The organism is Streptomyces sp. NPDC097640, from assembly GCF_040302705.1.
GTDB lineage: Bacteria > Actinomycetota > Actinomycetes > Streptomycetales > Streptomycetaceae > Streptomyces.
In genome coordinates, this window is the sequence record NZ_JBEOSB010000014.1 from 168,613 (window position 1) to 254,399 (window position 85,787).

An 85,787-nucleotide genomic window follows, 5' to 3' on the forward strand; every position below is an offset into this window, starting at 1 on the left:
CCGCGTCCCCCGCCGTCAGCGTCTCCCCGGCGAGCTCCACCTCGCCCCGCACCACATGCGCGTACACCCAGGGCGCCACCGGCAGCTCCGCCCCCTCCCCGGCCGCCGGCCGCCACACGCCGAGCGCGGCGTCCGCCCGCTCCACGGCGTACGGCTCGGGGCCCGCCGGGCCGCGCACCACCTCGTACGCGGGCTCGGCGCCCGCGCCCGCCGAGGTGAAGCCGGCCACCGGGGCCAGCCACATCTGGACGAAGGTCAGCGGCTCGCGGCCCTCGTTGCGCTCGCTGTGCCGCACCCCGCCGCCCGCGCTGAGCCGCTGCACATCGCCGGGGCGCACCACGGTGCGGTGTCCGGCGGAGTCCTCGTGGGTGAGCTCGCCCTCGACCACCCAGGTGACGATCTCCAGGTCGCGGTGCGGATGCTCGGCGAAGCCCGCCCCCGGCGCCAGCCGCTCCTCGTTACAGGCCACGAGTGACCCGAATCTCACATTCTCCGGGTCGTAATACCCAGAAAAGGAAAAGGCGTGGCGCGTCTCGATGCCCGCCCCGTGTCCACCCCGGTACCGTTCACCGGCGCGCTGTACCCGCATCATCCGGCCCACGGTACCCACACCCACGCCCCCGTCACCCGATAAGGCAGTCTTGTCCTCGTGCCAGAACCAGCCGCGAACAGCCCTCATCCGCACAGCGCCACCCTGCGCCGCCTGGAGAAGTCCTCCGGGAAGCTCGCAGCGAGCGCTATCGCCCGCATGGACGAGCAGCTGCCGTGGTACCGCGCGATGCCACCCGAGAACCGGTCCTGGATCGGGCTTGTCGCCCAGGCGGGCATCGCGGCGTTCACCGAGTGGTTCCGGCACCCGGAGGCGCCGCAGGCCATCAGCACCGATGTGTTCGGCACCGCGCCGCGCGAGCTGACCCGGGCGATCACCCTGCGGCAGACCGTCGAGATGGTCCGCACCACGATCGAGGTCATGGAGTCCGCGATCGACGAGGTGGCGGCGCCCGGCGACGAGGCGGTGCTGCGCGAGGCGCTGCTGGTGTACGCGCGGGAGATCGCCTTCGCCACCGCGCAGGTGTACGCGCAGGCGGCCGAGGCCCGGGGCGCGTGGGACGCCCGGCTTGAGTCGCTGGTGGTCAACGCGGTGCTGTCGGGGGAGGCGGACGAGGGCGCGCTGTCCCGCGCCGCCGCCCTGGGCTGGAACTCGCCGGAGCATGTGTGCGTGGTGCTGGGCACCGCGCCCGACGGGGACAGCGAGCTGACCGTGGAGGCGATCCGGCGGGCCGCCCGCCACGCCAAGCTCCAGGTGCTCACCGGTGTCCTCGGCGACCGGCTGGTGGTGGTCGCGGGCGGCTCGGACAATCCGATCCAGGCCGCGAAGGCGCTGATCGGGCCGTTCGCGGCGGGCCCGGTGGTGGCGGGCCCGGTGGTGTCCGACCTGCTGGCCGCGACCAAGTCGGCCGCGGCCGCCGCGGCCGGGCTCAAGGCGTGCACCGCCTGGCCGGACGCACCGCGTCCGGTGCTCGCGGACGATCTTCTTCCGGAACGCGCGATGGCCTCGGACCCGGCCGCGCGTGAGCAGTTGGTGGAGGAGATCTACAGACCGCTGGAAGAGGCGGGCTCCGCCCTGCTGGAAACTCTGAGCGTATATCTGGAACAGGCAAGCAGTCTGGAAGGCGCGGCGCGGATGCTCTTCGTTCACCCGAACACCGTGCGCTACCGGCTACGACGTGTGACCGACGTCACCGGATGGTCTCCCTCCGACGTCCGGTCCGCGTTTACTCTGCGCATAGCCCTGATCCTGGGGCGTCTGACCGACGCGGACCCCCAGGTCTAGGTCTTTGTCGGACCCCAACAATTCCCTACACGGTTCTTCGTCCTTGTCCTCACGGGCGGGCGGGACCACCCACAAGAGAGAGTGTGAGGGTGCTCGTACTCGTCGCTCCCGGCCAGGGCGCCCAGAAGCCCGGCTTCCTGACCCCCTGGCTCGACCTCCCCGGCGTCACCGAACGGTTGACGTGGTGGTCCGCCGTATCCGGCCTGGATCTGATCCACTACGGCACCAAGGCCGACGAGGAGGAGATCCGGGACACCGCCGTCGCCCAGCCGCTGCTGGTGGCCGCGGCACTGGCCTCCGCCCAGGCGCTGTTCTCCGAGGGCGCCGAGGAGTTCCAGGGCTCGCTCGGCGCGACCGCGGGCCACAGCGTCGGTGAGCTCGCGGCGGCCGCGTTCGCCGGAGTGCTCACCGCCGAGGCCGCCATGGTGCTGGTCCGCCGGCGAGGTCTCGCCATGGCGGAGGCCGCGGCCCAGGCCGAGACCGGCATGGCAGCGGTGCTCGGTGGCGAGCAGGAGGACGTCGTCGCCCATCTGACCAAGCTCGGGCTGACCCCGGCGAACGTCAACGGCGCCGGCCAGATCGTGGCCGCGGGCACCGCCGAGCAGCTGGCCGCGCTGGCCGAGGACAAGCCTGAAGGGGTGCGCCGGGTCGTCCCGCTGAAGGTGGCGGGCGCGTTCCACACCGACCACATGGCCCCGGCGGTCTCGGCGCTCGAAACCCTGATCGCGGGCGCCCCCGTGGCCGATCCGCGCATCCCCTACGTCTCCAACCGGGACGGACAGGTCGTCACATCCGGCGCGGAGGTGGCCCAGCGCCTGGTGGCCCAGGTGTCCAACCCGGTCCGCTGGGATCTGTGCATGGAGACCTTCCAGCAGCTGGGAGCCACCGCGATCATCGAGGTGGCTCCGGGTGGCACACTCGTCGGTATCGCCAAGCGCGCCCTGCCGGGCGTCAAGACGCTGGCCCTCAAGACTCCCGACGACCTCGAGGCGGCCCGTGCGCTGATCGCCGAGCACGCTGTTCCGGTCGCCGACACCCCGGCCGAATAGGAGCTCCCAGAGCATGACTGCGAAGATCAAGCCCAGTAAGGGCGCCCCGTACGCGCGCATCCTCGGTGTCGGCGGCTACCGTCCGCACCGTGTGGTGCCCAACGAGGAGATCCTCAAGCACATCGACTCCTCCGACGAGTGGATCCGCAGTCGCTCGGGGATCGCCACACGCCACTGGGCCGGGCCGGACGAGACGGTGGCCGCGATGTCCGTCGAGGCGGGCGGAAAGGCCATCGCCGCGGCGGGCCTGACACCGGAGCAGATCGGCGGCGTGATCGTCGCGACCGTCTCGCACCTCAAGCAGACCCCCGCGGTGGCCACCGAGATCGCCCATCTGCTCGGCACCGGCAAGCCGGCCGCCTTCGACGTCTCGGCCGGCTGCGCGGGCTTCGGCTACGGCCTGACCCTCGCCAAGGGCATGGTCACCGACGGCACCGCGGAGTACGTCCTGGTCATCGGCGTGGAGCGGCTCTCGGACCTGACCGACCTGGAGGACCGCTCGACGGCCTTCCTGTTCGGCGACGGCGCGGGCGCCGTGGTCGTCGGCCCGTCCAAGGAGCCCGCCATGGGCCCGACCGTCTGGGGCTCCGAGGGCGACAAGTCCGAGACCATCACCCAGACGCTGCCGTGGGATGTGTACCGCGACCAGAAGGCCGACGAGGTACGCTTCCCCGCGCTCACCCAGGAGGGCCAGGCCGTCTTCCGCTGGGCGGTCTTCGAGATGGCCAAGGTCGCCCAGCAGGCCCTCGACGACGCCGGGGTCAGCCCCCAGGACCTCGATGTCTTCATCCCCCACCAGGCCAACATGCGGATCATCGACTCGATGGTCAAAACCCTTGATCTGCCGGAACACGTCACGGTCGCCCGTGACGTGGAGACCACCGGCAACACCTCGGCCGCCTCCATCCCGCTCGCCATGGAGCGGCTGTTGGCGACCGGGCAGGCGAAGAGCGGCGACACCGCGCTCGTCATCGGCTTCGGGGCGGGTCTCGTGTACGCAGCGACGGTCGTTACCCTCCCTTAGTCAAGATCCTTAACGCAGCCCCGAACAGCTCGGACGCTGCGCACTCACCGCAATCACCCGAAGAAGGAGCGCCGCAATGGCCGCCACCCAGGAAGAGATCCTCAAGGGCCTCGCCGACATCGTGAACGAGATCGCCGGCATCCCGACCGAGGACGTCCAGCTGGACAAGTCCTTCACGGACGACCTGGACGTCGACTCGCTGTCCATGGTCGAGGTCGTCGTCGCCGCCGAAGAGCGCTTCGACGTCAAGATCCCGGACGACGACGTCAAGAACCTCAAGACCGTCGGCGACGCCGCCGACTACATCCTCAAGCACCAGGGCTGAGCCCGAGCGCTTGTCGCCACCCGAGCGGTGGCAGGTCCAGCACCTTCTCTCCACGTAAAGTAGGAAATCCTGTGAGCTCGACCAATCGCACCGTGGTCGTCACCGGTGTTGGTGCCACGACGCCGCTGGGTGGCGACACCGCCTCCACCTGGGAGGGACTGCTCGCCGGGCGTTCTGGCGTCCGTCTCCTCGAAGAGGACTGGGCGGCCGATCTGCCGGTCCGCATCGCCGCGCGCATCGCGGTGGAACCAGGCACCGTCATCCCGCGTCCGCACGCCCGCAAGCTCGACCGCTCGGCGCAGTTCGCGCTGATCGCGGCCCGTGAGGCCTGGGCGGACGCCGGCTTCACCGCCAGGGCGGGCGAGGACCCGACGGTCGACCCCGACCGGCTCGGCGCGGTCGTGGCCTCCGGCATCGGCGGTGTGACCACCCTTCTCGACCAGCACGACGTGCTGCGCGAGAAGGGCGTCCGCAAGGTGTCCCCGCACACCGTGCCGATGCTGATGCCCAACGGCCCCGCGGCCAACGTCGGCCTTGAGGTCGGCGCCCGCGCCGGTGTCCACACCCCGGTCAGCGCCTGTGCGTCGGGCGCGGAGGCCATCGGCTACGCCATCGAGATGATCCGCACCGGCCGCGCCGATGTGGTCATCGCGGGCGGCACCGAGGCGGCCATCCACCCGCTGCCCATCGTGGCCTTCGGCAACATGATGGCGATGTCGAAGAACAACGAGGACCCGCAGGGCGCCTCGCGGCCGTACGACACCGACCGCAACGGCTTTGTGATGGGCGAGGGCGCCGGCATCGTCGTCCTGGAGTCGGCCGACCACGCCGCCCGCCGCGGCGCGCGGGTCTACGCCGAGGCCGTCGGCCAGGGCATCTCGGCCGACGCGCACCACATCACCCAGCCGGAGCCGTCCGGCAACGGCATCGCCCACGCCCTCCAGAACCTGGTCGAGTCCACCGAGCTCAAGCCGGCCGAGATCGTGCACGTCAACGCGCACGCGACCTCGACCCCGCAGGGCGATGTGGCGGAGCTGAAGGCGCTGCGCAAGGTCTTCGGCCACGACGTCGACCACATGGCGATCTCCGCCACCAAGTCGATGACCGGTCACCTGCTCGGTGGCGCGGGCGGCGTGGAGACGGTGGCCACGGTGCTGGCCCTGTACCACCGGCTGGCCCCGCCGACGATCAACCTCGACAGCCTCGACCCCGAGGCGGACGCCGACATCGTGCGCGGCGAACCCCGCCCCCTCCCGGCGGGCACCATCGCGGCGCTCAACGACTCGTTCGGCTTCGGCGGCCACAACGTGGTCCTGGCCCTCCGCACGGTCTGACCCCCCGGAGGGGCTTGATCTGCCCGTCAGGGCAGATCAAGCCCCTCCGGCGTTTGAGGAGCGGGGTCCGGGGCGGAGCCCAGGTTGTGGGAAGGGGCGGGTAGGGGACAAGGCCCGCCGCAGGCGCGCCCCGCCCCAGGAAGCCGCGGCGCGTCAGCCGAAGCTCGCGAAGTACGACGCCACCATGTCCTCCTCGCCATGCCCAAGCTCCGCCGCCCTCCGAAACCGCTCCGCCCCCGCGGCCACCACATCCATCCGCACCCCAGCCCCCTCCCCCGCCTCGACGATCAGCCGCGCGTCCTTCTCCGCGGTCCTGGTCGCGAAGCTGGCCTCCAGGCGGCCGTTCAGCAACTGGTCCGACTTGGCCCGCAGATAGCCCATGTCCAGCGCCCCGCCCGCGACGGCGTCCAGGAAGGCGCGCGGGTCCACGCCGAGCCCCTTGGCGAGGGCGAGCGCCTCGGCGGTGCCGTGGGTCACGGTGAGCACCCAGCTGTTGGCCACCAGCTTGAGCCGGCTGGCCGCGCCTTCCTCACCGTTGTCGCCCACCCACAGGGTCCGGCTGCCGATCCCCTCGAAGACGGGGGCCAGGACCGTACGGGCCGGCTCCGGGCCCGCGGCGAGCACCAGCAGCTGTCCGCTCTCGGCGGGCTGCTTGGTGCCCAGCACGGGGGCGTCGACGAAGACCAGCCCGCTCTCCCGGGCGAACGCGGCGAGGGCGTCGAGGCCGCCGAGGCCGGCGGTGGTGGACTGGGACCACACCATGCCGGGGCGCAGCGCCGGGGCGGCCTGCCGCATCGCGTCGAGGGCGGCGGGGCCGTCGTACAGCATGGTGAGGACGGCGTCGGCGCCGTCCACGGCCTCGGCGGGGGTGTCGGTGACGCGCACGCCGTGGGCGGCGAGCCCCTCGGCCTTGCTCCGGGTGCGGTTCCACGCGCGGACCTCGAGCCCGGCCCCGGCGAGGTTACGGGCCATGGGGAAGCCCATGATGCCGGTGCCGAGGACCGCGACGGATCGGGCGGGGCGGGGGGTGGGGAGGTTCTCGGTCGTCATGGCCGAACGCTAAGGCCTGGAGCGGACTCCAGGCCAAGGACGGGCCGGGTGACGTGCCGTACTCAGACCACCTGGTGGAGCCAGCGGACGGGCGCGCCCTCCCCCGCGTAGCGGAAGGGCTCCAGCTCGTCGTCCCAGGGCTTGCCGAGCAGCTTGGCGACCTCGGCGTGCAGATCGCTCTCCCCGCGCGCCGACCGCGCGAGCGCGGCGCGCAGCCGGTCCTCGGGGATCAGGATGTCGCCGTGCATGCCGGTGACGGCGTGGAAGATGCCCAGGTCGGGGGTGGAGCTGTAGCGCTCGCCCTCGGCCGTGGCGCACGGCTCGGCGGTCACCTCGAAGCGCAGCAGGTGCCAGCCGCGGAGCGCGGAGGCCAGTTTGGAGGCGGTGCCGACCTCGCCCTGCCAGGAGAACTCGGCGCGCCAAGTGCCGGAAGCGGCGGGCTGCTTGATCCAGTCGAGGGTTACGCGCACGCCGAGTACGCCCGCGATGGCCCATTCGACGTGTGGGCACAGCGCGCGCGGAGCGGAGTGCACGTACAGAACTCCACGTGTCGTCACCTGGGCCTCCTGTGCGGTTCGAGGTACGCCTTCCCCAGCGGCCTCGTGCCCGTATCGGTGACGCCCGGGACAGCACTAGACATTCTGCCCTAATGATCACCCTCGCACCAGCCCCGAGGTTACCAGCAGTGAAATTTCTCGGGCAGAATCCTTATGAAAACGGACAGCATGTGACGCCGGGTAACTTAGCCGTACCGGAACGCTCCCGTTCCCGCCAGGGGCGGAGCTCAACTGGCACGGGAAAAAGCTACCGCGCGGCGCGACCGGAGGAGTGACGTACCGTCGGTCCTGGACAGAATCACCCAACAGTCGGAGGGGGAACAGCCATGCGGGGCAGCGCAGCACGCCGGGTCCGGCCGACGCCCACGGCCGCACCTACGGCCACGACCACGACCCGTACCGCCACCCGAACCGCCACCCGAACCGCCGTCGCCGTGCTCACGGCGGGCGCCGTGCTCGCGTCGGGGGGCTGTTTCGGCGGCTCCGACGACGCCTCCCACCCGGGCGGCCCACGGGGCGGCAAGCGCCCCGCCGCCAAGCCCAGCGTCCTGTGGAACACCAAGCCCGGCTCCATCGCCTCCCTCGGGGACTCCATCACCCGTGGCTTCGACGCCTGCTCGGTGCTGTCCGACTGCCCCGAGGTGTCGTGGTCCACCGGGACGGAGGTGAACAGCCTCGCCCGCCGACTGCTCCCCGCCTCCTCCCGCTCCGGCGCGCGCAGCTGGAACTACGCCAAGACGGGCGCGGTGATGGCCGATCTGTCCGGGCAGATCCAGTCGGCCGTCGGCCACAAGCCGCAGCTGGTGACCGTCCTGATCGGCGCCAACGACGCCTGCCGGGACTCGGTCGACGACATGACCCCCACGGCCGCGTTCCAGGCCGCCTTCGGCGCCGCGCTCAAGACGCTGCGCCGCGAACTACCCAAGACCCAGGTGTACGTGGCCAGCGTGCCCGACCTGAAGCGGCTGTGGTCCGAGGGGCGCAAGAACGTGCTGGGCCGGCAGATCTGGAAGCTGGGGATCTGCCCGTCGATGCTGAAGGACTCCGACGCCACCGACCCGGCGGCGGTGGAGCGCCGCCGCCGGGTGGAGAACCGGGTGGACGAGTACAACACCGCGCTGAAGTCCGTCTGCACCCAGGACGCGCTGTGCCGGTACGACGGCGCGGTGCACAACTACCAGTTCTCGGAGGACGAGTTGAGCCGGTGGGACTGGTTCCACCCGAGCAAGGAGGGCCAGCAGCAGCTCGCCGACATGGCCTACCGCCGCATCACTGCTCCTTAGCTTGGCTCGGTTCGCCTCCGGGGCGCTACAGCCCCTGTCGACGGTCGACCGTGCTCGACCCCTCGTACCTCGGGGCCTCCGCGCGCTCTCCCTTTCGACAGCGGCCGCGCCCCTTCGGCTCACTCGCCGGTGATGGGGCCACACCCCGCTCAGGCCACCGTCACCGGGACGGACAGCGGGCGGTCGGCGACGCTGCGGCCCGCTTGCGCGGCGTACGCGCCGGGGACCAGCCGCCACGCGTGCGCCGCCTCGTCCCAGACCTCCGCGGCCCGGCGCGGCAGCACGATGTCGGCGCGGGCCCCCTCGCCCGGCCCGGCGGTGACGGAGGCGAACCCGGCGAGGCGGCGCACCGGGCGCTCCTCGCCGTCGCCCTCGGGCACCGCGAGATAGACCTGGACCACCTCGCGGCCCGCCCGCGCCCCGGTGTTGCGGACCTCGACGGTGAGCGTGCCCAGGGTGTCGCCGCCCGGCTCCGCCGCGGGGGTGAACTCGGCCGACTCATAGGACCATTCGGTGTACCCGAGGCCGTGGCCGAACCAGTACGCGGGGGCCGGGGTCGCCTCCGGCCGCTCGGCCGCGCGCCGCTCCCAGGCCCGGTAGCCGATGAACACGCCCTCGTCGTAGCTCAGCCGGCCGTCCGTCGGCCGGACCCGGCTCACCGGGGCGTCGGCCAGCCGGGCCGGCCAGGTGGTGGGCAGCCGCCCGCCGGGCTCCTCGGCGCCGAGCAGCACGTCCGCGAGCGCCGTGCCCGCGTCCTGCCCCGGGAACCAGCTCAGCAGCACCGCGGCGACGTCCTCGCGCCATGGCATCTCCACCGGCGAGCCGGAGTTGACGACCACCACGGTGCGGGTGCCGGTCGCGGCCACGCGCCGCACCAGCTCGTCCTGACGGCCCGGCAGCCGCAGGTCGGAGCGGTCGAAGCCCTCGCTCTCGACGCGCTCGGTGGTGGCGACCACCACCACGGCGACGTCGGCCGCCGCCGCTGCCGCCACGGCCTCCGCGATCAGCTCGTCGGCGTCGCGCTCGGGGGCGCGGTGCATCAGGCTCAGGGACACGGCCTGGAGCGGGGCGGCGGCCTCGTCGAGCCGGACGACCTCACAGGTGAGGCTGATCCGTACGGGCCGGCCCGCCGTCAGCTCGGCGGTCGCGCGCTGCTTGGGCTCGCCGAAGAACGCCTCGAAGGGGTCGCGCGCCTCCTCCATGTCCTGCACCCCGTCGTACAGCACCTCGTCGTCGACGGTCAGCCGGAACGCGCCCAGGCCGCGGGTGCCGAAGGAGTGGCGGCCGGACTCGCGCGGGGTGAAGGTGCCGGTGATCTCGACGGTGTGCAGCTCCTCGTACGTCACCCCCTCGGGGAAGTCGCCGAGCCACCGCACCTCGCCGTTCGGCAGCCGCGACTCCCCCAGCGTCCGCCCGTCCTCGGCGCGCACGACGGCGCCCAGCTCGAACCCCTGGGCGGCCGGGGCGAGTTCATCGGTGGGGTCGGCGCCGACGGCGTACGTCAGGACGCCCGGGGGCAGGGCGGCGCGCAGCCCCTCCAGCGGGGAGACGACGCGCTCGGGGAAGACCTGGGCGGAGCCGCCGCCGAGCACCCGGGCGTCGCGGGCGGCGGCGCCGAGCAGCGCGACGCGCGACACCCCGGCGGGGTCGAGCGGCAGGACCGGGCGACCCGGCAAGGCTGCGGCGGGCTCGTTGCGCAGCAGGACGAAGGAGCGCCGGGCGATCTCACGGGCCAGCGCCTCGCCGTCCACGGCCTCCGGCCGGTCGGCGGCGGCCACGGCCGGGGCTTCCCCGTCCAGGCCCTCCAGCGCCCCGACGCGGGCGGCCAGGGTCAGCACCCGGCGCACCGCCTCGTCCACGTCGGCCTCGGGGACCTCCCCGGCCCGTACGGCGGCGGCCAGCGCCTCGCCGTAGACGGTGCGCGGTCCCGGCATGGCGACGTCGAGCCCGCCGAGCAGGTCCCGCACGGTGTCGCGGGCGGCCAGCCAGTCGGAGACGATGAAGCCGTCGAACCCCCACTCACCGCGCAGCACCCCTTGTTGCAGCTCGCGGTGTTCGGTCATCGTCGAGCCGTTGACGCCGTTGTAGGCGGCCATGACGCCCCAGGGGCGGGCGTTCTTGACGATGGCCTCGAAGGGGGCCAGGTACAGCTCGCGCAGGGCCCGGGCGCCGACCCTGTTGTCGACGGTGAAGCGCTCGGTCTCGGCGTCGTTGGCGACAAAGTGCTTGACGGTGGTGCCCACCCCGCCCTCCTGGACGCCGGTCACATATCCGGTGCCGATCTCGCCGGTGAGGTACGGGTCCTCGCTGTACGCCTCGAAGTGGCGGCCGCCCAGCGGCGAGCGGTGCAGGTTGACCGTCGGCGCCAGCAGCACGTGCACGCCCTTGCGGCGGGCCTCCTGGGCGAGGAGGTGGCCGGCGCGGCGGGCGAGGGCGGGGTCCCAGGTCGCGGCCAGGGCGGTGGGGCTGGGCAGGGCGATGGACGGGTCGTCGGCGCTCCAGTGCACCCCGCGCACGCCGATCGGGCCGTCCGACATCACCAGCGACCGCAGCCCGATCTCGGGGACGGCGGGCAGCGACCACATGTCCTGGCCGGAGAGCAGCCGCGCCTTGGTGTCCAGATCGAGCTTGCCGAGCGCGTTCTCCACGGCCTTCACCGCGCCACCTCCTGATCACTGCTGACGGTTCAGGCCATGGTGGCCGTAACCGACCCCGATGACCTGTAGCCGAGTAGGCATAGTTACCTTTTCGTTATGCACTTTCGGCTGGCCGCGCCGATCCGGGAATGCCGTACGGTCGGGCGACGGCATATGACAAACGGCACGAGCGGGAAGGCGGAGACGGCGATGGCCGAGGGGACGCGGGGCGGCGGGGGTGGCCGGGGCGGTGGCGGCTACGGCGGCCGTGGCCCCGGCGGCACCAGACGCGGGGCGCGCGGCGAGGAGCGGCGCGCCGAGATCGTACGCTGCGCGCTCGAGGTCATCGCCGAGCGCGGCTACCGGGGCGCCACCCTGGGCGCGGTCGCCGAGCGCGTCGGCCTGACCCAGCAGGGCCTGCTCCACTACTTCCCCACCAAGGAGTCGCTGCTCGTCGCGGTGCTCGAGGAGCGCGACCAGTGGGACACCGGGTCGGCGCGGAAGGGCGAGTCGGGCGCCTGGCCGCTGGATCTGCTCGCCTCGCTGGTGGAGTACAACGCCATGCGGCCGGGCATCGTGCAGACCTTCTCCGCCCTCCTCGGCGAGAGCGTCACCGAGGACCACCCGGCCCGCGAGTACTTCGCCCAGCGCTATGAGCATGTGCGCGCCGACATGGCAGCCACCCTGCGCGGCGAGTTCGGCGACCGGCTGCCCGGCGGGCTCACGCCCGAGGAGGCCGCGCCGCTGCTGGTGGCGGTGATGGACGGGCTCCAGTACCAGTGGCTGCACGACCCGGAGGCGCTGGACATGCCCGCCGCGTTCCGGTCCTTCCTCTCCCTGCTGGGGCAGCCGGCGCCGCCGCGCGGCTGACGCCCGTCGTCGTCACCGGGCTCAGCCGATGAACGCCACATCCGGGTGGCGCGGGGACGGCCCGTCCAGCAGCGGCCGGTGCAGCCCGCGCAGATGCCGGTCGAAGAACGCCGTGAGGTACGCCCGCCGGCTCGCCGAGAAACGGGCCGGGTCCACGGTGCCGATCATCTGCTTCCGCAGCCCCGCCGGCAGCGTCAGGCGCTCGGCGAGGGCGGGGAGGACGATCTCGTAGTCGGTGAACGAGTTGTGCTCGGCCGCCCGGGTCCACAGATCGCGCTTCCAGCCCGTGGAGTTCTGCCACAGCGCCCGCCACGACGGCGAGTGTTCATGGGTGTGCGGCAGCCGCTCCGACGTGGTGTCCAGCCACGCGCCCATCAGCAGAAACGGCCGGTCGAGCCCGCTGTGCGCGACCGGCAGCAGCAGATCGGGGTCCGCCCAGTCGTAACCGAGCGGCCCGTCCAGGTTGACCCCGGCGCGGATCCGGTGGTCAAGACGCATGGCCTCCGCCGTCGTCATCCCGCCGAGCGAGTGGCCGAACATCCCGACCCGCCCCATGTCCAGCGCCGCGCCCAGCCCGCCGGGCAGCCGTCGCCGTCCGGCGTCCGGGTTGTCTCCGCGCGCCAGCGCCTCCAGCCGGTCCAGCACGAACCGGACATCGGCCACGCGCACCTCCAGCGCGGTCTTGTTCCGCTCGGCCACCGGCTCGATCCTGCCGATCTCGGACGACGCCTCGACGACCCTGCCGTCCGGGAACTCCACCGCGTGTGCCTCGTAGGTCGGGTCGACGGTCACCACGACATAGCCCCGCGAGGCCAGTTCCACCACCGCGTCGGTGTCCAGCGTGCGCTCGTTGTACATCCCGGGCGAGTACAGCACCACGGGCCTGGGCGCCGGCCCGGGCGCCGCGTCCACCCCCTCGCGGGCATGTGTGGTGAACCCGGCCCAGTCGATGGCACCGGGCTCGATCCGGAGGATCCGCGCGGCGCCCGCCCCGAACGCCTCGGCCGCGCCCGCCCGCATATACGGGGCCGAGGCCCCGTCCGCCCCCTGCCGCGCCGGGTACCACACGCTCACCATGAGCTCCCGGTCCCCGGGCCCCCACCGCTCCTTCCGCCCCTGGTCCACGAGGTGCAACTCGGTCATCCCGACCGGGTGGCGGCCGGTGGGCGCGGGCAACTCGACCCGTACGGGATCGCCGTCGCGCGCCTGTTCTTCGCCGCCCTTGCGGCCCTTGCCGGAGGTCACCGCTCCGGAGGCGAGGGAGGCGGACCCGAGGGCCACCGCGGCCCCCGTAGCGGCCAGGCCGCCGATCAGTTGACGCCGGGAGAGCCGCGGCGCGGTGGAAGTCATGAATCGCATGCCCCGACTCTGGCCCGGCACCGGACCCCCGCCCCACTGCCGATCGCCAGGTCCGCATCTGACTTTCGTCGGGTGCCCGCGACACCGCTCGAACTCACGCCCGACCGTGCGAGGATGACGCCATGACGACAAGTGGCCCAGAGGCCGACAGACCGACGGCCCCGGCCGCACCCCGTAGGTCGCCCCTTCGCCACCGGGCCGCGCTGGCCACGACGGCGGGCCTGCTCGGCCTGCTCACCGCCTGCGGCACCAAGCCCGCCTCCGAGGCGGTCGCCGCCCCCGCCCCGCCGCCCGCCCCCGTCGCCCCCGACCGCCTCCAGGACGGCCCCCGCTACGGCGACCTGACGACCGCCACCCCCACCGCGCCGCCCACCTGCTCACCGGCCGGCGTGTCCGTCCGGGGCGAGGAGCCAAGCGCCGCGATGGGCCTGCGCGTCATGACCCTGGAGCTGGTCAACTGCGGTAAGAAGACGTACACGCTGAACGGCTATCCGGCCATCCGCGTCCTGGACGAGGACGGAAAGCCACTGGACATCCGCGTCAGCCACGGGTCTGCGGGCATCGCCACCCTCGACAACTTCGACGCCGCTCCGCGGCCGGTCACGCTGCGGCCCGGCGAGAAGGCGGTGGCGAGCCTGGTGTGGCGGAACACCGTGACCGACGCGACGACCCCTGCGGTCACCGGCAGCCAGGTGGAGGTCACTCCGGCCACGGGGCGCCCCGCGCACACGGTGACCGAAATGCTCGACCTCGGCAACACCGGCAAACTGGGCGTAAGCCCCTGGTCCGCCCCGGAGAAGACGCCCTCGACCAGCCCGTCTCCCGGACAGAGCTCCGGGGCCACCGCGCGGTAGTCAAGGGCGCCGCTCGCCCGGGCACTCATGTACATGGCCGTGTGTACCCTGCCCGCATGGACGAGAACACCGTGACCGTGCGGGAAGCCCGAGCGCATCTGGCCGACCACATCAACCGTGCCGAGCAGGGCACACCCACGGTGATCACTCGCAACGGCGTGCCGGTGGCGGCTGTGGTATCCATCGCGGAATTTGAGGCGTTGGAAGAAGCAGCCGATGTGCTGCTGGCCCGTGAAGCAGAAGCGGTCCTGGCCGAAGGCGCCCCCACCACAACCATGGCCGAGTTGCTGGCAGAGCTGTTCGCCGAGCCCGCCCAAGGTGCCGCGTGAAGCACGCGTTCCGGCTCGCGCGAGGAGGGTAGCCAACGGGCGTCGGCTACCCCCGCCGCTCAGTCGCCGTCGATCTCGACGTCGATGCCCATGTCCTCCAGGGCGTCTTCCAGCTCGTCGAGCACCTCGTGGACCTCGTCCTCCTGGTCATCGGACACGGTGGTGGTCCGCCTTTCGTCAAAGAAACGCACACGGGCCCCACGGCTGCGAGACCGCCCGCATCATACGCAAGGCCCTTCGGCGACAGCGCAGTTGGCACGCGTCCCGAGAGGCCCCCCGATAGGCCTCCCGGGGGTGGCGGGCTCACCCGACCGCCGCCCACACCGTACGGGCCACGGCCGGCGCGAACTCCGCCACCGGCTGCACCGCCTCCTCGCCCGAGAAGTGCAGAAAGAACGCCCGCTGGAAACAGGCGCCGAGCAGCAGCGCGGCAGCCGCGCGCGGGTCGGCGTCGGCCCGGATCCGCCCGCGTTCGCGCTCCCGCCGCAGATGGCCGGTCAGCGCCTCCAGCACCATGTGCGGGCCCCTGCCGATCTGCTGGATGCCCTCCCGGTGGCGGTTGAGCAGCGCCGGCTCCGCGAAGAGGGAGGCCGCCATCGGCATGGCGTCGGCGTAGAAGAGCGAGGCGTGGCGGGCGATCTCCGCCAGGCACTCCTCGACGGTGCGCTCCCCCGGGTCGCCGGTGAGCGCGGCGAGAAGCGGCCCGGCGTTGGGCGAGCGCTCGGTGAGCACCCGCACGAACAGCTCCTCCTTGTTCGCGAAGTGCTTGTAGAGCGCCGCCTCCGAGCAGCCCGCCTCGCGTGCGATGGCCTTGGTGGTGGCGTTGGCCAGTCCGGTGGTGCGCATCAGCTTCTCGGCGGCGTCCAGCAGACGCTCCGGGGTGGGCCGATTTGACTTCGGGGTGAGCATTCACTCACCCTACCGGAGACGGGGGTGAGTAAGTACTCACTCACCCCCCCTGGCCCCTGAAGGGAACCCCATGAAGCTCACCGTGTTCGGCGCCACCGGCGGCGTCGGCCGTCACGTCGTGCAGCAGGCCCTCGACTCGGGACACCAGGTGACCGCGGTGGTGCGCGACCCCGCGCGGCTGCCCGTCCCCGCCCATCCGCGGCTCGAGGTGGTCACCGTCCCCGACCTCACCCACCACGAGCCGCTGCTCCCCCACGTGGCCGGCCGGGACGCGGTGATCTCCGCCGTGGGCCCGACGAACAACGCGCAGGCCAAGAGCACCCCCATCGCCGGCACCGCCCTGCGCTCGATCGCCACGGCCATGGACCGGGCGGGCGTACGCCGGCTGTCGGCCATCAGCGCCGCCCCGGTCGGCCCCGTGGCCGAGGGCGAGGGCGCGCTCACCCGCGTGATGGTCTATCCGCTGCTGCGCAGGATGCTGCGGGACCTCTACGCGGACCTGGCGGCCATGGAGCAGGCGATCAGCGCGAGCAACACGCAGTGGACCGTCGTACGGCCGCCCAAGCTCACGGACAAGCCCCACACCGGCACGTATCGACGCGTGATCGGCGACAACGTCCCGGGCGGCATGACCATCAGCCGCGCCGATGTGGCGGACGCGCTGCTGACCTGCCTGGCCGACCCGGACACGGTGCGCCACACGGTGGGGATAGCCAACTGACCGTGCGCCACGCCGGCTGACACCATGAGCGCATGTCGAACATCCTCACCGACGCCATCCGGGTCTACGCCCGCCCCGGCGACCGCATCAACGGTGTCGAGGCGCAGTGGATCACCTGGATGCTGCTCGGCCGCGGCGGTTCGTACCACGTCCCGGTGGTGACCCGGTGCGGCCCGGAGGGGGCTTACGTCGACATCCAGTACGGCTCGGGCAAGAGCCCCGACATCGTGAACTTCTGCCAGGATCACGCCCCTTACCTCTACGGCGCGGTCTGGGGCCGGCACCACAACGAGGGCAGCGAACTCGACCTGATCTGGCAGGAGGATGTGAACGACGGCCCGTACCGGTACTGCCGGTACGGCTTCGACGAGGTGCGGGTGGCGACCACGACCGGCGACCGCCCGCCCGTCGCCCCCGAGGCCGACACCCCCGAGGCGGACGCCCCCGAGGCGGCGTGGCGGCGCCACCCCGACGGCTCGTGGCGGCTGTCCGTCAACGGCAGCTACCGCACCGGCAACAACCGTGACGCCGACGTCGGCCCCATGGCCACGCCCGCGACCCCGCTGCCCGACCCGCCGCCGACGGCCCTGCCCACCCCCACCACCCCGACCGACTGGGGCGAGCCGCTCGCCGCCATCGCCCCCGGCTGGCTCGCCCCGCTCGCCGACGACCACCCGGCGGCCACGCTGATCGAGTACCGCTGGCGGGGCCGCGTCGTCCACCGCGCCCGCGAGGACGACGACTGGGACGGCCCCTCCTGGCAGCACCGCTGCGCCGACGACTGGGACAACTGCCTCGACCCGGAGTTCCTCCGCTTCACCGGCGCGACCGATCTCCTCGCGCCCGAGGAGGTCTACGAGCGCGACCGCCGGACGGGGGGCAAGCGCGCATCGCACTGACGGCGGCGCTCGGCGGCGCCCGGCGGCGCTCAGTGCGCGTACTGCGACGGCTGAGCGCCGCTGCCCCGTGGGACGTCACTGAGGGACAGACACTTCCGCTCCTGCCGGATCGGCTTCACGGCCTTGCTCAACTCCACCAGGACGCCGTCGATTTCGGCGACCCGGTCGGAGACCGAGACTTCCACCGCCGGGTCCCGGCCGTAAGAGACGAGGACCCTCCGGTCGGTGTCGAGCTTCGCCTCCTCGACCACCCAGTCCACACCGTCGACATTCACGCACGCGTCGACGGTCGGAAGGGGCGGGCGCACCCCACAGCGCAGTATCACCGCCCGGTCGCCCCACACAGCGACCCCGGGCGCCCCGCCACGAGCGCGCTCCCGCCCGGCCAGGTCGGCCGGAAAGCCCTTCGCGATCCGCCCGCACTCAGGCGCGTCGCCCCTCGGCGCCGCCTCCACGCCGTACGCGGGCGAGCTCACCTCGCGCACCACGAGATCACCGGCGACCACCAGCCCGGCGGCGGCCACGCCCACGGCGATCCGCGCCTTGCGGGAAAGGCGCCCCATCATCGACAACCCACACCTCCGCTGGACGGCCGACCGCCGCGTACGACCGGCACGAGCCGGCCGTACGCCCATGCCGACAGCGCCAGCGCCGCCGGGATCTGAAGCGAGTACAGCCCGAGGAGCAAGGTGACGACCCCGATGTCCAGGGGAGACTCGTCCCCGTACACCGCGGCCTGCGCGGTGGCGGTCACCAGCATGACGAAACTGTACGAACTCGCGTCGACCGCGACCGTACGCGACCGCGACAGCGCCGGCAGCGCCATCCGCACCGCCGTCAGCACGACGATCGCGGACAGCGGGAAGACCAGCGCATCCGGAAACGGAAAGGTCGTCCGAGCCCAGGCACCCACACCCGTGGGCAACGCCCAGAGGAAGTCCGTGACCTCGGCCACCGCCCAGGAGACAAGGGTGACGATCGCCGCGTAGGAAGCAGCGCGGTGCCAAGGAGTGATCACGGCATGCTCCTGAGAATCCGTCGGCCGGCTTCCGCGAACCTTCCGGATCATGCTCCCACCGGCGCATCGGCGGTCAGCCACCGGGTCCGGCAGAACCGCCCCGGCGCCTCCGGCAGCAACTCGCCGCCGTCAGATCCCCGGCAGCGTGTCCTGCTCGACGTCACGCGCGGGCGGCCTCGGCGCGCTCCGCACCGCCAACTTGGCCCGGCACTCGTCCCCGAGCCCCCACAGCCGCGCCTCCCGGCCCCGCAACGGCCGCCCGCACATACGGCAGGTGACGCGGCGTCGCGGGGCGGCGGGCTCCGCGCCGAGGCCGGGCAGCGTGGTGGGGTCGTCGGCGGTCATGGCTCTGGTGTACCAGGCCGCCCCGCACTCAGAAACTCTATACACAGTATAGTGTACTGTGTATAGAGAAACTGGTCAGAGCGATCTCGTAAGGAGAGCCCATGAAGGTCACCTCTTGCGCCGTGTCCCTCAACGTCGAGGACGCTTCCGCCTCCAGCGCCTTCCTCGTCGAACACTTCGGGTTCCACGAGGAAATGGCCGCGGACGGCTTCGCGTCCCTGACGCGCGACGACCTCGGCATGAACGTCATCTTCCTGCGCCGCGGGCTGGAGTCCCTGCCCGCCGACCAGCGCGACGAGCACGCCACCGGCCTGATCCTCGCCCTCGTGGTCGACGACCTCGAAGGCGAGCTGGCCCGCCTGCGCGAAGAGGACGTCGCGATCACCATGCCGCTGAAGGAGGAGGAGTGGGGTGAGCGCGCCTTCCAGGTACGCGACCCCAACGGCGTCATCGTCCAACTCGTCGACTGGAACGGGCCCACCGACCACTGAGCCAACGGGCCCAACGGGCCCAACCGGCCCACCGGTTCACGGGGAGGATGCCTCTGCGCGCGACTGGGATACTTCGACGATCGAATCAGCACACCACGAAGCGTCCGACCTCGCGCCCAGTTGGGATATCTCACCCATGAACCACAGTCAGCCCCCATCGGAACAACGGGGCTATGGCTACCCGCAAGCCCCCACGCCCTCAGGCTGGCCGGGGTATCCCCCCTCCCCTCCGCAGGTTGGCGGCAACAAGCGGAAGACCATCGGCATCGTGGTCGGTGTGCTGATCGCGGTCGGCGCGATCGTCGGCGGCTTCACGCTGTTCGGCGGGGACGGGGACGGCTCCGAAACCGTGCCCGACGACGGAAAGCGCTACAAACTCACCGCGCCGGACACCGTATTGGGCGAGTACAAGGTCTGGGGTGATTCAGCCGAGGTGCAGGACAGTGCGAGCGACCAGGCGCTCCTGCTCGGCGTCAGTAACGGGAGGCGCGTCATCAACACCTGGTCGACGCTCGACACGACCGACCCCGACTCGGACTTCGACAACAACAAGAGCATTGTCTTCGTGGGCTTCTACGGCGATGTGGACGATCCGGAGAAGGCCGTGGACGCGTACTTCGACATCGCCCAGCGAGGATCCCTGCTCTCCGAATCCATCGGCAGCAAGGAGAAGCAGTCACCAGCCGGGTTCAAGAACGGGATCATGAAGTGCCAGTACCGGAAGTCCGATGCCGAGCCCGGCCAGCCGGAGACCACCCCGTTGTGCGTCTGGGGCGACCACAGCACGGTTGGCGTGGTCATCGTGGTCGACGCAACCAAGGAGAAGCTGCCCCTCGAAGAGGGCGCCAAGATCGCGGCTGACCTGCGGAACGAGATCCGATCGGAGATCAAGTAACCAGCGAGTCAATACAAGTGTGTGGTCAGCCGAGATACGGCCGATCGCGGCGTTCCAGGAAGTGTCGGAGCCGGAGCCGCTGTGTGTGGTGCATGGGCAGGTCGGCAAGCCCCTCCGGCGGGACGAAGCACAGTTCCGTGGACTCGTCGGAGATCGCGAGCTGACCGCCGACGATGCGGGCGGTGAAGCATACGTTGAACTGTCGGCGGACCTCGCCGTCCGTATAGGCGATGACGTGTCGCGGGTCGGTGTACGTGCCGACAAGCCCGGTGATCTCTACGTCCAGCCCCGTCTCCTCCTTGACCTCGCGGACCGCCGTTCCCGGCAGGGAATCGGTCAACTCCATGCCGCCGCCGGGTAGCGCCCAAAGATCGTTGTCCCGGCGGCGCTGGAGCACTATGCGACCGGCCCCGTCGGTGACGACGGCGGACGCGGCGACAACCAAGCTGTTCGGCTCCGGGGCGTCCGGATCGTCGTAGTACTCGGTCCGAGCCATGGTCACTCCTGGTGTGCGGGCGTCGCTGTCGTCCACACGGCATCAAAGCCGGGGCGGTCCGGCCGGGCCCTCACAGTGACTGCCCGTGACTCTGTGCGGCCGCCCTCCGGATATACGCCGCGCCCCTCGGCCGCCGGCGCCGACTCGCCGGCCGCCCTCCGGGGGGAAGCAGCACGGCGGCAGCGAACACGCGGTCGAGCGCACCCCCACGGAGCGCCAGGGCCGCCCCGGGAGCCGTTCCGATATCCGTTCGACAACGAACGTGCCGACCCCCCGCGCGGCCCCCGCCACAAACGTGAAAATCATTCGACAACCGATCGACGCATGGCCATTGACACCCCTTACGCCCGGTGACTACCGTCACGCCAGGATTTCGAACGTGTGACGAAATATCGAACGCCACGCAACGCACCACTCGCGAAAGGGCAGACTGCCTTGCGCATCACCGGAATCAGCACGCATGTCGTCGGCACCCCCTGGCGCAACCTGACCTACGTGCAGGTCCACACCGACGAGGGCATCACCGGCGTCGGCGAGACCCGCATGCTCGGCCACACCGACGCGCTGGTCGGCTACCTCCGTGAGGCCGAGGCCAATCACATCGCCGGATCCGACCCCTTCGCCGTAGAGGACCTGGTACGGCGGATGAAGTACGGCGACTACGGCCGGGCGGGCGAAATCGTGATGTCGGGCATCGCCTGCGTCGAGATGGCCTGCTGGGACATCAAGGGCAAGGCGCTGGGCGTGCCCGTGTGGCAGCTCCTCGGCGGCAAGGTGACGGACAAGGTCAAGGCGTACGCGAACGGCTGGTACACGACCGAGCGGACGCCGGAGGCCTACCACAAGGCCGCCCAGGGGGTCATGGAGCGCGGTTACAAGGCGCTGAAGATCGACCCGTTCGGCACCGGGCACTTCGAGCTCGACCACAAGGAGACCTTGTACGCGGTCTCGCTCATCGAGGCCGTGCGGGACGCGATCGGCCCGGACGCCGAGCTGATGCTGGAGATGCACGGCCGCTTCTCCCCCGCCACCGCCGTCCGTCTGGCGAACGAGCTGGCCCCCTTCAAGCCGGCCTGGCTGGAGGAGCCGGTGCCGCCGGAGAACCTGAAGGCGCTGGAGAAGGTCGCGGCCAAGGTGGACATCCCGGTCGCCACCGGTGAGCGGATCCACGACCGCATCGAGTTCCGCGAGCTCTTCGAGAGCCAGGCGGTGGACATCATCCAGCCGGACGTCGGCCACATCGGCGGCATCTGGGAGACCCGCAAACTGGCCGCCACCGCCGAGACGCACTACGTGCTCGTCGCGCCGCACAACGTCGGCGGGTCCGTGCTCACCGCCGCCTCCCTCCAGGTCGGCTTCACCTCGCCCAACTTCAAGGTCCTCGAGCACTTCAACGACTTCGCCGACTCGGACATCAAGAAGGTGGTCAAGGGCGCCCCGCAGGTCGTGGACGGCTACTTCGAGCTCTCCCACGCGCCCGGCCTCGGCGTCGAGCTGGACACCGACGCGGCCGCCGAGTTCCCGCAGCAGCAGGCCCGCTTCGACCTCTGGGCCGAGGGCTGGGAGAAGCGGGCCCCCTCGAAGACCAGCGGCGAGTGAGTGCCGAGTGAGTAGGGATATCCCTCGTCCTGGCCCGAAGGGGTGTACAAACGCGATTCCCGCGGAGGCGAGGGGGCAGAACACGCCCGGCGGGAGAGCCCGCGGGAGGGCCCACCCGGTGGTCCCCGTCCAGGGCGGGACACGAACGGAGCAGATGTGAGCGGCACAGAAGACGCCCTCGTACTCGACGGGCCCGGCAGCCACCGGCTGGAGCGCCGCCCCGTGGCCGAGCCGGGGCCCGGGGACGCGCGGGTACGGGTGCACGCCTCCGGGATCTGCGGCAGCGACCGCGAGGTCTTCCAGGGGAGCCGGCCCGAGGGATACGTCCGGTATCCGGTCACCCCCGGCCATGAGTGGTCGGGCACGGTCGAGGCCGTCGGGGCCGGGGTGCCTGCCTCGCTCGTCGGGCGGAAGGTGGTCGGCGAGGGGTTCCGCAACTGCCAGGTGTGCGATCGCTGCCACGCCGGGGACACCACGCTGTGCACCGCGGGCTACGAGGAGACCGGCTTCACCCAGCCGGGGGCGATGGCCACCACCCTCACCCTGCCCGCCCGGCTGCTGCACCCGCTCTCCGACGGCGCCGACCTCACCGCCGCCGCGCTGCTGGAGCCCGCCGCGTGCATCGCGGCCGCCGCGCTCAAGGCGAACGCCCAGCCGGGCGAGCGGGTCGCGGTGGTCGGCACCGGCACCCTCGGCATGATCGCGGTCCAGTTCCTCGCCGCCGCCTCCCCCGCCGAGCTGCTGGTGGTCGGCACCCGCCGGGACCGCGAGCAGCTGTCGCTGTCCTTCGGCGCGACGGCGTTCCGCACCCGGGACGCGCTGGCCGAGGCCGGTACAGAGGCCGGGGCCGGCACGTACGACATCGTTATCGAGACCGCGGGCTCCGCCTCCGCCGCCCGGGAGTCCGCCGCGCTGCTGCGGCGCGGCGGGCGGCTGGTGCTCACCGGCATCCCGGCGGCGGGCGCGGACGGTCTGGACCCCACCGACCTGGTGGTGCGCCAGATCGAGGTGCAGACGGTCTTCGGCGCCCCGCCCGGCGCATGGGCGCACGCGGTACGGGTCTTCGACGCCGGGCTGCTGTCCCTCCTCCCGCTGGTCACCCACGAGCTGCCGCTGACCGACTTCGGCGCCGCGATCGACCTGGTCGGCAGCGGCGATCCGAAGGTCGGCAAGGTCCTGCTGCGCCCGCAGGGCCTCCCGTAGCCGCGCGCCGGTACGGGCCGCCCTGACACGGCCCGTACCGGCGTGCACCCAGTCCCCGAATGTCGTCCGACCACGCGGCGTCAGCCGCATACCGACCGGCCGGACGGCGCCATGAGATCAACTCCGTACCCCCGGACGACGACGTGCCGGGCAGCACAGCAGCCGGACGCCGAAACACCGGCCATCACTCCACAGGGAGCACCGTGACCGCCGCCTCAGCCACCACCTCCGGCCCCCGCCGCCCCGCCGACGCGGCCCTCGCGTCGCTCGGCCACTCCGCCCCCGCCGCCGACCCCGCCGACGCCTCCCCGCACTCCTTCCCGGACGGCGGCACCTGGCGCACCGAGATCCCCTCCGTGGAGGGGCCCGAGGCGCTGGCCACCGTGTTCAAGGAGGCCAGTCGCCTCGATGTGCCGGTCCACCGGATCAGCCAGGGCAGCGGCGTGTGGATGCTCACCGACTCCGAGATCACCGAGATGGTGGAGTCCTGCGCCGAGCGCAACGCCGAGCTGTGCCTGTTCACCGGCCCGCGCGGCACCTGGGACATCGGCGCCGCCACCCGTACCGACTCCCGCGGCGGCGGCCTGCGCGCCCGCGGCCATGACGCGGTCGCCGGCTGCGTCGAGGACGCGCTGCGCGCCGCCTCGCTGGGCGTCAAGTGCCTGCTGGTCGCGGACGAGGGCGTGCTGTGGCTGCTGCACCAGCTGCGCGAGCGCGGCGAGCTGCCGGCCGACACCACCTTCAAGCTGTCTGCGCTGGTCGGCCCGGTCAACCCGGCCTCGTTCGCGGTGTACGAGCAGCTCGGCGCCGACTCCATCAACATCCCCTCGGACCTGACGCTGGAGCACCTGACCGAGATCCGCCGGGTCTCCGGCGCCCCGATGGACTTCTATGTGGAGGCCCCCGATGACCTGGGCGGCTTTGTCCGCATCTACGACGCCGCCGAGCTGATCCGCCGCGGCGCCCCCATCTACTTGAAGTTCGGGCTCAGCAAGTCCCCCGGCATCTATCCCTACGGCGCCCAGCTGCGCGATGTCGCGCTGAACAGCGCCCGTGAGCGGGTACGCCGAGGCCGGCTCGTGCTCGACATGCTCGCCCGGCTGGGCGCGGACGGCGGGATGTCCCCGCTGGGCTCCCGGCTGCCCGGGCCGCTGCGGCGCTTCGCCACGGCGCAGTCGGCGCAGTCACAGCCCGCGCCCCAAGAATCCTGAGCCACGGACGCACAAGGGAAGGACGACCCGATGATCATGCGTAAGGCCAGAGCGGTACGAGCCTTGGCGGCGCTCGCCGCCCTGCTCACGCTCTCGCTCACCGCCACCGCCTGCGGCCAGGAGGCGGTCGGCGGAAGCCGCTACAAGGGCGGCAACAGCAACACGATCGGCATCGCGATGCCGACCAAGTCCTCCGAGCGGTGGATCGCCGACGGCAAGAACATGGCCAAGCAGTTCCAGGCGGCGGGCTACAAGACGGACCTCCAGTACGGCGAGGACGACGTACGCGCCCAGGTGGCGCAGCTGGAGAACATGGTCACCAAGCAGTACAAGCTGCTGGTGATCGCGCCGATCGACGGGACCGCGCTGACCGATGTGCTCCAGAGCGCCCATGACGCGAACATACCGGTGATCTCCTACGACCGGCTGATCCTGGGTTCGAAGTACGTCGACTACTACGCGACCTTCGACAACTTCAAGGTCGGCGTGCTCCAGGCCACGTACCTCGTGGACAAGCTCGGGCTGCCCAAGGACAAGGGGGGCAAGAAGGGCCCGTTCAACATCGAGCTGTTCGCCGGATCGTCGGACGACAACAACACCCGGTACTTCTTCAACGGCGCGATGAGCGTGCTCAAGCCGTACCTCGACGACGGGCGGCTCGTCGTCCGCAGCAAGCAGACGAAGCTCAACCAGCTGTACACGGCGAAGTGGAGCGCCAGCGCCGCCCAGAACCGCATGGAGGACCTGCTCAACGCGGCCTACAGCAACGCCGACGTCAACGCCGTGCTCTCGCCGTACGACGGCATGTCCATCGGCATCCTGTCCGCGCTGCGCGGCGTGGGCTACGGCACGAAGGACAAGCCCTACCCGGCCGTGTCCGGGCAGGACGCCGAGCTCGCCTCCGTGAAGTCCATCATCCGCGGAGAGCAGACGCAGACCGTCTACAAGGACACCCGCAAGCTCGCCAAGGCCACCGTCCAGATGGCCACCGCGAAGCTGACCGGCGGCAAGCCCCAGGTCAACGACACCAAGTCGTACAACAACGGCAAGCGGACCGTGCCGGCCTATCTGCTCAACCCGGTCAGCATCGACAAGTCCAACACCGAGCTCCTCGTAAAAGAGGGCTATTACACCGCCGGCCAGCTGAAGTAGGGATGGAGGCCGGGACATGAACCACATTCTCGAAATGCGCTCCATCACGAAGACCTTCCCCGGCGTCAAGGCGCTGTCGGACGTCAACCTCCTGATCCGCGAGGGCGAGATCCACGCCATCTGCGGGGAGAACGGCGCCGGGAAGTCGACCCTGATGAAGGTGCTCAGCGGGGTGTACCCGCACGGCAGCTACGAAGGGGAGATCCAGTTCCAGGGGGAGGCGTGCGCGTTCAAGGACATCAAGGCCAGTGAGCAGCGTGGCATCGTCATCATCCACCAGGAACTGGCCCTGATCCCTTATCTGTCCATCGCCGAGAACATCTTCCTGGGCAACGAACACGCCAAGGGCGGTCTGATCAGCTGGAACGAGACGCTCAAGCACGCCACCGCGCTGCTCAAGCGGGTCGGTCTCACGGAGTCGCCGCAGACGCGGGTCACCGACATCGGAGTGGGCAAGCAGCAGCTCGTGGAGATCGCCAAGGCGCTCTCCAAGGAGGTGAAGCTGCTGATCCTGGACGAGCCGACCGCGGCGCTCAACGACGAGGACAGCGGCAAACTCCTCGATCTGCTGATGGAGTTCAAGGCCCAGGGCATCTCCTGCATCATCATCTCGCACAAGCTGAACGAGATCCGCAGGGTCGCCGACTCCGTCACCATCCTGCGCGACGGCCAGACCATCGAGACCATGGTGGTCCGCGAGACGCCGGAGGCGGAGCCGCAGGTCTCCGAGGACCGCATCATCCGCGGGATGGTCGGCCGGGACCTCGACAACCGCTTCCCCGAGCGCACCCCGTACGAGGGTGACGACGCCTCCGAGGTGGCCATGGCCATCGAGGAGTGGACCGTACGCCACCCCATCGACCAGCAGCGCAACGTCGTGGACGGGGTGTCGCTGAACGTGCGGCGCGGCGAGATCGTGGGCATCGCGGGCCTGATGGGCGCGGGCCGCACCGAGCTGGCGATGAGCGTCTTCGGGCGCACCTACGGCCGGTACACCGGCGGCCGGGTCTACCGCGACGGCAAGGAGGTCCGTACCCGCACCGTCCCGGAGGCGATCGAGCACGGCATCGCCTATGTCACCGAGGACCGCAAGCACTACGGGCTCAACCTCGAGGACACCATCAGCCGGAACATCTCGCTCTCCTCGCTGGCCAAGGTGGCGCGCCGCGGCGTGGTCAACGAGCACGAGGAGTCGCGGGTGGCCGAGCGGTTCCGCAAGACCATGAACATCAAGGCCCCCACGGTGTTCGAGCAGGTGGGGAAGCTCAGCGGCGGCAATCAGCAGAAGGTCGTGCTGAGCAAGTGGATCCATGTGGGTCCCGAAGTGCTGATCCTCGACGAGCCCACCCGGGGCATCGACGTCGGGGCCAAGTACGAGATCTACACGGTCATCAACGACCTGGCGGCACAGGGCAAGGCCGTCGTCTTCATCTCCTCGGAGCTGGGCGAGTTGCTGGGCATGTGCGACCGGATCTACACGATGGCGGCTGGGCGGCTGACCGGGGAGGTACCGCGGGCCGAGGCGACTCAGGAGGTTCTGATGCGCCACATGACCAGGGACAGAGGAGACGAAGGATGAGCACGGCGACCCAGGACACCAAGAACCCGGCACCACCGCCGGCCGACGGCTCCCCGGGCATCGGGACGCTGCTGGTGCAGAGCCTGCGGGCCAATGTGCGCCAGTACGGGATGCTGGTGGCGCTCGCGCTGATCATCGTCATCTTCCAGATATGGTCCGACAACATCCTGCTGCGGCCGCTCAACGTCACCAACCTGGTGCAGCAGAACGGCTACATCCTGATCCTCGCGATCGGCATGATGATCGTGATCATCGCGGGGCATATCGATCTGTCGGTCGGCTCGCTGGTCGCGTTCGTCGGCGCCTTCTCGGGCGTGCTGATGGTCAACCACGATGTGCCCTGGGGACTCGCGGTCATCCTCTGTCTGCTGGTCGGCGCTGCGGCCGGGGCGTGGCAGGGCTTCTGGATCGCGTATGTCGGAATCCCGTCCTTCATCGTCACCCTGGCCGGCATGCTGGTCTTCCGCGGCGGCACCCAGATCCTGCTGGACGGGCAGTCCCTGTCGCCCTTCCCGGAGGGCTTCCGGAAGATCAGCATCGGCTTCATCCCGGAGATGGGCCCGTACACGCAGTACCACAACCCCACCATGGTCATCGGCCTCGCGGTGTGCGCGGCGGCCGTCTGGCAGGAGTGGCGGGGCCGGCAGCAGCGTGCGGCGTATGAGCTGGACGTGATGCCGATCGGCCTCTTCTACGTCAAGTGCGCCGCGATCGTGGCCGCGGTGATGGCCTTCACCATGACCCTGTCCAGCTGGCACGGCGCGCCGGTCGGTCTGCTGATCCTGTGCGGTCTGCTGGCCGTCTTCGCCTTCGTGATGCGCAACACCGTCGTCGGACGGCATGTGTACGCCCTGGGCGGCAACCAGCCCGCGGCCAAGCTGTCGGGTGTCCGCGACAAGCGCGTCACCTTCATGGTCTTCGTCAACATGGGCCTGCTGGCCGCCCTCGCCGGCCTGGTCTTCACCGCCCGGCTGGGCTCCGCCACCCCGAGCGCGGGTCTCAACTTCGAGCTGGAGGCCATCGCCGCCGCGTTCATCGGCGGCGCCTCGGCCAGCGGCGGCGTCGGCACCGTGCTGGGCGCGATCATCGGTGGTCTGGTGCTCGGTGTGCTCAACAACGGCATGTCGCTGGTGGGCATCGGCACCGAATACCAGCAGGTCATCAAGGGTCTGGTGCTGCTCGCCGCGGTGGGCTTCGACATCTGGAACAAGCGCAGGGTCGGTTCGTAAGTCCGTCTCCCACCACTACTGATGGAGCCGCACATGACCACGAGCAGACGCACACTCATGACGGCGGCAGCGGCCGCCGGACTGGCGGCCACGGCCGTCGGTACGGGCACGGGCACGGCTTACGCGAAGGACGCGAAGGGCGCGAAGGGCGGCGGACGCGCGGTGAAGGAACACTTCGGAACACTGGCGGACGGCACCAAGGTCGACCGCTGGACGATCGAGAACGGCCGCACGCGGCTCTCCGTACTCACCTACGGCGGCCTCGTCCAGTCCCTGGAGACCCCCGACCGCCACGGCCGGCTAGGCAATGTGTCGCTGGGCTTCGCCGACCTGGACTCGTACGTGGCCGGCAGCCCGTATTTCGGCGCCCTGATCGGCCGCTACGGCAACCGCATCGCGAACGGCAAGTTCACTCTTGACGGCCACGCCTACCAACTCCCCGTCAACGACGGCCCCAACAGCCTGCACGGCGGGGACAAGGGCTTCGACAAGCGGGTGTGGTCCATCGAGCCGTTCGAGGGCGGCGGCAACGTCGGCCTGACCCTCCGCCGGGTCAGCCCCGACGGCGAGATGGGCTACCCCGGGAAGCTCACGGTGCGCGTCGACTACACCCTCACGCCGACGGGCGACTGGCGCATCGACTACGAGGCCACGACCGACAAGCCCACGGTCGTGAACCTCACCAACCACACCTACTACAACCTGGGAGGCGAAGGCACCGGCTCCATCTACGACCACCGGCTCGAGATCGCCGCCTCCCGCTACACCCCGGTCGGCAAGACCCTCATCCCGACGGGTGAGCTGGCGAAGGTCGCCGGCACACCCTTCGACTTCCGTCGCTCGAAGGCGGTCGGCCGGGACATCCGCGAGGCGCACCAGCAGGTGCTCTACGGTCAGGGGATCGACCACAACTTCGTCCTGGACAAGGGCATCACGAGCCGTCCCGAGCACATCGTGACGGTGAGCGAGCCGGAGTCGGGCCGGGTGATGCGGATCGCGACGACCGAGCCGGGCGTGCAGTTCTACACCGGCAACTTCCTGGTCGGAACGCTGGCGGGCACCTCGGGGAACGTCTACCGGCAGGGCGACGGCTTCTGCCTGGAGACCCAGCACTTCCCGGACTCGCCCAACCAGCCCGGCTTCCCGTCGACGGTGCTGCGGCCGGGGCAGACATACCGGTCGACGACGGTGCACTCGTTCTCGACACGCTGAGCACGTCTTTCGCTCCCTCCCACCCCGCGCGATGGCCCTAGAGTGCGGGGCGGGAGGGAGTTCGCATGCCGGGTCTGGACCCTGGCCGGGTCGCGGAGGTCATCGTCGCGGGCGATCACGGACGCAAGGGCAAACGCGGATCGGGGTACCTGGTCACCGACCGTACGGTGCTCACTGCCGCGCATGTGGTGGCAGATGCCGCCACCATCCACCTCCGCTTCCGAGCCGACCAGCCCGGGGCGTGGAGCGCGGACGGGGTCGTCGTATTCACAGCCCCGCACATCGATATCGCGGTGGTGTCCCTCGTGGACACCCCGGACCTGCCTCCCGTCCCAACGGCCGCCTTCGGCCGGATCATGGCCGCCGACGGCGAACTCCCCTGCTCGATGATGGGTTTCCCACGCTTCAAGCTCCGCGAGGACGCACCCGGATCGGGCTCGCGTTTCCGAGACGCCCACCACCAGCAGGGCACCATCTCCCCCTGGTCCAACACCCGCCAGAAGACCCTCTCCATCCGGGTCGACGCCCCCGCCCCGGACCCCGACCCCGAGGTGTCCCCCTGGCAGGCGATGTCGGGCGCGGCGGTGTGGAGCGAGGGCCATCTCATCGGCGTCGTCATCGAACACCACGCTTCGGAGGGCCTGGGGCGGCTCACCGCCTCACGCGTGGACCGCTGGCACGAGGCGCTGAGCGAGGCGGAGTCGGCCCAACTCTCCCTGTTCACCGACTTTCCCGCCCGGCGGGAGGGGCTGCGGGAGGTCCGCGTACCCACCGGGCGCGCGGGGCAGCGGGAGGAGGCCATACGGGCCCTGCTGAGCGCCGAACGCACGGACTCCGACGTCCAGCCGTACCGCTTCCTGGACGCCGACGCTCCTGCTCTGGAACGGGTCTACGTCCACCAGCGGGTGGTGGAACACACCGAAGCGGCTGCCCCCGAGCCCATCCCCGCCGAGGAGATCCTGGACCGGCACCGGCATGTGCTGATCGAGGGCGAGGCGGGAGCGGGCAAGTCAACGTTCACGCAACGGGTGGCGCGGCAGGGTGCGGAGCCGCCCGGGACGCGAGAACACGCCGTACGCATCCCCGCCGTCGACCTGACCCACGGCGCCCCGCTGCCCGCCCTGCTTCGTGACTCGGTGCAGCGGCGGCTCGGAGGCCACTTGGGGACCGAACTCCCCCGCGACCTCTTCGAGTCGAGCGTCGCGTCCTGGCTGCTTCTGGTCGACGGCCTGGACGAGATCGTGGACACGGCGGCGCGTCGCCGGGTGATCTCCATCGTGGCGGCCAACGCGTCAGGGCCGTACCGCTGGGTGGTCACCACCCGCTTCCTGCCCGCGCACGAGCTGTCCCCCTTGCGCGACGCGGGCCTCGCCTCGTACGCCCTCGCCCCCTTCGACGAGTCCCAGCTCCGTGAGCTGGCTCGCCGCTGGCTGGACGGGGACTCTGAGCGGGCCGAGGATTTCCTACGGGAGGTCGAGCGCAGCGGGCTACGGCAGCTGGTCCGTACGCCCCTGGTCGCGGCGATCACCCTGTCCGTCTTCCGCCGCGCCCCGGAAGCCGGGCTCCCGACCGGTCGCCCCGGCCTGTACCAGGAGTGCGTCCGCTATCTGCTCAGCGGCCGTCCGGGGGAGGAAGAACGGCGGACCCGCCTCCTCCGGGCAGTGGCGCAGACAGGTGGCTCACGGCGGCTCGCGGAGTGGCTGTACGGCGCGCGTGTCCCGCTCCTCACCGCGCTCGCCCACCACACACTGACGGCTGACGCGCCGCTGCTGGAGGAGGCGCTGCGGTGGATCGCGGAGCAGGCCGACGAGCCCACGGACTTCCTGCACGGCTGGCGCGAGGTGGTCACTGGCCTGCTGAGCGGCGCCGGGCTGTTGTTGTACGAACGGGGCTCGGGCGAGCTGCACTGGGCTCACCGCAGCTTCGCGGAGTACCTGGCCGCCCATGACACGGCGAGTCGGCTGCCCGCCGACTGGCCGGGGGCGGAGCCGCTGCGGGATGAGCTGGTCCGGGACGCGTTGCGGGGAGAGCGGCGGGACTTCGGGGTGCTGGCCATCGCGTGTTGGGCGAGGCGGGCAGGGGCCGATGCGGAGGGGTTGGTGGGGTGGCTGCTGCGGAGCAGTGACGACTACGACCTCTTTGGCATACACCAGGGGGCCAGCTTCGCCGTTGTAGGCGGGGACAGCAGTGTTCCGGACGACCACGCAGCGCTGGCCGGGCGGCTGCTGGCGGAGGGGGCGCAGGTGCCCGATGCCCTCACCACCTCGGTGCTGAACCGGCTGCTCGAGAGGGCCGGTTCTTCCTGGCACGCACAGGAGTTCTGCGCTCTGATCGCCGCCCAGCCCATGCGCGACGCGGCACACCAGGCCCTGGTGGCCATGGCCGACAACGATCGGCTCAGCATCACCGCGCGCTCAGGTGCCGTCGTTGCGCTCGGGCGCATCTTCGGTTTCGAGGCCGCGCTGGCCAAGGCCGAGCGTCTTCTGGCGTCGCGGCAGATTGAGCACATGACTTATACGTTGCCGAACTCCGGGAGAGTCTGGAGCGGTCCGGACAGTGAAGGACGGATCGCCGCAGCGCACCACCTGCTGGCCCTGGGCAGCCGGATCCACGGCCCCGTGCGACGTGTCCTCACCGATGTGTCACTGCGGGCCGACGATGACCTGGGGCGTTTCCTCCTTGGCAACTGCGCTGTCACGCTCGGCGACACGGTATCGCTGCTGCGCCTGCTGGACCTGTCCCCCGACGGTGACCGGCTGCCCGACAAGGACGACATGCGGCTACTGATCCAGGCGGGTGCGTATGACACAGCGGACTCCATGACCGACGCGCTCTTCACCATGGTCGAGGATTGGCCGCCCAATATCAGCCGCTTGCGCAAGGGCGAGCGGGAGTACTGGCTCGGGGATATCGTCCAGGCTCTGTGTGCCACTGCCGAAGCGTGCTTGTTCGCCGGACGGGATGAGGCGGCCGCGGCTGTCGCACGGCGGATCCTCGGCGCCCCTCTCCCGTCCGACGAGATGAACGCCACCCCGTACACCGTGCTGGTGCGAACGGGCGTACCGGAGCCGGCCCTCGCCGCACTTGCTCCCGGAAAGGACGGCACCTCACCCCCGCTGTACGGGCCCTACTGGGCCGAAGTCGCCCGCACGCTGTATGGCGAGGGTTATGTCGACGAGGTACGGAACGCCACGGAGGCGCGCCTCGCCCATCCCATCCCATTGGCCGAGGCGGTGGAGATCGCCAAGTACCTCATATGGGCTGGAGACCCGCGGGGTCTGGAGGCGCTGCTGACCATCGCCAACCACCCCGACACCAAGGTCTCAATTGCTCTGCGCGCGGTCCAGGACCTGCTCGGCGGCGAGTTCCACGCGGTGGCGGTCGACACGCTCATCGCACTGTCTCGGCGGCCAGTATCGGGGGGTGCGGTACTGGACATCGCCCGGCTCCTCGCCGGTGCGGGGGTGGAAGACGAGGCCGGCCGCCTCGCACTGACCCTGGTGCGCGCGTGCATGGGCGATCCCGACACCTGGGAGAGGGCGGCTCTCACCGAGCCCCTTCGGCTGCTGTCCGCACTCCGCCCCGAGGAGGGACGGGCCCTGCTGCTCGAAGCGGCCGCCTCCCCCCACCTGCCCACGCGGGACTTGGCGCATCTTGCCCGGATGCTGGAGCGGTACGGCGAGCGGGGGGCTCTGGAGGATCTGCTCCGGCGGTGGTCCGCTGTGGCCACGCACGACTACGAACTCACACAGCTCGGCGGCTTCCTGGCACGCTGCGGCAAGAAGGGCGAGGCGGCCGCCGCGTACCGGAAGGCGCTCGCGGTGCGTGCGGGCGACACCGAGCTCCGCAGTCTGTACGGGGTCAGGGAGGCCGTGGACGGGCTGCGCTCTCTCGGCGCTCCCCTCACCCCGGAAGACATCTCCGCGCTACGGACCGTGTACGCCTCACTCGCGCCGCCCGACAACTTCTCCAATCGCCAAGACGCCGAGTGGCTGGCCGCCCTGCTCGATCAGCTCACCGAAGGAGAGGACGAAGGGTAGGCCGACGTACGGTCGATGACGGTGCACGTCAGGTCTTCGGTCACGGCAAGTGCCTGTGAGGGACCAGGGTCACACCAGGCGCGAGAGTTCGGCCAGTCTTCCGCAGTCGGTCCATCGCTTCGTCACGAGCGCTGAGACCATCCGTATCGGACTGGCCACTGACGTCGGTGACATACGCGCGTGCGATCTCTTCCCGGGTGGCGACGCGCAAGTTGCCAAACGCCGCAACCCACTCGCGTGCGCCCTTCATGGGAGGTTTCATGCTGACGTCGGTGTCCCTGACGGCAACCACGATACCCACCTCGTTAGTGGCGGTGTCCATCCGGAGCTGCCCAACCTCAGGCCGCTCCGTAATCTCATCATCCGACATAAAGACGCTCCCCTGATCAGTAGCTATCACCGTCTGTACCTAGGCAACTACGGGCGGGCCGTGATCAGTTAGCACGGAACTTGCACAACGGGCGTCAGATGTCCTTAGAGACAGGGACGAACGCACTTGCGCGTGGGATGGTGGGATCATGGACAGCGCACCGTCAGCGGGCGAGAACATCGCGGTTCTGCGGAAGGTTCGCGGGATCAGCCAGACGAAACTCGCCCGTCTCATGGGTATCTCGCTCTCATACCTGAGCAAGATCGAGACCGGCCTTCGTCCGGCCACTCCGCCGCTCGTGGCTGCGGCAGCTACCGCCCTGCGTGTGACGACGGCGAGGATCTACGGCGATCCGTTCGCCGATCCGTCGAAGCAGCACGAGCTCATGAACGATCTGCGCGCTGTCATCCGTCGGCACACGTTGCCCAGAGAAGATGTTCCGCCCCCTGCGGAACTAAGCACCTCTCTCAAGAAGGCCGCACAGCTGCGGGCGGACACTGACTACCTGTCGCTGCTCCAACTCCTCCCCAGGTTGCTCGGCCAGGCGACCGCGACCGCCATGGCCTCCGGGGGCGACGCCGTGGCGTGGGGCCACGTTGCCGACGTGTACAGCTGCGCGTACGCCGTGGCGCACAGGTTTCGACAGCCGGACCTGGCCGACATGATCGTTGCCCGGCAGACATGGGCAGCACAGCAGACGTGGAATCCCAGCGCGGAAGCGGCTGCCGCGTGGAATGAGGCAGGGACGTACCAGTCAGCTGGTGAGTACGCCGACGGCCTGGCCATCGTGGAACGGGCCATCGTGCGCTACGAGTCGGCTCCAGGCAATGGCCTGGAGCACGCCGTCCACCTCGGCTCCCTCCACCTGCGCGGCGTCGTCCTGGCCTCCCGGCACAAAGACAAGAACGCCACTGCGGACCACGTACGCCGGGCGACGGCACTGGCTGCGCAGATCCCCACCGATGTTCTCCAGCACAATCTGACCTTCGGCCCCGGCAACACAGCCCTGTACGAACTGGCTGCACATGTGGAGCTGGACGCACCGGACAAGGCGGCTGAGGTAGTCGGCCCCTTACTGAAGCAGCCTCCCGCGGGTCTCAAGCCGTCCCGTGTCGGCCGGTTGGCCATCGACGCCGCTCGCGCTCGTCTCGCCACGAAGGATCTGGTGGGCGCGGAGGACGCGCTGAAGCACGCCTTCCGCGTTGCTCCGCAGATGGCGGAGATCCATCCCATGGCCAGGGAGGTCCTGCGCGTGCTCTGGACCATGCACCAGCGCAGCCGTCCGGACCTCCTGGTCATGGCAAAGCGCGCGGGGCTCGCCAGCTGACCCAGCGCGCCTCGATCAGCCCGCTGAGGGCGAGGACGAGGGGTAGTGCGCCATACGGTCGTCGTCCCCGTCCTCATCGTCATCCGCCCGCGCTTCCTCCCCCATCAGGTCGCGCGTGAACAGCGTGGCCCCCGCCACCGCCCCGGGCATCAGGAACACCGCCACCAGCGGCAGCAGGAAGGCCAGCGCCAGCGGGACGCCGAAGCCGAGGGTGAACATGCGGCGGCCCTTCAGCAGCCGACGCCGCTCCTTGAGGAGCACGCCGCGCCGCAGCAGCGCGATCGACGTGAGCTCCTCGGTGAGGAAGAAGCCCGTGACGCAGAAGGCGAGCACCGGGATCACGGTCTGGCCGATCACCGGTACGAAGCCGAGCGCGAAGAACAGCGCGCCCCAGATCGCGGCGCGCAGCAGCAGGCCGATGGCCTCGCGCAGGCCTATCCACAGCTCGCGCCACAGCGGCAGACCGGACTCGGGCGCGGTGCCGCCCTCGGAGATGTCGACCTGCTCGGAGAGGGACTCGTAAAAGGGCTGGCCGACCAGCAGCGTGACCGCGGTGAAGGTGAGGATGGCGAGGAAGAGGCATATGCCGACGAAGAGGACGGCCAGCGCGCCCCGGAAGACGTCGAGCCACGGCGAGGGCCAGCCGTCGGCGAAGGGGGTGGCCCAGTCGATGATGTCGTCGGTCCAGAAGAACAGGGCGACAAGCGCCGCCGCGTACCCGACGAGGGTGATGAGGGCGGGAATCATCCCGAACCCCCACCACCGTCCGTGCCGGGCGACCCAGCGCTGCCCCTTCACCATGTAGCCGAACCCGGCCGCAAGATCACGCATGGGGCCGTAGCTTACCGGGACTCTTGCAGAAGGCCCCAGCGTTCACGCCGGGGTTGAATGCGTCTCGGGGCTGCTCTGACCTGCGCTCTAGAGCGGGCGTTGTTGTTGTTCGATGTACTGGCGGACGATCGCCAGGGGTGCTCCGCCGCAGGATGCCGAGAAGTACGAAGGTGACCACAGGTGCCCGTGCATGATGGCGCGGTTGATGTGGCCGGTGAACTCCTGGCGGATCCGGCGGGCGGAGACGCCCTTGAGGCTGTTGACCAGCTTTGAGACGGCGACCTTGGGCGGGTAGTTAACCAGGAGGTGGACGTGATCGCGTTCGCCGTTGAACTCCTTCAGCTCCGCCTTGAAGTCCTCGCAGACCTTGCGCATGATCTCTTCGCAGCGCGTCAGCATCTCGTCGTTGACCACCCCGCGCCCATACTTCGTCACGATGACCACGTGCACATGCATCGCCGAAACGACGTGCCTGCCACCGCCTGTAGTCGTTCTGCCCATCCATGAAACCAATCGTCGTTAGGGTCTTGGGTGTGCAGCTCCGCTACAACTACCGGGCCTACCCGGACGCCTCCCAGCGCTGTGCGCTGGCGAATGCGTTCGGGTGCGCCCGCGTGGTGTGGAACGACTGCCTGCGCGATCGCAAGGAAGCGCACGCGGCAGGACTGCCGTACGTGAAGTCGGCCGAGCTGTCCCGGCTTCGCATCACCCAAGCAAAGCGCACCGAGGAACGCGCCTGGCTCGCCGATGTGTCGGCGGTCGTTCTGCAACAGTCTCTGCGGGACCTGGACACCGCCTACAAGAACTTCTTCGACTCGGTCAAGGGCAAGCGGCGGGGACGTAAGGTGGGCCCTCCCCGCTACAAATCGAAGAAAGACACCCGGCAGTCGATCCGCCTCAATGCCAACGCCTTCTCTCTCCAGGAAGACGGCACGGTGTACGTGGCCAAGGTCGGCAACCTCAAGGTCAAGTGGTCCCGGCGACTTCCGGCCGCACCCACGTCCCTGACCGTCACCAAGGACAGCTCCGGCCGGTACTTCCTCAGCTTCGTCGTGGACACCGAGCCGGACATCCTCCCATGCCTGGAGACCGACGCCGGTCTCGACCTCGGCCTGTCGGCCTTCGCCGTCCTGTCCGACGGCAGCAAGATCGACAGCCCCCGCTTCCTGCGCCGGGCCGAGAAGAAGCTCAAGCGGCTCCAGCGGGAGTTGTCCCGCAAGGTCAAGGGGTCGAAGAACCGGGCCAAGGCCCGTATCAAGGTCGCACGCCAGCATGCCAGGGTGGCGGACCGGCGCCGGGACTGGCACCACAAGGTATCCACGCAGATCATTCGCGACAACCAAGCGGTGTACGTGGAAGACCTCGCGGTGTCCGGCCTCGGGCGCACCCGGCTCGCCAAGTCCGTGCACGACGCGGGATGGTCCGCGTTCGTCGGCATGCTGGAATACAAGGCGGCTCTGCACGGCCGCACGTTCGCCAAGGTGGACCGGGCCTTCCCGTCCTCCCAGGTCTGCTCGGCCTGCGGATTCCGGGACGGCCCCAAGCCCCTGCACATCCGCACGTGGACGTGCGGCGCATGCGGCACCGTGCACGACCGCGACCACAACGCGGCCCGCAACGTCCTCTTCGAAGGACGCCGTATCGTCGCCGCCGGACGGGCGGAGACACTAAACGCCTCGTGGAGCGCCGGTAAGCCCAGGGCGAAAGTCCCGGCACAGCGCGGTGAAGCAGGAAGCCCCCGGAAGGGTCAGACGACCCAGACCGGAATCCCTGGACCTTAGAGGCCAGGGAGCACGTCAATTGGGCGTGTACACGACTCCCAGCTTGTCGATCTCGTCGCCCGCACGCCCCGTGAAGCCGGTGATCTGCCAGCCGGCGGGGGCGGTGTAGGTCACGGCGTCGGAGGTCGGTGTCCCGGCGGCGATGCGGCGCCCCGTGTCTGTCGTGAAGGCGGCGGAGAAGACACGGGTGCGGCTGTCCTTGGTGCCCCGGGTGAGGGTGGCGGAGGTGAGGTGTTCGCCGGGGGCGAGAGTGAGGGAGGTGGCGGTGCCGCCGGGGCCGCCGTGGGCGAGGGCCGTTCCGCCATCCAGGGTCAGGGAGACCGCGTCGAGGCGGGAGGCGCCGCGCAGGGTGAGGGTGCGGGGCGGAGCGGGGGTGGCGGGCAGGTCGTCGGCGTCGTTGAAGGCCGTGCCGTGGGGGCCGCCGAACTGGTCGCTGGCGCGCAGGCCCTGCGGGAGCTTCCAGGAGAAGTCGACGGTGTGCGGGTAGTGGTCGGACAGCGGCTCTCCGGCGGCGTCGAGGAAGCCGGGGTGGTCGTTGTTGTAGCGGGTGGCGGTGAGGGCGACCAGCGGGCCGGAGCGGTAGAGGACCTTGTCGACGACCTCGCAGTCGTTGGTGACGTGGTCCGGGTCGCACACCAGGGCGTCGGATCCGGCGGGCGGGGCGGAGCCGCCGCGGACGAGCTGGACCCAGGCATCGGTGAGGCCGTTGCGGCCGGTCAGGTCGCGGATGTTGTCCTCGGCGCGGGTGTAGCGGGTGTTGGTGTCGCCCATGACGATGACCGCGTTGCCGGCGGAGTTGGCGGCGATGAAGTCGGAGAGCTGGGTGATGTTGGCGCGGCGGGCGGCGAGGTCGGCGGCCGTCGTGCCCGCGTTGGTGTGCACGTTGTAGACGTCGACGTGGACGCCCTCGGCCACGCGCAGCCGCGCGAGGGAGAAGCCCTTGGGGGTGAGGCAGTCGGTGCCGTTGCACGTGGCCCACTTCACCCGCTCGAAGTCGTCGTACGGCAGGTCGGAGAGGGTGTTGAGGCCGTCGCCGAAGGGCACTCCGCCGCTGGTCGGGGTGCGGTACGGGTGGTCGTCGCCGGCGTACAGCGCAGCGTGGTAGTTGAAGTCCTCCTGGACGTTGACCAGGTCGTACGCGCCCAGGCGCGGGGAGATGAGCGGGGTGTTCTTCTCGGGGTGGCCGGAGGAAAGCCCCTCGGGCAGCCCGGCCACGTTGTAGGTGAGCACGTTGAACGAGCCGCTGTCGGGGGCGGCGGTGGGGGTGTCCACCGCCGCGGCCTGTGTGCCGCCGCCCAGCGCTGCCGTGGTCGCGGCGAGCGCCGCCGCCAGTACGATTCCCAGCCGTCCGGCACGTCTCATGTGGGGTCCTCTTCCGGAGTTCACGGGGAGTACCGCCCCGCCGGAGTCGGCTCCGGCGGGGCGGTACGGGTGTGGGGGTGGTGCTCAGAGCTTGCCGGCCCCGGCCTGCCCGGTCACCGTCGAGACGACCGACGACGCGGGCTCGGCGGTGTACGAGTACGGCGGGTTGGTGAAGCTGCCGACCTGGGAGATCTCGGTGGCAGCGCCGCCCAGGTCGTTGCCGCGCAGCACCGCGTATCCGTCCACGTCGCTGTCGCGGTTGGTGGTCACCGCCACCTGGGTGTCACGGAACACGTTGTTCTCGACGAGCATCTGCGCGCCCATCCTGGGGTGCACGGCCGTCTCCGCGCCCTGCACATAGTTGTCGTAGAAGTGTCCGGTTCCGAACCGCAGGCTCGGAATGCGCGAGTACACGTTGCTGAACCAGTTGTGGTGGTACGTCACCTTCAGGTGGCCGGTGTCCTCGCCGGCGTTGTTGTCGCTGTGCCCGACCAGGCTGCCCTTGAAGTGCTCGGCGAACTTGTTCCAGGACACGGTGATGTTGTCGGACCCGTGGTTGATGTCCAACAGGCCGTCGTAGTAGTCCTTGTCGTGGTCCCGGTCGGCCGAGAGGGTGTTGTGGTCGACCCACACCCTCGTGGACTCCTGGATCGTGATCGCGTCGGAGGGCTTCCGCGGCTTGCTGATGTTCAGGTTGCGGATGATGACATTGGTCGACTCCTTCAGCCGCAGCCCGCCGCCGGTGAAGCCGGACGACGAACCCACGCCCAGCACGGTGGTGTTGGAGCCGACGTCCACCTGGCCGGTCAGCGAGATGAGGCCGGACACCTTGACGACCTTCGCGCTGTCGCTCGCGACGGCGCTCTTGAAGGCGTCCAGGGTGGAGACGGTGGTGGCGGAGGCGTTTCCGCCGCCCGTGGTGCCCGCGCCGAAGCCGATCGGCGAGTTCTCGGCCGCGATGGCGGCCGTGGCGGCCGAGGCGGGGGTGTCGGTGGCGGCGTCGGTGGGCGCGCCCTGAGCGGAGACGGCCGAGATGGCGCCGAGGGCGAGCGCGGCCACGGCGCCCGCGGCGACAGCGGTCAGGTTGCGCCGACGGAGGATGGTGCGCTGGTCTGTCATGGGGGGAGTCCTCTCGTTTCGAGAAGATCTCCACACGGGAGGGGAGGCAAGCGCTTGCTGATTGGCGGCAAGCACGCTGGTCGCTAGGGCCGGTGGAGATCGCCAAAGGTGCGGCTCTGACGTGTTTCGACTCTGCTGCCAAGCGGGTGGTCAGTCCGCGCCAGCAGAGGGCAGCTACCACGGACGAAGCTAGTAAGCGCTTGTAGTGATGTCAACGCCCTTGCGCAGCCGTCAGCCAACCTTTCACAGAAGGGCAATCGGTTCACTCGCGTCACAAGGAGATGGCCTTAAAGGGACGTTGACGCGCCGAGACTTTGCCGAACCCACAGCACGCACACAGACATCCCTCCTAATTTGCGTGCTCATGACAGACTCATCTCACGCCCCCATCGGGCGCCGCAGAGTACTGATCGCCGGCAGCGCCGCCGCCGCGGCCGTCGGCCTGGGCACGGCCGCCGCCACCGCCACCGGCCGCGCCGAAGCCGGAAACCCCCGGGTCGCCCCCGCGGCGGCCGCCGTCTGCACCCTCACCAAGGAGCTCACCGAAGGCCCCTACTACCTCCAGCACGCGCTCGTCCGCTCCGACGTCTCGGAGGGCAAGCCCGGGATCCCGCTCCAGCTCACCCTCACCGTCGTCGACAACGCCTCCTGCGCGCCCCTCAACAAGGCGCTCGTGGAGATCTGGTACTGCGACGCGCTCGGCGAGTACTCCGGCTTCGTCGGCAACAACGGCCACCAGGAGCCGGACAACGGCAAGTTCCTCCGCGGCGGTGTGCTCACCGGCGCCGACGGGGTCGCCAAGCTCACCGGCATCTACCCCGGCTGGTACCGGGGCCGCTGCATCCACATCCACCTCAAGGTGCACACCGACGTCACGCTCACCTCCGACGGCTCGTTCACCGGCGGCAACGAGCTCCACACCGGCCAGCTCTTCTTCTCCGAGACCGTCACCCAGGCCGTCGCGAAGCTCTCCCCGTACTCCACCAACACCGTCCCCCGCACCACCCTCGACGCCGACGGGATCTACGACGGCGGCGGGGCCTCCTCCGGCCTGCTGACCCTGACGGCGCTCGGCTCGTCGCCCTCGGCGGGTTACCAGGGCACGCTCACGGTCGGCGTGGACCCGGACGCCTGAGCGGCCCGCCCCCTCACCCCTTCCGGCCCCCGCCCGGCGCGCCGCCCACGGCCCGGCGGGGGCCGTTTTTTGCCTCGGGGGGTTGACGAGCACTGAAACCCTGCCTACCTTCGCTGAGACATCAGATGTCTGATGTCTGATGCACACGGCAAGGAGGTCGACAGCAATGCCGCTGTCCGACGACATCGCCGAGCGACTGCTGTCCGCGATCATCGACGGCCACTACCCGCCCGGCACCGCGCTCCCCCCGGAGGCCGTGCTGGCCGAGCAGCACGAGGCCAGCAGGCTCACGCTCCGCGAGGCGATCAAGGTTCTGCGGTCGCAGAACATCGTCCGCATCCACCGCGGCCGGGGCACCTACGTCAACACGCCCGACCAGTGGACCGCGCTGGAGCCGATGATCCGCGCCGCTGCCGCCGGGCCCCGGACGGGCGGCGCGGTCTCCGAGAAGCTGATCGAGGCCCGGCGGATGATCGAGGTCGGGGCCGCCCAGCTGGCCGCCGCCCGGCGCTCGGCGGACGACCTGGCGCAGCTCGACGAGTTGCTGGAGGAGATGCGGGCCGCCGCGCGGGCCGGGGACACCGAGCAGTTCGTCGAGGCGGACATCGCCTTCCACGACGTGGTGATGCGGGCCTCGGGCAACGCCTTCGTCCCCCTCCTCTTCGAGCCCTTCGGCAGGCTGCTCGTCGAGGGCCGCCGGCAGACCTCGGCCGTGCCCCAGATCCGTACGAACGCCATCCAGCACCACGAGGCCGTCCTGGACGCGCTGCGCGCGGCGGATCCGGAGCGGGCCCGGCGCGCGATGGACGACCACATGGCGCAGACGACGGACGATCTGCGTACCCACGTCATGCGGGTCGACCAGCAGCAGGACGCCTGAGCCGACTGCTTCACCCCGCCTCACCCCGCCTCGCCGGACGCACCACTGCCCGGGCACCACTTCCCGGGCCCGCCCCCAGCACACCCGAGGGGGCCGGGCCACGGCCCCGGCCTGCCCGGACACCGCACGAAAGAAGATCCACCGATGTCCCAGACCCTCCACTTCCCCGAGGCGCACGAGCTGCCCCCGCCCTGCGAGGTGACCCCCGCCGAGGTGGCCGCCGCCCTCGCCGCGGACCGCCGCCTGGTCGTGCTCGACGACGACCCGACCGGCACCCAGACCGTCGCCGATGTGCCCGTCCTCACCACCTGGACGGTCGAGGACCTGCGGTGGGCGCTGCGCCAGGACAGCACGGCCTTCTTCGTGCTCACCAACACCCGCAGCCTCGACCCGGACGCGGCCGCCGCCCGCAACCGTGAGGTCGTCCGCGCCCTGGCCCAGGCGTCGGCCGCCGAGGGCATCGGCTACGTACTGGCCAGCCGCGGCGACTCCACGCTGCGCGGACACTTCCCGCTGGAGACGGACGTCCTGGCCGACGAGGTGCCCGTGGACGGCGTCGTGCTCGTCCCCGCGTACATCGAGGCCGGCCGGCTCACGGCCGACTCGGTGCACTGGATGCGTACGGCGGAGGGGATGCTGCCGGTCGGGCGGAGCGAGTTCGCGCGCGACGCCACGTTCGGCTACGCCAACTCCCGGCTCCCGGAGTGGATCGAGGAGAAGACCGGCGGCCGGGTGGCCGCGGCCGACGTGCTGCGCATCACGCTGGAGGACCTGCGGGTGCGCGGCCCCGAGCACGTGGCCGGGCTGCTGGGCTCGCTGCGCGAGGGCCGGACGGCCGTCGCCGACGCCCTGACCGACGACGACCTGCGCGTCCTCGCCCTCGCCTCGGCCAGGGCGGAGGCCGGCGGCGCCCGGCTGCTGTACCGCTGCGGCCCCTCCTTCGTACGGGCCCGCGCGGGCCAGGCCGCCCGCGCCCCGCTGACGGCGGCCGAGCTCCGGGCGGGACGGGACGCAGCCGCCCCGGCGGGCCACGGCCTGATCGCCGTCGGCTCGCATGTGGGGCTGACCACCCGCCAGTTGGACCGGCTGCGCGAGCGCGGCGGCATCGCCGAGTTCGAGCTCGACGTGCCCGCCCTGCTCGACGAGGGGCGCCGCGCCACGCACATCGCCGAGGTGGCGAAGGCCTGCGCCCGGGCGCTGGAGGGCGGCGAGGTCGTGGTGCGCACCACCCGCTCGGTCGTCACCGGCGCCGACGCGGACGACTCGCTCGCCATCGCCCGGAGCGTGTCCGCCGCGCTGGTCGAGACCGTACGGGCGGTCACCGCCGAGCGGCGGCCCGCGTTCGTCGTCGCCAAGGGCGGCATCACCTCCAGCGACATCGCGACCGAGGGCCTGGAGATCCGCCGGGCCTGGGCCCGCGGCACCCTGCTCCCCGGCATCGTCTCGCTCTGGGAGCCCGAGTCCGGCCCCAGCGTGGGCATCCCGTACATCGTCTTCGCCGGCAACGTCGGTGACGACAACGCCCTCGCCGACGCCATCGACCTGCTCCGGAGCCGATGATGCTGCTGCATGGAACCGACGCCCTGACCGCCGCCGCCCGCGATGGCCGGGCGATACCGGGCTTCGTCGCCTACAACCTCGAGACCGTGCAGGGCATCGTCGCGGCGGCCGAGGCCGCCGGCCGGCCGGTGCTGCTCCAGGCCGGGTCGAGCGCCTTCAAGCACGCGGGCCGCGAGGCCCTGATGGCCCTCGCCCTCGACGCCGCCCGGCGCTCGGACGCCGAACTCGGTGTGCATCTGGACCACAGCCGGGACCTGGAGGAGATCACCGCCTGCGTCGAGGCGGGCTACACCTCGGTCATGGTCGACGGCTCGCACCTCCCCTTCGCGGAGAACGTGGCGCTCACCCGCAAGGCCGTCGAGCGCGCGCACGCCGCGGGCGTCTGGGTCGAGGCCGAACTCGGCGCGCTGGCGGGCGACGAGGACGTCTCGACCGACGCGCGGGCTGCCGGCGGCTCCATGACCGACCCGGAGCAGGCCGCGGAGTTCGTGGCCGCGACGGGTGTGGACGCGCTGGCGGTCGCGGTCGGAAACGTCCACGGCTTCACGGCCGAGCCGGTACGGCTGGACCTGGACCGCCTGGAGCGCATCCGTAACGTCGTCCCGGTGCCCCTGGTGCTGCACGGCGCGAGCGGGCTGCCCGAGGAGCAGCTGCTCGGGGCGGTGCGGCGCGGCGTGGCCAAGGTGAACGTCAACGCGGAGCTGCGGCGGGCGTACTTGGACGCGGTGGCCGCGGCCCTGCCCGGCGCGCTGCCCGGCTCGGATGTCGTGTCGACATGGGCCGCGGGGCGGGAGGCGGTCGCCGCCACCGCGCTCCGGATCACGCGGAAGCTGTCGCCGGCCACTTCGGCGGCGTAGGCCCGCTCCCCTTCTGCAACTTCTGCAACGTAGCTCGGGCCGGGCGCGACCCGCACCGGCCCGGGCCAACCCCTCACAGACGCTGAGCGCGGGCGTCCTCCAGCGGCGACAGCCCCGCTGTGCCCTCTCATGCCTTTTCTCGTCCCCTCCCCCTCCCTCCCAAGGAACCCGCATGTCCACATCCGCTTCCCCAGCAACATCCACACCCCGGACCGCGGTCATCGGCCTGGGCGCCATGGGGCTGCCCATGGCCCAGCGGCTGGCCGGGGCGTTCCCGGTGGCCGTGTTCGACATCGCGGCCGAGCGCCGCGCGCTCGCCGTCGAGCACGGGGCCACCGAGGCCGCCACCCCGGCCGAGGCGGCCCGCGACGCCGATGTCGTCGTGCTGGCCGTACGCGACCAGGCCCAGGTCGACGGCGCGCTGTTCGGCGACTCGGGCGCCGCCGCGACGCTGAAGGCCGGGGCCGTGGTGGTCCTGACCAGCACCGTCGGCCCGGAGGCGGCCCGCGCGACCGCCGCCGCCCTCGCCGAGCGCGGCGCGGACGTACGGCTCGTGGACGCCCCGGTCAGCGGCGGCCCGACCCGCGCCGGTAACGGCGATCTGCTGATCGTGGTCGGCGCGGAGCCTGCCGCCCTGGAGGCGGCCCGCCCGGTGCTCGACCGGCTCGCCTCCACCCTGACGGTCATCGGCGACAAGCCCGGCGACGGCCAGGCCCTGAAGGCCATCAACCAGCTGCTGGCGGGCGTGCACATCGCCGCCGCGGCCGAGGCGGTGGCCCTGGCGCGCGGCCTCGGCCTCGACCCGCAGACGGTCATCGACAGCCTGAGCCAGGGCGCGGCGGGCTCGTTCATGTTCGCCGACCGCGGTCCGCGCATGGCGCAGGTGTACGGGGACGACGCGGACTCCGTCGAGGTCCGCTCCCGCCTCGACATCTTCGTCAAGGACATGGGCATCGTGACCGGCATCGCGAAGCACGCGCATGTGCCGGTGCCGCTGGCCTCGGCGGCCGAGCAGCTGTATCTGCTGGGCGAGCGGGCAGGGCTCGCGGCCCGCGACGACTCCTCCATCGTGACCGTCCTGTCCCCGAGAGGAGAAGACCGATGAGCCACGGCGCGCTTCTGGCGGTGGCGGCGGGGGGCGTGGCCCTCCTGCTGCTGATGATCATCAAGGCGAAGATCCAGCCCTTCGTCGCCCTGGTCGTGGTGTCCATCGGGGTGGCGCTCACGGCGGGTGTCCCGGCCGCGGAGCTGGTGGCCACCATCGAAGAGGGCATGGGCTCGACGCTCGGCCACATAGCCACGATCATCGCCCTCGGCGCGATGATCGGCCGCATCATCGAACTGTCCGGCGGCGCCGCGTCCTTGGCGCACTCGCTCATGGACCGCTTCGGCGAGCGGCGCACCCCGCTCGCCCTCACCGCGGCCGGATTTCTGCTCGGCATCCCGGTGTTCTTCGAGGTCGGCCTGATCATCCTGATGCCGATCGCGTACGGCGTGGCCCGCGCGTCGCGCAAGCCGCTGCTGGTGTACGCCCTGCCGATGGGCGCGGCGATGCTCACCGTGCACGCCTTCCTGCCGCCGCACCCCGGCGCGGTGGCGGCGGCCACGACGATCGGCGCCGACCAGGGCTGGGTGCTGCTGTTCGGCATCCCGGTGACGGCGGTCGTGATCCTGCTGGGCTATCTGCTCGCCAAGCGGATGACACGCCGCGAGTACCCGATGACGGCCGATGTGTACGCGAAGGTGTTCGGCGCCGGGGACGGGGCCGAGAACGAGGCCGGATCCGAGGCCGGGCCCGAGTCCGGGTCCGAGTCCGGGCCCCAGGCCGGGCCCGCGCCCAAGGCCGTGGTCGAGGGCGCGGAGAACCCGCCGTCCTTCGGCATGGTGGTGAGCCTCATCGTCACCCCGATCGTCCTGATCCTGCTCGGCACCATCGGCACCAACTTCCTCGCCGAGGGCTCCACCCTCCGCGCCGTCCTCACCGTCCTGGGCGCCCCGATGGTCGCGCTGCTCGTCGCGGCGGCGCTCGCCGCGTACTTCCTGGGCGCCCGGCGCGGCTGGTCGAGCGCCCGTATCTCCGAGGTCATGGGCTCGGCGCTGCCGGGCGTGGCCATGGTGATCCTGGTGGCGGGCGCGGGCGGTGTGTTCGGCAAGGTGCTGGTGAAGACCGGCATCGGCGACGCCGTGGCCGACGTCCTGGACCGTACGGGCCTGCCGCTGCTGGCCCTGGCCTTCGCGATGACGATGCTGCTGCGCGCGGTGCAGGGCTCCACCACGGTGGCCCTGGTCACCACGGCCGGCCTGATCACCCCGCTGCTCCAGCGCACCGACCTGTCCCCGCAGCAGCTGGCCCTGGTCTGCCTGGCGATGGGCGCGGGCGGCCTGTCGGTCTCGCACATCAACGACGCGGGCTACTGGATGTTCACCCGCCTGGTCGGCCTGGATGTCGGCGACGGCCTGCGCACCTGGACCGTCCTGACGACGGCGATGGGCGTGGCGGGCTTCCTGCTGACGAGCCTGCTCTGGCTGGTCGTTTAGCGGGTACCGCGACAAGACGGACGTGTGTGCCTGGCCTCGACGGGGTCAGGCACACACGTCTTACGATCCGTCTTCGTCTTCGTCTTCGGAGGCCACGAAAGCCGCGGTGTCGAGCTCGCAGTCGAACGGAGCGGGGATGTGTACCTTCTCACCGAACGGCACGGTGAGGTGCGAGACATAGCCCCTTGGGGACGGCGTCCAGAAGACGGTCGTCGTCTCGTTCTGCATGTCGAGCAGGAGGTATACGGGAACACCACTCTTGCCGTAGACCTCTGCCTTGTCACTCAGGTCGTTGGCGCGGGTCGCGATCGAGGTGAGTTCGGCGACGAGAGAGAGGGCGTCACCGGGGATATAGCGCGACGTGGTCCGGAAGGCCGCCACGTCGGCTACGTAAATGTCCGGCCCATAGCCACGCTCCGACGCGGGGAACGTGAAGAGGTACGGAGTGCTCGCGGCCTTGTGCCCCTCCGGCGCGAAGGGCTGCAGGTGCTCACAGATCGTCCAGATGATCGGCGCGTAGTACCCCTGAGACCACGGCGACACGACGATGCTCCCCCTGATGATTTCCGCCCGGTAGCCATCGGGCACGTGCAACTCGGGCAGCAGCCTGCAGAGATCCTCGAAGGACCCCGCCTTCGACGCCTCTCCCCCACTCGATGCCTTTATCGTCTCCGTCGGGCGATCGATCATGATGGTCACCGCATGCCTCCTGCCGAGGACTGATCCTGCCACTCAGCGTAGTCGCCTGAACTGACATTCCCCCGCCGGATCACCCAATCCGGTGAAAGGCCCGCTACCCGGTTCCGACATCGCCTGCGTGCCGATCACCGCCAGCAGGCTCAGCTTGTCCGCCGCATCCGTGCCCGGGGCGGCGGTGTGGATGACGACGTGGAGGTCGCTGCCGGGGGCGTTGAGGACGTCGCAGTCGAGGACGAGCGGGCCGACGTCGGGGTGGTGGACGGTCTTGGTGTCCATGGTGTGGCTGCCCACCGCGTGGGCGTCCCAGAGCCGGGCGAAGTGGTCGCTGGTGCGGCGCAGGTCGGCGACGAGGGTGCGCAGGTCCCGGTCGGCGGGGTAGTGGGCGGTGGCGGAGCGCAGGTCGGCGACGGTGGCGGTCTCGAAGCGGGCCTGTTGTTCGGGGGTGTGGGTCACGCGGTCGGGGCGTCCGGTGAAGTGGCGCCACAGGACATTGCGCTCGCGCTCCGAGCGCCCGGAGGGGTCGCCGTGCAGCGCGGCGTACAGCTGGTTCCAGGCGATCAGGGTCCACGCCGCGTCGTACACCCCGACCGGGGTGGCCCGCATCTGGTCGAGCATGCGCTGGACGCCGGGGGTGAGGTGGGACGAGATGCGGTCGGTGGTGGGCGCGGGCCGGCCCGCGAGCAGGAACAGGTGGCGGCGTTCCGGTTCCGACAGCCGCAGGGCGCGGGCGAGGGCGGTGAGGATCTGGGGGGACGGGGAGGTCGCGCGGCCCTGTTCGAGGCGGATGACGTAGTCGACGGACATCCCCGCGAGCTGGGCCAGTTCCTGGCGCCGCAGCCCCGGCGCGCGGCGCACACGCCCGGCCGGCAGGCCGACCGTCGCCGGGTCCAGCCGGTCGCGCCAGCGGCGCAGCGCGCCCGCGAGGTCGCCGGCCGCGTCGTCTCCTCCGGGCTGTCCGGTGTTCCCGTCTCCGCTCGCCGTCCTGCTCATCGCTCCAGTATCCGGCCGGGGGCCGCGGGCGTCCCGCCCCCAGCCTGGTATCGCTTTTACCAGGAAGAGCCTTGTACTTCCTGTCCCTTCCCGCCACGCCGAGGCTGATGGGCATGCGAACCAAACGCCGTGTTGAGATCGCCCTGGACCTCGTCTGTGTCCGTTGCTACCTCGGCTTCACCCGCCTCACCCGGGCCGCCGGCGGCGAGGCCGAGTTGACCATCCGCCCGTTCCAGGCCGAGCCCGACGCGCCGTCCGCCGGTGAGCCGCTGTTCGAGGTCTGGCGGCGGACCCGGGGCGAGGCGTTCGTCCGGCAGGTCGCCTCCGACACCTCCTTCGGCGTGGCGGACGGCCTGGACCTGCGCTTCGAACGCGCCCTGTTCACCAACACCTTCGAGGCTCACCGGCTGGTCGCCCGCGCCTCCGCCCAGGGGCTCGGCGAGCGGATGGCGGAGCGGCTGTTCCGGGCGTACTTCACCGACGGGCTGCTGATCTCCGACCGCACCACCCTGGCCCGGCTGGCCGCCGAGACCGGGGTGGTGGCAGCCGCCGAAGCAGCCGCGCTGCGCGCCGAACTCGACCGCGTACGGGCGCTCGGCGTTGACGTCGACGCCGTACCGTACGTGACCTTCGAGGACGGAACCGTCCTCGAAGGCGCGCAGCCGGAGGAGGCCTACCGCGCGGCGCTGACCGCGCTCACCCCAGCCGGATGACGTTCCAGGACATCGGCTCCAGCGTGGCCCGCAGCACCCCGTCCGCCAGGGCCGTGCCGGTCGCGGTGTGCGGAGTGACGCGCTCCGGCTCGGCCAGGGTGTTACGGGCCTCGGGGTCGGCGTCCGCGAGGACGCTGTGCTCGACGACGCGAGCCACGGCGAGCCCGCGCAGGTCCACCTCCAGCGGCAGCGGCCGCGTCTGGTCGCGGTTGACGACGAAGACGGTGACCTCGCCGCTCTCCTCGTCCGCGACGGCGGTGGCGTGCAGCAGCGGCACCTCGCCGTACTTGGCCGTCTCGTACGTCGGGCTGTCGACGTTGACCTGGAGGACCCGCCCGCGCCCGTGGCGGGAGGCCTGGGCGAACGGGAAGAAGGTGGTCTGCTTCCAGGCCGGGCCGCCCGGCTCGGTCATGATCGGCGCGATGACGTTGACGAGTTGGGCGAGGCAGGCGACGGTGACCCGGTCGGCGTGGCGCAGCAGCGCGATGAGCAGCGAGCCGAAGACGACGGCGTCGGTGACGGAGTAGTTGTCCTCCAGGAGCCGGGGGGCCTCGTCCCAGTTGGGCGGCTCGGCGCCGTGGAAGCGGGTCAGGTACCAGACGTTCCACTCGTCGAAGGAGAGGTTGATCTTCTTCTTGGACTTCAGCCGGGCGCCCACATGGTCGCAGGTGGCGACCACGTTCTCGATGAAGGACTCCATGTCGACGGCCGAGGCGAGGAAGGAGTCGCGGTCGCCGTCGAGCTCTTCGTAGTAGGCGTGCAGGGAGATGTAGTCGACGAGGTCGTAGGTCTCCCGCAGGACCGTCGCCTCCCACTCCGCGAAGGTCGGCATGGACTGCGAGGAGCTGCCGCAGGCGACCAGCCGCACATCCGGGTCGATCTGCCGCATCGCGCGGGCGGTCTCGGCGGCCAGCCGCCCGTACTCCTCGGCCGTCTTGTGGCCGGTCTGCCAGGGCCCGTCCATCTCATTGCCCAGGCACCACAGCCGGATGTCGTACGGGGCCTTGTCGCCGTGCGCGGCGCGGCGGTCGGACAGGGCGGTGCCGGAGGGGTGGTTGGCGTATTCCTGGAGCTCCAGCGCCTCGGCCACGCCGCGCGTGCCGAGGTTGAGCGCCATCATCGGCTCGCTGTCGACCTTGCGGAGGAAGTCGATGTACTCGCCGAGGCCGAAGCGGTTGGTCTCGGTCGACCGCCAGGCCAGGTCCAGGCGGCGCGGCCGCTCGTCGACCGGGCCGACGCCGTCCTCCCACTTGTAGCCGGAGACGAAGTTGCCGCCCGGGTAGCGGATGACGGTCACCCCCAGCTCGCGGATCAGCTCCAGGACGTCGGTGCGCAGCCCGGCGTCGTCGGCGGTGGGGTGGCCGGGTTCGTAGATGCCGGTGTAGACGCAGCGGCCGAGGTGTTCCACGAACGACCCGAACATGCGCGGGTCGACGTCGCCCACGGCGAAGGCGGGGTCGAGGGTGAAGCGGGCCGGTCGGGCGGGAGCGGGGGTGTCGGCGGCGGTGCGGTTGCTGGGGGGCGTCGGCTGCATTGAGGCGTCTCTCTCCTGCGCTGGCGCGCTGTCGCTTGGTCGCTTGTCCGAGATCTCGGATACCGATCGCAACTTCGAACGAGACGGTAAGATCTCGCTCCCGCGCGCGTCAACGCCTCGCGCGGTGCGGAAACGCCCGGAGCGACTGTCGGGGGCGCGCGAGAGACTTCCTGTGCTGCCATCTGCCCCAGGAGGCCCGCGTGTTGAGCCCCAGCCTCGAGGAGTTCCTCGGCCACCCCGAGCACGACGCCGGTCACTCGATCCCCGCCACGCTCGTCCAGATCGCCGGCTTCGCCGTCCCGATGGTCTTCACCATCCGCTACGCCGCCCACGTCCGGGCCAAGGCCGCGCGGCCGGCCTGATGACCCCGTGATTCACTTGCCTCGACTGGAAGGCATGTGTCGCGACAACTCACCAACGGGGAACTCGAATCATGACTGACGTCTATTCACCCATCCCGGAACTGAACCTGCTCAAAGAGTTCGAGAACCGGCTCGGTCGGGTCTGGTACTCGGCGGGGTTCGAACTGCGCGAGTACGGCGTGGACGCCGGTCTGCACACCTGGTCGGAGGATCCGGAGTTCCTGGACGGCTTCATCCCCTTCGCGCTGGCCACCCGCTCCGGTTCCCACTACGCCCTGTGGCACTGTGACGATCGGACCGACCTCGCCGCCCTGCCTATCGTCTTCGTCGGCGACGAAGGAGACCTCTACGTCGTCGCGCGGAATCTGCTGGAGCTGTTCCAGCTCCTGACCATCGACGACGAGACCTTGAACCCCGACTTCGTCGAGCAGCACACCGAGGGCCACCCGCAATACCTCACCTGGCTGCACGAGACCTTCGGGCTGCGGCCGCCGGAGGACCTCGACGCGCTCCGGGCCGGGCTCAAGGAACCCTACGAACAGTTCGAGACGTGGGCGAGCCGGTTCGTCGAGCTGGACTGAAAGCCTCCGCGAGCATCAGCCCGTACGAAAGGGACTCACCCGTGACCACCGAACGCCCCCGCATACCCACCACCGCGGACGAGCGCGAGACGCTGCGCGGCTTCCTCGACTTCCACCGGGCGACCCTCGCCGGGAAGTGCGACGGCCTGTCCGACGAGGAACTGCGGCGCCAGTCGATGCCGCCCTCGACGCTCTCGCTGCTCGGGCTGGTGCGGCACATGGCCGAGGTGGAGCGCAACTGGTTCCGCCGGGTGATCGACGGCGAGGACATCCCGCTCGTGTGGTCGGACTCGTTCGACTTCCAGGCCGCCTACGACGCGCGGGAGGCCACGCGGGCGGAGGCCTTCGCGGCGTGGCAGGCGGAGGTGGAGCACTCGCGACGGATCGAGGCCGCGGCGGAGTCGCTCGATGTGACCGTCCACGCCGCGCGGTGGGGCACGGACGTGTCGCTGCGCACGGTGATGATGCACGTCATCCTGGAGTACGGGCGGCACAACGGCCACGCCGACTTCCTGCGCGAGGGCGTCGACGGGACCGTTGGCGTCTGACGCCGGCGCTCACCGGCTCACCAGCCGCACCTCCATCTGGCGCTCCTGATCGCCGGCGACCCGGCCCCGCTCCTCGATGGCGAAGGCGCGGGCCAGGACCTCGCGCATCTGCTCCACCTGGCACGGGCAGCCCTGGAGGTCTGCCGTGATGGGGGCGGTCAGGGTGGTGGGCTCGGGCTCCGGGTGGCTCGGGGTCACCTCGAAGGTCGAGGTCCACACCACCGGGTGGCCCTCGAGCATGTGCTCCGGCAGGCCTGCGTACGCCTCGTCGGAGCGGTAGCACCGGTGCAGTACGTCAAAGACCGCGTCGGCGTCGTCCCGCGAGATTCCGGTGAGGGTCACCAGGACATGCTCGGCGTGCCATTCCACGTTGGCCATGGCGGGCACCTTCTTCACTGATGCGCTGAGCTGATCGATTGTCCCTACATTCATGTTCGCAGCTTTTGCGCGGTTTCACCCGGATGGCTCGTCCGGAGTCGGATGCGCGCCGTCGTCGCGGCCGTCCGGTGCTCCGTATCGGCCCGCACCGCCGCCCCAGTCCGGGCCGCCCCAGTCCGGGCCGCCCACATCCAGGCCACCCACATCAAGCGGGTCCGGACCGTCGTGTACCTGCTGGTCCGGCAGATCCCTCGGTACGGCGTGGGCATGGTTCCCGGGCGCTTCCAGTCGTCGGTCAGTCACTGCCGGTTCCCTTCGTCAGCGGACGGACCCTCCAGGTACCCCGAGCGCCCGGGGCTACGCCGTCGGGCGGGCAGGGAGGCGAGCCAGTCGGTCAGGTGGCGGTTGACCTCCTCGGGGCGTTCCTGCTGGATCCAGTGGCCGCAGCCGTCGAGGATGTGCGAGGAGCGCAGGCCGGGGAGGGTGGCGGGGTAGGCGTCGATCGCGGCGGTCAGCCAGGTGGTGGAGGCGTCCAGGGCGCCGCCGAGGAACAGCGACGGCTGGGTGATGGGGGCGCCGTCGAAGTCGGCGAGGTCCTCCCAGTCCCGGTCCATGTTGCGGTAGCGGCCCAGGGCGCCGCCGAGCCCGGTCCGCTCGAATTCTCCGGCGTAGAAGTCGAGGTCGTCCTTGCCGAGCCAGGCGGGCAGCCGGTCCGCGGGGAACCGGTCGCGCAGCGTCCCGCCGCGGCTCACGAAGTGCGGGTCGGGGGTGCCGGGCGCGGGCATGGTGTCGCCGGACAGGGCGGCGTAGAAGCCGCCGAGCCAGCCGCGGACGTCCGGCTCGATCTCGGCCTCGGCCCGGCCGGGCTCCTGGAAGTAGGAGACGTAGAACTCCTCCTCCCCGCCCATCCCCGCGAAGATCTCGCTGGGCCGCGGTCCGCCGCGCGGGGCGTAGGGGACGCTCAGCAGGCCGACCGCGCGGAAGACGTCGGGCCTGACCAGGGCGGAGTTCGCGGCGATGGTCGCCCCCCAGTCGTGGCCGACGATCACCGCGGTGTCCTCGCCGAGCGCGTGCACCACGGCGGCGCCGTCCTCGACCAGGTCGAGCATCCGGTACGCGGCCACGCTCTCCGGCTTCGAGGACCGCCCGTAGCCGCGCACGTCGACGGCGACCGCGCGGTACCCGGCCGCGGCCAGCGCCGGCAGCTGACGGCGCCAGGAGTACCAGGACTCCGGGAAGCCGTGCACCAGCAGCACCAGCGGCCCGGTGCCCTGCTCCACCAGGTGGATCCTGCCTGCGGGGGTCGGGACCATGCGATGGGTGACGTCCATGGCCTGGGCGGGCTGCGACATGACTTCTCCGTCCGGAACTGCGATGTGCCGGCCGCCCGATCTGCCAGGTGCCGGGCGCGGCGGCTCGTTGCGGCGATCCTGCGCCGGATGCCGCCCCGCCGCGAGCCCTGTTGCCGGTTCGGCAAACGACCCCGTGGCCGGTTCCGCTCACACCTCCCCCTTGTTCCGTTTGCCAGTCTTTTACCCTTGGCATCCGGATCTCGTGTCTGTGGGGGAAACGATGATCGAGACGGTGTTCCGGACCGATACCGTGCCGACGGCTGACCGGTTCGAGTTATGGCGTGAAGTCCTGACCAGGACCAAGGCGGCGGCGCCCGCGGAGATCACCAGCGACCACACCGACGACTACTGGGCGGAGATGCGCCTGATGCGGCTCGGCGCCGCCGACGTATGGCCCACGGGCATGCGGCCCATGGGCATGCTGCGGACGCCCGGACACATCCGGCAGTGCGATCCGGAGGTCTACCACCTCAGCTATGTACTCCAGGGCACCAAGAGGGTCGTCCAGGACCGCCGGGAGGGCGTGCTCGGCGCCCAGGAGATGCACATCGTCGACTCCTCGCGGCCGTACGAGGTGCATGTGCTGGCCCCGGGGCGCGCCCGTGCGGTGGCGCTGGAGATCCCCAAGCGGCTCCTGCCGCTGCCCCTGGACCGGGTCGACCGGCTGGTCACCCGGACGTTGTCGGCACGGGAGGGCGTGGGCGCCCTGCTCGCCGGGTTCCTCATCCGCCTCGCCGAGGACAGCGGCTCCTACGGGCCGTCCGACGGCCCCCGCCTGGAGGCGGTCCTGATCGATCTGGTGTCGGCGGTGCTGGCCCACCAACTCGACCTCGACGCCGCGCTGCCGCCGGAGACCCGGCAGCGGGCCCTGTCGCTGGGCGTCCAGGCCTTCATCCGGCAGCACCTGGGCGATCCCGAGCTGACTCCGGGAGCCGTCGCCGCCGCGCATCACATCTCGGTCAGTTATCTGCACCGGCTCTTCCGCGCCCAGGGCACCACGGTCTCCGCGTCGATCCGCCACCAGCGCCTGGAGCGCGCCCGCCGCGAGCTGGCCGACCCGGCGCGGCGCGCCGTCCCCATCCATCGCATCGCGGCCCGCTGGGGGTTCCCCCACCACGCGGCCTTCACCCGCGCCTTCCGCGCGGTCTACAGGCTCGCGCCCAGCGACTACCGTGACGGGACGCTGGGCGCGAGCCCGGCCCATGGGGGACCGGCTCAGACGAGCACGTTCTTGTAGAAGAGGTTGCTACGACGGTCGCCCGCCTCGCCGGAGGCGAAGCCGAGGAACAGCCGGACCTCCCCCGCGGCCGTCCGGTACACCCCCATCCCCTCGGGCTCCCGGTAGGTGAGCGTCGAGCCCGCCCCGGTGAAGGCTCGCTGGGTGAGCGCGCCGGTGTTGACGTTGACGCTGGAGGTGTAGGCGTTGCCGGGGGACGGGTTGGTGTCGCTGTAGGCGGTGCCGGTCAGTTGGTAGACGTAGCTTCCGTAGAGCGTGTAGCCCTGGAAGGTGGCGGAGTCGCTGGGCTGGGCGAAGTCCGCGAGGCGGTTGCTGTAGTTGCCGGCCGCGACCTCGTTCACGTTGAAGATCGCGTACCGCCTGCTGCCCGCGGTGTTGAGATAGCGGATCGCCATCCGGCTGTTCACCGGGTCGATCGCGCAGGTGGTCTCCGTCGCGTCGGAGACGGGCGAGTGCTTGGTCAGGGCGGAGGAGGTGTTGGAGAGGGTCGTCCCGCTGCTCCAGCGGAAGCGGGCCAGCCGTTTGCCGCGGGCGCCGCTGTTGACGTCCACTTCGGTCCACAGATAGGTGCTGGTGCCCACGGGCTGCGCGGCGATGGACACGGCGTGCCCGAATCCGAGCAGATACATATAGCCGAGCTCATTGCCGGAGAAGTCCAGCTGGGTGATGCACAGGTCGCCGCTGCTGTCCGCGGAGCCGTCTTTGAGCTGGGCCACGAACAGGCGCCGGTTGACGTTGTCGAAGCAGAACGACTGCTGGACTCTCGCGTCGTGCAGGCGTGCGTGGCGGAACAGGTCGTACGAGGGCTCGGTCAGGTCGAAGCGCGAGGACGTCGGTACGGCGGTCGGGGCGGCCTCGCTCGCGGTGGCCACCTTGGCCCCCAGGCCGAGCGCGGCGCCCGCCGCGGCACCGCCGCCGAGTTTCAGTAACCGGCGTCTGTTCCAGGTGCGGTCTTGCGACATGAAGTGCTCTGCTTTCTGTCGGGTGTTGGCCGTGGCGCCCCCGCCCTCGCGTTCACGAGGGCGGGGGCGCGACGGGCGGTAGCTCAGTCGTAGTAGTCGACCTTGTAGGCCCGTCCGTCGTCGGTGCGCAGGAAGAGCTCGGCCTTGTTGTTGTCACCGTCGACATACGCGTCGATGCCGTCCCAGGTCTCACAACCGCCTTCGACCTGGTAGCGCTTGCCGCCGATCGGATCGTCGGCGTTGGACGGGTCGTACTCGTACAGCTGGTACCACTTGCTGCCGGCATCGCTGAAGACGCAGGCCTGGAAGCTCCCGCCACCCGACTCGACCGGCTCGCTGACGTAGATGCCGGAGTTCCAGTAGGCGAAGCCGGAGGTTCCGATGTGCTGCCACCCGGGGGCGGCGGAGGCCGTGGACGGGGCCAGGAAGGGAACCGCCAGGGCGGCCAGGGCGGCTCCCGTGAGACCCACGCGTCTGCGCATGTTCATGATGTCCGTCTCCTTTGCTCGGTCACCTCTTCAGGGTGCCGAGGTGAGCGGCGGACGTCGTTGACCATGAGTGGACCGGCCTTGATGTTCCGTCTCCAGATTTGCCGTCGATACACCCCCCGTTGTCGTCACGTTCATGCCAACCTGGGACGTATCAGTACGCGGTCGGCCAGCCTCCGCTCCAGTTCAGGAGGTTGACGCCGAGCTTGGGCGTGCCGTTGTCCTGGCCGTCGTAGTAGTGGTAGACGAGCAGATCGCCGTCGACATCGCTCATGACGGACTGCCCGCCGGGGCCGATGTAGCGGCCGTGGGACTCCAGGACCACCGAGCCGCCGTTGTTCATCAGGTTGACCCCGTTCTTGTCGAGGTACGGCCCGGTGGGGCTGGTGGCGCGGCCGACCTTGATCTTGTACGTGGAGCTGGTGCCCGCGCAGCAGGTGTCGTACGAGGCGAACAGGTAGTAGTAGCCGTTGCGCTTGACGACCGTGGGGCCCTCGACCGCCTTGGTGCCGGTGGGCCGGGAGGCGATGCTGTAGACGGTCTTGTCGCCCGCGTACTGCTTGCCCGAGGACGGGTCGATCCGGATCATCTTCAGCCCCGACCACCAGGATCCGAAGGACAGCCACCACTTGCCGTCGCCGTCGACGAAGAGGTTGGGGTCGATGGCGTTGTAGTTGCTGCTGCCGGTGGTGGAGTGCACGATGCCGTAGTCGGTCCAGGTGCCCGCCTTGCCGCTGGACGAGGTGGCGAACCCGATCGCGGAGTTGCTGGACCCGAAGGACGAGACGGCGTAGTACATCAGGTACTTGCCGCCCTGGTGCGAGATGTCGGGCGCCCAGGGGTCATTGCTCGAGGAGTAGTTCTTCCACCACGACGGCGGGGAGTTGAAGGCGTTCCCCGAGCGGCTGAAGGCGATCCGGTCGGTGGAGGTACGGGCCTCGAGGCCGCCGTGGGTGGAGTACAGCAGGTAGGTGCCGTCGCTCGCGCGGATCATGGTGGGGTCGTGCACGACGATGTCGCCCGTCACCAGGCCCGGGTTGGGGTAGGCGGAGGCGCTGGTCGGCAGCAGGGCGAGGGTCGCGGCGGCCGCCAGGACGGCGATGCGCCGGCCGCCTGTGCGCGCATACGCGAACATGGCATGGATCATTCGGCTCTCCTTCGGAATGTTTTCGGTGCCCCTCCGAAACACATGGCCGTACATGGCGCGATCGGTGGCCTCAACACCTCCCTCGTCCCGGGGGATTGACTAGCCCCTCAGCCGCCTCTACTTTCCCCCGGACGTTTCGGTGACCTTCCGGAAGTTTTTCGGAGGCAGAGGAAGGGACGCTCTCGTGACCAAGCTGATGCGCGCCGCCGTGACGGGCGCGCTGGCCGTCGCCCTCCTGGGCACGGCGGCGACCGTACCGGAGGCCCATGCCGGTGACGGCCCCGCGGCGGGGGCCTCGGGCCGGGTGGACTTCGGCCAACGCCTCCAGCCCATCGACGGCTTCGGCTTCTCGCAGGCCTTCCAGCGCGCCGACATCATGCACGGCGCGCGCGGGCTGACCCCCGAACACCAGCGGGAGGTGCTCGACCTGCTGCTGGACCGGAAGTCCGGGGCCGGTCTGAGCATTCTGCGGCTGGGCATCGGCTCGTCCTCGGACGAGGTGTACGACCACATGAAGTCGATCCAGCCGACCGACCCGGGCGGCCCCGAGGCCACCCCGCGCTATGAGTGGGACGGCGACGACGGCGGCCAGGTGTGGCTGGCGAAGGAGGCGAAGGCGTACGGCGTGAAGCGCTTCTACGCCGACGCCTGGAGCGCGCCCGGCTATATGAAGACCAACGGCACGGATGCCAACGGCGGGACGCTCAAGCCCGAGTGGCGGCGGCCTTACGCCGACTACCTCGTCCAGTACGCGAAGTTCTACCGCCAGGAGGGCGTCCGGATCACCGACCTCGGCTTCACCAACGAGCCGGACCTCGCCACGTCGTACGCCTCCATGCAGTTCACGCCCGAGCAGGCGGTCGAGACGGTCAAGGCGCTCGGGCCGACCGTGCGGCGCGCCGGGCTCAACCTGGTGTGCTGCGACGCCGCCGGATGGGACCAGCAGGCGGAGTTGACCGCGGCGATCGAGGCGGATCCGCGGGCCGCGGCGTATGTCGGGGTGCACACCGGCCACCCGTACGTCACCCCCTCCGACCAGCCGCTGCCGACCGACCGCCGGACCTGGATGTCCGAGTGGAGCCCGAACGGCGCCACCTGGAACGAGGCCTGGGACGACGGCTCCGGCTACGACGGGCTGGCCGTCGCGGAGGCCATCCACACCACGCTCGCGGACGCCCGCGCCAGCGCGTATGTGTACTGGTTCGGCGCGTCGATCGGGGCGACGCGTGGGCTGATCCAGCTGGACGGGGCGGACTACCACGTCTCCAAGCGGCTGTGGGCCCTGGCCGCGTACAGCAGGTTCATCCGGCCCGGGGCGGTGCGGGTGGCCGCGTCGTCCGGGGCGGAGGGCGTCAAGGTCACGGCGTTCCGGAACCGGGACGGGGCGCGGGTGCTGGAGATCCTCAACACGGGGACGGACGCGGTGCGGGCGGACTACGCGCTGACGGGCGGCGGTGCGGGCGGCTCCGCGCGCGGCTCGGTGTACCGCACGGACGAGACGCACTCGCTGAGCCGGGTCGGGTCGGCGGCCGTCCGCGACGGCAGGCTGGGCGTCGAGCTTCCGGCGCGGTCCCTGACCACGGTGGTGCTGGGGAGCTGAGCGTCGCCGGTGGGTCCGGTCCGCCCGGCGGTCTGCCGGGCCGGGCGGACCGGACCCACCCCGTGGGGGGACACTCACTGGCCCGCCAGGCCCGTGTGGGCCACGCCGCGGACGATCTGGCGCTGGAAGAGGGTGAAGACCACCAGCAGCGGCAGGCCCGCGATCACGACCGAGGCCATCATCTGGGCGTACCGCAGCCCGTACGAGGACTGGACGTTGACCAGCCCCACCGGCAGCGTCATCCCGTTCGGGTCGGTGGTGACCAGGAACGGCCACAGGAAGTTGTTCCACGTCGAGATGAAGGTGAAGATCGCCACGGCCGCGAGCACCGGCCGGGACAGCGGCATCACGATGGTCCAGAAGACCCGCCACCGCCCCGCCCCGTCCACGAACGCCGCCTCCTCCAGCTCGCGCGGCACCCCGTCGAAGAACTTCACCAGGATGAAGACCATCGCGGGCACGGCGACCTGCGGCAGGATCACGCCCCAGTAGGTGTCGACGAGCCCCATGGAGACCATCTCCGCGAACAGCGGGGCGATCAGCACCTGCGGCGGCACCATGATCCCGGCCAGCACAAGACCGTAGAGCACCTTGCGGCCGCGGAACTCGGTCCGCGAGAAGCCGTACGCGGCCATGGCGCACAGCACCACGGTCAGCACGGTCGTCATCACCGAGATATAGGCGGAGTTGAACATCCACTGCGCGATGTCGCCGGACTTCCACACCTCGCGGTACGCGTCGAAGGTGATCGTCGAGCCGATCCACTTCAGCGGGGTCGTGGTGGTCTCCCCCTCCGGCTTGAGGGAGGTGGCCACCGCCCACGCCAGCGGCAGCAGCCACACCACCACCAGCCCGAGCGCGACCAGCAGCATGGCGAGCCGCCCCGGTGCCCAGCGGACCCTGCGCTCCGCGCCGTCCTTCAGACCAGCTGTCTCCACTGTCTCCACTGTCTCCGCGCTCATGACCGCGCACCCTCCTCACTCGAGCGGCGGGTCAGCCGCAGTTGGACCAGGGAGACGATCACGATCAGGGCGAAGAAGAGATACGAGACGGCGGAGGCATAGCCGATGCGGTAGCCGGTGAAGCCGGTCTGGTAGACGTACTGGAGGATCGGGCGGGTGGATTCGTCCGGGCCGCCGGCGGTCATGATGTAGACCTGATCGAAGATCTTCAGCGAGGCCAGGATCTGGAGCACCAGCACGACGCCCGTGGTGCGCCGAAGCAACGGCAGGGTGATGTGGCGCAGCCGGGCCCAGGCGCCCGCGCCGTCCAGCTCCGCCGCCTCGTAGAGATGCTGCGGAATGGCCTGGAGCGCGGCGAGGTACAGCAGGAAGTTGAAGCCGACGGTCCACCAGACGGTCGTCAGGACGATGGACAGCATGGCGTAGCGCTCGTCGGTGAGCCAGCCGATCCCCGGGTGCAGACCGAGGGAGGCCAGCGCCTGGTCGGCGAAGCCGAAGTCGGACGGGAAGATCACCCACATGAAGAGCAGCCCGACCACCCCGGACGGCAGCAGGAAGGGCGCGAACCAGCTCAGCCGCCACAGCCACTGGACCACGCGCAGATGGTGCGCGAGCAGCGCCATGCCCAGGCCGACGAGGACGAGGGGGACGGTGGACAGGACGGTGAACCAGACCGTGTTCCACAGCGAGGACCACACATCGGGGTCCTGGAGGGCCTCGGCGTAGTTGTCGAAGCCGATGAAGTGGCTGTCGGTGCCGGTGATGTTGTCGTCGCCGAGGCTCATCTTGACGCCGTAGAGCAGCGGCCACAGGAGGAAGAGGGCGTAGACGAGGAGGAAGGGCCCGACGAAGACCAGCCCGTGCTCGGTCCAGTGACGGCGCACGGTCCTGGGCGGGGTGATGGCCGTGCTCTCGGAGGAGCGGGGCGGGGGCGCGGTGACGGTCGGCGCGCTCATTTCGCACCTCCGAAGGGGTTGGGGGTGTCGAGGAGCTCGCGCAGCCGGGCCTTGGCCTCGTTCAGCGCGTTCCGGGGCGAACGGGAGCCGGTGAACACCCCGGAGAAGGCCGAGCCGAGCTCGATCCACATGAGGGAGGCGGAGCCGGCGAACCAGGCGGGCTCGTCGAGCGCGACGTCGTTGACGACCGAGCGGTATTCGGACTGCGGCTGGAGCTTCAGATACGCGGGGTTCTCCAGCGTCGGCAGATAGGCCGGCACATGTCCGCCCTTGGCCCACTCGACGGTGTGCTTCAGCATCCAGGCCACGAACTCATGGGCCGCTTCGTTGGTCTCGCCGCCCCGGTCGGTCTGGTGGGGCAGGACGAAGGAGTGGCAGTCGGCCTGGGCGGTGGGGCGGCCGAAGAGGGCCGGCACGCGGGTCATGGAGAACGGCAGCTTGGTGGTGCGGAAGGAGCTGATCTCCCACTCGCCGTTGAGGTAGAAGGCGGTCTTGCCGCCGTTGAAGACGCCGACGGAGCCCGGGTAGTCGACCCGCCGGGGGCACAGTCCCTCGTCGGCGAGCATGGCCATGTACTCCAGCACCTTGAGCGCTTTCGCGTCGTCGAGGGCGAGGCGGCGGCCGTCGGCGGACAGGACCTTCCCGCCGGTCTGGGAGTAGAAGGTGGAGAACACCCGCCAGGGGCCGATGACATCGCCGCCGATGGTCTCGGTGACCAGCCCCGGCGCTCCGGTGGCCTTCTTGGCGGCGCGCAGGGCGGCGGTGAACTCCTCGGCGCCGTGGATGGGCCTGAGCTTGCCGTCGCCGCCGAGCAGCCCGGCCTTCTCGCACACCTCGGTGTTGTAGAAGAGCACCATGGGGTGGGTGTCGAGCGGGATGGCGTACTGCTTGCCCCCGACCGCGCCGCGCTTCCAGATGTCCTCGGGGAAGTCGGCGGCGGTCACGCCGTGGTCGGCGAGCAGGTCGAGGTCGAAGGCGTCGAGGAGGCGGCCGGGCGCGAAGCCCGCGAGCCGGGCCAGGTGCAGCGCCGCGACCTCGGGCGCGCGGCCGCCCGCGCCCGCCATGCCGAGCTTGGTGTAGTACGGCGAGCCCCACTGGAGCGTGGCGGCCTCCAGGCCGATCGCGGGATGGGCCGCGCGGTAGGCGTCCAGCATCGCGTTCATGTTGACGCCGTCGCCGCCGCCGAAGAGGTGCCAGTAGCGCAGCCGGGTCTTGCCCGCGCAGCCCGGTGAGCATGCTGCGGGCGCGGCGCAGCCGGTGGCGCCCGCGCCCATGGCCCCGGCGGCGGCGAGCGCGCCGAGCCCGGAGAGCACGCCGCGGCGGCTCGGGGAGGATCGTTGCATTGCGGCTCATTCCTGCTGCCCAGGCAGCGCTGTTCGCTATTTCGAATGCCGCTCGTAACTTCGGACGGGAACATAAGCCGCTGAGGAGTGCACGTCAACGCTTTGAACACGACTCGCCTCACCTCTTGACCCACTCCGGAGCAAGCGCTTACCGTCCGGGCCGATGCGCTTACCGGAATGCCAGACGTGTGCCGGTATACCGAACGACGATCAGGTCAATTTCGGGCGAGCGAGGTGGGTAACGGATGTTCGATCTGGGAGATCTGACGGTCCGGTACCCGCGCGACGGGGCGACGGACGGCGCGGACGAGTCGGCGTCGGTGCGGCTCCCGGACGAGAGCGTCGGGGACTGCGGGACCGGCGGGGAGTGGGCGCTGGACGCCTCGCTCCTCGCCGGCCGGGGACCGGCTAGGCGGCAGCATCCTTTCGGCGGAGCGGAACGGATGCCAGGAACTTCACGTGCGGTCAGGGTGCGGGGAGCCAGTCGCGAGGACACGGCCGTGTTCGATCTGCGCCGGGCCGACTGTGAGCTTGAAGCCGTGGTCAGGCCGGGCTGCTGGCATAGGTGTCGGCCTGGGCTCGCCACATGGCCGCGTACGTCCCCCCGTCGCGGTCGACCAGAGAGTCGTGGGTGCCTTCCTCACTGATCTCCCCGCCGTCCAGGACGATGATCCGGTCGGCGGAGCGGGTGGCGCCGAGCCGGTGGCTGATCAGGATGACCGTCCGGCCCTCGCTGAGCGCTTGAATGCGCTGGTAAACGGCTTCCTCGGCGAGGGGGTCGAGGGCAGAGGTGGGTTCGTCGCAGATCAGGATGGGGGAGTTGCGGTAGAAGGCGCGGGCGGCAGCGATGCGCTGCCACTGGCCGCCGGAGAGGTCGCGCCCGCCCCACCAGGAAGGGGCGAGGTTGGTGTCCAGGCCGTCGGGCAGGGAGTCAAGGACGATGTCCGCGCCGGAGGCCACCGCGGCGGCGGTGATGCTGTGTTCGTCCTGGTGGCCCTGGCCGAGGGTGATGTTCTCCCGGGCGGTGACCGGCCAGCGGCTGAAGTCCTGCGGCAGCATCGCCAGACGTCGCCAGAGTTGTTCGGGGTCGGTACGGGAGATGTCGGTGCCGTCCCAGGTGACCGTTCCCTCGGTGGGGGTGTAGAGGCCGGCCAGGAGCTTGGCGAGGGTGGACTTGCCCGAGCCGTTCGCGCCAACGATGGCCAGGACTTCGCCGCGGCGGACGCGGACACTGATGTTCCGCAAGGCAGCCAGTTCGCTGCCAGGGTAGTGGAAAGTGACGCTGCGGGCCTCGATCACCTTCGGCTCGGCGGGCACGGGCTCGGGCTGGTCGGGGAGGTGGGTGCGGGCGGTGGTGTCGGTGAGGAAGGCGTCCCAATCACCGAGGTAGAGGCCGGTCTTGTAAGTGGTGTTGGCGCCCTGGACGAGGCCGATCAACAGGCGCCCGCTGGTCTGGACGCCGATGAACGCGGTGCCGGCGGCGGCTGGGGGGATATGGCCGTTCGCGGTGAGCCACAGCAGCGTGGCGTACACCGCACCAGTGGCGGTGCCGGCGACGGCGTCGCCGAGGAGCTGGTAATGGGCAGTGGTGCGACCCATGATCGCAGCGGCGTCCTCCAAGCGGGCGGCGACGGTACGGAACCGGCCCAGCAGCCACACCCGCAGCGTGTAGGCCCGGACCTCCAGCGCGTTCTCCCGGCTGGACGTCTCGAAGATCACGGAGTGCCGCAGGCGTCTGTCGGCAAGGGTGTGCCGGTCGGCGAAGTACGTGGCGCGGGCGGCGCGCACAGCGGCCCAGCCGCGGGGGATCGCGGCAAGCAGCAACAGCGGCAGCAGCACGGGGTGCAGTTGCGCGAGGACGCCTGCGGCAGCGGCGATCGACAGCAGTGCAGTGGTAACGGTGGTCAGCGCCTCCACCAACAAATGTGCGTCCTTCGCGGCCCGGGAAGCCGCTTCGGACTGGTCGGACCACGCCGAATCGTCGTACGCGGCCAGCGGCACCTTCGTAGTGGCCTCCAGGTAGCGGGTCTCAGCGATGCCGTCCACACGCGGGCCAATACGTGCGGTGGTGGCGACGGTGAGCGCCGCGACGATTGAGCGGGCGCAGGCGGCGAGAGTAACGGCGATCAGCGCGGGCAGCGCCTCGCGTACCCGCACACCGGTCGGCCCGGCCGCGAGCAGCGGCGTGAGCGCGCTCGTGGTGGCGTACAGGCCGAGCGCGGTGACGGCCCCGGATACGAACTGGAGCAGGCAGGTCAGCAGCACGGCGCGCGGAGCCGCCTGCCAGGCTAGTCGGATGGCGATGCCGGACAGGCGGGGCAGGCGGCGGGCGATGGTCCACCAGGAGGCTTCGAGCGCGTCGTCGTGCCGCTCGCCGCTGACGGTGTACCGGGGGATGATCACGCCCTCGGGCCGGCGGCGGGCGCGGCGCTTTTGCAGCTTGTCGACCGGGGCGGGAGGGGTCTCGGGGGCTGTAGAGGTCGTCACGCCTGCGCCAACGACTCCCCCGAATGGGTGTCACGGTCTGCCGTCCTGGTGGAGGGTGGCGAATGAGTTTCCTATTTTTGGCCGCCGACATAGCGGATGCGCAGCGCGGGGGCATAGGGCCATACCCGGTCGTCTGAGTCCTGGCCGATCACCTGGCCGTGCGTTTCGTTCCAGGCGTGCGCGCCGGCCGGAGCGGTCCGGGCGCCGATCACCCACGCCACGCCCCAGCCGCGCAGTGCGGCGGCGAAGTAGCAGGCGAGGGACTCCTCCAGGCAGGCCGCGCGACCGGGCCAGGCGCGAGCGGTGCGGCGCACGGCCGCGAACAACCGGTCGGCACGCTCGGGGTCGGCCGGGCGCAGCGGCAGGCGGGCCACAGTGCGGGCGGCGGCGATGCTGGCCCGGATGGGTGTGCAGCGCAGCAGGAGCAGGGCGGCGGCCAGCGCCAGGGCGGCGGCGGCGCGATCGGCCGCACCCAACAGTATGTCGACGGGGAGTGCGGGGCGGATCTGCATGTCCTCGTGCTTGGGTGCTGGGGCAACCTGGCTGTCGAGGAGGCCGAGCTCGCGTAACTGGGCGACGAGGGCGGCCAGATCGGCGCGGACCACGGCCGGGTCGGCGCCCTCGCCGGTGAACGTGGCGGTCAGTTCCTCTGTGGCCTGTTCGGGCGCGGTGCCCTCAACGACGCGGTGCCACAGCAAGGCGGCGGTGGCGTTGAGGTGCTGCCACCGGCCCCGGCCGGCGCGGACGTCCATCACCGCCGCGCCGCCGCCAGGCAGCCGGGCGGTGTAGAGCCAGGGAGTCCCGGTCAGGGGCACGGGATGCTCCCTTCGGGTGCGGGCTGCCACCACGCGGCGTGCGCCGCTGTGGCGGCGAGGCGGGCGAGCCACAGTTCGGCGACGATCAGGGCGTGCAGTGCGCCCAGCGGGGCGGACGCCCCGGCGATGCCGGACTCCAGGTCGGCGGCGGCCTGGCGAGCATCCAGCAGTCCGGACGCGGCGAGCTGCGAACCGGCGATGACGCGCCGCAGCGCGGGGGCATTGGCGGCCAGCCCGTCGAACACGCTCGTGGTGAACAAGGTCTTCGTCTGCCGGGTCAGCAGCCAGTCCGGTACCAGGTGGGCCAGCGCGATCCGCGCGAGCGGCTTGTAGACCCCCGGCCGGGTCCGCTCGAAGGGCGGGATCGCCAGGCAGGCAGCGGTGACCGTCGTGTCCAGGAACGGGGCGTGGATCGGGACACCCCACAGCTGGCGGGCGATGGCGTCGAACGTGGCGTGCTCGCCGGCCATCCATTCCAGATCGAGCCGGTCGTGCAGCGCGCCCGGTGCGGTATGCCCGGCAGCGCGCGGCACGCGGGAGGTGACCAGATCCGCCACGGCGCGGCGGCCTGCCGGGGTCAGCCAGCGGGCGGCGGCCGTGGCCGAGCACCACGCCAGCGCGTCAACCGGGGCAGGGCGCCAGACGGCCGGGAACGGCTCGGCGAGCCGGTCGGCCAGGCGCTGAAGCGCGCAGGGGTAGGAGGTGGCCGCCGTGGCGGCGAGCTGCCGCCAGGCCCGCCACGGCTCGATCCGGGAGACACGCGCGAAGCCGCTCGCGCGCCGGAACGCCTCAAGGCGGCGGCCGGCGAGGAAGGCGACCACCCGGTGACTGCTGGCGGCCCCGAGGACGTTGTCCCCGCCGCGCCCCGTCAGGTGCGCACCGGAGCCGTAGTCCGCGACCGCGACCAGCCGAGCGGAGAGCATGGACAGCACACCGAGCGACATCGACGGCAGGTCGGTGGCCGGAAGGACGTCGGGGTCCTCCAGGCCGTCGAAATGCTTCACCTCGACGTCGCGGGCGTCGATGACCCGGTGGGTGATGCCGCCGATCTCCGCCGCGATGCGGCGGGCGTAGAGGAGATCGTCGTGCTCGGCCATCCGGGCGTCGGTGTAGGTGATCGCCAACGTCGGCCGCTCGCGCACCGCGAGGCAGGTGACCGAGCTACTGTCCACCCCGCCGGACAGGTCGGTCGTCACTCGCTCGGTGGCTTGCGCCCGTCGGGTGACCGCCTCCGTGAGCGCTTCCCGCAGCCGACGCGCGCCCTCACCGAGCGACAGCGCGGTCGGCCCGGCCGGGAGGGGAACCACGTCCGGTGCGGCGGGGCCCCGGAGCACCAACGCGTTGCCCGGCGGTACCCGGCGCACGCCCTCGAAGTGCGCGGTCTCCAAGCGATAGTCCACACCGGCGAGAGTCAAATCCGCCAGCAGCCAGGCCAGATCGGGCGTGGCGCCGGCCAGCGTGGCCAGCGGAGTGGCCGCCGTCGCCCACCACACGCCGCGGTCGTGCGCCAGCCAGTACAGCGGGACAACACCGGCCCCATCGCCGAACACCCGTGTCTCGTTGCCTGTGCACAGCAGAGTGAGGTGGGAGCCGGGCAGAGACAGCGCGGGCTCCAAGTCGCCCCGGCAACCGGCGGCGAGTGCCGCGCTGCGTTCCGCCGTAGTGGCCAGGCAGTGCCCAGCCGTCATCAGCCACACCCCCTTCTCTCCCGGCGATTCGGTGACGGCGCGCTCCCCTGCGGCGTGGCCCACGGTCCACACCCGGCCATGGGGCAGGGCGAGGAGTTCGGTTCCGCCGCGCGGCGCGAGGGCCGGCGGCGTGGTGCTGGTGGCGGATCTCCCGATGACGAAGCGGTTCATCCTGGCCTCCCTGCCGAATGTCCTGCGGAGAATGGGTGCGCCCGGGGCGGCCAGCCGTCGTCATGGCCGCCCCGGGCGCCGACCTCAGCTCCTGGTCAGCGCCGGGTTACTTGGCGTTCCAGTACTGGGTGTCGTCGGCCGGGTCGTGCTGCTTGTTGCCGAGCGTGGCGCCAGTGACGGTGCCGAACTCGGTCACAACGGCCGGGATGTAGCCGGTGACCGCGAGGATCGGAACATACGTCTCGTCATCCATCGGATTGCCTCCCATTCAGGGGTTCCGCAGCCCACCTTCGGTTCCCCGGCGTCCGGCCGGGGAGGTGCTGCGGCGGCTGTGGCATCACGGTCCCCGACGTCCCGCATTCAATGGAAGCCGTTCGGCGGGTGCGGTACGGGTGCGGCCATGAGCACCCCAAGAGCACCCCGGCGGCGGTATTCCAGCGGGCCCAGCCGCCCGCTACCGTCAACATGTTCGGCCCCGACGCCGAAGCCGGAGGGCTGATGACGCACCTGTTAGTACGAGCCCGTGCCGTGCGCGGCTGGAAGGCCCCCGAACTTGCCCGACGCTTACGAGAATTGGGCGCCAAACGCGGCACCCCCGTTGGCACCCGCAAGGACGGCGTCTACCGCTGGGAAGCCAGCCGGCGACCCGACGAACCCACCCAGCGCCTCATCGCCGAGCTGCTGAACATCCCCCAGATCGCGGTGGATCCACGCCGTTGGCCCCATTGGCTGGCCTTGGATCCGCTCCAGCAGCCCACCCGCTACAGCTGGGACGCATCCGGCGCCATCCAGGCGCTCGCCGAGGTGTCCGGGAGGGACATCACCATGGACCGCAGAGACTTCAGCCTGCTGACCGGCGCCACCCTGACCGCCTCACTGTGGGCATGGCTGACCGCCGACCCCGCCGCAGCCGGCCAGATCGCCCAAGCCCGCCGCCTGGGCGAAACGGCAGTCGCCCGCATCGAGGAACGTGTGCGCCAGTTGCGGCACGCCGATGACATCGACGGTGGTGGCCAGCTCCTGACCGAGACTGCCGCCAGCCTCGAACTCGTCGTCCGCCTGCTGAAGGACCGCAGCTACACCAACGCCCATGGCGCCCGCCTGCTCGCTGCCGCGGCCGACCTCGCCCGGATGCACGCCTGGGCCATCTTCGACGTTCATGACACCTGCGCCGACGGCATCTTCAATGCCGCTCTGCGCTCCGCCCACGCCTCTGCGGACACCGTGCTCGGCAGCCACATCCTCGCGTTCTGGTCCATCGCCGCCCACAATGCCGACCGCCCGGCCGACGCCGAAGCCATGACCAACGCCGCCCTCTCCGCCGCGCGGGGACGCACCACGCCCCGCGTTGAGGCCATGCTGTACTCCCGCCGGGCCCGCGCCCGCGCCCACCAGAGCAACCCCGTCGCGTTCGCCGACCTCGACCAGGCCGCCGCTCTCCTGGACATCGCAGGTCACGCCCCGGGCGAGGACCCCGAATGGGTCGCCTGGTTCGACCGGAGCGAACTGCTCGGCACCATCGCCTCCACCCACCTGGACATGAACCAGCCGAACCGGGCAGAGGAGACGTTCATCGAGGCCGCAGCCCTGTTCCCCGCCGAGCGGGTGCGCACCCACACGCTGTTCCTCGTCCGGCGGGCCGATGCCCAATGGCGCCAGAACGATCTCGAACGCGCCTGCGCCACCGCCCACCAGGCACTCGACATCACAGAGGAGATCAGCTCCCATCGCGCTGCTGGCCCTCTGCGCGCGCTGGCCGTCAGCATGGGTGAGCGGACGGAAATCCCAGCCGTACGGGACTTCCGCGAGCGCGTCGCCACTACCCTGGCCACATAGCGCGTACGGCCCTCATGTCCTGCCCCGGGAACGAAACGTAGGGGCGGACTGCGGTTTCAGGACTGCTTGAAGCGATCGGGGTTGTTGTGGTCGCGGTGGCTGGGGCACTGGCACGGCGGCCACGCCTGCCCCAACGAGTAAGCGTCGCTGCTCCCCCCTGCGAGCACGGCCACGAGCGCGCGCCGCGCGATGACGACACCATCGGGCGCCATGGTGTAGACGCGCATCGTCATCTTCGGCCGCTCGCCCCGGTCCGGCTGGTTGGCGGCCATCAGCAGCCTCTCTCTGCCTCGACCGGCGCGAGGAGCTGGAGGAGGCTACGCAGGCTCCGCTTCACCGCGCCCAGATGGTAGGCCAGTTCCTCCGGGGCGGCGTCGGCCAAGTCGAGGTCTTCAGCCCCTGCGAGGGTCTGCCCGGCGACAATGATGACTGCCTGCTCAAGACCGTCGCGGGTGGGCTTTTCAGCCGCGATACACGCGGGACACAGGCCCGAACGCGGCTCGGCGGGATGGTGGCGCCCGAAGTCGCCGGGGGTAGCACACAGAACGCACCCGGGAGACGGGACGGGCGTGGTGCGGTCATCGGTGGTCACCGGATCACCGCCATCCCGTGCGACGCACACACCTGCCCCACCCGCGGGCAGGTCTCGCGGCGCTGTTCGTGGGCCACTGCATAGGGCCGCACCCCGCAGACCCCGTGGCCGCCCGGTGGCCTGGAGATCGGGCAGAACTGGACGGTGGAGCCGTTCCCGCGTTCCGCCGTCATGGGCCGCGCGGACGCGCCGGGTCCCCACGCCGGACGCGACGTCGTCGGCGCATGCTGGTGCTGTGCTGCGAGCACTGCGGGGCAACCAGCAGCTGAGTCGGCCGCACGGTGACGACCGGATGGCGGCAATAACAGTTGCAGCAACCGCTCCACGAGTCGGGTGATGGTCTTCTTCACACGTGAGGTGGGGGCGTTCATACGGACCACCTCGCCAGCTCCGCGAGCACCGGCAGCGCCCGCCCGGAGGGAAGCGTCAGCGTGGCGCAGACATCCTTTCCGGTCTCCGTAGGCACCGCCTTCCACTCGTCGGCGAGTGCATCGACGAGGAACATGCCTCGTCCGGTCAACGACGTCCAGTCCGGACGCTTGACGACAGGCATGCGCGGCGACCGATCACTGACCGTAATGCGCAGCAGTCCGGGAGACCTCTGGAGGAGCAGCACCGCCCGCCCACCCGCGTGTCTGTGCACGTTGGTCAGAAGCTCGGTCGCGATCTCCAAGGTGTCCTCGATCAGCTCCTGGAGACCCCATAACCGCAGGTGGGCCCGCACGATGCGGCGAACGCCGGGCAACTCGCTCGGTTTGACCACGAGGGACAACCGGAACTCGCGCAATCCATCGTTGACGTGAGACATCATCAACACCTTTCTCGGCCAACTGCCTCTCGTTGTCCGGACGTTCCGGCGCAGGTGGACCGGGTCAGCCTCAGCGATGTGCTCTCATGGTTGCTCACGAGCAATATTTCTCGCAAGCTTTCTCACTAGAAAGAGTGTCGATGAGCAAGATTGGCATATGCCAGAGACGATGCGGCCCGGTACGCTGCGTGGTCGAGGGAGGCAGACAACATGACTGACGCTCAGCCAAATGTGCATCGACGCCGCCTCGGTCTGGCGCTCAAGGCTCTACGCAAGGCTGTGACACGCCCGGACAAGGAGGATGGCACACTCAATCTGGCCGAGGCGGCCGAGATGATCGGCCTGCCAGGCCAGTCTGCGCTGAGCAAAATCGAGAATGGCAAGCAGCGTGTCCCGCTGAGCACCCTCCCGAGCTACTTCGAGGCATACGGGGTCGAAGACGACGCGGTAAAGGCCGAGCTTCGGGCGCTCGCCACCCTGGCGTCGTCAGGGAAACGGTCGAACCTGTTCAACCAATACCGGGGTTCGATCCGCGATCCTTTCGCCGAATACCTTCACCTGGAGGAGCTGGCACGCAGGAGCGAAACGTACACGCTGATCGTGCCCGGCTTCCTTCAACACAAGCGGTACGCGGAAGCCATCGTCCGGCGTAGCCGTAAATGGCAAACCGACCGCGAGATCCAGAGTTTCGTAAACCTGCGGATAGATCGGCAGCAGGCGCTGAGAAGGAAGGATCCACTCCAACTCTGGTGCATCCTCGATGAGGCAGCTCTGCACAGGAAGGTGGGCGGGCCGGAGGTGATGAAGGTACAGCTTCAGCACCTGCTGGATGTGTCAAACAAACATCCCAACGTCACCATTCAAATCCTGCCGTTCGATGCTGGCGCCCACGCAGGCATCGACGGCGCGTTCACTCTGCTGCACTTCCCCGCAGGGCCACCGGTCGTAGTGGTTGAGCCGATGACAACAGCCCTCTATCTGGAGGACGACAGCCACATCGGACGCTATGAAACCAGCATCGACCATTTGCAGTCCGAAGCGATGGACTCCGAAGCCAGCCGTCAGTTCATCATCGATACGATCAAGGAACACTACGCATGAATAAGCAGGTCGACCTCGCCAACGCCGCGTGGATAAAGAGCGAGTACAGCAACGGCGGCGACAATTGCCTGGAGGTCGCGTTCATCGGTGGTGTCGTGGCCATCCGGGACTCCAACGATGCTGATGACCCGAGCATCCGCCCGACCATCGTCTCCGAGAAGGACTATCGGCTTTTCACCCGGAGTGTTCAGGAGGGGCAGAACAACCTTCTGCTCCCCTGACGCACTCTGCGAACGATGCCAAGGCCCCCGGCTTTTGCTGGGGGCCTCAACTGTGGACGGGCCGTGCATGGTGCGGACAGGGACCGCCCGGGAACCCTGGCGGCCGGTGGGGTCAGTTGGTCAGGGAGACGATCATCTTGCCGGTGTTCTCACCGCGCAGCATGCCCAGAAACGCATCCACCGCGCTGTCGACGCCCTTGACCACCGTCTCCCGGTAGTGCAGCTTGCCCTCGCGCAGCCAGCCGCCGACCTCCTCGACGAACTGCTGCTGAAGGTGCTGGTGGTCGTTCACGAGCATGCCCTGGATGCGCAGCCGCTTGCCGATGACGAGGGCGAGGTTGCGCGGCGCGGCGGGCGGCTCGGGCGCGTTGTACTGGGCGATCATGCCGCAGACGGTGACGCGCCCGTGCACGTTGAGGCGGCCGATCGCGGCCTCCAGGTGCTCGCCGCCGACGTTGTCGAAGTAGACGTCGATGCCGTCGGGCGCGGCCTCCTTCAGCTGCTCGGCGACCGGGCCCTTCTTGTAGTTGAACGCCGCGTCGAAGCCGTACTCCTCGGTCAGCAGCCTCACCTTGTCGTCGGAGCCCGCGCTGCCGATGACCCGCGAGGCGCCCTTGAGCTTGGCGATCTGGCCGACCTGGCTGCCGACCGCGCCGGCCGCGCCGGAGACGAAGACCGCGTCGCCCTCCTTGAAGGAGGCGACCTCGATCAGGCCCGCGTACGCGGTGAGGCCGGTCATGCCGAGGACGCCGAGGTAGGCGGAGAGGGGGGCCGCGGCGGGGTCCACCTTGACCGCGTGCTTGGCGTCCACCCGCGCGTACTCGCGCCAGCCGCCGAAGTGCAGGACGTGGTCGCCGACGGCGATGCCGTCCGCGGCGGAGGCGATGACCTGGCCCACGGCGCCGCCGTCCATCGGATGGTCGAGCTTGTACGGCGGGGCGTAGGACTTCACGTCGTTCATCCGGCCGCGCATGTAGGGGTCCACCGACATGTACAGGTTGCGGACCAGCACCTGGCCGGGGCCCGGCTCGGTGACGGGGGTCTCGCGCAGCGCGAAGTCCTCGGGCTTCGGCCACCCCTGGGGGCGGGCGACGAGGTGCCACTCGCGGCCGGTGGCGGGAATCTCTGACGTGGCGGGCATGGGTCCTCCAAGTGTTTCAGGTGATGAAACAATCATGTGACTGAATATTTTATGATGTCAAATAAGTGGGTACCCTGGTGCCCATGACCTCCAGTAACGAACCTCCTGATCCGCTGACGCTCGAAGTCGTCGAACTCATCGGCACCATCGTCGCTCGCTATCACGAGGAATACGAACAGGCCGCCGCGAAGCACTCCCTCACCGGCGCGCAGGCCCGGGTGCTCGGGCTGCTGTCCCGCGGCCCGACGCCCATGCGGCACATAGCGCAGCAGCTGAAGTGCGAGCCGTCGAACATCACGGGGATCATCGACCGGCTGGAGGCCCGCGGCCTCGCCGAGCGCCGCCTGGACCCGGCCGACCGCCGCGTCAAGCTGGCCGCCGCGACGAACCGGGGCAGAGAGACCGCCGACCGGCTGCGCGGATCACTCGACTTCGCGCGCGCGCCGCTGGCCGGGCTGTCGAAGGAGGAGCGCACGGTGCTGCGCGACCTGCTCACGCGGATGGTCGGGACAGCCCCGGCCTGATCCCCGGCCCGGCCGCTCCCGGCCCGGCCCTTCTTACGTGCACCACCACAGAAAGCGGTCACAGGTGTCCGAGGGCGAGGGCGTGGGCTGGGTCGGCACGGAGGTGGTGGTGCCGGGGTCGGACGGCGTGGTCGGGGACTGGGTGGTCCCGCCTCCCCCGCCCGCTCCCCCACCGTCCGTGGTCGGGGCCGTGGCGGAGGGGTCGTCCGGTCCGTCGGTGGACGAGGGGTCGTCGGCGCTGGGCGACGAGCTGTCCTTGGCCTTCTTCTTGGCCTTGTCCTCGCCCGACGCGCCGTCCTCGCTCCGGTTCTCGTCCGCGCTCGGGCCATCCGTCCCCGCGGATGGCCCCGCGCCCGGCGCTCCGCTCTCGCGCACCCTCGGCCCGCTGGAGTCCCCCTCGCCCGGGCCGCGCTCCGCCTCCGACTTGTCGGGGCTTGACGTGGTCGAGGGCTCATGGAAGATGCCGCCCTCCGTGGCGATCTCCGCCACGAACAGCGCGGCCAGGATGGGGCCGAGCACCGACGCCATGATCGTCACCCGGCGCCCCCGGCCGCGGCGCGCCCGGCCGCCGACGATGCCGCGGGGCTTCGGCTTCCGGCGGGAGGCCTTGCGCCGGTCGGCCCGGGTCGAGGCCGCCACGGGCTCCGGGGCGGGCTCGACCTCCGCGCCCTCGTCACCGTCCCTGCCGCAGTCCACGGCGGCGGCCTCCGCGGCGGCCTCGGCGGCGGGATACGCGTACTCCTCGGCTCCGGCGTATGCGCCACAACCGGGGCAGGACACAGCGCCGTTGAGGTGGCGGCGGCAGGAAGGGCAGTAATCCATTTCGCCGGGCAGGTTATGTGCCCGGCGGGTAGCGGAGGAACCGCGGATTGTGAGAATCCTGTGCAAGGATCGATTTCGCGCCGGGCATGGGCCGCTTGGCCGAAATTGTCCGCCCCCGGCGGGCCGAGCCCCGGCGCCTCGTCAGCCCTCGAACGCCGGTTGCGCCAGCCCCTGCCCCGCCCCCGCCAGCACCAGGACCGACCCGGCCAGCGGCTGGTCGGCGGGGCCGAGCCCGACCCGGGCCGAGGTGACGTACAGATCGGTCAGGCCGGAGCCGCCGAAGGCGCACGCGGTCGGTCGGCGCACCGGCAGCTCGACCACCCGGTCGAGGGTGCCGTCCGGGGTGTAGCGGCGGATCGCGCCGCCGTCCCACAGCGCGACCCACACACAGCCTTCGGCGTCCACGCACAGCCCGTCGGGGAAGCCCGCGCCGTCCTCGATCCGCGCGAAGGAGCGGCGGCCGGTGACCTCCGCGCCCGCCACGTCGAAGACGTCGATCCGGCAGGTCGGGGTGTCGGCGTAGTACATGAGGCGGCCGTCCGGGCTCCAGCCGGTGCCGTTGCTGACCGTGACGTCCGGCAGGATCTCCGCGACGGAGCCGTCCGGCGCGATACGGGACAGCGTGCCGCCGCCCGTCGCCTCGTCGTAGCGCATGGTGCCCGCCCACAGCGAGCCGTCCGGCGCCACGGCCGCGTCATTGCCCCGGCGGCCGGGGACCACCTCGTGGACCAGCCAGGAGAATGCGCCGTCGGCCCCGTACAGGCCGATGCCGTCGCGCAGGTTGACGGCCAGGCCGCCGCCCGCCCGGGGCTTGGCGGCGCCGACGTGCTGCTCGGTGGCCAGGACCGTGCGCAGACCGGTGGCCGGGTCGTAGGTGTGCACCCGGGACGAGAGGATGTCGACCCAGATCAGCCGCTGCGCCGCGGCGTCCCAGGTCGGGCCCTCGCCCAGCTCGGCCATCGCCCGCACGGCGACGTCGAGCCCATCACTGGTGCCGGTGCCGTTCGTTCCGCTCATGCTCCGCGCCTCCGGTGTCCGAGTCGGGCCGACAGCTCGCCGGCGCCCTTGGCCGCCAGCTCCGCCAGCTCCTCCTGCCGCTCCTCGCTCCACCGGATCATCGGCACGGAGATCGACAGCGCCGCCACGACCTGGCCCGTCGAGTCCCGTACCGGCGCCGCCACACAGCTCACATCCGGGTTGGACTCGCGCTGCTCGACCGCGATGCCGCGCTCGCGGATGACGGCGAGATGGCGGCGCAGCTCCTCCGGGGAGGTGATGCTGTTGTCCGTCATCGCGATCAGCGGCGCGTCCTCCGGGATCCGGGCCGCCAGGGCCTCCTCCGAGAGGGAGGCGAGCAGCATCTTGCCCACCGAGGTGCAGTGGGCGGGCAGCCGGCGGCCGGCGGCGGAGACCATGCGGACGGCGTGGGTGGAGTCGACCTTGGCGATGTAGATGACGTCCGCGCCTTCGAGGATGGCGACATGGACGGTCTCGTCGCAGGTCTCGGCGACGCTGCGGGCCACCTGCCGGCCCTCGGCGGCCAGGTCCAGCTGCTCGGCGTAACGGCTGCCCAGCTGGTACGGGCGCACCCCGAGCCGGTAGCGGCCGGGCTGGTCGGGGACTTGCACCAGGTAGGAGCGGGCGGCCAAGGTGGTCACCAGCTCATGGACCGTGGTGCGGGGCAGCCCGAGCTTACGGGTGATCTCGGGCGCGGAAAGCGTGCCGTCCCCGTCGAGGAAGAGCTCGAGTATGTCCAGAGCCCGGGTTACCGCGGGCACCAGGCGTCCCATATCGCTCGCCCACCCCTCCTGGTCCAGATGACACCATTCGTTCGAGATTACGGCCAGCGGCCGGTATCGCGAACATAGATTACGCAGGGGTGACTTCTCGAGGCAATGGCCAGGGATTGGTACCCCTGGGTAACGACCTGGAGTGCGTCACGATGGCGCCATGAACTCCGCGCTCGACCCCTCCGCCGACTCCTTCCCCACGCCTTTCCCCTTCGTTCTGGTGCTGCTGCGGAGAATGGCCGACTACCACCCGGATCTGGTCGAGGACGCGCTGCGGGAGCTGGGCTTCAGCCGCGCCGTGATGCGCGAGGCCAACCGCCGCTGGCAGGCCATGCGGCGCGCTCCGCGGCGCCGGTCGGCGGTGGCCCACTACCGCTCGGTGCTCGGCGCGCCCGAGGCCCAGGCCGCCCGCCGGATCGGCGATCTGACCTGCGAGGCGCTGAGCTGGCCGGTGCCGCTGTGGCCGGATCTGCGGTTCGAGGTGCTGACCGCCCCGAACGGCGGGGTGTGGAACGAGTGGCTGGTGCGCGCGCCCGGCGCGGCCGGTCCCCCGCTGCGTACGGTGGCGGACCTGGCGCCCTGGTCCTGCACGGTGGACGAGGTGGCGGGGGCCTTCGCGCCCGCCCGGCCGATGGAGGGCTCGGCGCCCACCCGCTGGCGGCTGGCGTTCACCGCCCCGGACGAAAAAGGTGAACTCCACCACTGTGTGGCGGAGTTCACCTGGGGGTTGCTCCAGCGTGTCGACGCCGTCAGGACAGCTTCGCCGTCAGGGTGATCGTCGTACCGGTGAGCGCCTGGCTCACCGGGCAGTTCTTCTTGGCCTCCTCGGCCGCCGCGACGAACGTGTCCTCGTCCACGCCCTCCACCGTGCCCTCCACGGTGAGGTGGATGCCGGTGATGCCGGTGCCCGGCTGGAAGGTGACATCGGCCTGCGTGGTCAGCTGCGTCGGCGGGGTGCCGGCCTGGGTGAGGCCGTGCGACAGCGCCATCGAGAAGCAGCTGGAGTGCGCGGCCGCGATCAGCTCCTCCGGGCTGGTCTTGCCGTTCGCCTGCTCGGCGCGGGACGGCCAGGAGACGGGCTGTTCGCCGATCCCGGAGGAGTCGAAGGTCACCGCCCCCTTGCCCTCGACCAGATTGCCGTGCCAGACGGTGTGCGCGGTGCGCGTCGTAGCCATGCTTCCTGCCTTCTGTGAGCCTCTGTCGCCGACTTCTACCGACTTCTACCGGGTTCTATCGACTTCCGCGAGCCTGCTGTGGATCACCCGAGTGAATCACCTGGACGAGTGACCCGCCGGTGGTGATCACCCTGCCGGTGGTGATCACCCTGCCGGTGCTGATCCCTGCCGGTGGTGATCACCCTGAGCCTACGACCCGGAGCCCACGTTCCACGCGACAAGAGCCGGGCGGCCGTGCTCGGTTCCGATCCGGCTGACGGTCGCCGTGTCGAGGCGGAAGAGCGCGCCCGCGGCCGGCGGCAGCCCGAGGCGGCGCGCGGTGAGGACGCGCAGGACATGCCCGTGGGCGACGAGAACCACATCGCCGCGGTCGGCGCGCAGCTCGGGCTCCACGGTGGCGAGCACCCGGTCGACGCGGGCGCCGATCTGCTCGGGCGACTCGCCCGGGTGCTCGGCCCCGCCCGGGGCGACGCCGTCGGTCCACAGGGTCCAGTCGGGCCGGGTGCGGTGGATCTCGTCGGTGGTGATGCCCTCGTAGCCGCCGTAGTCCCACTCGTGCAGATCCGGCTCGATCCGCGCCCCCTCGATGCCCGCCAGCCGGGCCGTGTGCACGGCCCGGCTCAACGGACTCACCAGAGCGAGCGCGACCTTGCGGTCGGCGAGCAGCGGGCGCAGCGAGCGGGCCTGCTCCTCGCCGCGCGCGGTGAGCGGCTGATCGGTCCAGCTGGTGTGCTTGCCCGTCCGGCTCCACTCGGTCTCGCCGTGCCGGATCAGCACCAGCTCACCCATGGCTGCCCGGCGTCCCCGCCTCGCCCGCCGCCGCCTTGGCCTTCGCCTGCTCCTCGGCGATGGAGGCGCGGACGGTGTCCATGTCCAGGCCGCGGGCCTGGCCGATGATGTCCTCCAGGGCGGCCTCGGGGAGGGCGCCGGGCTGGGCGAAGACGGCGATGTTCTCGCGCACGATCATCAGGGTCGGGATGGACTGGATGTCGAACGCGGCGGCCAGCTCCGGCTGCGCCTCGGTGTCCACCTTCGCGAAGACCACGTCCTGGTGCGTCTCCGAGGCCCGGTCGTAGACGGGCGCGAACATCCGGCACGGTCCGCACCAGGAGGCCCAGAAGTCGATCAGGACGAAGTCGTTCCCCGAGACGATCTCGTCGAAGTTGTCCTTGGTGAGTTCAACGGTGCTCATGCCTGCGTTACCTGCTTCCGTGCTGTCGGCAGTGGCCGTGCCCGCGTCAACCAGACCACCCCGAACGGTATTCCTGTCCGGGCCGCGCCGCAGGTCAGGGGGCACACCGGCCGCAGGTCAGGGGGCGCACCGGCCCTGGGACAGCCGGCTCCGGCCGCGGGCTCAGGCCGTGTCGACCCAGGTGACCTGGTGTGCCTCGGTGGGGTCGGGGGTCTCCCAGCGGCGGATCAGCCGGTCGATGACCGCCTCGGGCACCGGCCGGGGCCGCGCGGCGTTACGGGCGCGCAGCACCGCGGGCGGCGCCTCGAGGGCCACCAGCTCGACCCGCCCGCCGTACCCGGCCACCAGCCCCACGGACTGCTCGCGCAGCCGCCGCGAGACGTTGGTGGCGTTCCAGACGAACGGCTCGCCCGCGCGCAGATGCCCCCGGGCCGCCTCCCGCGCGGCCGCCACCACCGGGGCCTGGTCGGCGGCCGGATCCACGCCCAGCTCGGCGCGCAGCGCGTCCAGGCTGACGACGGGCAGGCCGGGGCGGTGCGCTCCGATCCAGTGGTCCTTGCCCACGCCGGGCAGGCCCGACAGGACGGTCACCGTCATCGGGGTGTCGTCGTACGCGGCGTAGTCCGCGTCCCGGCCGGGAGTGCGGAAGTACTCGAAGCGGGCGTGGTCGGAGGGGAACCGGCGCGGGGTGGTCAGGCAGTCCTGCTCGGCGCAGTACTCGCGATACAGGGCGACGTTCTCCAGCATCGCGTCCATGTCGCCGCAGATCCGGCCGAGGATGTCGGCCGTCGCCAGCACCGCCAGGTCGTCGTTGCTCGCCAGCAGGCTGGCCCGGAAGGCGATGCGCTCCAGGTCGGGCCGCTCCAGCGCCCAGAACGGCACCTGGTGGTGTCTGACCAGGGCGGCGACATGCTCGCGCCAGGCGATCGGCGCCCCCAGCTCCCACAGCACCCTGCGGGCGATCAGCTCGCCGCGCCGGGAGTGGCCGCGGGCGGTGATCCGCCCCTCGGGGTCGGTGGCCGTGCAGTCCGGCTTCGCCGCGTCGTGCAGCAGCACGGCGGCGAACAGCAGCTCCCGCCCGGCCGCGGGCCTGGCCCGCCACTCGGGCAGCCCCGCCAGCGCCTCGGCGGCCATCCGGGTGTGGGTGGCCACATCGCCCTCGCCGTGGTGAACCGCGTCCTGCGGTACGCCCGCCAGGCGGCGGATCCACGGATACGCCGAGACGATCCGCTCCCAGGGCACCGTCCAGTCCGGCGCCACGGGACACAGATCGAGCAGTTCCCGGAAGGGGGCCTCAGGCGCGCGCATACATCACCGCCGGGTCCCGGAGCCGGTTGGGCACGATCGGGCGGTCGAGCCAGTGCGTGCCGGAGTCCAGCACGCTGGTGAGGAAGCCGGGGCGCACCCACTTGTAGCGGCCCGCCACCACGCCGTCCTCCTCAACCTTGACGTACAGGCCCTCCATGAAGTCCGAGGAGTCGGTCTCCGCGGCCACCCGCCCGGGGTCGAGCCCGCCCGCCTCGGCCGTCTCCCGCAGCGCCGCCCGCCACCCCTCCGTACGGCAGGTCGAGGGCCCGACGAACGCGGTCAGCGCGTCCAGGCCGGCGAGCGGCCCGGTGCGCAGGACGGGCACCGAGTGGACCGGCAGCCCCTCCAGCAGCTCGCGGCGGCGGGCCGTGGACAGGAACACGTCCTCGTCGCGGTCCAGCACGTCGAACTCGTTGAAGTAGTGCGGCAGCGCGTCGTAGTACACCGTGTGCTTGGCGTAGAGCCACTCGCCGTACAGCACATATCGGCTCCCCAGGCGCGGCCACAGCAGATCCCGGACCAGCGCCGCCCACGCCTTGAACGGCGAGAAGTGGCGCTCCCGGGGCCCGCCGGTGAGGAAGTGGCCACGGCTCTGGAGCCGCAGCTCGCCGTCCGGAGTGAAGCTGATCGCCGCGTTGGCACCGTCGAGCTTCTCCTCGACCACCAGATACCGGCCCGCGATCTCGGCGAACGGTACGGCGGCCAAGTCCTCGTCGCCGGGCTGGAGTCGGGAGCCCTGGAGATGCGGGGTCCTCGGGTACTTGCGGATCACGGGATTCTTTCTATGCCGTACGCGACGGATCGGGCAACGAGATTTCGGGGCCCCGGACTGGCCTTGGGGGTCGGTGAAGGCCGGACCCGCGCTGTTCGGGTCCGGCCTTCTCGCGTCCGAGTCACGCGCAGCCCGCAGCGTGGATAAGGACGTCTTCCACGGTAGGGCGAGCCACTGACAACGGGGCCGAGCGGTGCGGAGCACTATGGAACAGCGACGGATGAGCGGGGCCGAGGGGGAACCGTGGACATGGCACGCATGACGACGACATGGCTGACACCGGAGGAGCGGTTCGGCTGGTGGCACGACATGACGGCCTCCACGCTGATCCCGACCGCGATGGGCAGCGACCGGGCGGCGGACTTCGAGGCCACGGCCCGCGTGCTGAACCTCGGTGACGTCCAGGTCTCCGACATGACGTATCCCACGCTGACCGTGACCCGGACCCCACGGCTGATCCGGCACAGCGACCCCGGCTTTGTGCAGCTGTCGCTCACGCTCTCCGGGAACATGGGGCTGTCGCAGTTCAGGAGCCACACCCTGCTCGGCTCCGGGGATCTGGCGGTGTACAGCTCCTCGGAGCCGTTCGACGGCTGGGCCGGCCCCGAGGGCACGGCCCCGGTCCGCCAGTTACTCCTGCATCTGCCCCGGGCGGCCCTGCCGCCGGCCGCGCGGCAGGTGGACCATGTCGCGGCGACCCGCATACCGGGCGGCGAGGGATTCGCCGCGCTGCTGGCCCAGTTCCTCACCCATGTCGCCAACAATCCGCAGCAGTTCGGCCCCCAGGACGCGGCCCGGCTGTCCATCACGCTGATCGATCTGCTGTCCCACACCATCGCCCAGCGGCTCGACACCGTCGCCGCCCTGCCGCCCGAGAGCCGGGAGCGCTCGCTGCTGCTCCGGGTCCAGGCCTTCGTCCGCCGCCATCTGCACGAGCCCGGCCTCACCCCGGACGCCGTCGCCGCGGCCCACCACATCTCCACCCGCTCGCTCCACCGCCTCTTCCAGCGGCACGGCCTGACCGTGGCCTCCTGGATCCGCGACGAGCGGCTCGAACGCTGCCGCCGCGACCTCGCCGACCCCCGGCTCGCCGCCCGGCCGATCCACGCCATCGCCGCGGGGTGGGGGTTCCCCCGCCCCGGCGACTTCACCCGCGCCTTCCGCGGCGCCTACGGCCTGCCGCCGCGCGAGTACCGCCACCGCTCGTACCGGGAATCCGGTCCCTGTCTCAGCATGGCTCGAACCAGTGGGCGGCCACCCGCGCCGCGGTCGGAAAGCTGAACGGCTGCTTCCGGTCGGTGAGCATGCGCAGGATGAACTCGCCGGTGCCGCAGTCGAAGCGCTGCCAGTCGTTGAAGTCCTTCAGCACGAGCACCGGCCAGTCGTCCGGGTCGTCGGCGCCGGTCAGCCAGTGGAACGTCAGCTCCTGCTCCGAGCTGCCCCAGATCAGCACACCGCCGGGCGCGGGATACACCGGGTAGGGCCGGTACAGCTCGGCATACTCCGGCGTGCTCACGCCCCAGTCGACGAGATCCCGGCCCAGGACGCCCGGCACCAGCAGATCCAGATAGCCGTCGAAGCCGCCCGCGCCGAACAGGTCGACGATCTCCTTGTAGCCGCCGGGCAGGGCCGTGCCGAGCGCGGATTCCGCGGCCGCCCAGTCGATCGCGCCGTCGGCGCCGGACGGCCGCGGCCCCTCCCACCCGGTGACGATCGCCAGCCGCTCCGGCCACCCGGTGCCGGGCGGGAAGGCGCCCCGGCGGGCGACGACGACCACCCCGCGCGGCCCGTCCGCCATGGCCGTCAGGCCGTACCCCAGCCAGTGCTCGTTCAGCGCCCAGCCGCGCAGCTCCAGCACCTCGCCGTCGCCCGCCCCGGTGGGCGGACCGCCGAACGCGGGAGTCGGGACGCCCGCGGTGACCAGCCGCCGGACGGGCTGCCGGGTCCAGGGCAGCACCTCCAGGACGACCTGCTCCAGCAGCGCCGGATCCCATCCGTCGCGCACCAGACACACATGCCCCGCCCCGTGCCCCGGCAGCGGGCAGTGCGGCCGGGGGTCGGTCAGGGTCTGGTCGAGCAGAGCGCGGAGCTCGGTGGTGCCGTTCATGCGCCCCAGTCAACGTCAAGGCACCGACAACGCCGGCTCAGGGGTGCCGCGTCACACCTCGCTGTCCGGCCAGCCGAGGAACCGGGCGCCGATCACCGCGGTCTGAAGGGTGTAACGGTGGACGGGGTCGGCCGGGTCGGTGCCGGTGAGCGTGCGGATGCGCTCCAGGCGATACGTCAGGGCGCGCACGCTCAGGCTGAGCCGGCGGGCCGCCTCGGCCGCGACGCATCCGGAGTCGAAATACGCGTTCAGCGTGTCGACCAGCGGCTGCGCGCCGCCCCGGGCGTCCCGCAGCGGACCCAGGGTGTGGCGGACCAGGTCGGCCATGGCCTGCCGATCCCGGGTCAGGACCGGATAGACCAGCAGATCGGCGGCGCGCAGCACGGGATCGTCCAGCTCCAGGCGGTCGGCCAGATCCAGGGCGTTGAGGGCTTCCTCATACGAGTGGACGACGCCGCCGGCGCCGGGATGGGGCCTCCCGATGGCCACCCGGCCGCCCTCGGTGGCCGCGTACGCCTGCTTGGCGAAGAACGTCAGAACGTCGTCCTGGTCACCGGGCGCGACGCAGATCAGCCGCCCTTCCTTGGTGGCCAGCAGAATGCTCCGCTCGCCGAACCGGGCGACCAGCGCGCTCGCCAGCTGCCGGGTGGCCGGGTGGGCGTCGTCGACCGCCGGGCCGCCCTGGGCCACGGCGACCGCGTGCGCGTGCGAGAGCAGCAGGCCGAAGCGTACGGCGCGCTCGGCCAGGCGGCCCAGATCGCTGCGGCCGTAGAGCAGATCGTCGATGAACTCCCGCCGGGCGGCCTCCTCCCGCCGCACCGCGAGCCGCTGCGCCCGCTCATGCCCCTCGGCGAACGCGTCGATCGCCTGCTCGACGGCCGCCAGCAGACGGTCGGTACCCGAGGCGGGAAGACCGGCCCCCACCTCGCGGGCCGCGGCCAGATGCCGCCGGACCAGCACCCGCAGCCCTTCTCCCTCCTCCGCGGCGTGCTCCCCCTGCGCCCGCAGAAACTCCAACTCGTCCCGCGTGAGCCGACGGCCGGTCGGACACACATCGGCCAGAATCCGGACGTACCCCTCCAGGGCGTCGCCGGCCATCTCCCGTTCCCCCACGAGTCCTCCTGACGCGCCCGGACGACCGCACGGCATCCGGCGCCCGGCATTAACAACGCGTCAATATTGCCGGATCACAGCAATGCGGCAGGACGGGCACCGCCGTCACGATGGTCTCGGTGGAAACGGGGGACACCTCCGGTGCCGGGCTACGGAAACCCCGGCACCGGAACCCGTCCGTGCCCGCGCAGTAGGTTGTCGGCCATGCTGACTGACGGTCTTCCCGGCGAGGTCGGCCGGACCATGGAACGCCTGCCCGTTCACGATGCGACAGCCGTGGACGCATCTTCAAAGAAGAAGCCACTCTCAGTCAAAGGCTTGGAGGCGATATACGGCCGGGGCAGGGGCGGAAGCGATCACAGGGACAGCCGCAGAGCCCAGCCGGCCCGGTCGCGGCCATCGTCATGGCGCACCAGGCTCGGGGTGTAGTCCTCGGGAGCGGGCCGACCGGCCTTCTCCCAGTCCGTGAGCCAGCCGCGCAGGACGGCCAGGGAAGGGGAGTCGGCCCGGTCGGCGATGATCCTGCCGTCCTGCTGAATGGCGGCAGCCCCGTTCTCGGTGGAGTGGCCGATCGCCCACAGGTTCGGGCGGAGTCCTGCCATCGTGAGCTGCTGGCCACCGAAGGCGCCGGCGAAGGTCCGCCAGCTCGGCCAGTGGACCTCGGCTCCGGCGTACAGCCCCGTATGTGCTCCGCTCAGGAGCTGCTCCAGGACGGCGCGTGCCCCCGCGTGAAGTTGGTCATCTTCCGCCCGCCATACGATGGAGATCCACGAGGGCGCCGGGATGCGGTTCTCCCAGTCCACCCACCTTCCCGGCAGGTCGAGGTCGCCCTTCGGCGAGGTGGTCGCCTCGATATACCCGCCGGTGAAGATCTGCTCGACGTGCGGCTGACGGTCGTGAACGCGGATCTTTGAGACGACGGTCATGTTGGGCACGGAGGCGATCGGCAGCGGGGCGACGATGAAGCCACCGTCGACAACCTGGTCAACCCACGCCTGGGGCAGCAGCG

At 70.9% G+C, this 85,787-nt stretch carries 85 protein-coding genes and 2 pseudogenes (1 of these 87 running past the window's edge); 41 read left to right on the forward strand and 46 right to left on the reverse strand.

Going from position 1 to position 85,787, the window contains the following annotated elements; all coding sequences use genetic code 11:
* Positions 1-592 carry the 5' portion of a pirin family protein gene (locus ABTY62_RS23250; protein WP_352131337.1) on the reverse strand. It extends 95 nt beyond the left edge of the window, so only the first 592 of its 687 coding nucleotides appear in the window; it begins with the start codon at positions 590-592; the stop codon falls past the left edge of the window.
* Between the two features lie 57 nt (positions 593-649).
* Here ABTY62_RS23250 and ABTY62_RS23255 point away from each other — a divergent pair, with 57 nt between their 5' ends.
* From ABTY62_RS23255 to fabF, 5 genes are all read left to right on the forward strand, one after another.
* The gene (locus ABTY62_RS23255) at positions 650-1,834 is read left to right on the forward strand and encodes a PucR family transcriptional regulator (protein ID WP_311722752.1); all 1,185 of its coding nucleotides are present in this window, start codon (positions 650-652) and stop codon (positions 1,832-1,834) included.
* Positions 1,835-1,923: 89 nt separating this feature from the next.
* Positions 1,924-2,883 carry an ACP S-malonyltransferase gene (locus tag ABTY62_RS23260; protein ID WP_352131338.1) on the forward strand — a complete coding sequence of 320 codons (960 nt, stop codon included), beginning with the start codon at positions 1,924-1,926 and terminating at the stop codon, positions 2,881-2,883.
* A 13-nt stretch (positions 2,884-2,896) separates the two neighbouring features.
* Entirely contained in the window at positions 2,897-3,907 is a 1,011-nt protein-coding gene (locus ABTY62_RS23265; RefSeq protein WP_352131339.1) for a ketoacyl-ACP synthase III, read from the forward strand.
* Positions 3,908-3,983: 76 nt separating this feature from the next.
* Positions 3,984-4,232, forward strand: coding sequence for an acyl carrier protein (locus ABTY62_RS23270; protein ID WP_311722749.1), 249 nt, complete (start codon positions 3,984-3,986; stop codon positions 4,230-4,232).
* A gap of 71 nt (positions 4,233-4,303) precedes the next feature.
* Entirely contained in the window at positions 4,304-5,566 is a 1,263-nt protein-coding gene (gene fabF / locus ABTY62_RS23275; protein ID WP_352131340.1) for a beta-ketoacyl-ACP synthase II, read from the forward strand.
* A gap of 153 nt (positions 5,567-5,719) precedes the next feature.
* On the opposite strand, the gene ABTY62_RS23280 is transcribed toward fabF, so the two are convergent.
* Positions 5,720-6,616, reverse strand: a complete 897-nt coding sequence (locus ABTY62_RS23280; protein ID WP_352131341.1) for an NAD(P)-dependent oxidoreductase — start codon at positions 6,614-6,616, stop codon at positions 5,720-5,722.
* Between the two features lie 62 nt (positions 6,617-6,678).
* The gene (locus ABTY62_RS23285; protein WP_352131342.1) at positions 6,679-7,173 is read right to left on the reverse strand and encodes a DUF3145 domain-containing protein; all 495 of its coding nucleotides are present in this window, start codon (positions 7,171-7,173) and stop codon (positions 6,679-6,681) included.
* Positions 7,174-7,499: 326 nt separating this feature from the next.
* Between ABTY62_RS23285 and ABTY62_RS23290 the strand changes: the two genes are divergently transcribed.
* Complete coding sequence (locus ABTY62_RS23290; protein ID WP_352131343.1) at positions 7,500-8,456, forward strand: SGNH/GDSL hydrolase family protein; 957 nt, start codon at positions 7,500-7,502, stop codon at positions 8,454-8,456.
* Between the two features lie 149 nt (positions 8,457-8,605).
* Here the strand turns inward: ABTY62_RS23290 and ABTY62_RS23295 are convergent, their stop codons facing one another.
* Complete coding sequence (locus ABTY62_RS23295) at positions 8,606-11,104, reverse strand: glycoside hydrolase family 3 protein (RefSeq protein WP_352131425.1); 2,499 nt, start codon at positions 11,102-11,104, stop codon at positions 8,606-8,608.
* A gap of 162 nt (positions 11,105-11,266) precedes the next feature.
* Here ABTY62_RS23295 and ABTY62_RS23300 point away from each other — a divergent pair, with 162 nt between their 5' ends.
* Complete coding sequence (locus tag ABTY62_RS23300; RefSeq protein WP_352131344.1) at positions 11,267-11,962, forward strand: TetR/AcrR family transcriptional regulator; 696 nt, start codon at positions 11,267-11,269, stop codon at positions 11,960-11,962.
* A 21-nt stretch (positions 11,963-11,983) separates the two neighbouring features.
* Here the strand turns inward: ABTY62_RS23300 and ABTY62_RS23305 are convergent, their stop codons facing one another.
* Complete coding sequence (locus ABTY62_RS23305; RefSeq protein WP_352131345.1) at positions 11,984-13,321, reverse strand: alpha/beta hydrolase family protein; 1,338 nt, start codon at positions 13,319-13,321, stop codon at positions 11,984-11,986.
* Positions 13,322-13,443: 122 nt separating this feature from the next.
* Here ABTY62_RS23305 and ABTY62_RS23310 point away from each other — a divergent pair, with 122 nt between their 5' ends.
* Positions 13,444-14,175, forward strand: a complete 732-nt coding sequence (locus tag ABTY62_RS23310) for a DUF4232 domain-containing protein (RefSeq protein WP_352131346.1) — start codon at positions 13,444-13,446, stop codon at positions 14,173-14,175.
* Between the two features lie 56 nt (positions 14,176-14,231).
* Positions 14,232-14,504, forward strand: a complete 273-nt coding sequence (locus tag ABTY62_RS23315; protein WP_352131347.1) for a type II toxin-antitoxin system Phd/YefM family antitoxin — start codon at positions 14,232-14,234, stop codon at positions 14,502-14,504.
* 303 nt (positions 14,505-14,807) lie between these two features.
* On the opposite strand, the gene ABTY62_RS23320 is transcribed toward ABTY62_RS23315, so the two are convergent.
* Positions 14,808-15,413: a TetR/AcrR family transcriptional regulator gene (locus ABTY62_RS23320; protein WP_352131348.1), complete on the reverse strand. Its 606-nt coding sequence runs from the start codon at positions 15,411-15,413 to the stop codon at positions 14,808-14,810.
* A 70-nt stretch (positions 15,414-15,483) separates the two neighbouring features.
* Between ABTY62_RS23320 and ABTY62_RS23325 the strand changes: the two genes are divergently transcribed.
* Positions 15,484-16,134 carry an NAD(P)-dependent oxidoreductase gene (locus ABTY62_RS23325; protein ID WP_352131349.1) on the forward strand — a complete coding sequence of 217 codons (651 nt, stop codon included), beginning with the start codon at positions 15,484-15,486 and terminating at the stop codon, positions 16,132-16,134.
* Between the two features lie 32 nt (positions 16,135-16,166).
* Positions 16,167-17,033 (forward strand): hypothetical protein, encoded by an 867-nt coding sequence (locus ABTY62_RS23330; RefSeq protein WP_352131350.1) that lies wholly within the window; start codon positions 16,167-16,169, stop codon positions 17,031-17,033.
* A gap of 29 nt (positions 17,034-17,062) precedes the next feature.
* Here ABTY62_RS23330 and ABTY62_RS23335 read toward each other — a convergent pair whose 3' ends face one another.
* The 3 genes from ABTY62_RS23335 to ABTY62_RS23345 all read right to left on the reverse strand — a co-directional run bounded on the left by ABTY62_RS23335 (position 17,063) and on the right by ABTY62_RS23345 (position 18,396).
* On the reverse strand, positions 17,063-17,599 hold the full coding sequence (locus ABTY62_RS23335; protein ID WP_352131351.1) for a DUF3515 domain-containing protein: 537 nt from the start codon (positions 17,597-17,599) through the stop codon (positions 17,063-17,065).
* On the reverse strand, positions 17,596-18,051 hold the full coding sequence (locus ABTY62_RS23340; protein WP_352131352.1) for a hypothetical protein: 456 nt from the start codon (positions 18,049-18,051) through the stop codon (positions 17,596-17,598). The genes ABTY62_RS23335 and ABTY62_RS23340 overlap by 4 nt, the downstream gene beginning before the upstream one ends.
* A gap of 129 nt (positions 18,052-18,180) precedes the next feature.
* On the reverse strand, positions 18,181-18,396 hold the full coding sequence (locus tag ABTY62_RS23345; RefSeq protein WP_352131353.1) for a DUF6011 domain-containing protein: 216 nt from the start codon (positions 18,394-18,396) through the stop codon (positions 18,181-18,183).
* Between the two features lie 101 nt (positions 18,397-18,497).
* Here ABTY62_RS23345 and ABTY62_RS23350 point away from each other — a divergent pair, with 101 nt between their 5' ends.
* Both ABTY62_RS23350 and ABTY62_RS23355 read left to right on the forward strand, forming a co-directional pair.
* Positions 18,498-18,887, forward strand: coding sequence for a VOC family protein (locus tag ABTY62_RS23350; protein ID WP_352131354.1), 390 nt, complete (start codon positions 18,498-18,500; stop codon positions 18,885-18,887).
* Positions 18,888-19,155: 268 nt separating this feature from the next.
* Entirely contained in the window at positions 19,156-19,782 is a 627-nt protein-coding gene (locus ABTY62_RS23355) for a S8/S53 family peptidase (protein WP_352131355.1), read from the forward strand.
* A 25-nt stretch (positions 19,783-19,807) separates the two neighbouring features.
* Here ABTY62_RS23355 and ABTY62_RS23360 read toward each other — a convergent pair whose 3' ends face one another.
* A complete protein-coding gene (locus tag ABTY62_RS23360) occupies positions 19,808-20,278 on the reverse strand; it encodes an NUDIX domain-containing protein (protein ID WP_352131356.1) in 471 nt (156 codons plus the stop codon).
* Positions 20,279-20,713: 435 nt separating this feature from the next.
* Here ABTY62_RS23360 and ABTY62_RS23365 point away from each other — a divergent pair, with 435 nt between their 5' ends.
* From ABTY62_RS23365 to ABTY62_RS23400, 8 genes are all read left to right on the forward strand, one after another.
* A complete protein-coding gene (locus ABTY62_RS23365) occupies positions 20,714-21,877 on the forward strand; it encodes a mandelate racemase/muconate lactonizing enzyme family protein (protein ID WP_352131357.1) in 1,164 nt (387 codons plus the stop codon).
* 156 nt (positions 21,878-22,033) lie between these two features.
* Positions 22,034-23,080, forward strand: a complete 1,047-nt coding sequence (locus ABTY62_RS23370) for a zinc-dependent alcohol dehydrogenase (RefSeq protein WP_352131358.1) — start codon at positions 22,034-22,036, stop codon at positions 23,078-23,080.
* 203 nt (positions 23,081-23,283) lie between these two features.
* Complete coding sequence (locus ABTY62_RS23375; protein WP_352131359.1) at positions 23,284-24,291, forward strand: hypothetical protein; 1,008 nt, start codon at positions 23,284-23,286, stop codon at positions 24,289-24,291.
* Between the two features lie 36 nt (positions 24,292-24,327).
* A complete protein-coding gene (gene chvE, locus ABTY62_RS23380; protein WP_352131426.1) occupies positions 24,328-25,443 on the forward strand; it encodes a multiple monosaccharide ABC transporter substrate-binding protein in 1,116 nt (371 codons plus the stop codon).
* Between the two features lie 16 nt (positions 25,444-25,459).
* A complete protein-coding gene (gene mmsA, locus ABTY62_RS23385; RefSeq protein WP_352131360.1) occupies positions 25,460-27,022 on the forward strand; it encodes a multiple monosaccharide ABC transporter ATP-binding protein in 1,563 nt (520 codons plus the stop codon).
* Positions 27,019-28,251, forward strand: a complete 1,233-nt coding sequence (gene mmsB, locus ABTY62_RS23390) for a multiple monosaccharide ABC transporter permease (protein WP_311722730.1) — start codon at positions 27,019-27,021, stop codon at positions 28,249-28,251. Before mmsA ends, mmsB begins: the two co-directional genes overlap by 4 nt.
* A gap of 33 nt (positions 28,252-28,284) precedes the next feature.
* A complete protein-coding gene (locus tag ABTY62_RS23395; protein WP_352131361.1) occupies positions 28,285-29,463 on the forward strand; it encodes an aldose epimerase family protein in 1,179 nt (392 codons plus the stop codon).
* A 65-nt stretch (positions 29,464-29,528) separates the two neighbouring features.
* On the forward strand, positions 29,529-33,503 hold the full coding sequence (locus ABTY62_RS23400) for a trypsin-like peptidase domain-containing protein (protein WP_352131362.1): 3,975 nt from the start codon (positions 29,529-29,531) through the stop codon (positions 33,501-33,503).
* Positions 33,504-33,543: 40 nt separating this feature from the next.
* Here the strand turns inward: ABTY62_RS23400 and ABTY62_RS23405 are convergent, their stop codons facing one another.
* The gene (locus ABTY62_RS23405) at positions 33,544-33,873 is read right to left on the reverse strand and encodes a hypothetical protein (RefSeq protein WP_352131363.1); all 330 of its coding nucleotides are present in this window, start codon (positions 33,871-33,873) and stop codon (positions 33,544-33,546) included.
* 148 nt (positions 33,874-34,021) lie between these two features.
* Here ABTY62_RS23405 and ABTY62_RS23410 point away from each other — a divergent pair, with 148 nt between their 5' ends.
* On the forward strand, positions 34,022-35,200 hold the full coding sequence (locus tag ABTY62_RS23410; protein ID WP_352131364.1) for a helix-turn-helix domain-containing protein: 1,179 nt from the start codon (positions 34,022-34,024) through the stop codon (positions 35,198-35,200).
* A 15-nt stretch (positions 35,201-35,215) separates the two neighbouring features.
* On the opposite strand, the gene ABTY62_RS23415 is transcribed toward ABTY62_RS23410, so the two are convergent.
* On the reverse strand, positions 35,216-36,031 hold the full coding sequence (locus ABTY62_RS23415; protein ID WP_352131365.1) for an EI24 domain-containing protein: 816 nt from the start codon (positions 36,029-36,031) through the stop codon (positions 35,216-35,218).
* A gap of 87 nt (positions 36,032-36,118) precedes the next feature.
* Positions 36,119-36,536, reverse strand: a pseudogene (gene tnpA / locus ABTY62_RS23420) (IS200/IS605 family transposase).
* 28 nt (positions 36,537-36,564) lie between these two features.
* Between tnpA and ABTY62_RS23425 the strand changes: the two are divergent.
* Positions 36,565-37,812, forward strand: a complete 1,248-nt coding sequence (locus ABTY62_RS23425) for an RNA-guided endonuclease InsQ/TnpB family protein (protein WP_352131366.1) — start codon at positions 36,565-36,567, stop codon at positions 37,810-37,812.
* A 15-nt stretch (positions 37,813-37,827) separates the two neighbouring features.
* Here the strand turns inward: ABTY62_RS23425 and ABTY62_RS23430 are convergent, their stop codons facing one another.
* Together ABTY62_RS23430 and ABTY62_RS23435 are read right to left on the reverse strand one after the other, a co-directional pair.
* Complete coding sequence (locus tag ABTY62_RS23430; RefSeq protein WP_352131367.1) at positions 37,828-39,174, reverse strand: jacalin-like lectin; 1,347 nt, start codon at positions 39,172-39,174, stop codon at positions 37,828-37,830.
* 84 nt (positions 39,175-39,258) lie between these two features.
* Complete coding sequence (locus ABTY62_RS23435; RefSeq protein WP_352131368.1) at positions 39,259-40,293, reverse strand: pectate lyase family protein; 1,035 nt, start codon at positions 40,291-40,293, stop codon at positions 39,259-39,261.
* 364 nt (positions 40,294-40,657) lie between these two features.
* Between ABTY62_RS23435 and ABTY62_RS23440 the strand changes: the two genes are divergently transcribed.
* From ABTY62_RS23440 to ABTY62_RS23465, 6 genes are all read left to right on the forward strand, one after another.
* The gene (locus tag ABTY62_RS23440) at positions 40,658-41,428 is read left to right on the forward strand and encodes an intradiol ring-cleavage dioxygenase (protein ID WP_352131369.1); all 771 of its coding nucleotides are present in this window, start codon (positions 40,658-40,660) and stop codon (positions 41,426-41,428) included.
* Positions 41,429-41,594: 166 nt separating this feature from the next.
* The gene (locus ABTY62_RS23445) at positions 41,595-42,308 is read left to right on the forward strand and encodes a FadR/GntR family transcriptional regulator (protein ID WP_352131370.1); all 714 of its coding nucleotides are present in this window, start codon (positions 41,595-41,597) and stop codon (positions 42,306-42,308) included.
* Between the two features lie 144 nt (positions 42,309-42,452).
* A complete protein-coding gene (locus ABTY62_RS23450; RefSeq protein WP_352131371.1) occupies positions 42,453-43,868 on the forward strand; it encodes a four-carbon acid sugar kinase family protein in 1,416 nt (471 codons plus the stop codon).
* A complete protein-coding gene (locus ABTY62_RS23455; protein WP_352131372.1) occupies positions 43,868-44,725 on the forward strand; it encodes a class II fructose-bisphosphate aldolase in 858 nt (285 codons plus the stop codon). The genes ABTY62_RS23450 and ABTY62_RS23455 overlap by 1 nt, the downstream gene beginning before the upstream one ends.
* Positions 44,726-44,897: 172 nt before the next feature.
* Entirely contained in the window at positions 44,898-45,830 is a 933-nt protein-coding gene (locus ABTY62_RS23460) for an NAD(P)-dependent oxidoreductase (RefSeq protein ID WP_352131373.1), read from the forward strand.
* Positions 45,827-47,263: a GntP family transporter gene (locus ABTY62_RS23465; RefSeq protein ID WP_352131374.1), complete on the forward strand. Its 1,437-nt coding sequence runs from the start codon at positions 45,827-45,829 to the stop codon at positions 47,261-47,263. The genes ABTY62_RS23460 and ABTY62_RS23465 overlap by 4 nt, the downstream gene beginning before the upstream one ends.
* A 60-nt stretch (positions 47,264-47,323) precedes the next feature.
* Here ABTY62_RS23465 and ABTY62_RS23470 read toward each other — a convergent pair whose 3' ends face one another.
* Both ABTY62_RS23470 and ABTY62_RS23475 read right to left on the reverse strand, forming a co-directional pair.
* On the reverse strand, positions 47,324-47,953 hold the full coding sequence (locus tag ABTY62_RS23470) for a Uma2 family endonuclease (RefSeq protein WP_352131427.1): 630 nt from the start codon (positions 47,951-47,953) through the stop codon (positions 47,324-47,326).
* Between the two features lie 42 nt (positions 47,954-47,995).
* Positions 47,996-48,952, reverse strand: coding sequence for a helix-turn-helix transcriptional regulator (locus ABTY62_RS23475; protein WP_352131375.1), 957 nt, complete (start codon positions 48,950-48,952; stop codon positions 47,996-47,998).
* 113 nt (positions 48,953-49,065) lie between these two features.
* Here ABTY62_RS23475 and ABTY62_RS23480 point away from each other — a divergent pair, with 113 nt between their 5' ends.
* Positions 49,066-49,665, forward strand: coding sequence for a DsbA family oxidoreductase (locus tag ABTY62_RS23480; RefSeq protein ID WP_352131376.1), 600 nt, complete (start codon positions 49,066-49,068; stop codon positions 49,663-49,665).
* On the opposite strand, the gene arfA is transcribed toward ABTY62_RS23480, so the two are convergent.
* Positions 49,649-51,199, reverse strand: coding sequence for an arabinosylfuranosidase ArfA (gene arfA / locus ABTY62_RS23485; RefSeq protein ID WP_352131377.1), 1,551 nt, complete (start codon positions 51,197-51,199; stop codon positions 49,649-49,651). The two genes, ABTY62_RS23480 and arfA, sit on opposite strands and share 17 nt — an antisense overlap.
* A 200-nt stretch (positions 51,200-51,399) precedes the next feature.
* Between arfA and ABTY62_RS23490 the strand changes: the two genes are divergently transcribed.
* From ABTY62_RS23490 to ABTY62_RS23500, 3 genes are all read left to right on the forward strand, one after another.
* A complete protein-coding gene (locus ABTY62_RS23490) occupies positions 51,400-51,561 on the forward strand; it encodes a hypothetical protein (RefSeq protein WP_352131378.1) in 162 nt (53 codons plus the stop codon).
* A gap of 71 nt (positions 51,562-51,632) precedes the next feature.
* Entirely contained in the window at positions 51,633-52,142 is a 510-nt protein-coding gene (locus ABTY62_RS23495; RefSeq protein ID WP_352131379.1) for a hypothetical protein, read from the forward strand.
* 41 nt (positions 52,143-52,183) lie between these two features.
* Positions 52,184-52,690, forward strand: a complete 507-nt coding sequence (locus tag ABTY62_RS23500) for a DinB family protein (RefSeq protein ID WP_352131380.1) — start codon at positions 52,184-52,186, stop codon at positions 52,688-52,690.
* A gap of 9 nt (positions 52,691-52,699) precedes the next feature.
* On the opposite strand, the gene ABTY62_RS23505 is transcribed toward ABTY62_RS23500, so the two are convergent.
* From ABTY62_RS23505 to ABTY62_RS23515, 3 genes are read right to left on the reverse strand one after another with little or no spacing between them, the layout of a single operon-like run.
* Positions 52,700-53,122: a hypothetical protein gene (locus tag ABTY62_RS23505; RefSeq protein WP_352131381.1), complete on the reverse strand. Its 423-nt coding sequence runs from the start codon at positions 53,120-53,122 to the stop codon at positions 52,700-52,702.
* 21 nt (positions 53,123-53,143) lie between these two features.
* Positions 53,144-53,371 carry a hypothetical protein gene (locus ABTY62_RS23510; RefSeq protein WP_352131382.1) on the reverse strand — a complete coding sequence of 76 codons (228 nt, stop codon included), beginning with the start codon at positions 53,369-53,371 and terminating at the stop codon, positions 53,144-53,146.
* Complete coding sequence (locus tag ABTY62_RS23515) at positions 53,368-54,420, reverse strand: alpha/beta fold hydrolase (RefSeq protein WP_352131383.1); 1,053 nt, start codon at positions 54,418-54,420, stop codon at positions 53,368-53,370. Before ABTY62_RS23515 ends, ABTY62_RS23510 begins: the two co-directional genes overlap by 4 nt.
* Positions 54,421-54,640: 220 nt before the next feature.
* Here ABTY62_RS23515 and ABTY62_RS23520 point away from each other — a divergent pair, with 220 nt between their 5' ends.
* Positions 54,641-55,657 carry an AraC-like ligand-binding domain-containing protein gene (locus ABTY62_RS23520; protein WP_502997503.1) on the forward strand — a complete coding sequence of 339 codons (1,017 nt, stop codon included), beginning with the start codon at positions 54,641-54,643 and terminating at the stop codon, positions 55,655-55,657.
* Here the strand turns inward: ABTY62_RS23520 and ABTY62_RS23525 are convergent.
* The 3 genes from ABTY62_RS23525 to ABTY62_RS23535 form a co-directional block, all read right to left on the reverse strand.
* Positions 55,636-56,619 carry a phage baseplate protein gene (locus ABTY62_RS23525; RefSeq protein ID WP_352131385.1) on the reverse strand — a complete coding sequence of 328 codons (984 nt, stop codon included), beginning with the start codon at positions 56,617-56,619 and terminating at the stop codon, positions 55,636-55,638. The genes ABTY62_RS23520 and ABTY62_RS23525 overlap by 22 nt on opposite strands.
* Positions 56,620-56,702: 83 nt before the next feature.
* Positions 56,703-57,107: a YndA family protein gene (locus ABTY62_RS23530; protein WP_352131386.1), complete on the reverse strand. Its 405-nt coding sequence runs from the start codon at positions 57,105-57,107 to the stop codon at positions 56,703-56,705.
* A 154-nt stretch (positions 57,108-57,261) separates the two neighbouring features.
* Positions 57,262-58,254 (reverse strand): arabinan endo-1,5-alpha-L-arabinosidase, encoded by a 993-nt coding sequence (locus ABTY62_RS23535; protein ID WP_352131387.1) that lies wholly within the window; start codon positions 58,252-58,254, stop codon positions 57,262-57,264.
* Positions 58,255-58,438: 184 nt separating this feature from the next.
* Here ABTY62_RS23535 and ABTY62_RS23540 point away from each other — a divergent pair, with 184 nt between their 5' ends.
* Entirely contained in the window at positions 58,439-59,854 is a 1,416-nt protein-coding gene (locus tag ABTY62_RS23540; protein ID WP_352131388.1) for a glycoside hydrolase family 30 protein, read from the forward strand.
* A gap of 74 nt (positions 59,855-59,928) precedes the next feature.
* Here ABTY62_RS23540 and ABTY62_RS23545 read toward each other — a convergent pair whose 3' ends face one another.
* From ABTY62_RS23545 to ABTY62_RS23575, 7 genes are all read right to left on the reverse strand, one after another.
* Entirely contained in the window at positions 59,929-60,816 is an 888-nt protein-coding gene (locus tag ABTY62_RS23545) for a carbohydrate ABC transporter permease (protein ID WP_352131389.1), read from the reverse strand.
* The gene (locus tag ABTY62_RS23550) at positions 60,813-61,772 is read right to left on the reverse strand and encodes a carbohydrate ABC transporter permease (protein WP_352131390.1); all 960 of its coding nucleotides are present in this window, start codon (positions 61,770-61,772) and stop codon (positions 60,813-60,815) included. Before ABTY62_RS23550 ends, ABTY62_RS23545 begins: the two co-directional genes overlap by 4 nt.
* Positions 61,769-63,115 (reverse strand): extracellular solute-binding protein, encoded by a 1,347-nt coding sequence (locus ABTY62_RS23555; RefSeq protein ID WP_352131391.1) that lies wholly within the window; start codon positions 63,113-63,115, stop codon positions 61,769-61,771. Before ABTY62_RS23555 ends, ABTY62_RS23550 begins: the two co-directional genes overlap by 4 nt.
* Before the next feature lie 543 nt (positions 63,116-63,658).
* Complete coding sequence (locus ABTY62_RS23560) at positions 63,659-65,602, reverse strand: ABC transporter ATP-binding protein (protein WP_352131392.1); 1,944 nt, start codon at positions 65,600-65,602, stop codon at positions 63,659-63,661.
* A gap of 71 nt (positions 65,603-65,673) precedes the next feature.
* Positions 65,674-66,417 carry a lasso peptide biosynthesis B2 protein gene (locus ABTY62_RS23565; RefSeq protein ID WP_352131393.1) on the reverse strand — a complete coding sequence of 248 codons (744 nt, stop codon included), beginning with the start codon at positions 66,415-66,417 and terminating at the stop codon, positions 65,674-65,676.
* Positions 66,408-68,276, reverse strand: coding sequence for an asparagine synthase-related protein (locus tag ABTY62_RS23570; protein ID WP_352131394.1), 1,869 nt, complete (start codon positions 68,274-68,276; stop codon positions 66,408-66,410). The genes ABTY62_RS23565 and ABTY62_RS23570 overlap by 10 nt, the downstream gene beginning before the upstream one ends.
* Positions 68,277-68,382: 106 nt before the next feature.
* Positions 68,383-68,529, reverse strand: a complete 147-nt coding sequence (locus tag ABTY62_RS23575) for a hypothetical protein (protein WP_352131395.1) — start codon at positions 68,527-68,529, stop codon at positions 68,383-68,385.
* Positions 68,530-68,774: 245 nt separating this feature from the next.
* Here ABTY62_RS23575 and ABTY62_RS23580 point away from each other — a divergent pair, with 245 nt between their 5' ends.
* Entirely contained in the window at positions 68,775-70,112 is a 1,338-nt protein-coding gene (locus ABTY62_RS23580) for an NsdA family TPR-like regulatory protein (protein WP_352131396.1), read from the forward strand.
* Positions 70,113-70,168: 56 nt separating this feature from the next.
* On the opposite strand, the gene ABTY62_RS23585 is transcribed toward ABTY62_RS23580, so the two are convergent.
* The 3 genes from ABTY62_RS23585 to ABTY62_RS23595 form a co-directional block, all read right to left on the reverse strand.
* Entirely contained in the window at positions 70,169-70,384 is a 216-nt protein-coding gene (locus tag ABTY62_RS23585) for a hypothetical protein (RefSeq protein ID WP_352131397.1), read from the reverse strand.
* Positions 70,384-70,704 carry a hypothetical protein gene (locus ABTY62_RS23590; protein WP_352131398.1) on the reverse strand — a complete coding sequence of 107 codons (321 nt, stop codon included), beginning with the start codon at positions 70,702-70,704 and terminating at the stop codon, positions 70,384-70,386. Before ABTY62_RS23590 ends, ABTY62_RS23585 begins: the two co-directional genes overlap by 1 nt.
* A 367-nt stretch (positions 70,705-71,071) precedes the next feature.
* The gene (locus ABTY62_RS23595; protein WP_352131399.1) at positions 71,072-71,515 is read right to left on the reverse strand and encodes an ATP-binding protein; all 444 of its coding nucleotides are present in this window, start codon (positions 71,513-71,515) and stop codon (positions 71,072-71,074) included.
* A 207-nt stretch (positions 71,516-71,722) separates the two neighbouring features.
* Between ABTY62_RS23595 and ABTY62_RS23600 the strand changes: the two genes are divergently transcribed.
* Together ABTY62_RS23600 and ABTY62_RS23605 are read left to right on the forward strand one after the other, a co-directional pair.
* A complete protein-coding gene (locus ABTY62_RS23600; protein ID WP_352131400.1) occupies positions 71,723-72,613 on the forward strand; it encodes a helix-turn-helix domain-containing protein in 891 nt (296 codons plus the stop codon).
* Positions 72,610-72,834, forward strand: a complete 225-nt coding sequence (locus ABTY62_RS23605; RefSeq protein WP_352131401.1) for a DUF397 domain-containing protein — start codon at positions 72,610-72,612, stop codon at positions 72,832-72,834. Before ABTY62_RS23600 ends, ABTY62_RS23605 begins: the two co-directional genes overlap by 4 nt.
* A 112-nt stretch (positions 72,835-72,946) precedes the next feature.
* On the opposite strand, the gene ABTY62_RS23610 is transcribed toward ABTY62_RS23605, so the two are convergent.
* Positions 72,947-73,975, reverse strand: a complete 1,029-nt coding sequence (locus tag ABTY62_RS23610) for an NADP-dependent oxidoreductase (RefSeq protein WP_352131402.1) — start codon at positions 73,973-73,975, stop codon at positions 72,947-72,949.
* Positions 73,976-74,058: 83 nt separating this feature from the next.
* On the opposite strand from ABTY62_RS23610, the gene ABTY62_RS23615 reads away from it, so the two are divergent.
* Entirely contained in the window at positions 74,059-74,499 is a 441-nt protein-coding gene (locus ABTY62_RS23615; protein ID WP_311722698.1) for a MarR family winged helix-turn-helix transcriptional regulator, read from the forward strand.
* Positions 74,500-74,532: 33 nt separating this feature from the next.
* On the opposite strand, the gene ABTY62_RS23620 is transcribed toward ABTY62_RS23615, so the two are convergent.
* The 3 genes from ABTY62_RS23620 to ABTY62_RS23630 form a co-directional block, all read right to left on the reverse strand.
* Positions 74,533-75,321 carry an SCO2400 family protein gene (locus ABTY62_RS23620; RefSeq protein WP_352131403.1) on the reverse strand — a complete coding sequence of 263 codons (789 nt, stop codon included), beginning with the start codon at positions 75,319-75,321 and terminating at the stop codon, positions 74,533-74,535.
* Between the two features lie 141 nt (positions 75,322-75,462).
* Entirely contained in the window at positions 75,463-76,338 is an 876-nt protein-coding gene (locus tag ABTY62_RS23625) for an SMP-30/gluconolactonase/LRE family protein (RefSeq protein WP_352131404.1), read from the reverse strand.
* On the reverse strand, positions 76,335-77,111 hold the full coding sequence (locus ABTY62_RS23630) for an IclR family transcriptional regulator (protein WP_352131405.1): 777 nt from the start codon (positions 77,109-77,111) through the stop codon (positions 76,335-76,337). The genes ABTY62_RS23625 and ABTY62_RS23630 overlap by 4 nt, the downstream gene beginning before the upstream one ends.
* 160 nt (positions 77,112-77,271) lie before the next feature.
* Between ABTY62_RS23630 and ABTY62_RS23635 the strand changes: the two genes are divergently transcribed.
* Entirely contained in the window at positions 77,272-77,886 is a 615-nt protein-coding gene (locus ABTY62_RS23635; RefSeq protein ID WP_352131406.1) for a hypothetical protein, read from the forward strand.
* On the opposite strand, the gene ABTY62_RS23640 is transcribed toward ABTY62_RS23635, so the two are convergent.
* The 5 genes from ABTY62_RS23640 to ABTY62_RS23660 all read right to left on the reverse strand — a co-directional run bounded on the left by ABTY62_RS23640 (position 77,861) and on the right by ABTY62_RS23660 (position 81,558).
* Complete coding sequence (locus ABTY62_RS23640) at positions 77,861-78,286, reverse strand: OsmC family protein (protein ID WP_311722693.1); 426 nt, start codon at positions 78,284-78,286, stop codon at positions 77,861-77,863. The two genes, ABTY62_RS23635 and ABTY62_RS23640, sit on opposite strands and share 26 nt — an antisense overlap.
* Positions 78,287-78,475: 189 nt before the next feature.
* Positions 78,476-79,075, reverse strand: coding sequence for a histidine phosphatase family protein (locus ABTY62_RS23645; protein WP_352131407.1), 600 nt, complete (start codon positions 79,073-79,075; stop codon positions 78,476-78,478).
* Positions 79,068-79,478, reverse strand: a complete 411-nt coding sequence (gene trxA / locus ABTY62_RS23650) for a thioredoxin (protein WP_352131408.1) — start codon at positions 79,476-79,478, stop codon at positions 79,068-79,070. The genes ABTY62_RS23645 and trxA overlap by 8 nt, the downstream gene beginning before the upstream one ends.
* 162 nt (positions 79,479-79,640) lie before the next feature.
* Complete coding sequence (locus ABTY62_RS23655; RefSeq protein ID WP_352131409.1) at positions 79,641-80,786, reverse strand: AAA family ATPase; 1,146 nt, start codon at positions 80,784-80,786, stop codon at positions 79,641-79,643.
* Positions 80,773-81,558, reverse strand: a complete 786-nt coding sequence (locus tag ABTY62_RS23660; RefSeq protein ID WP_352131410.1) for an RNA ligase family protein — start codon at positions 81,556-81,558, stop codon at positions 80,773-80,775. The genes ABTY62_RS23655 and ABTY62_RS23660 overlap by 14 nt, the downstream gene beginning before the upstream one ends.
* A 249-nt stretch (positions 81,559-81,807) precedes the next feature.
* Between ABTY62_RS23660 and ABTY62_RS23665 the strand changes: the two genes are divergently transcribed.
* Positions 81,808-82,839 carry an AraC-like ligand-binding domain-containing protein gene (locus ABTY62_RS23665; RefSeq protein ID WP_352131411.1) on the forward strand — a complete coding sequence of 344 codons (1,032 nt, stop codon included), beginning with the start codon at positions 81,808-81,810 and terminating at the stop codon, positions 82,837-82,839.
* On the opposite strand, the gene ABTY62_RS23670 is transcribed toward ABTY62_RS23665, so the two are convergent.
* From ABTY62_RS23670 to ABTY62_RS23680, 3 genes and pseudogenes are all read right to left on the reverse strand, one after another.
* Entirely contained in the window at positions 82,787-83,665 is an 879-nt protein-coding gene (locus tag ABTY62_RS23670; RefSeq protein ID WP_352131412.1) for a hypothetical protein, read from the reverse strand. The genes ABTY62_RS23665 and ABTY62_RS23670 overlap by 53 nt on opposite strands.
* A gap of 51 nt (positions 83,666-83,716) precedes the next feature.
* Complete coding sequence (locus ABTY62_RS23675) at positions 83,717-84,763, reverse strand: PucR family transcriptional regulator (protein ID WP_352131428.1); 1,047 nt, start codon at positions 84,761-84,763, stop codon at positions 83,717-83,719.
* A 371-nt stretch (positions 84,764-85,134) separates the two neighbouring features.
* Positions 85,135-85,787, reverse strand: a pseudogene (locus ABTY62_RS23680) (protein-L-isoaspartate O-methyltransferase family protein); the annotation flags it as partial.

Coding starts and splice junctions, on each gene's coding strand:
- ABTY62_RS23405 (WP_352131363.1), bottom strand. CDS start 33,873: ATGTCGGATGATGAGATTACGGAGCGGCCTGAGGTTGGGCAGCTCCGG.
- ABTY62_RS23585 (WP_352131397.1), bottom strand. CDS start 70,384: ATGGCCGCCAACCAGCCGGACCGGGGCGAGCGGCCGAAGATGACGATG.
- ABTY62_RS23450 (WP_352131371.1), top strand. CDS start 42,453: ATGTCCCAGACCCTCCACTTCCCCGAGGCGCACGAGCTGCCCCCGCCC.
- ABTY62_RS23545 (WP_352131389.1), bottom strand. CDS start 60,816: ATGAGCGCGGAGACAGTGGAGACAGTGGAGACAGCTGGTCTGAAGGAC.
- ABTY62_RS23435 (WP_352131368.1), bottom strand. CDS start 40,293: ATGACAGACCAGCGCACCATCCTCCGTCGGCGCAACCTGACCGCTGTC.
- ABTY62_RS23460 (WP_352131373.1), top strand. CDS start 44,898: ATGTCCACATCCGCTTCCCCAGCAACATCCACACCCCGGACCGCGGTC.
- ABTY62_RS23675 (WP_352131428.1), bottom strand. CDS start 84,763: ATGGCCGGCGACGCCCTGGAGGGGTACGTCCGGATTCTGGCCGATGTG.
- ABTY62_RS23470 (WP_352131427.1), bottom strand. CDS start 47,953: ATGATCGATCGCCCGACGGAGACGATAAAGGCATCGAGTGGGGGAGAG.
- ABTY62_RS23315 (WP_352131347.1), top strand. CDS start 14,232: ATGGACGAGAACACCGTGACCGTGCGGGAAGCCCGAGCGCATCTGGCC.
- ABTY62_RS23280 (WP_352131341.1), bottom strand. CDS start 6,616: ATGACGACCGAGAACCTCCCCACCCCCCGCCCCGCCCGATCCGTCGCG.
- ABTY62_RS23605 (WP_352131401.1), top strand. CDS start 72,610: ATGAATAAGCAGGTCGACCTCGCCAACGCCGCGTGGATAAAGAGCGAG.
- ABTY62_RS23310 (WP_352131346.1), top strand. CDS start 13,444: ATGACGACAAGTGGCCCAGAGGCCGACAGACCGACGGCCCCGGCCGCA.
- ABTY62_RS23430 (WP_352131367.1), bottom strand. CDS start 39,174: ATGAGACGTGCCGGACGGCTGGGAATCGTACTGGCGGCGGCGCTCGCC.
- ABTY62_RS23300 (WP_352131344.1), top strand. CDS start 11,267: ATGACAAACGGCACGAGCGGGAAGGCGGAGACGGCGATGGCCGAGGGG.
- ABTY62_RS23400 (WP_352131362.1), top strand. CDS start 29,529: ATGCCGGGTCTGGACCCTGGCCGGGTCGCGGAGGTCATCGTCGCGGGC.
- ABTY62_RS23670 (WP_352131412.1), bottom strand. CDS start 83,665: ATGAACGGCACCACCGAGCTCCGCGCTCTGCTCGACCAGACCCTGACC.
- ABTY62_RS23395 (WP_352131361.1), top strand. CDS start 28,285: ATGACCACGAGCAGACGCACACTCATGACGGCGGCAGCGGCCGCCGGA.
- ABTY62_RS23465 (WP_352131374.1), top strand. CDS start 45,827: ATGAGCCACGGCGCGCTTCTGGCGGTGGCGGCGGGGGGCGTGGCCCTC.
- ABTY62_RS23535 (WP_352131387.1), bottom strand. CDS start 58,254: ATGATCCATGCCATGTTCGCGTATGCGCGCACAGGCGGCCGGCGCATC.
- ABTY62_RS23615 (WP_311722698.1), top strand. CDS start 74,059: ATGACCTCCAGTAACGAACCTCCTGATCCGCTGACGCTCGAAGTCGTC.
- ABTY62_RS23350 (WP_352131354.1), top strand. CDS start 18,498: ATGAAGGTCACCTCTTGCGCCGTGTCCCTCAACGTCGAGGACGCTTCC.
- ABTY62_RS23505 (WP_352131381.1), bottom strand. CDS start 53,122: ATGAATGTAGGGACAATCGATCAGCTCAGCGCATCAGTGAAGAAGGTG.
- ABTY62_RS23665 (WP_352131411.1), top strand. CDS start 81,808: ATGGCACGCATGACGACGACATGGCTGACACCGGAGGAGCGGTTCGGC.
- ABTY62_RS23305 (WP_352131345.1), bottom strand. CDS start 13,321: ATGCGATTCATGACTTCCACCGCGCCGCGGCTCTCCCGGCGTCAACTG.
- trxA (WP_352131408.1), bottom strand. CDS start 79,478: ATGAGCACCGTTGAACTCACCAAGGACAACTTCGACGAGATCGTCTCG.
- ABTY62_RS23515 (WP_352131383.1), bottom strand. CDS start 54,420: ATGTCGCAGCCCGCCCAGGCCATGGACGTCACCCATCGCATGGTCCCG.
- ABTY62_RS23320 (WP_352131348.1), bottom strand. CDS start 15,413: ATGCTCACCCCGAAGTCAAATCGGCCCACCCCGGAGCGTCTGCTGGAC.
- ABTY62_RS23440 (WP_352131369.1), top strand. CDS start 40,658: ATGACAGACTCATCTCACGCCCCCATCGGGCGCCGCAGAGTACTGATC.
- ABTY62_RS23330 (WP_352131350.1), top strand. CDS start 16,167: ATGTCGAACATCCTCACCGACGCCATCCGGGTCTACGCCCGCCCCGGC.
- ABTY62_RS23635 (WP_352131406.1), top strand. CDS start 77,272: ATGAACTCCGCGCTCGACCCCTCCGCCGACTCCTTCCCCACGCCTTTC.
- ABTY62_RS23580 (WP_352131396.1), top strand. CDS start 68,775: ATGACGCACCTGTTAGTACGAGCCCGTGCCGTGCGCGGCTGGAAGGCC.
- ABTY62_RS23290 (WP_352131343.1), top strand. CDS start 7,500: ATGCGGGGCAGCGCAGCACGCCGGGTCCGGCCGACGCCCACGGCCGCA.
- ABTY62_RS23325 (WP_352131349.1), top strand. CDS start 15,484: ATGAAGCTCACCGTGTTCGGCGCCACCGGCGGCGTCGGCCGTCACGTC.
- ABTY62_RS23645 (WP_352131407.1), bottom strand. CDS start 79,075: ATGGGTGAGCTGGTGCTGATCCGGCACGGCGAGACCGAGTGGAGCCGG.
- ABTY62_RS23455 (WP_352131372.1), top strand. CDS start 43,868: ATGCTGCTGCATGGAACCGACGCCCTGACCGCCGCCGCCCGCGATGGC.
- ABTY62_RS23595 (WP_352131399.1), bottom strand. CDS start 71,515: ATGATGTCTCACGTCAACGATGGATTGCGCGAGTTCCGGTTGTCCCTC.
- ABTY62_RS23575 (WP_352131395.1), bottom strand. CDS start 68,529: ATGGATGACGAGACGTATGTTCCGATCCTCGCGGTCACCGGCTACATC.
- ABTY62_RS23265 (WP_352131339.1), top strand. CDS start 2,897: ATGACTGCGAAGATCAAGCCCAGTAAGGGCGCCCCGTACGCGCGCATC.
- ABTY62_RS23410 (WP_352131364.1), top strand. CDS start 34,022: ATGGACAGCGCACCGTCAGCGGGCGAGAACATCGCGGTTCTGCGGAAG.
- ABTY62_RS23345 (WP_352131353.1), bottom strand. CDS start 18,396: ATGACCGCCGACGACCCCACCACGCTGCCCGGCCTCGGCGCGGAGCCC.
- ABTY62_RS23640 (WP_311722693.1), bottom strand. CDS start 78,286: ATGGCTACGACGCGCACCGCGCACACCGTCTGGCACGGCAATCTGGTC.
- ABTY62_RS23630 (WP_352131405.1), bottom strand. CDS start 77,111: ATGGGACGCCTGGTGCCCGCGGTAACCCGGGCTCTGGACATACTCGAG.
- ABTY62_RS23600 (WP_352131400.1), top strand. CDS start 71,723: ATGACTGACGCTCAGCCAAATGTGCATCGACGCCGCCTCGGTCTGGCG.
- mmsA (WP_352131360.1), top strand. CDS start 25,460: ATGAACCACATTCTCGAAATGCGCTCCATCACGAAGACCTTCCCCGGC.
- ABTY62_RS23475 (WP_352131375.1), bottom strand. CDS start 48,952: ATGAGCAGGACGGCGAGCGGAGACGGGAACACCGGACAGCCCGGAGGA.
- ABTY62_RS23625 (WP_352131404.1), bottom strand. CDS start 76,338: ATGAGCGGAACGAACGGCACCGGCACCAGTGATGGGCTCGACGTCGCC.
- chvE (WP_352131426.1), top strand. CDS start 24,328: ATGCGTAAGGCCAGAGCGGTACGAGCCTTGGCGGCGCTCGCCGCCCTG.
- ABTY62_RS23270 (WP_311722749.1), top strand. CDS start 3,984: ATGGCCGCCACCCAGGAAGAGATCCTCAAGGGCCTCGCCGACATCGTG.
- ABTY62_RS23335 (WP_352131351.1), bottom strand. CDS start 17,599: ATGATGGGGCGCCTTTCCCGCAAGGCGCGGATCGCCGTGGGCGTGGCC.
- ABTY62_RS23550 (WP_352131390.1), bottom strand. CDS start 61,772: ATGAGCGCGCCGACCGTCACCGCGCCCCCGCCCCGCTCCTCCGAGAGC.
- ABTY62_RS23480 (WP_352131376.1), top strand. CDS start 49,066: ATGCGAACCAAACGCCGTGTTGAGATCGCCCTGGACCTCGTCTGTGTC.
- ABTY62_RS23555 (WP_352131391.1), bottom strand. CDS start 63,115: ATGCAACGATCCTCCCCGAGCCGCCGCGGCGTGCTCTCCGGGCTCGGC.
- ABTY62_RS23415 (WP_352131365.1), bottom strand. CDS start 36,031: ATGCGTGATCTTGCGGCCGGGTTCGGCTACATGGTGAAGGGGCAGCGC.
- ABTY62_RS23495 (WP_352131379.1), top strand. CDS start 51,633: ATGACTGACGTCTATTCACCCATCCCGGAACTGAACCTGCTCAAAGAG.
- ABTY62_RS23445 (WP_352131370.1), top strand. CDS start 41,595: ATGCCGCTGTCCGACGACATCGCCGAGCGACTGCTGTCCGCGATCATC.
- ABTY62_RS23655 (WP_352131409.1), bottom strand. CDS start 80,786: ATGCGCGCGCCTGAGGCCCCCTTCCGGGAACTGCTCGATCTGTGTCCC.
- ABTY62_RS23620 (WP_352131403.1), bottom strand. CDS start 75,321: ATGGATTACTGCCCTTCCTGCCGCCGCCACCTCAACGGCGCTGTGTCC.
- ABTY62_RS23530 (WP_352131386.1), bottom strand. CDS start 57,107: ATGAACATGCGCAGACGCGTGGGTCTCACGGGAGCCGCCCTGGCCGCC.
- ABTY62_RS23570 (WP_352131394.1), bottom strand. CDS start 68,276: ATGAACCGCTTCGTCATCGGGAGATCCGCCACCAGCACCACGCCGCCG.
- ABTY62_RS23360 (WP_352131356.1), bottom strand. CDS start 20,278: ATGGCTCGGACCGAGTACTACGACGATCCGGACGCCCCGGAGCCGAAC.
- ABTY62_RS23525 (WP_352131385.1), bottom strand. CDS start 56,619: ATGTCGCAAGACCGCACCTGGAACAGACGCCGGTTACTGAAACTCGGC.
- arfA (WP_352131377.1), bottom strand. CDS start 51,199: ATGCAGCCGACGCCCCCCAGCAACCGCACCGCCGCCGACACCCCCGCT.
- mmsB (WP_311722730.1), top strand. CDS start 27,019: ATGAGCACGGCGACCCAGGACACCAAGAACCCGGCACCACCGCCGGCC.
- ABTY62_RS23610 (WP_352131402.1), bottom strand. CDS start 73,975: ATGCCCGCCACGTCAGAGATTCCCGCCACCGGCCGCGAGTGGCACCTC.
- ABTY62_RS23520 (WP_502997503.1), top strand. CDS start 54,641: ATGATCGAGACGGTGTTCCGGACCGATACCGTGCCGACGGCTGACCGG.